This is a genomic window from Pseudoalteromonas sp. SG44-1 (assembly GCF_014164315.1).
Classification (GTDB): Bacteria; Pseudomonadota; Gammaproteobacteria; order Enterobacterales; family Alteromonadaceae; genus Pseudoalteromonas; species Pseudoalteromonas rhizosphaerae.
Window position 1 is genome coordinate 57,672 of the sequence record NZ_JACJEW010000006.1, and the last position, 100,357, is coordinate 158,028.

The window sequence follows — 100,357 nt, forward strand, 5'->3', positions numbered from 1 at the left end:
GAATACAAATGATGGCTGATAGATAAGGCTTTGCTTTACCTAAAATAACGGCTTCGCCAATAAATGAAGAAAACTTAAGTTTGTTTTCTATATATTGAGGAGAATATTGTGCGCCGTCGCTGGTGCAAGCGAGATCTTTGATCCGATCAATCACCACTAAATGGCCAGACGGTTTAAAGTAACCGGCATCACCTGTTTGCATCCAGCCGTCAATCACGTCTTCATCATAGGCTTGTTGATTATTAAGGTAGCCACTAAACATTCCGACTGTTTTAGCAATAACTTCGCCAATACCGGCTTTATCGGGATTAATGACTTTAATTTGTGCATTATCAAACGCGACGCCAACACTGTCGTAGTCAACATCGGCTTCATGATGGATGGTGTAAGCTCCGCACATTTCTGTTTGGCCGTAGAGTTGGCGTAAAGGCACACCAATGGTTTGGAAAAACTTAAAGGTGTCAGGCCCCATCGCAGCTCCGCCGGTGGCAGCCGATTTTAAGAATGAAAAACCGAGTCGATCACGAAGTGCTTTTAGCAGTAGAATTTCAGCTAGCCATGATTTTTTGCCTGTTACTTGGCTTTGCTCAGCCAGCTTCATGGCAAAATTAAATAGCTTTCTTTTAAAAGGTGTTGAATCCATCATACGGGTTTGTACGTCAGCTAAAATGCCTTCCCATACCCGTGGTGCTAATAGTACAAAGCTGGGGCCAATTTCTCGTAGGTCAGCCATGAGTGTTTGTTGTTCTTCAACAAAATTTACAATTTGACGGGCGATCAGTGCTTGGCCAATTGCATAGACTTGCTCCATGATCCAAGGTAAGGGCAATACAGATACATAGTTGTCGCCAGCTTGACGCGGGTCAGCACGTAAATATGAACTACAGTGCTTAATAAAATTGCCACCATTGAGTAGGGCAATTTTGGGTTTTGATGTGGTACCTGAAGTGGTGCAGTAAATAGCAATGTCGTCAGGGGCTGAGGCATCTATCATGGCTTGATAACGATCAGGGGATGCTTGTTCGAGTTCTTGGCCCAGTATGTATAGGGTATTGATATCTATAAGTCGCGAGTCGTTGTATTTGCGCATACCTCTTGGGTCGCAATAAACAATGAATTTTACTTGCTCTATGCCATCACCTAAATCAAGTAATTTATCGCATTGCTCTTCGTTTTCAGCAATCACAACGGTTGCGCCACTGCTAGCGAGTAAATAGATTACTTCGTCATGCATTGAATCTTGATAAATACCTAATGAATGGCAACGTAAAGCGTGAGCAGCAATTTCGCCCCATATCCATTCTGGGCGGTTATCACCAAGTAAGGCAATGGTATCATCTGTATTCACGCCTTTGTTACTCAACGCGAGCGACAACCACTTTACTTTATTGTTATATTCGGCCCAGCTGAACTCGTTCCAAATACCAAACTCTTTTTCTCGCATCGCCACCATATCAGGCCAATGCGTGGCATTGTGTTGTAGAATTTTGGGGAAGGTATTCAGTTCACCCATCTCAAAATCTTGATTGATTTGGCTAGTCATTAACTTACCTCCTCTAAGGTGGCTGGCTCTGCGTCGTCTTCAAGACCAAGGTAGGCACGTTTAACATAGGGGTCAGCCATGACTTCGTGTGGTAAACCAGAAATTAATTTTTTACCAAAATCCAGCACCATAACTTCATGAGAAATATCCATTACAACTCCCATATCATGTTCAATCATAACGACCGTAATACCGAATTCTTCATTTAAATCGAGGATGTATCTGGCCATGTCTTCTTTTTCTTCCAGATTCATTCCAGCCATTGGTTCGTCAAGTAAAATCAGTTTTGGGTTTAGAGCCATTGCACGAGCTAATTCAACGCGTTTACGAAGCCCGTAAGACAAGGTGCCAGCGATGGATTTTCTGATATGAGAGATCTCAAGGAAGTCGATCACTTCTTCTACTTTTCTTCGGTGAGCGAGTTCTTCTTTTTGCGCCCCAGAAGCCCAATATAACGGCCCTGTTAACCAATTGTTTTTTAATAAGTGATGGCGACCAACCATAATATTATCGAGCACTGACATATGGCCAAATAAGGCTAAGTTTTGAAAAGTACGGCCCATACCTAAGTCTGCGCGGTCATTGGGTTTTAAGTGGGTAACATCTTGATCTGCAAAGGTGATTTTTCCACTGTTAGGTTGATAGCGGCCAGAAATGCAATTGAGCATTGATGTTTTACCAGCCCCATTTGGGCCAATAATTGAAAATACAGAGCCTTTAGTCACCGAAAAACTAACATCTGTTAAGGCTTTAACACCACCAAAAGCTAGCGATATTTGCTCTATATTGAGTATCGATGTTGTCATACTCATACTCCTAAATTTAACTGAGAATAAAAATGAATAACGAATGCGTTGAAAAATAAGAGGGGGTGAACCCTCTTTAAAATGTATTAACGGTTGGGGTCGTTATTACACACAACAAACATTAGAAAGTGTTCTGTCAGCTAGAGGATGTATCTCATTGTGGCTTGTAGGTAATTTGAATCTTTATCTAACTCATCAATTGAAAAGTTACCGACTTCAATACCCACTTCGAGTTCTTTAGTTAAGTTTTGAAAGAGGTTTATACCCCATTGCGTACGCTCACGATTGGATACATCTCCATCAACTTTGCCGTACAGCACGCTTGAACGCAGTGAATCATTCCAAAAATGACGATAGGCCACTAATACAGAGGTGATATCTTCAACTTCTTCACCATAGAGATCTTTAACAGCCGCAGCCCCTACATAGCGGCCTAAATCACCTTTATGAATTTGTAGGCGTAAGTCATCTTTTCCTGTTGTTTTAATTCGTGCCGCAACAGATGCGCCAAAGGCGCTTTCAGTGTTACCTGATAAGGTATGTAATTGCCGTGCTAAGCCAGAAATAGAGACATTGCCCCAATCACCTTTGATGTTATAGCGTGCGATTAAATCAGGAATATTATCGTTTGCGGTATCGCCCCCCCAGCTCTCAGGATTTTCAATGGATACTTGGAAGTTGCCCATGTTATAACGTACTTGTCCTTGACGAATAAATACTAGACCTGTTGTTGCGCCAGCAAAATCGGCAGTTTCAGGAATTGCGCTAGTATTCATAAAGGTTGACCAAGTTTGGCCAACAGTGAGATCTTTGTAGTTTATAAAAGCATGTCGGATGCGCGGGTTAGCTGAGTTAGAGACAATTTCATTACCGCCGCCGCCCCAAAAATCCATTTCGATGAAGCCTGTTATCTCGCCGTGTTGGTATTTAGTATTGAAACGGGTTTCGTTAGCAAAGATACGAAACTGGGATGCGTCTTCTTCTAAAGCAATGCCATCACCAATCCAGTAATCACGATAGGCAATGTCACCGTCAACGTATCGTGCATCAATTTTAATGTAGCCACCGAAGGTTAATTTATCGTTTTCAGTTATGTTGATCTCGTAGCCTGCCAGTGCGGATGTACTGGCAGTAAGAAAAGCAGATGTAAGCAGTAATTTTTTATATTGTGTGTTGAACATCGACCAAATTCCTTTGTTATTATGTGTGATTCATACTAGGTGAGTCGAAAAAATCAACAATTGTAAATAAGGGCTAGTACCTTGCGCTTAGTCCTTTAGTCCAATGTTATATGCTGTGTTTTACGGGCAAAGTAAGCATTGAAAATAATAATAAATACAATTTGATACAAAGAAGAGCGCGATGTTTTCTAATTGGTTGTTGGTTAGTGTAAGTATTGGTTACATTAGTTTGTTATTTCTAATTGCCCACCTTGGGGGCAAGTATCGACATAAGCTAGTTGCCAAACAGCATGCTATTATTTATGCCTTATCATTAGGGGTTTACTGTACGTCTTGGGGGTTTCTAGGTACTTCAGCGCAGGCGGCAAATAGCTCTTTTTCTTATATTTCGGTTTATTTAGCCCCTATTTTATTATTTATATTTGCTTGGCCTTTTATTCAGCGGATCATAAAAACCTGCCTCAAACTCAAAAGTACTTCCATTGCTGATTTACTTTCGGCTCGGTTTGGTAAATCACAAAGCTTAGCCTTGTTGGTAACGTTAGTGGCCATGATTGGCACCTTGCCTTATATTGCTTTGCAGCTTAAAGCGATTGTTTACTCTTATAAAATTTTACAGCAAAGCCAAGATTTTCCGATTTGGCAATTAGGTTTAATCGTTAGCCTGATTTTAGCTGGATTCACCATTATCTTTGGCATTCGAACTATCGATGTAACAGAGCGTCATCCTGGTGTGATGATAGCGATTGCCTTTGAATCGTTAGTTAAACTGATCGCTTTTTTACTTGTTGGCTTATTTGTATCGTTTGTAATTTACGATTCACCTGTAGACATTTGGCAAAAGTCACAAGGTTTTGTGTCTTTATCGCAGCAGTTTGAAAGCTATAACCTAGTAGGTATGGTGGGTTTATTGATCATCGTTATGTCAGCTTTTTTATGTTTACCAAGGCAATTTCAAGTTATGTTTGTTGAAATTAAAGAGCAAAAAACCAGTAATTTAGCACGTTGGTTATTGCCTATTTATATCTTGGTATTCGCATTTTTTGCAGGCCCTATAGGCCTTGCTGGCACATTAAATTATGGTCACTCTTTAGACCCTGACGCGTATGTTTTATTTTTGCCCGCTTATAACGGCCAAGAGTGGTTGTCGCTATTTGCATTTTTAGGAGCGGTTTCTGCGGCAAGTTCAATGGTAATTGTATCGACCATTGCTTTGAGTACTATGCTCAGTAATGAAATTGTTTTTCCATTAATTTTTAAATTAGCACCTCGTAAGCACCACGACTTTTTACACTTTCAATCCCGATTATTATTGATCCGAAAAATATTAGTGGTGGTGGTTATTGCACTTAGTTATTGCATGTTACTGGTATCTCCCCCTGATACGCTGGCATCACTTGGGGAGGTTGCGTTTGGCGCGATTGCGCAAATAGGGCCTGCATTGGTTGCTGCTTTTTTTTGGCGAAGAGCAACTCAAAAGGGCGTTTTTTGGGGCATGTTTTGTGGTTTCTCTATTTGGGCACTGTTTAATTTATTACCACAGCTTGGGTTTTATGCACACCCGTTAAGCAATACAAATTGGCCTGCTACAACGGTGGCTACCTTGTTTGGCTTGGCTATTAACCTTATTGTGCTGTTTATTGTTTCACAGCTTACTCGGCAAAATATTCGCGAAGAAATGCAGAGTAAATATTTCTATGAAACCGATAATAAACAAGATTCACATCTGCCTAAACAACCAAAAATAGATCGTCAGGAACTCGAGCTGTTAATTGCTCGCTTTATTGGTCAAGACAAAGCAGCCGAGTGCTTTGCTGAATTTAATCAATCACATAAAATTAAAAAGCATAAAACCTATAATGAGGCTTTATTACTGCATGCAGAGCAGACATTAGCGAGTGTAATGGGCTCGGCATCAGCCAAATTGGTGATTTCTTTTGCTTTGGCTGGTCGTGATATCGCATTTGATCAAGTTGCTAAAATTGTTGAGGATAACTCTACTCAACAACTTGAATTTAGTCGTTCAGTATTGCAAGGAGCGATTGAAAATACCAGTGAAGGGATCTCTGTGATAGATGCTAATTTGAATTTAGTAGCATGGAATAAGCAGTATCTAGATATTTTTAATTACCCTAAAAATTTAATTTATATTGGTTGCCCAATTAGCCAGTTGATCCGCTTCAACCTTAGCAATCAAAATCGCTATATACATAATATTGAGGGGCAGGTTAATAAACGTCTTGAGTACTTAAAAGCCGGTAGTAAGCATAAATCAGAGCGAAAGTTAGCCAATGGTAAGGTGCTGTTAATTGAAGGGAACCCAATACCTGGTGGAGGATTTGTGATGATTTTCTCAGATATTACGGAGTTTCGCCGAGCAGAAAATTATTTAAAAGAAGAAAATACCGATCTTGAAAGTCGTGTTCTTGCGCGCACGACAGAATTAGAACTAGCAAACTTAGAGCTTGAAAAAGCTAATCGAGAACTCGCTGATGCAAGGTTAAAAGCAGAGCAGGCTCATTTGAAAAAGAGTCAATATTTAAGAGCCTGTAGTCATGATCTTTTGCAACCATTGTCGGCTGCTCGGTTGTTTTCTTCTGCGGTTTGTTTGAGCCCTAGAGTGTCAATACAAGAGCGTGAGCAAATTAAGAAAATTGATAATTCGTTAGAGATAGCAAATAACCTATTACTTGATTTAAATGAAATTGCGCGGATTGAAAGTGGCAATATCACCCCTGTTTTCAATGACATTGCACTGGAGCGGGTATTTAGTATGTTGCATTCGGAGTTTTCTGCCTTGAGTAAAGATTATAAAATTGATTTTCGCTGTCACTCAAGTCAATTATTTATCCGCACAGATCTAACTTTGCTAACGCGGATTGTGCAAAACTTTTTAAGTAATGCATTTCGCTATGCAAATAACGGTAAAGTATTGCTGGGTTGTCGTCGTAAGGGCAATTACTTAAGTATTCAAGTAATTGATAACGGACCTGGCATCCCCGAAGATAAGCAGCAAGAAGTATTTGAACAATTTACACAATTATCGACGCAAATGATTGGCCCTAAAGGCTTGGGGTTGGGTTTAAATATTGCACAAAGCCTGGCTAATATTCTTGAGCATAAGGTTGGCTTGGTATCAGAGCCTGAGCATGGCTGCTTGTTTAGCGTTGAAGTACCGATTGTAAACCGTGTACAGCAAACAAAGCCGACACTTGCCCCTAAGAATATGACTTTGCAAGGAGTTGGGGTGCTATGTATTGATAACGAAAAAGATGTTATTGCAGGTATGACCGAGCTTTTAACAGCCTGGAAATGTCGTGTATTTACCGCGACAACCGCAGCTGAGGCGTCTGCACTTTATAAAACACATGAAGATGAAATTGATATTCTCTTAGTTGATTATCAACTTAGTGCTGAACCAATGTTCCCCGCTAACCCTTTGCATATTGTAACAGTAGACTACTCTGAGCGTCAGGAGCAAAAGCCTCACTCGGAGCATCTTGATGGCTGTAATGGCATTGAATTAATCAAGCGTATTCGAGCAATCAGCCAGTATCCATTACCTGCGATTTTAATCACCGCAACAACTGATGAGTTAGTGCAAGTACAGGCAAAGCAAGCCGATATTGGCTATTTGCGGAAAATCATCAAGCCCGTCGCATTACGGGCGTTGATGAGTGCTTTATTAACTAAACAGCTAGAAAAAAATTATAATAGTTAATGGCGATGAAAAGGTGAAAGTGATGCTTGTGCCAGTTGCTGCTCGTTTAATAAAATCACGGCTTGAGTTCGACTTTTTACCCCAAGTTTTAAGTATATTGTGCTGGCATGGCTTTTGATTGTAGATTCAGACAAGCTAAGTTCGTAGGCGATTTGTTTATTTAACAAACCATCGGCAAACATGTGTAATATTTTATGCTGTTGGGGCGTTAATGTTGCTAACTTTTCTGCTTGCTGTTGCTCTGGCGTATTTTTATTGTGATCATCGGTGGGTGTCCATAGTTTGCCTTGTAGCACATCTTCTATTGCTTTTATCATCTCAGGGACGGGAGTTGATTTAGGTATAAAGCCTGCTGCACCCAGGCTCATCGCTTTGCGTATGGTATCAGGCTCTTCAAAACCTGATACTACAATCACCCCTATTTCAGGATACAGCTCACGTATATTACTCAGCGTATTAAAACCCTGTGCACCCGGAATATCAAGATCGAGTAAGATCAGATCAACATCTGTGGTGTTTGCTAATTTGTGCTCTAATTCGGGAATTGTTTCGGCTTCAAGTAGGCAAGCATTATTAAAGCTTGATTCCAGCATAAGTAATAGTGCTTGTCGAAACAGCGGGTGATCATCTGCAATTAAGATTTTTGTGTGTGTTGTCATTTTATTTCTAACCTAATGTTTAGATTAATGATCTTTTAGTTTCATCAATTGTTTTTTGATTGAATAGTGTTCGTTGTCTTGAATAAAGTAACGCTATTATAAAATAATTCAATAATAATAAACCTAAATAGCATAAATTGACTAAAATTCACTCGTGAAAATGAACCTATAAGCGCTGTTTTATTCTATGTTATGAGTAGATATCAGGAAGAAAGGAGAGGGAGTAAACATTTATTTAATCTTGCCTTTTATATTCAGATTAAAGGTCGATTACCAAAATTGCAGCATCAAAAGCAGGCTTAACACATTTATTTAACTTTCCCTCTTATAATCAAGACAAAGGTCGATTACCAAAATTGCAGCATCAAAAGCGGGCTTAAAACATTTATTTAACTCTCCCTCTTATAATCAAGACAAAGGTCGATTACAATACGCGCATCTAAAAGGCAGGTTGCCTTTATCTGCAAGCAACTAGAGTGGATTTTCTTCTTCATGGCAATCAAACTTGCAATCAATGGTTTTGGTCGAATTGGTCGAAATATTGTTCGCGCTCTTTATGAATCGGGCTTAAGCGACGAGATCAAAATTGTTGCGATTAATGAACTTGCTGATCCTCAAGGGATCGCTCATCTTCTTAAATATGATACGTCTCATGGCCGTTTTGCGTTTCCAGTTACTTTAGGTGAAGACACCTTATCGGTAGCGGGCGATACAATTGCTTTATTTGCAGAACAAAACCCGCGTGAATTACCTTGGCAGTTACTTGATGTTGATGTGGTTTTAGAATGTACTGGTGTGTATCACTCTCGTGAACATGCGCAGTTACATCTTGATGCTGGCGCAAAGAAAGTCTTATTTTCTCAGCCCGCAGATGCGGATGTTGATGCCACTATTGTTTATGGTATCAATGATGATGAACTACTCGCTGAGCATACGATTGTCTCTAATGGATCATGTACCACAAACTGTATAGTACCGGTGATTAAAGTACTTGATGATGCCTTTGGTATAGAATCAGGGGCGATTACGACTATTCATGCGTCGATGAATGATCAGCAAGTAATTGATGCTTATCATCATGATTTACGTCGTACCCGCGCTGCGAGTCAGTCGATTATTCCCGTTGATACTAAATTAGCTCGCGGTATTGAGCGTATTTTACCTAAGTTCCATGGCCGCTTTGAAGCTATTTCGGTGCGAGTACCTACTATCAATGTTACTGCGATGGATTTGAGTGTGACTGTCAACGCCGATGTTGATTTAAAAGCGGTGAATAAGGTATTAAAAGCAGCAGCGAGAGACCGCCTAGAAGGTATTTTAAGTTATACCGAAGAGCCATTGGTCTCGGTTGATTTTAATCATGACCCACATTCTTGTATTATAGATGGCACACAGACACGAGTCAGTCATAAACGACTGATAAAGTTGTTAGTGTGGTGTGATAATGAGTGGGGGTTTGCTAATAGAATGCTCGATACAGCACGAGTGATGATGGCAGCAAGTAATTAATATAAAAGTTCAAACCTAAAAATAAAACCTATATATTTCAAGTCAGTATCGTTAACTAAGGAGAAGTCCATGTCGGTCATAAATATGGCGGATTTAGATTTAAACGGCAAACGCGTGTTAATTCGTGAAGATTTAAATGTACCAGTAAAAGCAGGTAAAGTGACCTCAGATGCACGTATTCGTGCTGCATTACCGAGTATTAAATTAGCCCTTGAAAAAGGCGCTAAAGTAATGGTTATGTCACACCTAGGCCGCCCTACGGAAGGGGAATATGATGAAGCGTTTTCTTTAGCGCCAGTTGTTGATTACCTTAATGAAGCACTTGAACAAAATGTACGTCTTGAAAAAGATTACTTAAATGGCGTTGAAATTGCTGATAATGAAGTGGTCGTTTTTGAAAACGTACGCTTTAATGTTGGCGAAAGCAAAGATGACGAAGCGTTATCTAAAAAGCTTGCTGCATTATGTGATGTGTATGTAATGGATGCATTTGGTACCGCCCATCGTGCTCAAGCGTCTACCCATGGCGTTGGTTTATTTGCAGATGTTGCTTGTGCAGGCCCACTATTGGCGGCTGAATTAGAGGCATTAGGTAAAGCACTTGATAACCCCGCTCGTCCATTAGTGGCGATTGTGGGCGGCTCTAAAGTATCAACTAAACTAACAGTACTTGATTCACTTTCAACGATTGTTGATCAATTAGTCACTGGTGGCGGTATTGCAAATACCTTTATTGCTGCGGCAGGCTACCCGGTTGGTAAGTCATTATACGAAGCTGACCTAATTGATGAAGCAAATAAGCTAAGTGCGGCTGCTAAAAGTAATAATGGTGAAATACCAGTACCTACTGATGTGGTTGTTGGCAATGAGTTTTCAGAATCAGCCGTTGCAACATTAAAAGATGTTAGCGAAGTAACAGACACAGATATGATTTTTGATATTGGCCCAGATACAGCGAGCAAACTTGCAAAAATTATTGCTAATGCAGGTACTGTTGTATGGAATGGTCCAGTAGGTGTATTTGAATTTGACCAGTTTGGTAATGGCACCCGTGCTATTGCTCAAGCAATCGCTAATTCAAATGCGTTCTCAATAGCTGGTGGCGGTGATACGTTAGCAGCGATTGATAAATACGGCATTGCCGATAAAATTTCGTATATTTCAACTGGCGGTGGTGCTTTCCTTGAGTTTTTAGAAGGGAAAAAATTACCAGCAGTTGCTATGCTTGAACAACGCGCTAAGTAATTAGCGTTTACTCAATGTAGTTAGCAATTGTTAGTTTAGGCTGCTAACTACACTGAGTGTGATCAGATATTAAATACCTCTCACCCTTATTTAATAGCTGGTTTTGTATGACGGTAAATTTGGCAAGAGCCAATACTATCGAGGTGCAGTGATTGCACCGAACTCAACTATTCCGTTCGAACTAGGTAGTTTTGCGCGTGCGCAGCTATCGACAATTTGGAGAATACCAAATGGCTTTAATCAGTATGCGACAACTTCTTGATCATGCAGCTGAACATGGTTATGGCGTACCAGCATTTAACGTTAATAACCAAGAGCAGATCCGCGCTATTATGATGGCGGCTGACAAAACTAACAGCCCAGTAATTGTACAAGGTTCAGCTGGCGCTCGTGCCTATGCTGGTGCCCCATTTATACGTCATATGATTTTAGCTGCGATTGAAGAGTGGCCACATATTCCAGTGGTAATGCATCAAGATCACGGTACCTCACCTGGCGTTTGCCAACGTTCAATTCAATTAGGTTTTTCATCAGTGATGATGGATGGCTCGTTAATGAGCGATGGTAAAACACCATCATCATATGAGTATAACGTTGATGTAACGCGTAAAACTGTTGAACTTGCACACTCTTGTGGTGTGTCTGTTGAAGGCGAGTTAGGTGTGCTAGGCTCACTTGAAACTGGCGAAGCTGGCGAAGAAGATGGCGTTGGTGCTGAAGGTAAACTAACCACAGATCAAATGTTAACCGATCCAGAAGAAGCGGCCGATTTTGTAAGTAAAACCCATGTTGATGCCTTAGCGATTGCGTGTGGTACTTCACACGGCGCGTATAAATTTACACGTCCGCCAACGGATGATATTTTGGCGATTGATCGTATTAAAGCGATCCACGCACGTATTCCTAACACTCACTTAGTTATGCACGGTTCGTCATCAGTGCCGCAAGAATGGCTTGAAATCATCAACCAATATGGTGGTGAGATCCCAGAAACCTATGGTGTGCCAGTTGAGCAGATCGTTGAGGGAATTAAGTTTGGTGTGCGTAAAGTAAATATCGATACAGACTTACGATTAGCATCTACAGGGGCTATTCGTCGCCATCTTGCGCTTAATCCAGCAAACTTTGATCCACGTAAGTATTTAGCTGAAGCGACAAAAGCAATGACAGAGATCTGTGTTGCACGTTATGAGTCATTTGGTACAGCGGGTCAAGCAGGTAAGATCAAACCAATCTCACTTGATGAGATGCACCTTAAATATTTAACGGGTGAATTAGATCCGAAAATTAAATAATTTAATTTATTAAGTTATAAAACAGCCAGTAGTGTTAAAGCTACTGGCTTTTTTATGCCTGATCGTAAAAGATCATTATTTTACCAAGCAGGGGCTTTGGGATCATTGCTTTACTAACTGTGCTTTGTTGAGATCAGATTTTTACTAAGGATCAGCTTGATTGGCAGAGGTTTTGTTATAAAAATAGCCATTTCAAAGCTTTGTTGTATAAATGATCAACAACTTATGGCTTTAGCTAGGTAAAACACTGATCCCAGATCTAACTCGGTTGGTAAACGAATGATCCCTGAAATGAAACTTGGTAGGATTTTGATCTCTGTTAATGATCGCCGATGTTAATAGGCGTTTTAATTGAGTTAGAGTATGAAGATGCTTTCGTGGCTTACATCGTGATACTGTATAGTTGATTATTGAAAGGGGAATTTAATACAAAGTAGTAATGTAGCAATTATAAAGTATGATTTTTAAATGTGAAATTTGATAATGCATGCTAATTATGTACCTTAAAAAGGTTTATTTTGCATTTTTTACCCCGCATTTCGATTTACACGTTACACTTTCATAAAAATGTCATACTTAGTCATAATAATGAAAACTAGTTCGATAACGAAAGAGATAAATTGGAATGTCACGTAAAGTACTTGTCGTCGATGACGAAGCACCGATCAGAGAGATGCTGGTTTTTGTATTAGAGCAAAATGGTTTTCAAGCAATTGAAGCGGAAGATTACGATTCAGCCATTGCAGCGATGGTAGAGCCTTATCCAGATATGGTGTTATTAGATTGGATGCTACCAGGTGGTAGTGGAATTCAAATTGCTAAAAAGTTTAAGCAAAGTGAATATACTCGCCAAATTCCTATTATTATGCTGACTGCTCGCGGCGAAGAAGAAGATAAAGTTCGCGGTCTTGAAGTCGGTGCTGATGATTATGTTACTAAACCATTTTCACCAAAAGAATTAATGGCGCGTATTAAAGCCGTTATTCGTCGTGTGTCGCCTACTTCATTGGAAGAAGCGATTGATGTACATGGTTTACGTCTTGATCCTATTTCACACCGTGTTACCTCTGAAGGTAGCGAGTTGGATATGGGACCGACAGAATTTCGCTTATTGCATTTCTTTATGACTCATCCTGAACGTGTTTATAGCCGTGAACAGCTACTAGATAACGTATGGGGGACTAATGTCTATGTTGAAGATAGAACCGTAGACGTGCATATTCGTCGCTTACGCAAAGCGATTGCACCGCTTGGTCATGACCGTTTAGTACAAACTGTACGTGGTGCAGGCTATCGTTTTTCCAGTAAATTATAAGTGTCATGGAGATGACCAAGCCAATAATTAATTTTGGCTTAAATTTACTTACTCTAAGGTAAAGTGAGTGTATGTATCGAGTTGTTAATAAGCAGGCGTTAGCAAAGCGTCTGTTTATCTATTTCCTACCTTTATTATTAATTGGCGTGCTTATTGGTGCGCCATTTTTGCTTTTATTTTTAGGATCTTTTTCACTGCTTGTTTGGCATTATCATCAACTCTATCGGCTCAGTGATTGGCTATTGAATCAACGTAGTTTTAATCCACCTGAAGGCGAGGGGGCATGGGAGCAAGTATTTGAAGGGATCTACCATTTACAACATCGCAACCGTAAAAAACGTAATGAATTAGCTGATTTGATCCGTCGTTTTCGCGATGGCGCAGAAGCAGTGCCTGATGCGGTTATTGTTCTACAACGTGATTTAAGTATTGTTTGGTGTAATCAACTAGCTTTGAAAGTGCTTGGATTACAGTGGCCAGCGGATCATGGTCAACGGCTTGACAACCTTATTCGCGATCCTAAATTTGCAAAATACATGCAAACGGAATTGTTTGATGAAGCATTAGAACTTGAAAGTGGTCACAGTGTTGAGCAAGTTTTAGAGTTTCGGGTAATGCCATATGCCAGCTCACAATTAATGGTTGTTGTGCGTGATGTCACGCGACTGAAGCAACTTGAGCAAATGCGCAAAGACTTTGTTGCCAATGTATCTCATGAGCTACGTACGCCATTAACCGTTGTTACTGGTTACTTAGAAATGTTTGATGGCGATATGGTGCCACCACCGGCAATGTGGAATAAAGCACAAGGTACTATGCTTGAACAGTGTAAACGCATGGATAGCTTGGTAAATCAGCTATTGTCGTTATCACGTATTGAAGGCGCTCGACGTCAAGATAATGATAAAGCGATCAATGTACCGCAGTTACTTAGCTATATTAGGACTGAAGCACAATCATTGAATCAAGACAAAGGGCATGAGTTGATATTTGATATTGATGCTAACGTCGATATAAAAGGCGCTGAAGAGGAGCTGCGCAGTGCCTTCTCTAATTTAGTGTTTAATGCTATTCATTACACCAAGGCGGGCGGTAAAATAACCGTAAGCTGGAAGCTAAAAGATAATCAAGCGTACTTTTCAGTAGTTGATAATGGCGATGGTATTGCACCAGAGCATATTAATCGTTTAACTGAGCGTTTTTATCGGGTTGATAAAGCACGTAGTCGTACCACCGGTGGCTCAGGGCTGGGTTTAGCCATCACCAAACATGTATTAACTCGTCACGATAGCCAATTGATAATTAAAAGTAAATTAGGCGAAGGATCATGTTTTTCGTTTGCTTTTAGTCGTGAAAAAACAGTGCTATTAAATAATTGAGCCAAAAAGCCAAAGTCATAAAAGTGTCATTTTAGAGTAATCTAACTGTCATCTATTCTCTTTAGAGTAGACGACAGTTAAGAAATGGACGAACAAAATCGGAGCAACCTAATGAGATTTAAAAACCTAGTAGCCGCAATGGGTGTGGCAGTAACAACATTTGTATCTGCACAAGCAATGGCAGTAGATACAGTTATTCCTGAGTATCAAAAAACCAGTGGTATTTCAGGTAATTTTTCATCTGTGGGCTCTGATACTTTAGCCAACATGATGACCTTTTGGGCTGAAGAATATAAACGTATTTACCCAAATGTGAACATCCAAATTCAAGCGGCTGGTTCATCTACTGCGCCACCGGCATTGACAGAAGGCACAGCAAACTTTGGCCCGATGAGCCGCAGAATGAAATCAAAAGAAATCGAAGCGTTTGAAAAACGTTACGGTTATAAACCTACTGAAGTACGTGTAGCGATTGATGCATTGGCAGTATTTGTTCATAAAGACAATCCAATTGAAGGTTTACGTATCGACCAAATCGATGCGATTTTCTCTTCAACTCGTAAATGTGGTGCTGATGCAGATGTGACTCGTTGGAGTGATGTAGGTTTAACGGGGAATTGGGCTGCAAAAGACATTCAGCTTTATGGCCGTAATTCTGTATCTGGTACTTACGGATACTTTAAAAACAAAGCGCTATGTAAAGGTGACTTCCGTAACAACGTGAACGAGCAACCAGGTTCAGCATCGGTAGTGCAATCAATTTCTTCATCAGTGAATGCAATTGGTTACTCAGGTATCGGTTATAAAACATCAGGCGTACGTACTGTACCACTGGCGAAAAAAGGCGATAACTTTGTTGATGCAACACTTGAAAATGTAGCAACAGGTAAATACCCACTGTCGCGCTTTTTATATGTTTATGTGAATAAACACCCGAATAAACCGCTTGCACCTATTGAAGCAGAGTTCTTAAAAATGGTGTTATCACAAGATGGCCAAAAAATTGTAGAGAAAGATGGTTATGTACCACTTTCTGGCAAGATGGCAATGGGCGAACTTAAGAAGCTAGGTCTTCTTTAAACTTAACGCCAACTATGAGTTAATAAAAAACCGCGCAATGTAAATTGCGCGGTTTTTTTATATCAACTAGGTTCAGGTTAGTTAAACAGCTTCTTTTTGAGCTGTTGATGGGCATTTAAAACGCGTTTACGTTTACTTAAACCTTGGCGCTTAAAGCTCTGAATTGGCATTACGCTAGGTTGCTCTTGCCCCAATGTAGGGATTGTAAAGTTAGCAACATCATCATTCGGTAATGCTATTTCTTGCTCATGTACACGTAAGGCTGCAAGGGTGTCGTTATTATCAACTTCACTCGGGCAAATAAATATGCCCATTTTACGTAATTTAACCCCTAAGCCTATGCTACTTGAATATCGTACAATTGGGGCTGCTAAGATCAATCCAACTAAGATCGGCGATAACCACCAAAAGAATACAGGCGTAAAGTAATAAGCAATACCGCCCCAAGCTAAGGCGATTAAGGTTGATAGTAATGTGTAACCTATCGCTTCTTGCCACGGAACCATGCGGCCTGATCGAGGCTGGGCGTCCCACGTTACTTTTTTACCTAAAAATACACACACCACAAAGTAGCTATGAAAAACCATCATCAGCGGGGCGATAATAATGGCAAACACGGTTTCAATGATTGAGCCTAAAATTAATTTAAATGAGCCGCCAAATTGTTTATTACGATGGATCAGTGTGACAATAATCCCCATTAATTTCGGTAATAATAACAACACAATTGTGACAAAAAGCAACGAGTTAATTAATTCTGTTTTTGCTATTTGCCAAGTCGGAAATAATTGATACGCCTGATTAAAATAGACATTACTGTTTAGTGCGCGGGTGACCGCATCTATGGTACTTAGCACTAACATTGATAACCAAATTAATGATGAAATATATGCCGTTGCACCTAATAAAAAGTGCAGCTTGCTGATTATTTTTAAACCCGACGCAGGTAACAAACCTAAATGTTGAATGTTGCCTTGCACCCAACGCCTGTCGCGAATAGCGTAATCTAAAATATTACTCGGTACTTCTTCGTAGCTACCTTGTATATCACTGAGTAATAATACATCCCAGCCAGAACGATGCAGCAACGATGCTTCGACAAAGTCATGGCTTAAAATTTCGCCGCCGAAAGGGGCATTACCTTTGAGCACCGGTAAACCGCAGCAATCAATAAACGCTTTAACCCGAATGACGGCATTGTGTCCCCAGTAATTAGCGTGATTAGTCTGCCAAAAAGCTGAACCGGTTGCTAGCATTGGACTATAAAGTACTGACGCAAACTGTAGAAAGCGACCAAAGAAGGTATCTTGCCTAACAGGGATCGGAATCGTTTGAATAAGCCCAGCTTGTGGATTGTTGATCATGCTGCTGGTGAGCTCAAGCATACACTGACCCGTCATGATACTATCTGCATCAAGTACAATCATGTGCTCGTATTTACTGCCCCAACGCTCGCAAAAGTCAGTTAAGTTACCTACTTTACGGTGTTTGTTATCTTCACGGCGGCGGTAAAAAGTTTGTTTGGCAAAATCACCTAGGCGTTCGGTCAAGGCATACCACGCTTTTAGCTCATTGTTAGCTATTTCTTTATCTTGTGTATCACTTAATAAGTAGAAATCAAAATGCGCAAATTGGCCTGTTTTTATCAGTGAACGTAAGCTCACTTCAAAACCTGCGATAACTCGCTGTGTATCTTCATTGTAGATAGGCATAACGACAGCAGTTCTGGTTTTACTCAATGCTTGCTGATCAATTTCGATTGCTTTTTGGCGCGTCAGTGTCAGCGGGTCAATTCTAAATAATTGTAAAATAAATCCCATACAGCCACTGCAAAATGCGGTCACAATCCAAGTAAAGGTAATTGAAAACAGCGCAAGTAATGCATACTCTAGCGGGGTCATGCCATTTGAATTTAAAATATCAAACATGATCCACATACCATAAGCTGAGATGGCTAACACTAACAGTGAAAAAAGCCATACACGAGTCTTTTTAAAAGGCATTGTACTGTTACTCGACGTCATTTGGATACCAGACATAACTCCATACCTCGCTAACTTCTTTGTCACGTAGTGTTAATGATAAGCGCATGTCTACAGGCTTACCGCCCTCTGGCGCGACTTTAAAAGCAACACGCCATCCTTCATTATTTGGTAATTGTTGAACTGTTTTATCGCTTATTTCACCTGAATTTAGGGTCAAATTAGCAAGCAATTTTAGTTTAGCTGACAAGTTGTTAATATTGTCACCAGTGAAGTCAACCGTAAATTGGCGATGACTTTTTGGTGGTGGATTTTCTTCACCGGGTAATGCAGCACTGCCAATGCGAGTGCGTAAAACTCGGGCTTTATCTTGGCTTGCAAGCGCCGCGTTAAATGTTGACAATTTATAACTAAAACTAAGTGTTTCACCTGCTTTAAGTGGTTGCTCTGGTACCCAATAGCTAACGATATTGTCATTGGTCTCGGTGTCAGTCGGTATTTCTACTAACTCAACTCGACCATTTCCCCATTGTCCTTGTGGTTCAATCCACAAGCTTGGGCGGGCATGATAATGTGCCTCAGTATCGAGATAGTTATTAAACTCACGGTCGCGCTGTGCTAGTCCAAAACCTTTTGGATTATCATAACCAAATGACGTTACACTAAGCTGTTTAGGGTTATTTAGCGGACGCCACACCCATTTATTGTCTTGTGATTGCATTAGTAAACCATCAGAGTCATGTACTTCTGGTCGGTAATCATCAAAGAATTTAGTGCTATTTTCGCCGTGGTAAAACATGCTTGTAAGCGGTGCTATACCTAGTTTTTTGATATCTTTGCGGGCGAATATTTGCATTTTAGTTGTTACTTCAGTTGCTGTTGATGGACTGATCTCAAAACGATATGCGCCAGTAACAGAAGGACTATCAAGTAATGCATATAACACAATATGTGTGTCTTCAGGTTTTGGCTTAACTAACCAAAACTCTTTAAATACTGGAAACTCTTCACCAGAGCTGAGTGCTGTATCAATCGCCAGGCCGCGTGCTGAAATACCATACACTTGATCAGGGCCCACTATGCGAAAATATGAAGCGCCTTGAAATACAGCAACTTCATCTTTGTAGTCGTTATTGTTTAGAGGAAAGTGTAATCTAAAACCGGCATGTCCCAACTGAGTGGTGCCTAAAGCTGTGGTAATTTCCTGCTCAAGTGGTGCTGCGGTGCCATCATAGCGGTAGTAATCAGTTTTAAATGGTAGATTTTTTACCTTCGCATCAGCATCAACTGTGTTAATCGCGATAGGGTTTTTATAGAGAAAACCTGGATGGAATAACTGTACCTCATATAAACTTTCATCTTTCCAGATCGCATGATCTTGACGAAAACGAATCGCTCGATAGTCCTGATAATTAATATTATTTAACGCATCAACAGCAATTACGGGAGCTGCTACGTAGTCTTTGGCAGCCAGTTGTTTGGCTCTAGCTGTTACCACCGAAAATAATTTTTCAGAAGGGATTGTAAGCAAAGTTGGCTGTGTAGTTGGTACAGCATCAGCAGTATCCGCATCAGATTTTGTTATTGGTTGTTCTGCCGCACTGACATTACATGCACACAAGGCTAATAATGCACTTAATAATGCCCTCTTTTTAAATGATGGATACAGAGCTGCCCGCGTTATCGTTTCCATGAGGTTTTTTCCTTTAGCCGTTATCTGGTTAATTTTAAAATGCTTTAGTTAGTTGAATTCAAGTTTGCAAAAAACGAACCTAAAATAAACTTATATATTTCAATGACTTTATATTTATTAGTATCGTAGAGGGTGTACTTTCTTTGTGTAAGCTGGAAATAATTACACGCAATGTATGACTACTTCTTACTAATATAAGTAGATATTACTAAACTAAACCTTGCTCTAAGGTGAATGGCAGAAAAATCACGATGGTTGGATGTAGAAAGTTTGCCTAAAGTAGGCGCAGGGGGGAGGAAACTTGCCAATCATGATAATTGGCAAGTTAATATCAGTTATTGCACATTACCTAAAGCTTGAGCATTTTCTTTGCATTGGTTATAGGCTTCAATACATTTGGTATTACATACTTTATATACCATGCCTTCGCCGGTACTTTGCTGTTCGCAGTTCACTTCACATTGATAATTCTGTTGTGCGCATTGCTGCATTTCTGGGTTTTCTATTTGGTTTTGACACCCAGCTAATATGCCTATACACAGCGAAATGCTTGATAATTTTAATAATGAATTCATGCTTATCCCAATTATTGTTATGTAATATCAACGAGCAGATTGTCTATTAGCCTTACTGGCCCTAAGAAGGCTGCCGCCAAAATCACAAGTTGACTATCATTGAGTGTAGCTTTTTTTAAGGTATCGCGCTGAGCTATTTCAAAGTAGTCAATTTTGAGCCCTGCTTGCTCTAGTTGCTGCTTTGCTTGTCGGCATATGTCGTCAAAATCACGCTGCCCCGAGTTTAACTGTTCTGCGCTCCAATTAAGGGTTTTAAATAGCACTGTCGCTGTTTCTTTTTGAGCTTCTGATAAGTAGCCATTGCGAGAGCTCATAGCCAACCCTGACACTTCACGGCTGGTTGCAACGCCAATAATTTCTACTGGAATTGACAGGTCATGAGCCATGGTTTTAATCACTTGCAACTGTTGATAGTCTTTTTCACCAAAGCACGCATAGTCAGGCTGTACTAAGTTAAATAATTTAGTAACCACCGTTGCTACACCGCGAAAATGACCTGGACGTGATCCGCCGCAATAACCCATTGATATATTTGGTACATCGACAAAGCTTTGCGCATCTAAACCGTTAGGGTAAATGGCTTCCACACTTGGGGTAAATACAATATCAGTATCAAGCTCTGCCAGTCCTTGTTTATCCGCAATGAGGGTGCGCGGGTAGTTATCAAGATCTTCGTTGACACCAAATTGCATTGGGTTTACAAAAATACTAACCACGACTTTATCAGCCATGTTTTTGGCTTTCTCAACGAGTGAAAAATGCCCTTGATGTAGATTACCCATAGTTGGCACTAGTGCTACACTAAGCCCGGCTTGGCGCCATGCTTTAATTTGACTACGTAATGATTTTATTTCAGTGATCGACTGCATTATTTAAACTCATGTTCCGTGCTTGGAAAAGCACCACTTTTAACGTCGCTACAATATTTTTTAACCGCATCCGGCATATTGCCTGTTTCGAGTAAAAAGTTTTTAGAAAATTTAGGGATGTAACCTGCTGAAATGCCAACTAAGTCATGCATGACTAGAATTTGGCCATCAGTTTGATTACCTGCACCAATACCAATGGTAGGAATATTAACCGCGTCAGTAATTAATTTGGCAAGTTCAGATGGAATACATTCAAGAACCAGCATTTGTGCGCCTGCCGCGGCAAGCGCCTGAGCATCGCTAATCATTTTTTGTGCTTGTTGTTCACTACGGCCTTGGATTTTAAAACCACCAAACACATGTACTGATTGCGGTGTTAAGCCTAAATGTCCACATACCGGTATACCTTGTTGAGTCAGCGCAACAACTGAGTCATACAGCCATTCGCCCCCCTCAAGTTTGACCATGTTAGCGCCAGCTCGCATTAATTCTGCTGCATTTTTACAGCTCTCGGCTGGGTTTGAGTAGGTCATAAATGGCATATCCGCAATGACGAATAAATCACGGCTCCCGGCGCGTACGCTGCGAGTATGATAGGCAATATCTTGATTGGTGACAGCCAGGGTATCGTCGCCACCTTGTAACACCATGCCTAACGAATCACCGACTAAAATAACGTCTACGCCGTTATCATGAAATAACTTTGCAAAGCTGGCATCGTAGGCCGTTAATGCCGTGATTTTTTGTTGGTCTGCTTTCATTTTATTAAGCGTAGAAACGGTTATTTTAGACATAGTATCCTCGTAGGCAACAGCCTGAAATTAATTACAGAGGTAATTGTTGTAATTCGTTTAGTGCCAAATTAGTGCTAATACTGTGAAGTAATGTACCATTTGGCAGCGTAATATTTGGGGCTATTTCAAGTAGCGGGTAAACCACAAACTCGCGTTCAGTTAGACCATAATGTGGCACAATTAAACGCTCGCTATTAATGACTTGATCACCAAATAATAAAATATCAATATCTAAGGTGCGTGGCCCCCAGCGCTGTGCTTTTCGTACTCGGCCGTGTTCAAGTTCTATCTGTTGTGTTAAATCAAGCAACTGCTCAGGTAATAGCGTGGTTTTTAGCGCCGCAACAGCGTTAACGTAGTCAGGTTGATCTTGCGGGCCCATCGGTTTACTCGCGTAATAATGCGATACACCAATAAACTCGCAATCAGCCAATGCACGCAGTGCTGCAACAGCATGATCTAGTTGAGTACGTGGAGCGTTTAAATTAGCCCCTAAACCAAGGTAGACGGTTTCCATGATCATTCAGCCGCTGGTTTTGGGCTGCGTCGGCGAGTACGACGACGGCCTTTTGTTGCGCCTTGCGTACCTAACGCTTTAACTAGCTCTTTTTGACCATTGATGTCTTGTTTTAAATACTCAGTCCACCAGTTAACTAATTGCTGATGCTGTTTTTCACCGGCCTGTACGCGCAAGAGTAAAAAGTCATACGCAGCTTTAAAACGTGGTTGCTGTGTAAGGCGATATGCACGTTGTCCTGAGCGTTTATCTAAGCGGTGTTGAATATGCCAGATATCACGAGCGCCAAGGGTAAAGCGTTTTGGTACGGCAATATGTTGGGCATTATCACTGAGTACTTTGTTCATACCTTGAGCGAAGGCATCGTATTCAGATAGTTTCTCTTGTTCTTGCAGTGCTTTAGTGATCTGCAATAATGGGAACCATAACAATGCAGCAAAAATAAATGCTGGAGTTACTTTTTTCTCCGCATTAATACGCTCATCTGTATTACGGAACATCTGTTGAATTAAAGCGAATTCTAAGCCATCAGGATTACTATCTAAAATACTATCAAGGGCTGGGAATAATGATTTGAAAAGGCCATATTTACGTAGCATTAAAAAGTTTGCTTCGGCCTTGCCATTTAAAAACAGTTTCAGTGTTTCTTCAAATAACCGCGCTGCAGGGATATTATCTAACAGGCTTGCTAATTCATTTAATGGTTGCTCGGTTGCCGGTGCAATCGACATATCGAGTTTGGTTGCAAAGCGAACTGCGCGCAGCATACGCACAGGATCTTCGCGGTAACGGGTTGCTGGATCACCAATCATCTCGATTTGTCGAGCGTTAATAGCTGCTAAGCCATTAGCATAATCATGGATTGAAAAATCATTAATTGAATAATATAACGCATTGATTGAAAAATCGCGGCGTTCAGCATCTTCTTCAATACTACCAAAAACGTTATCGCGCAGCAGTTGTCCTTGGTCACTCGATTGGCTAATTTGGTTTTTATCTTCAGGCGCTTCGTGATGACCTCGCATGGTGGCCACTTCGATTATTTCACGACCAAAAACAATGTGTGCTAAACGAAAGCGACGGCCAATTAAGCGGCAATTACGAAATAGCTTTTTAACCTGATCAGGAGTGGCATTGGTGACCACATCAAAATCTTTTGGTTGTTGACCTAACAAAATATCACGAATGCAACCACCAACAAGGTAGGCATCAAAGCCTCCGTCTTTCAGGCGATATAATACCTTGATTGCATTTGGGCTAAATTGTTTGCGAGAAATACCATGCTCATTGCGTCCAACTATTAAAGGCTGCGCAGAGACTTGGGTATGTTCGGCTGTTACAGAGGCGGTTGGGCCAATAATTTGCCGACAAAATTGAAAAAGCTTGGAAATAATAATCTGTCTCCTACAGAATTCGGTTATTTGATGGACGCCATCAAAAATCAAACCAAGTATAGCCTCACTTTACTATTAACTGCACATGTGTTGCGTTTACTTGGTAATACCTATGGTATTAGAGTCTTGTTTATTCTAGTCAGTTAAACAGTCATTGCTAGGGTTAAAATTTTCTAGCATCACGATGCTGGAAATTATTATCCTGTTATTGGGCTACTTGACTGCTGAATCGTGTACAACCTTAACGCAATTGGTATTAATTAAATGAATTGCACATTTAAGGTGGGCTATCATATACCAGCACAGCTTAAAAATTAAGTTGAAGGCCTTAAAATTAGCCTTTTTTAGTGAATTTTTATTTGTTTAAATGCGTAAAGGCGATTGTATGGCTGTGCGGGTTTTGCGAAATTTGAATTTGTGTCATTTTAGGGACGTTTTGCAAGTTGTAATTGTCTACTGCCCAAGCTAGCATTTGCTCGATATTTAGTTCAAGTAATTCATCTTTGGGCGCCAATCCTAAAAATTCGAATGCACTCAGCAAAGCCGGTTTGGGGTTACTTTTGCTAATAGCTGGGGCATAGTTTTGTTTTGATAATTTAAACCCAGGTTTAGCGACTGCTAATGGTAAATGTGCGTAATGGGGGGCCGTGGCAGCTAATTGTTTAAATAAACTCAATTGGCGTGCGGTTGGTTCAAGCAAGTCTGCGCCGCGTACGACATGAGTGATACCTTGGGCAATATCGTCTGCGACCACCACTAGTTGATAAGCAAATAGCCCATCACTGCGCTTTATTAAGTAATCTTCGTGGGCGAGATCATGAGCTACATTTATCTCACCTTGAATGAGATCATGGTATTGGCATGTAGCATGTTGCTGAATTAACCGTAGTGCGCTGCTGTTCTGACTATGCTTTAAATGACGACAATGGCCTTGATAAATACCGCCAAGCGCTTTAATTTCTTTGCGCGAGCAGTGGCAAGCATAAATTAGGTGCTGGTTATTTAGATTATTAATGGTATGCGCATACAAGTCATGGCGTTGAGTTTGATAGACTACGTCTTCATCCCAGTACAAACCATAGGCTTCTAAGGTATTGAGAATATCCTTAGTGGCGCCGTCTACAACACGTGTGGTGTCGATATCTTCAATACGGACTAACCAAGTGCCTTGGTTGCTTTTCGCGTCAAGGTAGCTGCCCACAGCCGCCACAAGAGAACCAAAATGAAGTGGTCCAGAAGGTGACGGCGCAAAGCGACCGCGATAGTTGCGCATAGGCGCAGTAACGGCTGTGGTAGACATTGATTAATTACTAGTAACTAACCACGTCCAGATTGTTTTTCTTTGATTTCCGCAAGCGTTTTACAGTCTACGCATAAGTCAGCTGTAGGACGTGCTTCTAAACGGCGGATACCAATTTCAATCCCGCACGAATCACAAAAACCAAAATCATCTTCTTTGATTAATTGGATCGTTTTTTCAATTTTTTTGATCAGTTTACGTTCACGGTCACGAGTACGAAGTTCTAAAGAGAACTCTTCTTCTTGTGCTGCGCGGTCAACTGGATCAGGGAAGTTAGCTGCTTCGTCTTGCATATGCGATTTAGTACGGTCAACTTCATTGCGTAAATCGTTGCGCCATGCTTCCAAAATAGTTTTGAAATGAGTGCGTTGTGCATCATTCATATACTCTTCGCCCGGCTTTTCCTGGTATGGTTCTAATCCGGCCTGAGCCAATAACCCTAATTTTTTTTGGTCTGGCATAACTTTCTCCTAAATCCTTAATATAATGCCCAGCATGAGCCGGCGGCTATAAATAACAGAATCCTATGGCCTAGGCAAATTTATTTTTCATTAATTAGTCTCACTTAAACCGCATCAATAAAATTAAAAAAGGTACGATAAGTGGTTTTTACACCGATTACTTTTAAATAAGTGCTTAAAAACTTGCCTTGTTATATGGGCGAAAACCTTAAAAACAAGTCGCTTTTAATTAAAAGTAAGCTTTTCTGTTAGTGTAATTTCAGCGCTCGAAATATCGGCTTTATAAGCAACTACTTCGACACCTTTAGTTATTGCTAAATCAACTAGTTGGGCGTACTTTTCGTCAATGTGGCGCGCCGCACTAACTTGCTTAATCCCTTGATGTAATACAGCAAACAGCAGCACTGCACGGTGGCCTTGTGCAACCATTTCAATTAATTCACGAATATGTTTTTGACCGCGAAGAGTTTCGGCATCAGGGAAGTAACCTTGGCCACTTTGTGGATCATTTTGACTGAGTAAAGTGACAGATTTTACTTCTACATAGCAGTCTGGGCGTTGGGGAGCTGTCAGTAAAAAATCGATACGGCTATTTTCATCACCATATTTAACCTCTGGCTGTATTTTAGTGTAGCCGCTAAGCTCGCTGATTAGCGCTGCGTGCAGTGCTTCTGCAACGATTTTATTCGCGATTGCCGTATTGACACAGATCAGATGGCCAAACTGGTTTTGCGTCAATTCTAATGAATGAGGATATTTTCTTTTTTGATTGTTACTGGTGGAATAAAAGGCTGCAAAATCAGGCTCCGCGCAACCAGTCATTTTACCTGTGTTGGCACAATGGGCGGTAAACTCTGAGCCATCGCTAAGGCGTAAATCGGCTAAAAAACGTTTGTAGCGTTTGATCAAAGTAGCGTGTTGGAGTGGTGTTGTATATTTCATTATTTTAGTTATTTGGTCTCAAGCAGTTGGGAAGTTGTTGTGGCTATAGTAAACTCATCGTCACAATTTTAGCGCAAAGAGTATTCTAACATGTCTGAAAAATTTGTTGTTCAATTAAGCGAGCAGGGTGCTGCATCGCATTGGGGCGAAACCGCCACGTTATCTTTTAATGAGCACGGTGCAACGGTTCATTTATCTGAACAAGAAACATTAGTAAATGTACAAAAAGCCGCGCGCAGTATTGCCAATCAAGGCGTTAAAAATGTCGTGCTAGCTGGTGATTGCTGGTGTACAGAAACACAGTGGGCTTTTTATCAAGGGTTTGTATCGCCTAAGTCATTACACGGTGTTGAATTTGCTGAAAATGCTAAAACAGATAGCCAAGAGCTTGCTTCATTACTTCGTTCTGCTACTTGGGCGCGTGAAATGATCAATGGCACGGCGGATGACATTTTCCCTGAAAGTTTAGCTGGTAAAGCTGCTGAATTTATTCAATCACTAGCTCCTGAACACGTGAGCTATCAAATCATCAAAGGTGATGCGCTACTTGAGCAGCAGTGGATTGGTATCCATGCTGTTGGTCGCGGTAGTGAGCGCCCGCCTGTATTACTTGCACTTGATTACAATCCAACTGGCGATGAAAATGCGCCTGTGGATGCAGCGCTTGTTGGTAAGGGGATTACTTTTGACTCTGGCGGTTATTCAATTAAAGCCAGCGAAGGTATGTTAGGTATGAAGTGCGACATGGGCGGTGCTGCAACGGTTACCGCAGGTTTGGCATTGGCTATTAGTCGCGGTATTAATAAACGTATTAAACTGTTTTTATGCTGTGCTGAGAACCTTATTTCAGGCCATGCATATAAGCTGGGTGATATCCTTACCTATAAAAACGGCACGACAGTTGAGATTGTTAACACTGACGCTGAAGGACGCTTAGTACTTGCTGATGGCTTAATGGCTGCAGCTGAAACAGGTGCTCCTTTAATTATTGATGCGGCGACACTAACAGGCGCTGCGCTAGTTGCTGTTGGTCAAGAGTACAATGCCTTATTTGGACTTGATAAAGAGTTTGTACGTGAAGTTGAAGGCTTTGCTGGACAAGAAATGGAAGGCGCGTGGCCACTACCACTTGAAAAGTGGCATCAACAAAACTGTCCTTCACCATACGCTGATACAGCTAACAGCCGTGCCCAAAAAGGCGGTGGTTATGGTGGCGCATCAAATGCTGCTGGTTTCTTGTCACGCTTTGTACCAAACGACGGCAAAGGCTGGGTGCATATGGATTTAGCGGCAGCGTTTAATATGGGTAGCACGAGTCAATGGGCTGCCGGTGCGACAACAGTCGGGATGCGCACAGTTGCACGTACTTTACTAGAAAAAGCGTAATCTTGAATATGTTTAAAAAAGCGCCGTTTTAGGCGCTTTTTTGTTGGCTATAAAAATGTAATTACAAACAGAAACAAGCTTTTTTAGTTTATTTGCGCTAAAATCTCGCCCCACTTTTGCATTTCAAGTGATTAAGGTTTGAAGTTATATTTCTTACATTAAAAGCGCTGCTTTTATTTAAGTCTTATTCATAAACTATACTTGAATGATCAACTCACACTGGGAATTCTAATTATGTCAGATAAGTGCTACATCACAGCGCAACAATTGCTTGAAGATTCATTTCGCGTTGCGGCGCAAGTATACCAAGATGGTTTTCGTCCTGATTTTATTATTGGTATTTGGCGTGGTGGTGCCCCAATTGGGATTGCAGTGCAAGAGTATTATGATTATAAGGGCATAGAGACAGATCATATCGCGGTGCGAACTTCATCATATTACGGTATTAATAAGCAGTCGAAAGAAATTAAAGTACATGGCTTACACTACATTATTGAAAATGCTAACGCAGGTGACTCGTTATTGATTGTTGATGATGTATTTGATTCAGGGCGTAGTATTTTTGCACTGAAAGAAAAGCTTTCGGAATTGATGCGTTTAAACTTACCTAAAGATATCCGCATTGCATGCCCGTATTACAAACCAAAAAATTCTAAAGTAGATATGAAGCCTGACTACTACATTCATGAATCAGAAGAGTGGTTAGTATTCCCGCATGAATTATCGGGTTTAACACCTGATGAGATCATCGCTGGTAAGACAGATTTAGTAAAAATACACGATATTTTATTAGCAAAATAAATCTATCGAGTAAAAATAAAAAAGGCCTTAACTAGGCCTTTTTTTATTTATCAATTAGCTGTCTAAACTAATATTATTTATAGATTTCAAACGCTTCTTTTAATCGTGCTAAATGAGCATATACGTAACTGCTTGACATACGATCTTGGTTTAAGAAAGTATTATCGAGGTCGATTGACGATTTGAGTATTGTCGCACTACTGGTGTTTATCAAATTTACTTTTTGATTAATTATAGTATTTACGCTATGTGTCCAGCTTTTAGTCCCTGTAACTTGCCAATTACCTGCATCCATATCTTTGCGTGGTGATAATGGAATACTAAAACCAATCCCCACTTTCTCTACGTCAGTGTCACTATACATTACGGTTATATTTGCATCACCAAACCAGAACTTAGTTTCAAGTTTATAGCCGGTATCTTCATTCCAGAATTGTCCACCAGAGATATGGAAAGAGACATCCTTTTCAGCCCATAAATAACGGTATGAATAAACCGAGTAGTCGCGTTTATCAGTGTCATAATCTTTATACTCAAAGTAGCCTAACTTTGCTTGTATCTTGTGGCGGCCTGCGGGGCTTTGCCATGCAGTTTCGTTGGTAATACCTGTATAATCAAAGTAATCTTGGAATAAACCGACTTGAGTCTGGTTATATATGTTAAACGGTAAAGCGAATGTTTGATATACAACGGCACGTTTAATCCCCGTTTCTTGGCGTGAATTACTAAATACACTACCTTTTTCAAAGTGATCTGTATTAGCTACATTAACTTGCCCAGTAATATTTACACCTGCACCTTGCCATAATGGTACATGTAAATCGGCTTGTAGAGCTAACGAGTAATCATAAACACCTAATTCAGTTGCATATCGTGATGATAACGATGGTGAAAATGAAACTCTAGGTACAAAATAAGGGCTCGTGCTTTGGGTATTTCCGGCCCATTTTACACCCACAGCATCTTTATCACTAAATTGAGTGCTGACCATTAAATCAGGAGTGATATTTTCATCAATAAAGCGACGGTAATTATCTAAATACCCATTGACTTGTAACAGTGGGATATCTTGTTTTGCCAAGCGAACAATAAATTCATTATTGCCAGTAGCAAAGCTTTCAGTTATGCGGCCTAAAACAAGCCCCAACGCATCAATTTCATTACGATTAAATACTGAGTTTTCAAATTCAACAATGATTTGTTTGCTCTCGCTAATACCAACACGGATATTTTCAAAACCATCGTTAACTAAGCTGCTTTTTAAGCTGTGAATTTGTTGATTGTTATTTTGTGCAGTGGAAACTTGTTGATTTTGTTTGGTCGCTGTTAATACTTTTACTGGTTCCGCAGATACTACTCGACTAACAGACTCTTCCGTTTGATTTGGGGATGTAGCAAGAGTTGCTCTCGTACGCTGATTTGAACTCTTAGATAACTTTGCCGCTGCAACTGGTTGAGGTGCTGGTTTTAGATTGTGGTAGTTATCTTGTGCTTCATCACTGAGCGGCATGCTAATATTGACACCCCAATAAGTATCATCACTAGCAAGTTCTGTATTTGAGTAAAAGCGGCTATTAAATGAAACCGTGGCAATATCATAAAGCCACTCTTTTGGCACCGTAATACGGGCGCCTAAATTAAATGCTTCTGCATCATGCTCAGCGAGTACTGAAAGCCAAGTGTAAGGTTGATATTCAATACCAGCAAACGCGCCGTCTAGTTGCCCTGTAAGCGTGTCAGATGCGCCAATACCGGCACTAAAGCGAAAATCCCACCACTGTTTAGAAGCAACAGCATAAAACGCTTCATACTGATTGGCTGCGCCACCGAAATCTTTAGCGCCAACAGCGACACTAAACCAGTCTTTTGGAATGAATGGAATTTGGTATTTGGCATTAAATGATAAGTCGCGGATTTGGCCTTTATTTTCATAGCTAAATGTTATGTCGTGCATCGACGATGAGGTAATCCTACCACTGACTTCTAAACCTTCAAAAAGTCCAGCTGAAAATGTAAAGTTATGACCGTCGGTGTACTTTCCTCTAGCTTCTAGCTGGTTACTGTAACCTATATCAATATTACCTTTGTCGATTACAACAGCGGTAGGAGTGTTGAAAATACCGGTAAATCCATTATATGCAATACCATGATTAATGTTTTGATCAGCAAAAACGGAGGTACTGGCACTGAGTGCGCAAAGTGTCGCGAGGGTTGTTTTATTATAAGTCACGTGATTAACCAATTTAGATTAGAGTTAGGTTTTAAACTTTTAAAACCCGATAATTATTTTAGCTATAAATACTATAAACCAAAAATAACTTAATAACGAGATAAACAAAAGCCGCGCAAATGCGCGGCTTTAGGAAGTACAGTTCTACCTCAGATTAAGAACCAGAACCAGAACCAGAACCAGATACTGGTACAGTATCAACTTCACACACTACTGGGATATCAAATGTAGCTGCAGTTGTGTTTGCCGCTACTGGAGTAGATGTCCACACATTAGTGTTGTAGTTAAGGTAACTAGCAGAGTAAGTGCCACCTTGCTCTAAGTTCAGGTTGAAAGTACCTTTCGAGTAAATAGTTTGCTTGAAGTTGCCATCTTTAAACAATCTGACTAGCGCAGGTGTTGCAACCGGTGGAGTACCTATTTCAAAATCTCCGGTATTGCTACACACTAGCTGTGTTGTTATTTTTTTAGTTACAATTGTTGGCGGAGCAATTGTAAGTGTTAGATCTTTATCATTTAAGTCACAGATATTGCTTACAGATAATGCCGATGCAGTGCTATCAGTGTCAGTTGACAAGCCATCTAAAACGTTAACACCATTGCGCAATACTTTAACTTTAACCGGGAAACCTGGAGGGTTGTTAAACGTTGCTGATCCATAATTACCGTTACGGCTAGTGAAAGATCTTCTATAGCCATTAATTTCAAGTAAAATAGTTGTTTCAGCTATATTAGCGTCACCATTTCTATCTAAAATATCAAATTTTACACTTGAACATTTATTGTTGTTGAAGTAATCAAGGTTCCAGTAAGATAGGTGATTTACATCTACTGATACATCAAATGTTGATGCATTACCGCTATCAGTTACTTCACCGTAGCTTTCGAATCCCCATTTACCAGCTTCTTCATCGTAACTCCAAACTGGGAAGATATCACCAACCGCAATTTTACGAGCTACAGGAGCTGCAACAGTACATACACCATTTTTGAAGCCATTTGCTTCGGCGTATGCTTTGATATCAGTAGTACCGGCAGGTAAAGTTACAGGACAAGGGTTTGAAGTCTTTTTGTCGACCTGCATTGCAACAGTGATTGAATTGCCTGCACCAAAAGATTTCACTTTATTACCAGCATCATCAACTAGCTCGATAGCAACAAAGCCACCTGAAGTAAATGAACCTTGCACTTGATCAGTACTGTTAGGATCAGAAGCTACAGATAGAGCTAAACCTCCAGGGAACGCATCTAATGACGACGAGGTTGCAGCTGCAGTTTCGGCTTCTTCATCATTACGTGTTGCTTCATTCGCAAAGTAGGCAACAGTCATTTTTGGAACTGTCGTTAACGGTTGATTATCTTTATCTAAAAATTGCGTGCCGCTTTTGATTTTAACGGTTGAACCGCCAACAGCAACACCTGCTTTGTTAATTGCTTGTGGTAATGTAATCTCTGTTTTATCGCCAGAAATTGATAACCCTGAAGCTGGGTCATACGACACAGTGGTATTTTCACCTTCAGGTACTAATGCAGTTAATTCTTTGGTGTCAGCAACAATCGCTACATCAGAATCTGCAAGTGTACGTGGTGTTAAACGAACTTCTTGTGCTACAACGTTATCAGTTGGTGATAACGTTAAAGTACCAGAGTTGTTTAAATATCCAGCAGCAGAAATAACATAGTCATAGCTAACACCATTAGCTGGGATAGAGTCTACTGTGTATGCAAACGAACTAGCTGTTGATGATTTGTCGGTATCAGCTAAAGCGTTGCCTGCAGCTGTTAAAAGGCCGTCTTCAGAAGAAGTAAAGCTAATCGTTGCTGTAACCGTATCAGCTAAAGCAGCACCCTTTACATCTACGATATTAACAGTAACTGAACCTGCTTGAGCTTCAATTGCTACTGGTGGTACAGCAACATCAACGGTTGGTTCAGGTGGAACTGGTGGCTTTACATAATCATTGTTGTCGTTATCGCTAAAACAGCCACTTAAAGTTGCTGTCAGACCAAGTGCAAGAGCTAGCTTGGTGAGCTTGAATTTATTATTTCCCATAATCGTTACCTTTCTTTCCTTTCTCTTTAAAGTAAACAGACTTAATTGCAGTTCTATAAATGTACCGAAGCGCGCACCAGGTCAGGCTTGCACCTATAATACAATAATTTGTTCATCAAGGATAAGCGCACATTATATATACGTCAAGTGAACATTATATATACTTTTATTAATTAAATAAGAAAATTGTTACCCTGTTATGTAATAAATCTCTTATTTAATTTTTACGGATTTAGCGCAGCTTCGTTATTAGCTTACTATGCTAAAGTAGTAGGCTGCGGTTGTAAATGTAAATAGTTGCATTTTAGGCAGTTAAACGTTGTTTTTTTCGGCTGAATTTTAATGTGAGTCAACTTCATAGCTGCGAAAAACTATCCACGTAATCGCTAAGTTTATCTAAATCAACCGCTTTGAGTCCATCATTTGAGCGTGCGACTAAACCTCTTTCCACCAGTTCCGATACTACGCGGCGATAGGCTCGCTCTGTGGTGGCAAAACGCTCAGCTTCAGCATTTACCGTTGGGTATGCGCGCAGCAGGGTGGGGTTATTATTTTCGGCACGTAATAAACAGTCTTTGGCGATATTGTAACCCAATGGCAACAATAGTTTATCTAAATTAATTTTTTGGTTTTCTTGAAACTTAGCGGCAATAGTTTGTGCTGTGTATAAACTCAGTTCTGGCTTTTCAAGTAACAGGGCACGCCAGTGCTTTAGCTCTATTAGGTTGTAGCTAACGTCACTGAAGCAGGTAACTGTATAAATGCAGGGATTATTGTTTAGCGCTTCAATTTCACCAATTAAGGTGTTGTTGCAATCAAGTTGGCCCAGCAGTAAGCGGCGGCCATTACCGACATCATAACTAAACGATACGGTGCCGCTTCTGACTAACACTAATTTTGTAAGAGGTTGATCTTGGTGGATCAGTACTTCTTTTTTAGATTGTTGATAACGGCTGCCAGCAAAGGTTAGTAGCTGGTCGACGAGATAACTAGAAAAATGATATTGAAACATCAACAATGCCCTTCGGACAATTGTCCTATTTATTACATCTTAATGACGTTAGCATTAAGATTCTAAGAATTTACGCTAACTTACTAGCTTAGTTAACTCGGTTAATTAAGCTTAATACCTGATATCCCGTGTAATGATTATTAAAGTGTGCTTTTAGCAGCTTTGGGTTTTTAGTAAGTTAGCCTTTTTATACTATTGCTATATTGTGGAATAACTTTGCCTAAACTACAACATTTGCAATGCTAACCTAAAGTACCGGAGAGAACAAATGAGTTGGGAATATTTGGGGTATTTTGCCTCAGCTTTACTTATTGCCTCTTTAACTATGAGTGATGTGAGCAAACTTCGTTGGTTTAACCTTGCCGGTTGTATTGCTTTCACAGCCTACGGTATTGCGATTGCTGCATGGCCTGTGGCTATCACTAATGGTTTGCTAACCTTCGTAAATATTTATCATTTAATTAAGCTCAAACGTCAACAACAAAAACCGCAATAATAGCGTGGTTTATTGCGCCTTACTCTGTGTATCAATTTGCGCTTTTTGGTAGCGTAATTCACCGCCAATCCATGTTTGATTTACGACAATGGTAAAAATTTCTTGTACTGGCACTTTAAAATAGTCTTTGTCGATTAAAATAAAGTCAGCCCACTTTCCTTGCTCTAAACTACCTAATTTAAATTCTTGATGTGCGGCATACGCGGCACCTAACGTGAATGCTCTGAGTGTATCTTCTCTGCTCAGTGCTTCAGTGACTCGCCAGCCATTAGCGGGTAATTGATTGTGATCTTGGCGAGTAATTGCTGAATACAAACCGTCAAAGGGGTTGGCCAGTTCAACTGGATAATCTGAGCCTGCAGCTACTACTGAGCCTTGCTTTAAAAACGTTTGCCAAGCATATGCACCTTGTAATTGTGTATCGCTAAGGCGCTGCTCTGCCATATGCATATCAGAAGTTGCATGCACCGGTTGCATTGATGGAATGATTTTAAGTGCTTTGAAGCGAGGAATATCTGCTGGATCAACTATCTGTGCGTGCTCTATACGGTTACGTAGTAAAATCCCGCCGGTTTTTTTAAATACATTTTGATAGGCATCTAACACAATATGATTTGCTTTATCACCGATGGCATGGGTATTGGCGCTAAAACCATGGTTAAAGCTCAATGTGTACAGCTGCTCTAGTTTTTGTTGAGTTTCGAGCATTAAACCTTGGTGATTCTTTCTATCTGCGTAATCGGCCTGTAGTGCGGCGCCACGGCTACCTAGCGCACCATCAGCATATATTTTTACACTACGAATAGACATGAAATCGTTAAGATCTTTATAGCGACCGGCTCTGAGCATATCTTCAAGGGACGGATCTGTTGCACTTAGCATTGCAACTATGCGCAGCGGTAAGGTGCCTTGTTCAGCTCTTTGCTTGTAAACTTGCCATGTTTGTTTATCAATCCCAGCATCGTGGGTTGAGGTTATACCTAAGCTGAGCAGATGTTGGCCAGCTTGATTTAAGGCATTATTTACGTTTTGATCAGATGGCGTTGGAATATGTGCAGTAATTAAACTTTCGGCTTTATCGACAAAAATACCGCTAGGCTGACCTGCTTGGTTGCGAATAATTTCACCACCTGCTGGTGACTGTACTGTGGGTGTTAATTTGGCTAACTCCATCGCTTTGCTATTAACCCAAATCGCGTGGCTATCGACACGAGAAAGCACCACCGGAACATCTTTGACAACTTTATCTAAGTCAGCAGCAGTAGGAAATTGCTTATTAGGCCACAGTTCTTGATTCCAACCGCGGCCAATAATCCAGCCCTGGTTATTTTTAGCAAATACAGCAAGTTTTTTTTGTATTTCTGCAATCGACATACTGCCACGTAAATCGAGTTGCGCTAAATTATTACCAAGTCCTATCACATGACCGTGGGCGTCAATTAAACCAGGTAATAAGGTTTGTTGCCCGGCATCAAATACTGCTGCATTAGGGAAACTCGCTTTTAGTTTATCGTCTCCTACTTTTACTACTTTGCCATCTTTAATAACCAGTGTAGAAAATTGCTGTAATTGGCCACTGTAAGTTGGAGTGTAACCGTTAGCATTGTAGATCACCGTGGTATCAGCTAGCACAGGTAAAGATAAAGTGATTAAACAGGCGAGTAAGCATTTCATTGTTAGAATTCTTTTTCTGCTTTTGTTAGTTAAACAGTAACAGAGAATACTGAGTCTGCAAATTAAATATAATAAATTATTTATCGTTGTGCATTTCAACTATGCTGATGAATTAGCTATTCATTTATTTGCATATAGAGTAAATTCAGACAGTGATAATCTACCATCTTTATCGCTGTCATAGTTTTTAAAACGAGACCACAGGGCAGGATCTTTTGCTGACTCTGAACGCGTGATAAGACCGTCTTTATCGCGGTCTAAGTTTTTGAATTGTTCTGCTATATTATCAGTTGTTGCAAAACTGCAACAGCTACTGACAAATAACAAACTTAGTCCCAGTTGTGTACAAAATTTCATTGGGGAAACTCGTTAATCTAGATTATTAGTTAAAAAACGCTTAAATTCAGATAGGGAAATTTTATTGTCTTGGTTTTTGTCCCAACGTTTAAAGTTACTCAACAATTGTGGTTGTGGTTCAAGCTCATTATGCGTTAAATAGCCATCTTTATTGCTATCTAAATGATCAAAACGTTGTTTTACATCCAGTGCCATTGCGCTAAAACTGGTGGCTAGCGACACACTTAATATTATTAATATGCTTTTCATTATTTACATCCTACCAACAAAAAGAATAAAGCATTTGCCATAATTTAAATCCCAACATTAAATCCGTTTACACATTCCCTCCGGGATTATGGCAAATACTTTAAAGCCTTTTAAAATTTAAACTTTGCGAACTCTTGCTCAGATAACTGCTCGTCGTTATTATCATCAAGATCAGTAAACTGCTTTAATAGCGTGTTGTTTTGCTTGGCTTCAAGCAATGAAATTTGTCCGTCAGAGTCGGTATCTAATTGCGCAAACTTAACGTTTAATTGTGATGCTAAAACAGTGGCGCTAATGACTAAAAACATCAGTGAAAAAGCGGCGATAAGTTGTTTCATAGCAGTGTTTCCTTTGGGAAAATTATTGCAAAAATTGTTTAAACTCAGCAAATGAAATTTGACCATTTTGATCTTTGTCAATTTGCTCAAAACTTTCGTGTAATACCGCATCTTCAGATGCTTCTGCTTCACTCAATGTGCCATTACTGTCTTTATCAAGTTCTGCGAAGGTGGCCTCGACATCAATGGCAAAGCTGTTAAAGCTAAGCAGTAGGCTGATGCATAAGCACAGCGGTGTTAATATTTTCATATTATTTCCTTATAAACAGTCGTTGATACGGATGTTACAAGAACGATGCCAATTTTTTTATTGTAAAAATATCAGTGACTTAATGTTTTGGCATGATAATAAGTGGGAAAAAATGACTGGGCAGTGTGTCTTTTTTGCAACAACTTTTAACGGGTATTGATTAAGTTTTTAAAAAACAGTTGGTTAAGTTGTTTCAATTTAGCATCAGTCGCTTTATATAGCGCTACACAGTTCGCCTTATTCATTATTCTTATTGATTCAGCTAGTGTATAAGTAACACCTTCCATAATCAGACATTTAACTAAAGGAGTAGCGATAATGGCCTCATTCGCTAAAAAGTACAGTGCATTACTTAGTTGGCGACCCAATTTAATAGGCCAGTTTTTGTTTAGTACTTTGTTATCGCTGCTGCCATTATCACTGGTAGTGATTGTATTTTTAAATGCGCTGAATAAACAGCTAGCAGTAACTCAACAAATCGTCAGTGAAAATTATCAAATTACCAAGTCATTTAATAATCTTAAGCAAGACCTCAATAGCTTAGAGCGTGCAACGCGACAAAACTGGGTGCTGAAAAGCGAATCACTCGATGAATTGATTGTTGATAAGTGGCAATCATCACTACAAAGCATTGATGAACTAACTTTTATAAGTTCTACGGGGGAGTATATTAAGCAATGGCAGCAACTCGCACAGGTATTGCAATTAGCGCATACTCAACTCGTTACTGAAGGACAACAAGATGCGCAATTGTTTATTCCTGTGAGTGAATTTATTGCGCGTCAAACGGTGTGGCTAAGAGATCAAAATGAGCTGCAAATAACTAAAAATCAGCAACAGTTAAAAGCTTTGCAAAGCTCATTTATCAATTGGTTAATAGCACTTATCCCATTAACTTTACTAGTAGGTGGTGGTTTTTTATGGCGTATAAGTGGTCGCTTAAAAGGATTAACGTCGGTTATTGATAAGCTTGGGCAAGGTCATTGGCAACAAAAAATAGCTGTACAAGGCTCTGCTGAGTTGGTTGAACTAGGAAATAAATTACAATGGGTGCAAGAGCAGTTGCATCAATTAGAGCAACAAAAAGATACTTTTTTACGCCATGTTACCCATGAATTGAAAACTCCATTAGCGTCAATGGTTGAGGGCACTGACTTACTTGCCGATGAAATCGTTGGGCCAATTAACAAAGAGCAGCAAGCGGTGTTGGCGTTAATTACCCAGAGCATGGTGCGTTTGCGCGCTATGATCGATAGTTTACTTAGTTACAATGCGATTCGCAGCAGCAAAGAAGACTTAAGTGAGCTGGAATTCTCGCAATTAATAACCAAGATAAACAGCCATTTTGAACATCGTTTAGTGGCGCGTAAGCAAAGCTTATGTTGGCATTGTGAGTTACCCGAGCAACCACTGGAAATTGCTGCAGAGCTTGTTGAAATGATCTTAATTCAGTTGATCTCTAATGGCTTAAAGTTTTCACCAGCAGGACAGGCGGTCAATATTGCTCTGTCATTAGCTGGTCGTACTTTGACTATGAGCGTTAGCGATCAAGGCACCGGTATTAAAGAGCAAGAGAAATCACATATATTCAGTGCCTTTTATCAAGGTAAGAATGCTAAAGATATAACCGCTCAAGGTAGTGGTTTAGGGCTCACCATTGTAAAAGAGTCTGTTGAGCAATTGATGGGTACTTTACACGTTGAGCATAATGAGCCACAAGGCTGTCGTTTTATAATTCAAATCCCAATCATCCCTCCAACCAATAAAAACCAAGGAGTTAATTAGCATGGGCGTGCGTTTAAATGCCATTTTAGTGGTTTGCATTACAACCTTAGGGCTCGCAGGGTGTGAGTTAACTGAGCAGCCAGTAAATAAAAGCAGCCCTGAAGCTGAACAAGCGGGTAAGGTGACTACACCACAAGGGGATAGTTTACCAAATCCGAAACCTAGGCCGAAAACCGATCCTATGTATGCACCTGCCGAAACGGTTATTGGTTGGCATGCAAAGTCGTGCGGTGGTTTTCAAGTGGCAGCGAGTAAAACGGTTTATATTGGTGCTAAAGAGCTTCAGCATTATTTTGATTTTAGTTGCAAAAATAATGTATTAGCACCGGAAAAAGTATTAACGCAGCTGCTAAAACTGGATCAAGCTTATTATTGGCCAGATGATATAAAACAGTATTTATGGCTGCAAAAACAACAAATAAAACAGCAGATCAACGCTAAAAAACAGCAGCAAGCGTTGAATAATAAAATGCAAGAAACCCTGTCATCACTGGCAGCCATCGAGCAGCAACTATTACTACGCGAAGAAACTAAGGAGCAGTAATTATGTCAACAGAGCAAAACCAAGGCGCGCGAATTTTACTGGTCGATGATGATGCAAGTTTATTAAAACTATTGGCTATTCGCATAGAATCTAAAGGCTATCAAGTGACTACCTGCGAAAGTGGTATCGCTGCGCTACAGTTATTAAAAAATAATGTGTTTGATGCTGTGGTTACAGACTTACGCATGGATGAAATGGATGGTATGGCATTACACCGTCAGTTACAAAATCGCTACCCAGCGCTGCCAGTGTTGATGATGACAGCTCATGGGTCTATTCCTGATGCTGTTGAAGCGACGAAGCAAGGTATTTTTGCCTTTATTACTAAACCGGTAGATAAAGATGAGTTATTTGATAGTTTAGCAAAAGCGATTGAAATTCATGGTCTCAGTGCCGATGAAAGTGCATCAAACAGCAATATCGTGACCCGCAGTGGTGCTATGCTGCATTTACTTGAGCAAGTTAAATTACTAGGTCCGACTCAGGTCAATGTGTTGATCTCGGGGGCCAGTGGTACAGGTAAAGAGTTACTAGCTAATGCTATTCATCAACATAGCCATGTTAGTGAAGGTCCGTTTGTCGCAATAAACTGTGGTGCGGTACCGGGTGAATTACTCGAATCAGAACTATTCGGTCACAAAAAAGGGGCTTTTACGGGCGCGATTAAAGACCACCAAGGGTTATTTCAGCAAGCGCAAGGCGGTACTTTATTTTTAGATGAAATTGGTGATATGCCACTTAATTTACAAGTTAAGTTACTGCGCGTATTACAAGAAAAAACTATTCGCCCTGTGGGCTTTGAAGAAGAAATTCCAATTGATGTGCGGATTGTATCAGCAACTCATAAAAACTTGCCTGATGCGATTGCTAATCAGCAATTTCGCGAAGATTTATATTACCGCTTAAATGTTGTGAATCTTAAATTGCCACCACTGTGTGAGCGCAGAGAAGACGTTAGTTTATTAGCACAGTATTTTAGCGCTACCATCGCTAAACGTATGAATCAAAAAGAAAAGCGTTTCGCCAATGATGCAATGCATGCATTAGTACGTCACGATTGGCCGGGTAATATTCGCCAGTTACAAAATGTAGTAGAGCAGGTTGTCGCACTTACCCCAGGTGAAGTAATATCAGCACAGCTGGTTGAAAGTGCGCTTAATAGTAATACCAACAATGTTGAGCCGCTTTCACTTAACGATGCTAAAAAAGAATTTGAGCGTGATTATGTGATTAATGCTTTAAAGATGGCTGGCGGTAACGTGGCTGAAGGGGCAAAACTAGCTAAGCGAAATCGCTCAGATTTTTATAAATTGATTAAAAAACACAACATTGACGTTGATACTATTTGTTAGGAGAGAAAATGCAGTTATTTATGGTGTATTTAGGTGGGCGTATTCAGGGCTGCCATATTGAAATGCATGATGTTCGTTTTGTTGTTGGGGAATCGATAGAACAAACTTACTCAAAATTAAAAGCGCAGTGGGTCGGTGATAAAAGTAGCGTGCACATGGACAGCTATATGGCGGTAAATCACATTGATGGCTTTGCAGTAACCGTGGTTGATGAACCCTTGGCCCAATCGCAGCAGTTATACTTTGTAAATTTAGGAGCGTATCGTGCTGATAGGTTAGCTGAGCAGCATGACTTTGCGTTATATGTAGCTAGTAGTAGCGACGAAGCTAAACAAAGAGCAAAAGAGGATTTACTAGCAGGTTTAAGTCATATTCATAAAGATGACTTACATGATGTAGATGATTGCTTTGCAATTGACTTGCTCGACAGTCAATTACATATCAAGCTAACCCCGAGTGAGCAATCTCAAGCGATTAAGCCCGATTGGTTTGGTTACCATATATTATAAATAATCAAGAGAGTGTGTGGTGCAAGCGTTAGCCGTTATCACTTTGTTCTGCACGCTCTTTGTCTTCACTGTTACTGGCAATTTTAAAAGCGATAATCACTAAGCCAAACATAGCAAAAGGTAACGCAGCAAGCATATACTCGGTAACATTGCTATCTTGGAAGCTGGCTTGTAGTAAAAAATGCCCAGCAATACACAGTAAAATAACAATCAGTAAGATCGGTAATAAAATAAGTTCTTTTTTAGCAGAATGAGTTTTCATTATTAGGCAGTACTTTTACAAGGTGCGCCATTGTAATGAGCAAACCGCTTTTAGGTCAAACAACTAGGCTGATAAATTACTTTTGATTGCGTTATGTCATGTTTTTCAGTATCAGAGTTAGGTTCGCTACTGTTTAACTCATCACTATCTTCATAGCTGTATAAATCAAAAATAAAATCAATTTCTTCACGTTTCAGTATCGCTTGCATATTGCCTCCTATCTTATCCACTTAGTTAAGTAGTAAGCATATGTCTGCGCGACTGAATTGTAAGTGAACATTAACCGTACAAAATGTGTATAAATGTAATCCTTAATTATTATTAATAGGCAGTCGAACAGTAAAAGTCACACCATCAGCTTGTTGATTATTAGCCGCGCTAACTGTGCCTTTATGGTATTCACACACTAAACGTACTATATAAAGCCCTAAACCCAAGTGTGGTTGCTGCTGCAGTTGTTGACTACGTACCGACACCATTGAATCAAAAATATGCTCTGTTAATCCCTCGGGTAAAAGTGGACCTAGATTACTGACACATAGCAGGGCTTCATTATCATGTTGATCAAGGCTGACACTTATAGCGCTATCTTCAACACTAAACTCTAAGGCATTATTGATTAGTTTATCTAGCAACTGAGCAATAAACTCAGGCGCGCCGTTAAGTAGTAATGGTTGCGGACAAATATTAAGGCTAAATTGTTGCTGTGCATAGGTTAGCTGGTAGCCTTGCATACAACCATTGATCACATTTCGCAAATCAAACGGTTCAGCTTCAGCGCTTTGAATACTTTGCTCAAGGCGAGTTGCTTCGCTCATGGTGGTGATTATTTTACCTAAACGCTCGACTCCTTCACTGGCACGATCAAGGTATTTTTGGCTCAGCTCACTTTGTGGCTGCATTTGTAAGTTTTCAAGGGAACTACGTACGACCGCAACGGGTGTTCTGAGTTCGTGAGATAATCGCGACGACATGGTTTCTAAATAGTTAGTGTAACCACCTAAGCGACTTACAATATTTGCAAAACTGCGAGATAAATCGCCAATTTCATCGTTTGAATCGCTGTAATTAATAGTGCCAGTTACTCGCCCTTGAGCATCAATGGCTTGCTCTGCGGTATCTCTTAAGCGACGAATACGACTGGAGATCCTTGATGCAAAAAAGAATAACGTTACTGTGCCTATTAGCATCACTGCTAAAATCACATTAAATAGTTTCTCTAACGATTTGTTGCGTAATGTGCGAACACCATTGGTAGTCTCTTCGGCCACTACAGCACCAATGACCTTATCTTGGATCCAAATAGGATATGCGGCTGATAAAATAACCGCTTTGTTATCTGGAGTGAGTCGCCAAGACGATGCTGGTGTGCCACTGAGTGCTTTACCTATATGTGTGCCTTGCATCGCTGCGACATCGTGCAAGGTATCTAAAAATTCATTTTCAGGGCGAGTAAGTACTTTATAGTAAAGTGGATGTAAGTAGTTTTTCTCAAATCGTTGCCACCAGGTTTTTGCTGGCTGGTCGTTAAGCCCATCAGCCCAAACGCCGTCGGCATGATGAATTGATCCTGACTGCGCTAACACGCGGTGATGATTATCAACCACCCAAATTCGGCTGCCGCTGTGACCCATACCTTTTAATATACGATTTATTTCAGGTGAGGGCACCAGCACTGAGCCAATATCATTGGGGTTTTGTAAGTTTGAAGTCGACATAGTCTGTGGCTCAGGCTTGCCTTGATCCCAATCTTCAATTGCAAAGCCGAGCTTATTGCCAAGCATCGTTAGCGGAAACCGCAACTCTATGTTATAGCCAGTCTCTGTACTGACAAAATAGCCTTGAATTTTTGTTATTGGGGTTTTGCTTTGTGCGTCAAATGCGTTGATCCAGCCATCTTGGCGAGCGGCAACAATATAGTGCTTAAATTCTCCTTGTGGGGTTTTTAACATGATCTGTAAGTGATCATTACGGGTTAAACTTAGGGTGTTTTTAGCGCGATAAACCACCGAGTCATCGGTAACTTTAAATACTGCATATAAAAAGTTTTCATATTTACCAACCATATGCTCAAACGATAAGTCCTCAAGCTGATGGTCTGGTTTATTAGTTTGTAAATAGCGCTCGTCGTAATGCCAAAAAAGACTTTGATAAGGCTGCCAGTCCGACAGTTTGCCATCAAGTTGAATGGGGTTACTAAGGTTATAGGCGTAGAGATCACGGCCTTTTATAACCTGATCTAAAAAATTGGTTTGCGAGTCAAATAATGCTGGGCGCTCATGCAGGGCCGTGGCGAGTGCTCGGGTAGTGCCGACTAAGGTTTTTTCTTGACCTTGGCGCAGAAATTTTTCCATTTCCCACACGTATTCATAGCCAAGCCAAGGCAGTAAAAATAAAAAACACGACAGCAATATAAATTTACTGCGCAAACCAAAGCGCAGCATTACACTTGCTCCCAGCGATAACCCATACCGTACACGGTATCTATACAATCAAAGTCAGTATCTAAAGCGATAAATTTTTTGCGAATACGTTTAACATGAGAAGTGATAGTGCTGTCATCAACGTAAATCTTTGCATCACTCATTAGTTCGTTACGGCTTTTTACATGCCCAGGGCGCTGTGCCAGTGAATGCAGCATCCAAAATTCAGTTACGGTTAAATCGACTATTTGCTGCTGCCAAAATACTTGCATGCGTTTAGTATCAAGCGTGAGCGGGCCGCGATTGAGTAAAGCATTTTGATCAGCGGGTTGCTCGAGTGCTTCCATACGTCGAAACAGTGCACCAATACGAGCCGCCAAATGCGCCATGCTGATATCTTTAGTGAGATAGTCATCAGCGCCCATGCGTAGGCCACACACTGTATCTATTTCGCTGTCGCGGGCGGTTAAAAAAATAATCGGCAAGGTTTTAGAAAGCGAACGCAGAGTTTGGCATAGTAAGAAACCGCCATCAATTTCATGACCTAAACCAATATCGACAATCGCTAAGTCTGGTAGTGCGTCATTAAAAGCATGCTCTGCACTTTGACGGTTGCTATAGCCGCTGACCAGATAACCCTGCGCGCTGAGCATTTCCATGTAATTTTCGCGGATCGCGGGTTCGTCTTCAATAATTGCAATCTTCTTCATTTACAGCACCTTCTTATATTCTAGTTGCACTATACCTAATTTTTTTGCTTTCGCACTGGCGAAAAAGCAATTGCCTTTTTTTTGCCACAATTGCTCAGCAGTTTGCCTTTTTTGCTCCCCTTTGTTGCCACTTGAGCTTGCTTTAATGGCGTTATACCAAATCGGGCAGCTACCAACCCATGAGTTGCCAACTATTAAGTAATTAAGCAAAAAAGGATTACACCATGAAAAAAATGATTATCGCTTGCACTGTCGCTACTATTTTTGCAGCACCTAACTTAGCCCACGCTGACACAGTTGCAGTTAAAGCAAAAGAAACTCATAAAGAAACGGTGATAGGTTTAAGTACGGGGGCAATTGTTGGCGGTATTGTTGGCGGCCCAATTGGTGCCTTTGTTGGTGCATTTGCCGGAGGCTTGATTGGCGAGCAAGAAGTGGCAGAAGATAAAATTGCCGAGCAACAACGAGCTTTAGTTGTGCTGCAAGATAAAACCGATGATTACCAGCATGTACTTGCTCAAAATGCGCAAATGAGTGAGCAGCTCGATAAGCTTGAGAGTAATAACGAACGCCTTGCATTAGCCAAAATGCACAACCTAATGGCAATGACCATTCAATTTAAAACCGGTTCAAGTGAGATTGCCCCGCACTTTGCCAGCCAACTTGATCAACTAGTGAATTTACTACAAAGCCAGCCAGACTTGCAGCTGGATTTAAATGGCTTTGCCGATCAACGTGGTGATGAGCTCGCTAACTTAGCGCTTTCAAAACAGCGAGTCGCAAATGTACAAAGCTACTTAATAAAGCAAGGTATTAGCCATACCCGCTTAACGACTACCGCATTTGGTGAGCAACAAACTGTGGCAGATAGCGATAATTATGAAGAAAACATGTTTGACCGCCGTGTAACGTTAACAACTCGTCCAAGCACGCAGCCGTATAACCAAACCGCGAGTAACTAATCGCCATTTTGCCAAGTAGCCGCCAAGGGAGTGATTTTTATGTTGAGTAAACCAAGCAAAGTGCTGACCCGTAGCCATTTATGGTTACGGGGAAGCCTTTTTACCTTCATCGCGTTTGTTAGCTGTGCGAGTAACGCCAGCACATCGCCAGAACTAACTATGTTCGACAGCAATGGTGCAAAGGCAGCGCCTGGCGTAATCTTAAAAAGTGATGCCACCATGACAGTCACCGGATTGATAAACCATGTCGTGGTAACTCAACATTATCGCAATGAAAACCCGTTTGCTGTTAATGCACGCTATGTCTTTCCGCTGCCCGATGAAAGTGCGGTTCATGCCATGACTATGCACATTGGTGAGCGAGTGATCAAAGGTGAAATTGATAAAAAAGCACAAGCCGAGCTGCGTTTTCAACAGGCGCAACAAGCGGGTAAACAAGCCGCTTTAGTGCGCCAGCAGCGTGCAAACATGTTTGTCACTAATGTGGCAAACATCGGCCCCGGCGAAGAAGTACAAATAGAGCTGCAATATCAAGAAGTGATTGATTATCGCAGTGGTACATTTGCACTACGATTTCCAACCACGATAACGCCGCGTTACCATCCGATTAATGGGGTATTAAATGAAACAGCAGAGGATATGATTGACTCGCAGAGTAATGAGTTATCATCAGCGAGTATTGCTGCCACGGGGTGGATAGCACCGATTTACATGGCCACTAAAAATGCAGGCGCGGTTCAAGGCGAGTTTAAGCTAACGGTTAATATTGATGTTGGCCTAGAGCTGGTGGATATTCAGTCTAAATATCATCGTATTAATACCGAAAATCTGGCATTTGGTCAGTATCAAGTTACTTTAAATGAACAACGTGCCGTGAATCGTGATTTTTTACTGGAGTTTAAACCGCTGCAAAAAGAGCAAGCGCAAGCCGCATTTTTTACTGAGCAGCTCAGTAATGGTGAGCGTTATGGATTATTAATGTTGCTGCCGCCGGATGATCATTTTACGCAGACTCAGCGTCTAGCAAGAGAAATGATTTTTGTAGTCGACACTTCCGGCTCTATGCACGGACAGTCAATGGAGCAAGCCAAAAGTGCACTTCATTATGCGTTATCGTTACTTGATAGTAACGACAGCTTTAATATTGTCGGCTTTGACGATCAAATTATGCCTATGAGCGATAAACCTGTGCCGGCTAATGATTTTAATTTACGCCGTGCTGAGCGCTTTGTATATAATTTACAAGCTGATGGCGGCACTGATATTAAAGGGGCATTAGATGGTGTACTAGATGCTCGTGAGCATCTAGGGTATGTGCGTCAAGTGGTATTTTTAACCGATGGCAGTGTCAGTAATGAAGATGCATTGTTTAAACATATTAGTGCGCAACTAGGTGATAGTCGTTTGTTTACGATTGGTATCGGTAGTGCGCCTAATAGTTACTTTATGCGTCGAGCTGCAGATGTTGGGCGCGGAACGTTTACTTATATTGGCAGCAGTAGTGACGTGCAACCAAAAATGCAGCAACTATTTGATAAGTTAGCTCATCCTGCAATTACTCAACTTGCGCTTAGCAGTGATTTGGCAAATCAAGCTCTTGAATATTGGCCATCGCCGTTACCCGACCTGTATTTTTCAGAGCCGGTGATGGTTGCTATAAAGCTTGATAATAATGCCGGCGTTACTTTAGCGGGGCAAACGGCGCAAGGACCGTTGTCGATAAAGTTAAATACACAACAAGGGCGACCGGCTCATGGAATTGCAAGGTTGTGGGCACGGCAAAAAATTAAATCATTATTACTTTATAACGAGCAAGAGCAGGTTAAAGCACAGGTTGAGAGTCTAGCGCTTGAACATCAATTACTTAGTCCGTTTACCGCCTTTGTAGCGATTGAACAGACACCATCGAGCACTGTTGCTGAGCAGAATGTGCAAGTGGTTAATCAACGACCTCAGGGTCTAGCAATGAGTTTGCCACAAACTGATGGGCAAAGCAGACTACATATTTTACTCGGTTGCATGCTGTTGGCTGGATTTGCAGTGTTGAGACTGAAAAAATGAAAGCAGTGATTGGCGCTATATTGTTGATTGTTGGCTTGGCGTTGCTTGGTCATGGTAGTTATATGCAAGCTAAAGCGTGGCTGGCACAACACCTTATAGAGCAGGCTTGGCAAGTGGCACTGACAACGCCAGAGCAACAAGTTAAACCCTGGTTCTATGCTGATAGTTATGTAACTGCACAACTGAATTGGCCAAGCCAAAAGCAAACCTTAACAATATTAGCAGGAGCCAGTGGCCGTAACTTAGCGTTTGCTCCGAGTCACTTTTTAGCTAGTGCAGAGCTAGGCTCTGAGCAAGCAGGCGTGTTAATTGCTGGACATAATGACACTCACTTTGCTTTCTTACAAAAAGTGAATGTAGGTGAGCAATTTAGCTTACAAACGCAAAATGGCCAAATTGATCGCTATCGAGTGCGTGGGATTGCGGTTATTCATCAGTCCCAGTACGATTTTTTAGCGCATAAAGGCTTGTATTTATTAACCTGTTATCCGTTTGACTCTTTAGCCTCCGGGACTGAATTACGATTATTAGTCTCTGCCGATAAATTGCCATCACCTGCATCGGTGTTATCTATGTCTACTACCAATTCTTGATGACGCTGACTTATCATTACACCTACAAATACCACGCCAATGCTGAGCCATTGGCTAAGAGAAAGCACTTCTCCCAAGATAATTGCTGATAATATTAGGGTGAAAATCGGTATTAAATTTGAATAGGCTGCGGCAGTGAGCACTGACACCTTACTAATTGCGTAATTATACAAACCATAGCCGCCTAAGGTGACGCAAGAGCCTAAATATAAAATACTTAATAATGCGCCAAGGTCGTGTTGATTTTCACTGGGTAAATCAATAAACAGTAAAAATGGCGCAAAGAACAGACTACCGCTAAAACCTTGCAGTGCAATTAAGGTTAATGGTGAGTAGCGAGCAACTAAATGTTTAACTGAAATAGTATAAAATGCAGCGCAGACCATTGCCATTAACTCCAAAAAGTTACCCAGCAATGGATTGGGAGCCTGCTCTGAGCTTGGCGACATTAAAGTTAATAAGATACTGCCGCCAATACAAAAAGTGAAACCAATAACAATGGCCTTACTAATGTACTCTTTGAGCATAAAAAACGCTAAAAGTGCTACGATAATCGGTAAGCACGATACAATAACCCCCGCTTGAGAAGCTGAAGTATATTCCATCGCATGGCCTTCAAATAAAAAATACAAACAGGGCTCAGCCAGCGACATCCCCACCAGATATTTCCAGTCACCTTGATGATATTTAAAGCGAATAACGTAACGCCATAAGCACAATGCCATGACTAAGGTGGTTAACATGCGTAAAAAAATCACCAGTGCAGGGTCATAAATGGCGATCGCGTATTTCAGCGCGATAAAAGAACTACCCCATAAAAAGGTGGCGATTATTAAACATAAACTGGCTGGCATGAAGGTCGCTTTAAAGTGAATTAAAACACGATCCTAGCACGTCAGCACCGTGATTGAATATTTTTAACTTGTTCAAAAATCGATAACTGGTATAAATAAATCCTTCAATATTTTTGTGTAGTAAAAAGCATGCAAAGGGCACAGGTAATAGTGGTTAAGCTGGGAACGAGTGTACTCACTGGTGGAACCGATAAACTCGACAAAGCACACATGGTTGAATTAGTTCGCCAATGTTGTGAATTAAAAAAGCAAGGTCATCAAGTTGTGCTGGTATCAAGTGGCGCGGTGGCTGCTGGCCGAGAGCAACTATTAAAACCCTGCGGTCGTTCATTGATTGATAAACAGATGCTTGCCGCGATTGGTCAAGGTCAGCTTATCCACATTTGGCAAAGCTTATTTGCTTTATATGGCGTGAATGTAGGGCAAATGCTACTGACTCGCGCTGACGTTGATGACCGAGAACGCTACCTCAATGCCCGCGATACTTTAACTGCATTATTAAGTTATGACGTGGTGCCAATCATTAATGAAAATGATGCGGTCGCAACTGCTGAAATTAAAGTAGGTGATAACGACAACCTCTCAGCACTGGTCGCTATATTAGCTAATGCCGACAAATTATTATTACTAACCGACCAAGAAGGTTTATTTACCAGTGATCCACGTACTGATGTTAATGCGCAATTAATTGACGAAGTGGCACATATTGATGATGAGTTACGCCAGCTTGCTGGTGGCAGTGGAACTAGTCTAGGCACGGGTGGTATGGCAACGAAATTGCAAGCCGCTGATATCGCTCGTCGAGCCGGGGTGGAAGTGATTATAGCCAAAGGTGCTGGTAAAAATGTGATCCTTAATTGCATGAGCGAACAGTTACCAGGAACACGCTTTGTAAAGCTAACAGCGCCAAGAGATGGCCGTAAAAAATGGCTGTTAGCTGGACCTAAAAGTAGTGGCCAAATAGTGATTGATGATGGCGCAGTAAATGCTTTACAGCAACAAGGCGCTAGTTTATTAGCCAAAGGCGTACGCGGTGTGCGCGGGCAGTTTGAACGTGGCGATTTGATTGATTTAGTCACCAGTGATCAACAATTAGTGGCCCGTGGGTTAGTACGTTTTAGTAAAGCTGAAACCGACACTATTAAAGGTTGTCATTCAAGTGAAATAGCTAAGTTACTAGCTTTTGATTGCGGTAGTGAAGTGATCCATCGAGATGATTTGGTGTTGTTTTAGATTATCAAGCTACTACATTGTAAAACATTAAAGTCATCCCTTGAGGATATAAATGAATAGTTTAATAATACAGCAAGACTCAAGCTTTTATTCTTTGATGCCGGCCTTTTCACTGCGGTATTGAGTTTTGCTTTATATTTTTAAAATAACGTGGATTGCTTTACCTTTTAGGAGATGGATTCGCGTTCTTTGATGCTATTTTAGCTTTATATTCTGTGCTAAAATCTGTGCCCTTAAATTGTTGTAAACAGGGCCCAGTTGATGAAATTAGTTCGTTGGTTATTAGGTAGTTTGATCTTATTTTTTGATTTTGTTTTTACACCACGTAGTAAAAAACGTCCTGCGGGAGAGCAAGCTCAGCTTGATCAACTCACTGCACAATTTAAACTATATCAATTCAAAGCTTGCCCATTCTGCGTAAAAGTGCGCCGTGCAATTAAACGCGAAGGGTTAAAAGTTGAAACGCGCGACGCGAAAAGTAATGAACAGTATCGTCAAGAATTGCTCGAACAAGGCGGAAAAATAAAAGTACCGTGTCTACGTATCGAAAAAGATAACCAAGTCACTTGGTTATATGAATCAAACGATATCATTGCTTACTTAAATAAAGCTGCAGCTTAATATTCATTTTTCAAGCGCATTTGCTGTGTTAGCATTTAGCGCATATTTTATTGCCCATTGAAAGAGAACATAACCATGACAATTCGTACACGTGTTGCGCCGTCACCAACCGGTGACCCGCATCTTGGTACCGCTTATATCGCCTTATTTAATTACTGTTTTGCTAAGCAGCAAGGTGGCGAATTTGTACTTCGTATTGAAGACACAGACCAAGTACGTAGCACTTCAGAATCAGAACAAGCGATTATGGATAGTCTTCGTTGGTTAGGGCTTGAATGGGATCATGGTCCTGATGTCGGTGGTGAGTTTGGTCCTTATCGTCAATCAGAGCGTAGCGATTTATATAAAAAATATGCGCATCAGTTAGTTGATGATGGCAAAGCATTTTATTGTTTTGCAACTAGCGAAGAGCTGGACCAAATGCGTGAAGAGCAAATGGCTGAAGGCCTGCGTCCTAAATACGATGGCCGTGGTTTAAACCTTACGGATGACGAAATTAAAGCCAACTTAGCTGCCGGTAAGCCTTACGTTATACGTATGAATATTCCAAGCGAAGGTACCTTTAAATTTAACGATTACTTACGTGGTGAAATTGAGATCCCGTGGGAAAACGTTGATATGCAAGTGTTACTTAAAGCCGATGGTTTCCCAACTTACTTTTTAGCTAACGTGGTCGATGACCACCATATGGAAATTAGCCATATTTTCCGTGGTGAGGAGTGGATCAACTCTGCGCCAAAGCTGCTAAAATTATATGAAGATTTTGGTTGGCAAGCGCCGGTGCTTGGTCACTTACCACTATTACGTAACCCAGATAAGTCAAAGCTATCTAAGCGTAAAAATCCAACTTCTATTAATTACTATAAAGAAATGGGGTACTTACCTGAAGCGGTACTTAACTACCTTGGACGCATGGGCTGGTCAATGCCGGATGAGCGTGAAAAGTTCACGCTTGCTGAAATGATTGAACATTTTGATATGAAGCGTGTATCACTCGGTGGCCCAGTATTTGACGTTGATAAACTAAGCTGGTTAAACGGCATGTGGATCCGCGAAAACTTCAGCAACGAAGAGCTAATTCAGCGCTTTGTAGATTGGAAGTTTAATGGGGCAATGCTTGCTAAAGTATTACCAGAGGCGAAAGCCCGCATTAATACCCTATCAGATATGGTTGATTTAGCCGGTCATTTTGTCGGTGGCATTCCAACTTACGACCCTGCGTTACTGACCGCTGGTAAAGCCGATGAAGATGTAATTCGCCAAGCTTTACAGTTCTTTATCTGGGAGCTTGAGGGCTTACGAAGCTGGGAAAAATCAGCAATATTTGCTATAGCTAAAGCGGTGTCTACTTTCCATGAGCTGAAGATTAAAGACTTTTTAGAGCCGATATTTGTCGCTATTACTGGCAAAACGTCTTCAACATCAGTACTTGATGCAATGGAAATATTAGGCTCAGATCTATCGCGCGCACGTTTACGTGTAGCACTTGCGCATTTAGGTATCTCTAAAAAGCAAGCGAAGAATATTGAGCGTGCGTATCGCGAGTATCCTGCTGCATAGGTAAAGTAATCTAGCTAAGCTTGATGATCATTAAAAGCCGAACTTTATTAACGTGGAGTTCGGCTTTTTTGTGGAAAAATAATGGAGTATTGCCAACAAGCAAAGCTAGTGTGTGGACGATGAAATTATAACAGTTGGCTGTTCTCACGCAATTTGTTAGCTCAGCAGTGAAAAGTGGGGTATCGGTGGTTTATTTTTTCGAAAAAAAAGCCGTGTTTTAAATCAACACGGCTTTGTTGTTTTAATTTGCTTTGCCCTAGACTTTGAACTCATCTACAGACAAGCGTAACTCTTCGGCAAGTTTAGCGACCTCAGAGCTTGATATATTAGTCTGATTAGCTCCTTCAGCGGTTTGTTCAGCAATGGCTACGATAGACTCAAGGCGCTCGCTGATCTCTTGTGAGACTTGTTGTTGCTCTTGTGCTGCGGTCGATATTTCTTCACTCACATCATGTGCTAAAGCAACCGCTGAGGTGATTGAATCCAGTGCTGCGTTGGCTAGGTCTGATTGTTCAACACAAGAATCAGCTTGTTGCTTGCCTTTAGACATTGCAGTTACGGCTGCTTCAGCGCCTGTTTGCAATGATTCGATCATGGCTTGAATTTCTTGAGTCGAGGCTTGTGTTTTACTAGCCAATGAACGAACCTCATCAGCAACAACGGCAAAACCACGACCTTGTTCACCGGCACGTGCTGCTTCAATAGCTGCATTAAGTGCTAGTAAGTTAGTTTGATCCGCGATACCACGAATAACATCAAGAATACTACCAATCGAGGCGCTATCTTGATGAAGCTTATTAATGACTAGTGAGGCTGATTCAACTTCACGAGCTAGCTGCTCAATGGTCGATTTATTCTGGCTAGAAATACCCTTAACTCGTTCAGCTTCTTTATCGGCATTTTTGATTTCTTTAAGTGCCTGTTGTGCGCTATTACTCACCGTTTGTGAGGTACTGCTCATTTCTGTTGTCGCTGTTGCCGCTTGTTCTACCTGTGCTTGTTGATTACGAATTGCTTGGCTTGATTCACCGGTAATAGCAGACGTTTCTTCTGAGGCCGCAGCAAGTTGTGTGGAACGAGATATAATGCCTTTGATCAAGCTGCGTAAGCTGGCGATAAGTGTATTACAACTACGCGATAGCTCACCAAATTCATCTTTAGCCGTATCATCAAGACGTTGTGTCATATCGCCACTAGCAACAATATCAAGAATGCGGTTAACTTCTGCAAGTGGTTTAGTAATGCGATTAACTGTTATATAAGCCACTATTATAGCTAGTAAGGTAGCACTTATCATACCAACCCAAGTCCATAAGTTGGCTGAGTCGACGTCGATCCTAACTTCTTTTTGTAATTCAAAAGCAACATTACTCGCTTGAGCGACTAACTCGTTGAGTTGTTTTAATGCAGTTGCCGTAGCTTGCTCTGCCTCAGTAAGTTCCGTTTCAGTCATTGCGATCACATCAATTAAACGCTTTTTATTAGCTGAAATACTATTGTTGCCGAGAATGTTATCGCGAATAGAGACAAAGTAGTTGTTTAGATCGTTGTATAAACCCGGCTCAGCGGCTTCAACAACCGGTTTGAGTAGCTTTAAACTACGCTCAATTTCTTCTAAATAATAAAGCTGCTCATTTTTGACGATATCTAAGGTATTTTGGGTTTTAACTGTCAGCATGTCAGTGCTGTTAGTCACCAAAGATAAAAAGTTATTTTCTAATTTATTAGCTGCTTGATAGGCTCTGCTATCACTGCTTTCTAAACCATCAATATCGATAATATCCAAAACCACAGAGTTAGCATCTTCTGCAGCAAGCTCAATAGTTTCTAACTGTGCTCGTAATGATTTATTGAGTTCTAATTGAGTTTTTTTATCTTTTAATAAATCTTCTACTAATTTAATAAAACTTTTGTAAGTTCGTTCCACGCTTTGACTACTTTGATTTAGTTGAGCATTGTCACTGACAACTTGTCGTAATTGCGAGTAAGATTTATCAAAGCGTTGTTTTTGTTCGAACACTGATTTTTCAATTGGCGCAAGCTCTGCAGCTGAAGTGGTATAAAAGCTTGCTTGGGCAGCTTTACTCATTAAGATAAACTCAACCTGAAGTTCAGAACTTTGTTCCAGTGCAGGCAATGATAATTGATTTACTTGCTGCGCTGAATTATTAATATTTGCGATTCTGAACAGTGAATTACCCCCAATTAAAAGAAGTAATAAGGTGATACAAATAAAACCACCCCAAATACGCTGGCTGACAGTTAAGTTCATATAAAAATTCCATAAAGAGAGTAGCAATTAGACTTTATCGGCTTTATTGCGGATAAGTTAAGTAATTAAATTTAATTACTTTTAACATTTATAACTTTAAATCTAACAGAAGATGAGTTTTTTTTCAGGTTATTTAGATAGAATTAGCTGAATTAATGCTGAATAATTGTTTGTTTTTTAATTCTAGCAAGGTCATAGCTCCACCCCACACACAACCAGTGTCTAAAGCGTAGATATTTTCATGATCGGTTACACCTTCAAGAGCAGCCCAATGACCAAAAACAATATGTTGTTTAAAAGTTGTAAATCTTGGGTGCTTGAACCAAGGGATCATTGCAGTAGCGTTAGCAATACCACCTTTATAGCTTAACTCTAATTGTTCATCAAGGGTTAAAAATCGCATTCGAGTAAAGTAATTTATAATATAACGAAACCGCTCAAAGTCATTGAGTTGTTCACTCCAAAGGCTAGGGTGCTGCTCATACATATGTTTGAAAAAATCGCGCGCATTCTCACCTTGATAGCAGGATTCAGCAAATTGAGCATGTTGCAGAGCCTGCTCAATGGACCATGCGGGGTTGAGACCGGCGTGGCTAATAAATACCTGTTCTTTTTCAAGCCATAAAGCAAGTGGTTGCTGTTGTAACATGGCTATATAAGCAGGTAGCTTTGTGGAATCAAGCAGGGCGGTGAGCTTGTCTTTAGGATTAGCGGGTTTATCTAACATGTAATTGGCAATCAGGTGTAAGTCGTGATTACCCAAGGTAACGGTGATGCTATCTTGATGTGTATATATATAATCTAGGCAGGCAAGTGAGTCGGGGCCGCGGGCGACAATATCGCCCACTAAATAAAGGTGATCTTTGCTTGGGTTGAAGTCAACTTGCAGCAACAAAGCTTGAAATTCTTTATAACAACCTTGTAGATCACCTATCGCATAATTTGCCATTATTTAACCTAAATTCGGGAGAATAAATCTATCTCCTGTGGCTATTTTCAACGCTAACTGCGTTGAATCTACTTGCAATAGGCCAGCTATTGACGCGTAAATTCGCCTTGTTATCTCTGAAAATCTCCGACAGGACAGCTTAAAGGCTAGTTATATCATTAAATCAATGCGTTAATAAATATCTTAACCCGATTTCAGGTTATTTAATGTAAAATATTAGGCAGTGATAAACGAAAAACATTAATAGGTGCATCAAACTCTGTACCGAACTCATTCTTCAAGGTGTAATAACCTTGCATCGTTCCTACGGGAGTATCTAGCACTGCACCACTGGTATATTTATAGCTTTCACCAGGACCAATAGTTGGTTTTTCACCGACTACGCCTTCACCTTGTACCTCGATTTCTTTACCATTTGCATCAGTGATCAACCAATAGCGGCTAATTAACTTTGCGCTGCATAGACTGTGATTTTTAATGGTAACGGAATAAGCAAATACATATTTATCAAGTTCAGGTTGTGATTGACCCTCAACATAAAATGTTTCTACCGATACTTTGATGGGTGAGCCCAAATTACTGCTTGTTGTCATAAATCCAATTAGCTATATCAATAAATTGTTGTAACGAAAGGCTTTCAGCACGCAACGTGATATCTATACCAATGCTAGTTAATTCATCTGCGGTGAGTAAATTAGCTAAGCTGTTGCGCAGTGTTTTGCGGCGCTGATTAAAGGCCTCTAAACACACAGTGTTAAGAATTTTAGTACTTTTTGCTGTACGTTGCTCTGGCTTTTTCGGTATTAAACGAATAACGGCAGAATCAACTTTCGGTGCTGGTTTAAAACACTCTGGTGGTACTTCGATGACAGGCATTGCATTACAGTAATACTGTGTCATTACACTCAAGCGACCAAATGTTTTACTACCAGGTCCTGCTACCATGCGTTTTACCACTTCTTTTTGTAGCATAAAATGCATATGCTCAATGTTGTCGGCAAACTCGAATAAATGGAACAGTAACGGTGTTGAAATATTGTACGGTAAATTACCAAACACTTTTAGTTTGTTGCGGTCAGCTTTGATCAAACTTGAAAAATCAAATTTCATTGCATCACCTTGATGCACAGTAAGCTTAGGCCCTAAAAAAGGATGCTCAGTTAAGCGCTGGGCTAAATCTTTATCTAGCTCAACAACCGTTAAGTGGCCACTTAGCTCACTTACCGGTTCAGTGATAGCACCTAGACCAGGACCGATTTCAACTAAATTATCTTCAGGTTTAGGATCAATCGCGGTGACGATTTTATCGATGATCATCTCATCACATAAAAAGTTTTGCCCAAAACGTTTGCGGGCGCGGTGTCCTAAATGTACTTTATCTGTCATTGATTTTGTGCTTTTTCATGGGCGAGCTTAATTGCTTCGCGGATCGCTAATTCAAAACTACCAACATCAGCATCACCAGTACCGGCTAAATCGAGCGCCGTACCGTGATCAACTGAGGTGCGTATAAACGGCAAACCAAGGGTGATATTAACCGATTTGCCAAAACCTTTGTATTTTAGCACAGGTAAACCTTGATCGTGATACATTGCCAGCACAGCATCAGCTTGTGATAGATATTTGTCTTGGAACAAGGTATCAGCAGGCAATGGCCCGATTAAATTCATACCTTCACTATTTAGCTGTTCAATGGTTGGGGTGATGGTGTCAATTTCTTCACGCCCTAAATGGCCATCTTCACCCGCATGAGGGTTAAGCCCACAGACTAAAATACGTGGTTTTTCGATACCAAATTTAGTTTGTAAATCATGGTTTAAAATACCCGCAACTTTACTTAAACGCTCACTTGTAATAGCACGTGATACATAAGCTAGTGGGATGTGCGTGGTCACTAGTGCAACTCTTAAGCCTTCAGTAGCTAACAACATCACCACATCAGGGGTGTTTGATTGCTGGGCAAAGTATTCGGTATGGCCGCTAAATGAAATACCAGCTTTATTGATAATACCTTTATTAACAGGGCCAGTTACAACCGCAGCAAACGTACCATTCATATTTTTTTCGCACGCGATACGTAAAGTATCGAGTACGTATTGGCCGTTGGCATCATTTAATACACCCATTTCAACTTCGGCACCTAAATCAACTTGGTGCAGATAGACACTCCCTGCTGGAGCGATTGCTGCTGCTGCGTTTTCATCAAATGGAATTAAATTGATTGTTAAACCAAGCTGTTTGGCTCGCTGTTGTAATAACTGCTTATCAGCAATCACAACCAGCTGCGCAGGCCAATCATGCTGTGCAAGTTGCAACAGTAAATCTGGGCCGATCCCGGCAGGTTCGCCGGGAGTAATTGCAATACGTAGAATCATTGGTTATTCATCAATTGGGAAAATTTCAACATGGGCTTGCTCACGCATTTCTTGCTGCCAGTTAAAGCTTTCTTCTTTAAATTTACGATTAAAGAGCATGCCATGAGCACGGTTACGTTTAGCTAGTTCGGTTTTATCAGCAATGCGTTTGTCTAATAGCTGCACTATATGCCAACCAAATGTGGTTCTAAACGGGTCACTGATCTCATTTTTATCAAGTGATAGTAGGGCGTCTCTAAACTGTGGCACATAGGTTGTAGGATCTGTCCAATCGTACTCTCCACCTTTAAGTGCAGAGCCTGGATCTTCTGAATACTCTTTAGCAAGCTCACCAAAATCAGCTGTACCTGCGCGTAACTCTTTGGCAAAACCATTTAGCATATTGCGGGCTTTTTCTTCACTTAAGATAATTGACGGCTTGATTAAGATATGGCGAGAACGAACTTCAGTTGTTTCAACAACCTGGCGACCACGAATATCTTGCACTTTAATGATATGAAAACCAGCGCCAGAGCGTAGCGGGCCGATAATGGCATCTTTTTTAGTGCCTTTAACTGCTTCAGCAAATAATGACGGCATTTCATTGATACTCATATAACCTAGCTGACCACCTTCAAGAGCTTTTGAACCACTTGATGATGAAATAGCGATGCGTTTGAATTCTTTACCTTCTCGTAAAAATTCGATGACTTTATCGGCACGAGTTTTTGCATCAGAAATTTCATCTGCAGTGGCATTATTTGGAATATCAATGAGGATATGACCAATGTCATACTCTTCCGTATTTTGACCTTGGCTTTCCATTATTTTTAAAAGGTTATCAACTTCTTGCGGGCTAATATAAATACGACGATCTACGTTTGCGCGCATCACTTGTTGAGTAGTAATTTCTTTACGAATTTCTTCACGATAAGACTGGAAACTCTCGCCTGACGCTTCAATCGTACGGCGCAAGTCTGCAATTGTTCCGCCTTGTTCTTTAGCCATACTAACCAAAGTTTGATCCAGTTGACTATCAGAGATTTCTAACCCCATACGCTCGGCTAATTGCATCATCAGCGCTTGATTTACTAAGCGCTCCATTGCTTGAATGCGTAGCGTATCATCCGAAGGTAATTCTTGTCCTTGCTCTTTGGCTTGGGTTTTTACACGGTTAACTATGGTGTCAACTTCACTTTGTAAAATAACCCCTTGGTTTACAATACCAACCACCTTGTCTATTTCAACAGGGGCTGCGAAAGCGCTTTGGTATAAACCAAGCGTCAAAAATGCTGATGCTAATAATTTTTTTAAATTCATACTTTTTCTAATACTCTTGCTAATAGTACGGTAATACTAGTTATTAAGAAAATACGGTCTACGATAGCCAAAAATACCTTGTTGTAATAATTTTTGTGCATCATAACGGCTTTTACTACCTAACCCTTTTAAGACAATATTAAACCCAATGCTTGAATCAAAAGTGGCTTGTTCTTGGCCTATCGCTTGATTTAAATCAGTTGCGATTTGGCGACGACCGGTAATTTGAAAGGCCCAACAGCAGGATTCATATTGCAATCCGCTGAACACCTCGACACTACGACCGCTTTCTAAATCGCGGTGATAGCTACTTACAAACTGCCATTGATCACTGAGCGGAATGCTAGTAAAAAAGCCAACTTGTTCGATTGTATTGCCTGAGACATCATTTGCATAGCGATGGTTCAATTGTACCAGCTGATTATCGTCACCTTTATAATCTAAAGTCACATTTGACTGGATAATCTGCTTTCCATCGGTGTCATACTGAATTCCGCCTGATAAATACCAGCGGCGGTGCCAATGTAACATGGTTTGTGCGGCAAACAAGGCATTATAGTTGGTATCTGAGTTTAACCCTTGTGATGTTGGCTTGGCAGAGTCACTTAAATAAAATATTTGACCGGCACTAAAATTAAACAATTCTTCGTTTTTATTATTAAATAAACGCGTGGTTGCACCTAATGTAAATTGATTCGCTGCGGCTATACGATCAACGCTTGAGAAGCGACTATCACGGAATAAACCAAAAAAATCATCTTGTAGTTTTGTCGTATCGTATAAACCTATATCGGATTGATCTTTATTTGGTGTATACAAATATTGCACTTGTGGCTCTAAGGTTTGAATCCCATCATCAGCGAAGATAGTGGTATCACGCTCAAAGTTTAATTGGCTGTATAAACGCACTTTAGGCAAGGTACGTGAAACTGATTTAGCATAATCGGTATTAGCTAAATCACCTTCTTGCTTATAGTTAGTGTGCAGTACGCTAAATTCAGATAAAAACGACCAAGCATGCTCTTGATAACCATAACTTACTTTGGGTTCGATGTGCACCCGAGTGGCTTTTTCTATGATTGCCGTATCATTAGTAAAGTGGCTCAGTTCACCGTCTAGGGTCAGTTCAATATCCTGAAAACTAAATGGTGCTGTTTGTGAAAAGCTAATTTGTGGCCATGCCGCATACGATTCAAGATGATCACCGAGCACTTCAAAGTTTTGTACTTTAATATCTGTACGCCAAGTATCACCTAAGTGTGATAACGAGCCAGTACGATACAGTTGGGTGTCAGTACGTGTTGCGTAATTAGAACCCAAATCAGTGAGATAGTTATCATCGCTGACGTTGGTTATATCAACATTTGCACGCCAGTTTTCGGCAAAATAACTTTGTTGTTGCCAGTGAAATAGAAAGCGCTCTTTGAGTTCTGGTTCGGAGTCGTCTTTGTCAAGGTATTCAAGTGCTACGAGACCTTCATTGATATCACTTAAATAACGAAACTCGGTTTGCAGCTGTAAGCCTTTTTTAGACATATAGCGAGGTGTAATCGTGGCATCAAAGTTTGGTGCAATATTCCAATAATATGGAGTAACAGTTTCTACGCCGTAGCGATCTGAACTGGAAATATTGGGTGTTAATAAGCCTGATTTTCTTCGATTATCAATTGGGAAAGTGAAATAGGGTAAATAAAGTACTGGCGTATCCATAATACGTAATACCATATCATGGGTTTCGCCCCAGCCTTCTTCACGGGATAATAAAATTTGTTCAGCTTGAATTGCCCACACGGGCGTATCGCTTGGACAGGTAGTAAAGCTTGCGTTCAGCAGATCTAAGCCAGACTTATTAATGGTGAGCTTTTCTGCACCGCCGTGTGCTTGTTGATCCGTCAGCTTATAATCGGCACCAAGTAGGCTGATTTCAGAACTATTTAAATCAGCATTAAGACCTGAGCTATTTACTTCACTGATAGTGTCACGGTAAGTAATAGGGCCAGTTGCATTAAGTAACCCACGCTGTTTGTCAATTAGCGCACTTTGTGCGGACAAACTCATAGTAAGGGTGTTAATATCAACATTACCGGTAAATTCTGCGCTTTGGGTGCCAAGCAGTTCAATATCATCTGAACGGATATCGATCATGCCTAAGTCAAGGCCAGCAAGCGGTTGCCAAGCTCTGGTTTGCATTGAATTGCCACAAAAGTTGTGTGTCAGTTCAGTTTCGGCGAACGATGGTGCGCTGATCACACTTAGCATCATCATGCCCCAGGTTTTGCTCATTTATTAACCTTAATATGCTGTCGTTGGATGTAAGAATGACATAATAAAGGAAAACAATGGCAAATACAGTAATTGACTTAGTGAAAAATAGATATCTTGTAAAATGAATCGTTATAAAAGTTTACAGCAGTTTTTAAATCCGCACTTCGAAGATGAAGTATACCAGCTAGCTGCGATCACCGGAGACGCCAGCTTTCGTCGTTATTTCCGCCTAAATCGCGGTCAAGATAGCTATATAGTTATGGACTCAGATCCAGCTAAGCTCGATAACACTCCTTATATAGAACTCAACAAAGTTTTTTCTGAGCATGGTTTCAAACTACCAAAAATATTACATGCTGATGAAAAGCAAGGGTTCTTCTTATTAAGCGATTTAGGCAACACACATCTTGCTGATATGCTGGATGATAAAGAACGTATCAATCACTATAAACACCTTATAAAACTTAGTGCACAATGGGCAAAAATGCCGCCTGTTGAGCACATGAAAGATTTTGATCGGGCATTTTTAGAATTAGAACTAAGTATTTTTTTAGAATGGTTGGTAGAGAGATTTTTAGAGCTAGAAGTTACTGCTGCAGAACGTAATTTATGGCAAACGAGCTGTGAGTTATTAATTGAAAATATACTCGCGCAACCTAGCGTCACCGTACACCGTGATTTTCATAGCCGTAATATTATGCACAGTGAACAGCAATGGGCAATTATTGACTATCAAGATGCCGTGCAAGGCCCGGTATGTTATGACCTGGTATCGTTACTGCGTGATTGTTATTTTAAACTTCCTCACGATGAACTTGAATACTTACTTGAGCATGCATTTGCTGAGTTTGAGCAACAGGGCTTGCTCAGTAACATCAGCTTTGCAACCTTTAAACAATGGTTTGATTTAACCGGTATTCAACGCCATTTAAAAGCGGCGGGTATTTTTTGCCGGTTAAATTTACGCGATGGTAAACTCGGTTATATGGATAATGTATTACCGACACTGCGCTACATTAGTGATGTGGCGCAAGATCATTCATCGTTGGTGGAGCTGGGTAAATGGATCAACAGTAAGATTATTCCTGCTACCTTAGTCGCACTTAATAAAGTGCCAACTAAATAATGAAAGCGATGATTTTAGCCGCGGGTCGCGGTCAGCGAATGATGCCACTTACCGCAGAATTACCTAAACCTATGTTAAAGGTGCAAGGAAAACCATTAATCGAGCATCATATTGAGCGACTAAAAACAGCAGGGATCACTGATTTTATTATAAACCTTGCTTGGCAAGGAGATAAGATCCGTGCTTACTTTGGCGATGGTAGCCAGCTTGGAGTACATATTGAGTATAGCCAAGAGCCTGAGCAGGGATTAGAAACTGCAGGTGGTATTATTCAAGCATTACCTTTGCTTGGTGAGCAATTTATTGTTATTAATGGCGACATATTTACCGACTATGATGTTAGTTCATTACTGCATATTCACTTAGATGCGGGCGAGGCACATATTGTGTTGGTTGAAAATCCAGCCCACAACCCAAATGGTGACTTTACGTTGCGTCATCTAAGCGCAGATAGCCCCAAGTATACATTTTCTGGTATTAGTCGCTTTCATCAGCAATTTTTTGCAGGAATTACAGCGGGTACTCATCGCTTAGGGCCATTATTAAAAAGTAAATTGGCTGAGCATGTTGTCTCTACGGAGCTGTACATAGGTAACTGGGACGATATCGGAACTCCAGAACGATTAGCTCAATTGAATGAGTTGTTGATAGAGCAACAAAAAACTCATTAAGTAATTCACATATAATAGGAGCGCCTCATGTGGGGTAAAATTTTAGGTGCCTGCTTTGGCTTTATGTTTGGGCGTATTATAGGCTTATTTATAGGCTTATACCTGGGCCATATGTTTGACAAGAGTTTAAAGCAGAACTTTGATAAAGCCGGCGGCTTTTCAAGCTTATTTAAAGGCGATGATGATATTAATCAGCGCCAAGCGTTATTTTTTACCAGCTGTTTTGGAGTAATGGGGCACATTGCTAAGTCAAATGGCCGCGTAAGCGAAACCCACATCCGTGCTGCCAGTTTATTTATGGATGAAATGGGACTCACTGGTGATGATCGCAAAGAGGCACAAGATGCGTTTAAAACGGGAAAAGACGCTGATTTTTCATTAAAAGAAACTGTTTTCGATTTTAAAGAGCGTTTTGCTCGTCGCCATGATTTATTACAACTGTTTTTAGAAATTCAAATCCAAATGGCGTTTTCTGATGGGGTGTTAGCTGCGCAAGAAAAGGAGCTACTCCAAGAGGTAAGTAAGTTATTAGGGATCTCTAAAACTCACTTTGCATTTGTACTTAAACGTTACCAAGCTGAATTTTCATTTCGTCAGCAACAACAACGCTATCAACAGCAGCAACAACGTCAACAAGGGCAAAGCAGCAGTTATCGTGAAGGCTCAGGGCATCATGTACCGCCAAATAGTGGCATGAGCCGTACTCAAGCGCTGGCTTTGCTGGGGCTAAATAATGAGGCGAGTGAACGAGAAGTAAAAGTAGCGTACCGTAAATTAATGGCGCAGCACCATCCTGATAAATTAGTTTCTCAAGGTTTACCTAAACATATGATGGAACTGGCAGTCAAGAAAAGCCAAGATATTCAAGCCGCTTACGAATATTTAAAAAAGGCGGCGTAAAAACCCGTCTACTTCTTTGGTCAAGCGCTCATGTTGCTCAGGCTCAGAGCGCAAACCAAACAGCTCACGTTGGCGGTAATCATATTTACTGTGACGTTTAACCCAGCGTTTTCTATCCGCCACACTCAGCAGTAAGTCCGGGTTATCTATGTTGTAGTAAATATCCAATAACGGCGGGCTAATAGTCGATATAATCGCGTTAAGTTGTTGGTTACGTTTACTGTTTGGTAAATAACTGCTAAGGCTGACAAATGCATCTATGTTGGTATTTGGATATTCGCCATAGTGTTCGAGCAATACTCCCGCAGAGGCACCTTGTGCAATAACAACAATTTTCCCATCTTCATCCAATGCACTTTGATACAACGCATTAAAGCGTGCAATTAAGTTGAGTTTATAATTATCTATTATCGCATTGCTTATATGAGCGATAGCATCAACATGTACAACAGGAGTGGCTGTGTCAGCTGATGGTTCGCCATTGTCTGAACTTGTAGTTTGCTTAGCCGCTGCAGGTTCAGTTGTTTCACTTTCATCCGCAGGTGGCGCTGCCTGCCAATCAATATCGGGTACCGTCATGGCAATTGTGGCATAGCCTAAATCGTTAAGTTGCGTGCGTAAAAAGTTGAGCCCGTTGTTATTGGTAGGTAAGTGTTGCCAATCAGGGATAATCAATACCACACCGCGCTGCTGGGCACTCATGTGTTGGCGATATAAACTTAAAAACTCAGTATCACCAGCGAGTAGCGGTTTTAGTTCATCTTGCGGCATTAGGCGTGATAAATCATTACTGCTGATTGTTGACCATGGTGTGGGTGCAATAAAGTCGGCTGCTTGGGCTGGCATGGCCAAGAAAGTCCCAGAAACCAAACTAATTAATTGCCATACTTTAAACTGTTTGCCGATAGCCATATAAACCACCACGATGAATCAATAAGTTGTTATCGGCGTGTACAGCAAAAAGTTTAGTGTGATTTTAAGCTCGTAATTAAAACTCTGGCTCAGCTTCAAAAGTCATAATTTGTGCTGTTCCCGGGTGAGTGAGCCGTAGCATTTGTGCGTGCAATTGCAAGCGCGGGGCAGCAGCCAGTGCATCAGGGTGAGCATAGAGCCTATCGCCTAAAATAGGGTGTCCCAATGACAACATATGCACACGTAATTGATGTGAGCGTCCGGTAATAGGGGTAAGTTCCACACGAGTGGCGTGCAGCTCATGCTCCAGTACAGTGTAATGAGTTAAAGAGGGCTTCCCCTTGTCATGATCAACCATTTGCTTAGGGCGGTTTGGCCAATCACAGATCAGCGGCAAATTGACTGATCCCGTTAATGGCTCTAGTTTACCGTACACTCGTGCAACATAGCGCTTTGCAGTTTGGCGTTCTTGAAACTGCATACTTAAATGACGATGAGCCGCTTTATGCATTGCTAAACAAATAATTCCAGAGGTTGCCATATCTAAGCGGTGAACTATTTTTGCCGTAGGAAAAACACGGTTAACGCGAGCTATCAAACAATCGGCGTGTTTAGGATCTTTTCCCGGCACAGTCAAAAGTTCACTGGGCTTGTTGACGATCAGTAAATCATCATCTTGAAATAAAATGGTTAAATACGGATCTAATGGAGGATTGTAGTTAATTAACACGGCCGACCTCAATGATTTATGAGCGCGCTATTTTAGAGAAGTCATCGCTTATACACAATCAATAACGTATTAGATTAGACGCGAGAGTATTAATGAGCGAGTTAATTGGCAAGTAGTAGTTAAGCAGAGGGTATTTTTGGGCAAAAGAAAAGCGCGAACTATCGCTAGTCGCGCTTGCGGAATCTTCTAATTTTTTGCATCCTGCAATTGAACTTAATCAACTCCTAAACTTTACTAATCCATGTGATCACACTGTTACTTATTCGTTCTGCGTGATATAGGCTATCCGTGCCTCTGTCCTATGTGCTTCCTTTTTATCCTTTTTGGTAATCTCTATTACCGGTCCTTTACGCATCGTCCTGATGCTATCCCTTAGTTAACAGTTCCATTGTGATACCCTTCAGGGCCTGTCCATCTGTCCGCTTTTATAACATCCTGTCTAACAACTCTCTTGCGAGCCCTGTTGTTATTCCTTTTCGCATCATCTTGACGCTGTCCGTATATTTACTATCCTTAGTGCTACTCATCCTGAGCCTGTCCGTGAATCCATTTTTTCCTAACGTAACCTTTAATTCGAGGTTTATGAGTAATCATTCCTTGTCCGTTTACTCATTTAAGCGTCACTGCTTAACCGATGAAGTAAGTATAGAGAGTATCTGCAAACAAAATAGGCTAAAAATAGTAACGAAAATACAGTCATTATTTTGAAATTTAATAATAGTTATTATATTTCATGTGGTTAGTTTATTTTTAGACTTTTTTTATGATGCTTTATACTCAATAGCTGTCATAACCGTGAGATATATCGCACAAGTGATTTCCATTATGGGCGTGGTTGCCTTTAATAGTGGATGTAATTGTAGTGTTGCTTAGACGATTTCTAATCGTATATGGTTTAAGTTTATTGCATATATCCCTTAAATGATTAAAAACCAATATCTATTAAGGCGCTTTGTAATTCTTTAAAATAAATGCGACTTGCCGATAAATAAGCGGCTATGAATTGTGGGGAAATTGCTCAACAAGACACGTTTGAGCCGCTATTTAGCGCTTCAAGCTCAAAGGTAGTTGCAGAATTTCTTGGTCAGGGCATATACTTAGGTGCAGATGTATTAACAGCAACTGAATATAGTAATGCTTACGGGGGCTGAGTCATTAGTTACTTATCGTCGAGTAAAGCAAGTTGGGTAACTTTATGTTCGCCCATACCATCTTGAGTTAATACCTTTTCAATCACAAGGCTGTAGTGCAAATACGGTGACTATTTTAAATCATCGTTTTGTTGTTCTGCATTTTGTGTATAAGGTTATGCTCGATGGACAATAAATTGAAGTTGCTGCTTAGTTGGGCCAATCATTTTAGCAAATGAGTAGGTGACAATAAAAATAACACCACACACGGTTAACTTTTTCGCAGATTAAGTGTTTTAGTATTTTTAATTTCATTAAAAACGCCGTGTATGAGACTTTGAGTTAAGGAAATACCATGGCGCAAGCGCAATCTGGAATTTGTGCTGAAGCAAACTTGCACGGTTTACATTTGTTTTTTAATGTATTTGATGGCCACGATGAGTCATTACGCAAAAAATTAAAATACGTTAGCGCTATCCAAGATGAGTTTTCAGATCAGTTTTCTGAATCGATGCTCTCCAGCCTAGTTGCTGTGGGGGCACAGTACTGGCCGCACATTCTGCCTGAATTTCTGCCTAGTGAATTACAGAGCTTTCCTAATATTACTCATAATGATCATATTATGGGGGCTCAGCCTTTTGATTTATTTGTCCAAATTCGTTCCGATAGGGAAGATGTAAACCATTTATTTGCTTTGCAAATTCTCAAGTTATTTGCCCCCGATGTTGAATTGGTTGAGCAAGTGCGAAACTTTCGATTTTTAGATGGTCGCGATTTTAACGGTTTTATACTCGGTGGTGACACTCCTCATGGTCGCCAAAAGCGCATCACAGCGTTAATCAATAACCCCAACCATTTTGAAGATCAAGGCAGTTACGTACATATACAGCGCTATAAGCATGATTTAAGTGTGTGGCAAAACCTACCACTGAGTGAGCAAGAACAAATAATGGGACGCACTCGCTTAGATAATACCTTGATTATGCCAGCGACTGAAAATAGTCATGCTGTACGCACTGAGTTAAAAGATGAGCAAGGGCAACCACTGCAATTAAATCAAAACATGCCTTATGGTGACGTTTACGAACAGGGTATATTAGCGATTAGTTATGCAGCACAGGGAAATGCATTTGAGCAAGTATTACGAAGTCGATTAGGTGATGGCGATTGCTACGATCATTGGCTTGATTTTACTCAAGCCGATATGGGGTCTGCGTTTTTTGCCCCATCAATTAACTTTTTAAAGCAGCTGTAAAAAGTTTGAATCGGTAGACTTATACCGTATCAAATAAAATACGCACGCGTTCAAGAGTTACATCAATTTCAGATACTTTAGCTGGAGCGATAAAAATAGTATCGTCACCAGCAATGGTGCCTAGTACGCCATCTGCTTTACCTAATGAATCTAATAGTCGAGCAATTAATTGTGCAGCTCCTGGGCTGGTTCGAATAATGATCATCATTTCGTTATGCATTATATCAATCACTAACTGACGTAATGGGCTTTTCGCTGTAGGTACGCCCATTTCAGCAGGCAAACAATAGACCATTTCTTGTTTGGCATTACGAGTGCGTACCGCGCCAAACTTGCTTAACATCCGCGACACCTTACTTTGACTAATATTATCAAAGCCTTGCTCTTTTAGGGCGTCAACAATCTCACCTTGTGAACCAAAGTTTTCTTCTTTTAAAAGTGCCTTAAAGGCCTTTACTAATGCTTCTTGTTTATCTTGTGGTTGCATATTATAGGTTCTTATTCATAAGTGATGCGCTAATTGTACACAATATTGCATACTTATGCAGTAGTTGTTTGCTTTTGCGATGGATTTTAGTGCTGTAAACCAGCAAGTTTACAACTATGGTCTAAATTATATGTGAAATAAGCAGGATAAATTTGTCTTTAGTCGTTAATTTCATTATCTTTAGAGCCACAAATATTTCCTACCTCAAATTACGGAGAATTCCAATGAAAGTTGCTGTATTAGGTGCTGCTGGCGGTATCGGCCAAGCGTTGTCTTTATTATTAAAAACAGGCTTACCAGCTGGTTCTGAATTATCACTTTATGATGTTGCTCCAGTTGTTCCTGGTGTTGCTGTTGATCTTTCTCATATCCCAACAGACGTTAAAGTTGCAGGCTTTGGTGTTGATGCACTAGATCAAGCGTTAACTGGTTGTGATATCGTTCTTATCCCTGCTGGTATGCCACGTAAGCCTGGTATGGACCGCGCTGATTTATTTAATGTTAATGCTGGTATTATTAAAACATTAGCAGAAGGTATTGTTGCTAACTGTCCAAAAGCATTAGTGGGTATTATCACTAACCCAGTAAATGGCACAGTGCCAATTGTTGCGGAAGTATTCAAAAAAGCAGGTACTTACGACGCGAAACGTGTTTTCGGTATTACCACTCTTGATGTGATCCGTTCAGAAGCATTTGTAGCTGAGCTTAAAGGTGTTGACGTTGCAACTGTGAAAGTACCAGTAATTGGTGGTCACTCAGGCACAACAATCCTTCCGTTACTATCTCAAGTTGAAGGCGTTACTTTCACTGATGAAGAAGTTGCTGCGCTTACTCCACGTATCCAAAATGCAGGTACTGAAGTAGTAAATGCAAAAGCGGGCGGTGGTTCTGCAACATTATCAATGGGTGCTGCTGCTGCACGTTTTTGTATGTCTTTAGTTAAAGGCTTACAAGGTGAAGACGTTGTAGATTACGCTTACGTTGCTGTTGAAAATGGCGATGCTGCATACTTTGCACACCCAGTACGTTTAGGTAAAAACGGCGTAGAAGAAATTCTTTCTTACGGTGAACTAAGCGCATTTGAAGAGCAAGCTAAAAACGACATGCTTGATACGCTGAAAAAAGACATCCAAGAAGGTGTTGATTTCATCAACGCTTAATTGCTAAGTCGATTGATAAAAAAAGCCTGCATTTGCAGGCTTTTTTATGCTCGAAGGATTTTTATACATTAGGTGTTTATTAGTGATTACGATCAACGGCAATACGAGCCAAGCTAACGAGTGCTTCTTTATACGGTGATTCATCTAATACAGATAAACACGCAATCGCTTTATCAGCTTCTTCATTGGCTTTATTCATCGTAAACTCAAGTGCTTTGGTTTCATTGAGGGCACTTAGAATCGCTTCTAAGTGGTCCATACCATTACTGTGCTCAATGGCATCACGGATCAACTGTACTTGCTCAGCATTACCGTGGCGCATAGCATAAAGTAGTGGCAGGGTAGGTTTGCCTTCGGCCAGATCATCACCGATGTTTTTACCTAACTGCTCAGCATCAGCATTGTAATCAAGCACGTCATCCACTAATTGAAAAGCGGTTCCTAAATGCATACCGTAAAGATTAAGCGCTTGCAGTGTCGAGTCGTCTTTTTCGGTAATAATCGCAGCAAGGCCTGTTGCAGCTTCAAATAATTTAGCTGTTTTAGAATAAATTACCTGCATGTAGCTATCTTCGGTGGTATCAGGGTCGTTACAGTTCATTAATTGCAGCACTTCACCTTCGGCAATCACGTTGGTTGCATCAGCGAGTATTTGCATAACTTGCATTTTACCAATACCAACCATTAGCTGAAATGAGCGGGTGTAGATAAAGTCACCAACAAGTACGCTGGCTGCATTACCAAACTCAGCATTTGCCGTCGGTGTTCCTCTGCGTAAATTTGATTCATCAACGACATCATCATGCAGTAATGTAGCTGTGTGAATAAATTCAACAATAGTTGCTAAAGTAACATGATCTTTGCCTTCATAACCAAGTGCTTTAGCCGCTAAAATAGCCAACATAGGGCGAACACGCTTGCCGCCGCTGTTTACTATATATAAGCCTAGTTGATTGACTAATGCTACATCAGAGCGCATTTGCGCGTAAATTAGTTGATTGACGTCATTCATATCGTTTTCGATTAACGCCTGGATAGCTTTTATATCCATTGATCTCCGAGCCAATTTTAATGGGTATACGGGGCTGATTGTACAACAAAAAACAGCTTTGCTCGACAGTTTGTGACGATTCGCTGAAAAAACACGGTTAAGTAGCTTAATTTAGCCTTAATTAGTAAAGATAACTTTTATATTTGAGAAAATTTACGGTAATTCAACATGGTTGTTTTTTATTCTTAGCGCGTGTTTGTTCGTGGTGTAATTTATTTGTCATGAAACGCTAAAAAGGCTTGGCATAATGCCAATTTAATATAAAATAGGTGAAAATATTGAATCGCCTTCAATGCAGCTATTTTTTATTCATTTAATTAATAAAACAGGCTTGCTAGTTTTTGCACATTAGCGTAAACTTCGCGCCCTATTGAATAATATTTTAGTTGCGTCGATTTGAGGGCGCACAGACGGAGTTAATTATGTACGCGGTTTTCCAAAGTGGTGGTAAACAGCACCGTGTGACTGAAGGTCAAACAATTCGTCTTGAGAAATTAGACGTTGAGACTGGTGCAGCAGTTGAATTTGATTCAGTACTTTTAGTTGCTGATGGTGAGAAAATCGAGATCGGTGTACCGTTCGTAAACGGTGGTAAAATAACAGCTGAGGTTGTTTCACATGGTCGCGGTGAGAAGATTAAGGTTGTTAAATTTAGACGCCGTAAGCATTCTCGTAAGCAAATGGGCCATCGTCAATGGTTCACAGAAGTTAAAATCACTGGCATTAGCGCTTAATTAGAGGTACTTAGAAATGGCACATAAAAAAGCAGCTGGTAGTACTCGTAACGGTCGCGATTCAGAAAGCAAACGCCTTGGTGTTAAGCGTTTTGGTGGCGAATCAGTTCTAGCGGGTAGCATCATTGTTCGTCAACGTGGAACTAAATTCCATGCTGGCACAAACGTAGGTATCGGTAAAGACCACACTATCTTCGCAAAAGCAGATGGTAAAGTTCAGTTTGAACAAAAAGGTCCTTTAAACCGTAAATACGTAAGCATCGTATCTGAGTAATCAGAATCGGTTCTTAAAAAACCCCGCCTTTGCGGGGTTTTTTGTTTTGAAAATAAATATATACCTAAGCCAAGCCTGCAATCAGCTTGGCTTAGGTATATAATAGTGAAATTAACAAGCCAATCCCTAAAGTGAGTAATCATGAAGTTTGTAGATGAAGTAGAAATTCGCGCAGAAGCTGGAGACGGTGGCAGCGGCATCGTATCTTTCCGTCGTGAAAAATATGTCCCAGATGGTGGACCAGACGGCGGTGACGGTGGAGATGGTGGTAGTGTTTATCTACAAGCTGATGAAAACTTAAATACCCTTATCGATTATCAGTTTGAGCGTTTTCATAGAGCTGAACGTGGTACTAATGGCCGCAGTCGTAACTGTACCGGTAAAAAGGCTGATGACTTATATGTGATGGTGCCTGTAGGTACTCGGATCATGGATGTTGATACCCAAGAAGGTCTTGGTGATTTAACTCAACATGGTCAAAGAATTTTGGTTGCAAAAGGCGGTTTCCACGGCTTGGGGAATGCGCGTTTTAAATCAAGTACTAACCGAGCGCCTCGTCAAAAAACATTAGGCACACCGGGTGAAGTACGTAACCTTAAACTAGAGCTATTATTATTAGCTGATGTTGGTTTATTAGGTTTGCCAAATGCAGGTAAGTCTACTTTTATTCGTAGTGTATCGGCAGCGAAACCAAAAGTAGCTGATTACCCATTTACTACGCTGATTCCAAATTTAGGTGTGGTACGTCCAGAAGCAAATAAATCATTTGTTATTGCAGATATTCCAGGGTTAATTGAAGGTGCCTCTGATGGCGCTGGCTTGGGTATTCGCTTCTTGAAACATTTAGAGCGTTGCCGTGTATTACTGCATATTATCGATGTTATGCCTGCCGATGGTTCAAACCCAGTAGATAATGCATTTGCGATCATCAATGAGTTGCACCAGTACAGTCCTAAGCTGGCTGAAAAACCACGTTGGTTAGTATTTAATAAAATAGACTTATTACCTGAAGATGAAGCACAGGCGCTATGTGAGCAAATTGCTGAAGAGTTAGGCGAGACTGAAAATATTTATCATATTTCTGCAATTAATAAGCTAAATACTCAACCATTAATTCATAACATCATGACGCTACTCGATAGCATGCCAAAAGAAAAATTTGTGCCAATTGAAGATGAAGAAGTTGAATTCAAATGGGATACTTATCATAAAGATGCCACTAAGAAGAATGATGACGACGACTGGGATAGTTGGGATGATGACGATTATGACGTTGAAGTTGTCTATGAGCGTTAGACTAAAGTAAATTATTTTAAAAGGAGCTGGTGCTCCTTTTTTCTTGTTTAATAAAAAAGTATTAGGTTTTAATGTGAAGATTTCAATGATTGCAGCTATGGCTAAAAATAGAGTGATTGGCCAAGATAATAATATGCCATGGCATTTACCTGCTGATTTACAGCATTTTAAAGCGGTTACTATGAATAAACCAGTAATTATGGGGCGCAAAACATTTGAGTCAATTGGTCGCCCTTTACCTGGTCGACGCAACATTGTTATTAGCCGAAACACTGACTACACTGCAGCTGGAATTGATGTTGTAGCATCCCCAGAGGCCGCTATTTCATTGGTGTGTGAGTCTGATGAAGTAATGGTGATTGGTGGCGGGAATATATATCAACAATTTTTAAAAAGTGCCGATACACTTTATTTAACGTTTATTGATCTTGATGTTGCAGGAGATACACAGTTTCCTGATTACGAACAATCAGCAAACTGGCAAGTTGTAGAAGAGCTGTATAATCAACCGGATGATAACAATATTTATGGTTATAAATTTGTCACATTGGATAAAGTTAAGTAACATTATTGCGGTTAGGCTTATAGGTTGATACAATATTAAACAACTAGGGTAGTTATAAAGTATTACACAAGGGTCTACAATGATAAAATTATCAACACTCGTTATTGCTGCAGCTGTTATTTCTGGTTCTGTTGCTTTTAGCGCGCCAGTAAAAGCGGATGATCAGTTAGCTGTTTCAATCTGTGAATACATAGCTGCGGACGATAAAAACCGTTTACGTGATAAGTTAAAAAGCTCACGTGTAAAAATTCGTAATATTTATGATGCAGTACAATGTAATGGTCTTAACTTGCTACGTCATGCAGTTGCCAGTAATGCCGTAGATACCGGTGAATATATTGTGAAAAACTTATCTAAAAGCTCTTTAGAAGATGGAGCAGATATAGCATGGGCCGAAGCAAATGGTCATGGCGGTTCTGCATTAATACCAGCAATTAAAGAACGTGCTGGTTTATAAGTTATAATAAATCATTAAAAAAGTCGCGATATCGCGGCTTTTTTGTATCTGAAACAAAAGTTTAACAGATTCGACCTCTATTGTAATTTTATCTGGTAGAATAGGCAGGTTATAAGCAGTTTAAGCAGTGAACAACTATGTTAAGTCCTTTTTATCAGCAACATGCTGATTATGTCTCTATTTCTCGTGAACAAGGGTGTCGTTTCGCAAAGTGCGTTGCTGATGATTACAATCCACTTCATGATAAAGATGCAAAACGTTTTTGTGTGCCTGGAGATTTATTATTTTCATTGGTATTAAGTCGTTATGGCATCAGTGAAAAAATGGAATTTACCTTTGCCGGCATGGTTGATGAGAATACCAAACTCAACTTCCCTGAGGGCGCAGATGAGTTTGATATTACCAGTGGCGATAAAGTCATGCTGAAGGTTAAGCGCGAAGGTATAACTAGCCAGTGCCAAACACTCACCGATAGTCTAATAAAAAATTATGTTGAGTTTTCAGGTACAACTTTTCCGCATGTTATTATTCCACTTATGGGCAATCAAGATGTCATGATCAACCCAGCTCGCCCTATGATTATCTATGAGTCAATGTTGATTAATCTCGATACATTAGAGATCCATGCACCGACGTTAGAATACGCAGAGCCGAGTTTTGAATATACAGGCAAGCGTGGGAAAATCACTTTGCGCTTTAACTTGTTAGAAAATGGTGTAAAAGTCGGCTGTGGTGAAAAGCACATGTTGGTATCAGGTATTCAACAATATTGCCAAGATACGGTGGATGATCTAATTACCTTCTATAACCAACGAAAAGAAACCCTCAAACCAGCTTGAACATTTAGCAAGCTTAGAAAGGCGCTGCAAAGCGCCTTTTTTGTTATTCGCTTTGGGCGTACAATAGCGCCATTATTTGTTACACAAAGCTAAACTTATGTCTGCGACTACTTTCTCTGAGTTAAAACTCGATCCTGTACTGCTTAATGCACTTGAACAAAATCAATATCATACCCCTACGGCGATACAGCTAAAAACTATTCCGCTGATTTTAGCTGGTCATGATGTTATGGGGAGTGCACAAACAGGAACAGGTAAAACAGCTGCTTTTGTATTACCTCTGTTACATAAATTACTTAATACACCAAGTAAAGATGAGCCAGGTACTGCTCGAGTACTTATTTTGACACCAACTCGAGAGCTTGCTCAGCAAGTCTTTGCTAGCTTTGAAAAATACGCGCAAGGTACTGATATTAAAGGCGCGCTTGCTTATGGTGGTGCCAGTATTGGCCCGCAAATTAAAGCCATGAAAGATGCACAAGTTGTAGTGGCAACGCCAGGGCGATTGCTGGATCACATAATCAAAGGCAGCATTAAACTATCTAGTGTTGATTCACTGGTGTTTGATGAAGCAGACCGTATGCTTGATATGGGCTTTATTGACGAAATTAAACGTATATTGCGCCATGTTCCCAGTGATCGTCAGACCTTACTATTTTCAGCGACCTTTGACGATAGTGTATTTGAGCTCAGTAAAAAGTTATTAAAAGATCCAAAACTTGTTGAAGTCAATAAACGTAATTCTGCGGCTGTAGAAGTTGAGCAAATCATTTACGCGGTTGATGAAGACCGTAAACGTGAGCTTGTCTCGCACATGATTGGCATGAAAAACTGGCGCCAAGTACTGATCTTTACTCGCACAAAGCAAATGGCCGATCAACTCGCCAAAGAAATGTGTAAAGATGGCTTAAAAACACAGTCAATTCATGGTGATAAATCTCAAGGTGCACGTGATAGAGCACTGCAAGATTTTAAAGAAGGTACCACTCGTGTACTCGTGGCAACCGATGTTGCAGCTCGGGGTCTAGACATAGCGTCGTTAAAGTATGTGATTAACTTTGAACTACCTTATATAGCTGAGGATTATGTCCACCGTATTGGCCGCACTGGGCGCGCTGGCGAGCAAGGCTTAGCGATGTCATTAGTCAGCCTTGACGAGCAGTGGTTACTTGAAGAAATTGAAGTGTTGCTTGATACTCGTCTAACGCCGCAGTGGTTAGCGGGCTATGAACCGGATCTAAATAAAAAGCCCAAAGATAATCGCAAAAACTCTAATAAGTCGCGAAAAGACCGAGATAAAAAACGTATTACAGGGCAAAGAGCACCTAGTAGACGCCGTAAATAAAAGCTTTCAGTTTTTAGTTATCAGCTGTCAGTAAAGCTCTAGCACGGCGCTAAAACGAGCGCCGTAGCTTTATTGTTTTATATGCTAAATTCAGTAGTCAATAGTATTAATAATAAAGCGCGATATAACTTTACTAAGCTAGAGTGCCCTCTAAAAAGATAAATTTTTAAATTAAAATCGCAGCTAAAGGTTCTTACTTCAATTTAGTGTAGTTATTTCATATGGTTTATCTGCGGATTTTTTCGTAACCATAATAAGCTTAAACCCTTTACCAAATGCATCAATTACCTGCCAGTCAATACGAACTAATGCGTCTTGAACTTTATCAGCATTGAAATCGCCTGTGGCAACAACGTAGTAAAACATCTGATCTGTTTCTGTCTCAACCTTTATTGCTCCACTAATGTCCAATGATGTATTAAACTTTTTATGGTATTCACTTAGTGTTTTACCTCGCCTTTGGCTTTTATCATGTTTATTAACATAAGGGGAAGCTGTAGCAGGAAGATTGCTAATATCCTTTTTATCAAGAATTTCCTGTAAATAACTGACGTTTGAACTTTTAGCTTGGGAGTACTGTTTTAATGCGGCACAGTTCGCTTTCAACATCTGTAACAAATGAAATTCGCTCACTGCTATATCATCAGAAGCGGTTTCTTCTACTTGTTTACAGGTAGAAAAGTGTACATTCTTCTCTGAACGTAAAGTTAAATCATAATTTAATTTAATGCTCTGGTAATCCATCACAATTTCAGATTCTAAACCTGTAAAATAATTAGTAAATAATTTAGGTTTTATTTCATTAGCAGATAATTTTGAGCAGCTAACACAGATAAATATCGATAATACTAATGATAAGTTTTTCACGGTGTCGTTACCTTTATGCTGTTAGCCGCAGATAGCTTTGCTCTTACGTAGTTATTTCTTTCTGCGCTGAGTTGAGGACGATAGCTTTCTTTAGCTGCTTTAATCCAATCTCCAGTTTTGATTGCTTTATCAAACTCAGTAAACTTCGTGACAATTTTTACTGCACCTAAGTTAAAAATCATATCAAATAATGCGACTTGTATATTTTTGTCTAATTTATCAAAATCATCATAATAACCATTAGACTTTTTATATAGAGTAGAAAGCTCTCTGTAAAAAGAATCCATATGTTTGTCTAGTTGGCGTGTAATTTCTACATCTTTAATTATGAGTGTAGTAAATTGCTTATACCATTCAGCTTTATAATTTCTTTTTTGTTTAGCTATTGTTTCAAATTCTTTTTGCTTTTCTAGAGGAGTTGCAGGAGGACCCGGTTGATTGTTAACTACTTTATTCATTGGGAGCAGGGTTGCAGCTTGTTTGTTTTTTATCATATGACCTACGCCTGTGGTTACATAGCCCTGAGAGTCTAGATAAAAGTGATTAATTTTTTCTCATATTTTATAATGTTTTTAATTACTTCTTATTTCACCTGTGGATTTAATGGCATTTAAAATTCCTTTTAATAGTATTACCTAATTAGCATACAAGAATACTTAAAATTACCTAAAAAAACAACAATCATGAACACTAGTTCACTTAAAAATAATGGGCAGGCTCAAGTTTAACTCTATTAAGCAATCTGTTTTTCAGCAAGATTTAATTCCATTGTCGCTTTTAATAAGCGGTAAAGATTAATTGATGCATCAATTTCTTCTTTACGGTTGGTTAAACTTTCAATATTTAACCCCAGTGGCACGTCTAAATGCGCGCAACTTCTTAGTATTAAATCTAAGTTTTCACGGCAAATACGTACAGATTCACTCAGTGGGTTTTGCGAATCAAGCATCCGCCATTTAGTTGCATCAGGTACGGAAATTCCTAACCATTGCATAAACTCTAAGGTTTTTTCACTGCCGCAGGGCGTAAAGGTTAGAATAATACGTTTAGGTTCGATACCTTGAGCTTTACAGCTGCGCGCATAACTGGTGATCAAATCCACGGTTGCTTGCGCGTTATACACAGCTTGTGAGATAAAAAATTTACAGCCTTGCGTGGTTTTTTCAAGTAAGCGTTCATGTTCATTACGTTTACTTGCGTGGCGCTCGGCAATGGTAACGCCTCCTAAAAAGAAGTCTTGAGGCTGTTCGCTTAAGACTTTATAAGCATCAGGCAGGCTTAATTTAATATCCCCGTCAGATGATGGACTACCGACTAATACTAGGTTTTTTAAATTAAACTGGTTTTTAGTTTCGCTTAACCACTGTTTAAATTCGGCCACACCGCGCTGTGCAACACTTTTATAAGTGATCACTTCTTGATGCGATAAATTACGTAGTAAGTTACTGTATTCTCGAGGATCTACCGTTTGCTTGAACGGAAAAGGGCGAGGCATCTCAGTGCGACTACTTTCATCTTGAATGTCATAAATAATCACGCCATCGTATTCAATTTCATGCAAACGAGCTAAGAGCTTTTGGGCGATAATTTCAAGCTGCGCTTTATCAGTACCAATACGTGGTGGGGTGGTACCAATTAAGTACACACCCTGATTGGTGTCTTCAATTTTCTCTTGTAGTGATAAAGCCATAATCCTCATTCCAGCTAAGTTAGTGTCTATGGCAAATAATATAGCAGCCATTTAGACGTCTAGATAGATTTTTTTAGTGAAACTTTTTCAACGAAGGTGAGTTTTATTCATGTTGCTCTGAATGAAGAGTTCTGTGTTACACAACTGTTTACATAATTAATTGCCTCAGGGGTCTTATATTGACTTGCTTTGTTGCATAATCGGATGACTAAAAACAAGAAATTTATTCAACTAACAAGGGATAGCAATGAAATTTAAATTATTAGCAACCAGCCTTGCGGTAACGCTTGCACTGGGCGGTTGTGCAAGTAACAGCGGCTCAAACATGGTCAAAGAGGTTGAGATTGAGCAGTCAACGGTTGCCAGTAGTAATGATCGGGTGTTCTCACAAGATTATTTATTAGAAGAGCTTGATAACGGTTTACGCGTTATGGTGGTGAAAACTGATTACCCTGATGTGGTATCACTACAAATTCCAGTCTCTGTCGGTTCTCGTAATGAAGTCGAAGCAGGTAAAACCGGTTTTGCACACTTTTTTGAACATATGATGTTTAAAGGCTCTGAAAAATATCCGCAAGATGTGTATTCTGATATTCTAAAAAATTCTGGGGTTGATAATCGCGCTTATACAACCAATGATTACACTAACTATCACTTAAACTTTTCAAAGCAACATCTTGATAAAGTACTTGAAATTGAAGCGGATATTTTTCAAAACCTGACTTATTCAGAAGAGCAATTTCGTACCGAAGCATTAACAGTTAAAGGCGAATACCTTAAAAATAATGCCAGCCCGGTTCGTAAGTTACTTTCTGCAGTACGTAATGAAGCATTCGAAAAACATACTTATAAACATACCACCATGGGCTTTTTTGCAGATATTGAAGCCATGCCGGATCAAATGGCATACGGTAAAGAGTTTTTTGCTAAGTTTTATAAACCTGAATATGTGTCATTAGTGATTGTAGGCGATGTTGATCCAGCTGAAACTATGGCTATGGTTAAAAAACACTGGGGCCAATGGCAAAAAGGCGATTTCGTTGCTGATATTCCAACCGAACCAAAACAGCAAGCGGCGAAATATATACATGAGCAAAACGAAGGCTTACCAGGGCATTGGTTATTAGTATCTTATAAAGGCACAGCCTGGCAGCCAAAGCAAAAAGACAGAGCCGCGCTTGATTTACTGTCACAGCTTTATTTTTCAACCAACTCAGAGCTTTATCAAGAGTTAGTAGTTGATAAACAAATTGCTAGCCAAATGTTTAGCTATAACCCTGATACCAAAGATCCCGGCTTATTACATGTTTTTGTGAAAGTTGAAAATGAGGCTGATTTAGCGGTTGCTCGTGATGCAATTAATAGCACCTACGCAAAAGCTCGCACTGAGTTGGTTGATAGCCAAAAGTTAGCTGATTTAAAATCCAATCTTAAATACAGCTTTATTAACGGCCTAGACTCATCACAAGCTATAGGTTCAACCCTTGCCAGTTATATGCATTTTGAACGCGACCCAGAAGTCGTCAATCAATTATATGCAACGGCTGACAGCATCAGCGCACAAGATATTCAAGATATTGCTAATAAATACTTTGTCGATAGTAGCCGTACTACCGTGACTATGTCAGCGCTTGACAAAGTGGCAGGCTTTGAGCAAAAAGTGGATTTAAATAGCCTTGTTGCTAGCAAGCACACAGTGCAAGAGCGTCACTTTAAAGTACTTGATAAAACCAATAGCTCGCCGTTGATTGATGTGAACTGGTTATTCAACACGGGAGCGGCGGCTGACCCACAAGGTCAAAAAGGCGTTGCTGCACTCACTGCGGCCATGCTTGCTCAAGGTGGTTCACAGGCGAAGAGCTACAACGACATTAAACAGGCACTTTATCCATTGGCAGGTAGCTTTGGTTATCAGATAGATAAAGAAATGATTTCGCTGCAAGGGCGTGTCCATAAAGATAACGCTGCACAATGGTATGCACTGGTTAGTGAGCAGTTACTAAATCCTGGCTTTAGAGAAGATGACTTTAAACGCCTTAAGAAAGAGCTCATCGACGGCATAAAATCTGGCCTAAAAGCCTCAAATGACGAAGAGCTAGGTAAAGAAGTGCTTTATCATAAGCTGTATCAAGGTCACCCATATGAGAGCTATAACTACGGTGATCTATCTGATTTAGAAGCATTAACACTTGATGACGTGAAAGCGTTTTATGCGAAAGAATTTACTCAAGCTAAACTAACTGTCGGTTTAATTGGCGCAGTACCTGAATCACTTAAAGCAACCATGTTTAGCGATTTAAGTGCTTTGCCTAAAGGTCAGCAAAGTCGTTTATCGATTCCTGATGCACCAGCGCTAAAAGGTCATCATGCTACAATTGTAGAAAAATCAGCGCAATCGACTGCGGTATCGTTTGGCTTCCCAATTGATACCATTCGCAGTAGTGAAGACTGGACGGCACTGTGGTTAGTTCGCTCATACTTTGGCGAGCACCGCAGTTCAAACTCATATCTTTATGAGCGCATTCGTCAAACTCGCGGTATGAACTACGGCGATTACGCGTATATTGAGTATTTTCCACGAGGTATGTTCCAGACTAAGCCTGACGCAAACTTAGGCCGCTCTGAGCAAATATTTCAAGTATGGCTTCGCCCGCTGCGCTCGAACAATGACGCTCACTTTGCAACGCGTACCGCTTTATTTGAACTTGATAAGTTAATCAAAAATGGCATGACAGAAAAAGACTTTGACGCAACGCGTAACTTCTTAATTAACTTTGTGCCGCAAATGGTAGCAAGCCAAAACCGTCAATTAGGATATGCACTAGATAGTGAGTTTTACAACACCGATACTTTCGTAAAGTATGTAACGAACAAGCTTGAAAAACTGACAGTAGCTGATGTAAATCGTGTCATAAAAGAGAACTTACAAACGGATGATATTCAGTATGTGTTTATCACCGGCGACGGAAAAGATATGCAAAAGCGCCTAGCGTCAGAGCAAACATCCCCTATGGTATATAATGCAGAGAAACCAGCTGAATTAGTTGCTGAGGATAAAGTAATCGCTGATTACAAACTGGCAATACCAGCGAAAAATATTGAAGTACTTGCTGTAGATAAGGTGTTTGAATAACGAGCATTTAAATAACTAAGAAGCTTAATTTAGATGCCCCAAATTTGGGGCATTTTTATAACATTGCGCCAATTTTTACACCTAATCCAAAAAGTATAATTGCACTGACGATAAGCACTAAGGTGATGTGTCCTCGCGATTCCTTTGACATAGTTTAAATCTCCTTATTTCATAATTAAAAACACGGTGATCATGCCAAGCGCAAAGCTGGCAATGGACGACAGCGCTAAAATTGTTGTGATACTTTGCGTATTTAAAGTATGTGTCTGAGCAACTGAAACTGTATTTTCCTCAAGTTTTATTAACTCACCTTGACGTACTTCTAACACTGCACACAAGGCCATGGTGGTTTCTTTAGACGCTGCGCCTTCTTTTTTTACCCGTTGAATAGTTCGTAAACTTACGTCACAGGCATCTGCAAGCTGTTGTTGAGTCCAATCAAGCTTTTGCCTTAATGCTTTTATAGTTTTGGGGTTTAATTGCATGATTATTTCCCCAAAGCTAATGTTGAAATAATATACCCAACAGTAAAACCAACAACAAAACACCCAGCAATAAAAAGAGCTGATTTTTTAGGGTTACTAAATAAAGTTGTTTGCTCTAAGCTTTTAACTAACTTTTTATTTTTAAACAGTGAGCACTCAAGCCTACCAGTTAAAATATTGTGCATTTCAAACTTAACATTAAAAGTATTACCTGATAGTTCAAATTGGTGTTTACTTGTGACATTAATACTTCGCTTTTCACTAACTAGCTCATCATTAATATAGACTTCTTCCTTACCGGTGAAGTAACTGCCAAAGCAGGCTATTTGATCGTCGCCATCTTGAAAGTAAAATTTATAGCCTAGTTTCTTTGTATTGAGTATGTCATTGTTCATCATCGTATTCCTTATTAAGTTGATGATGCTAATTTAGCGTTTATTATTATTTTTTACGCCGTCAGCTTTACGCCAGTTGTTATTTTGTCATATGACAGTATAACTGTCATTGATGTTTAGTTATTGAATTTTAAAGTTTTATATTTTTTATGGCTACACGTTAATTTTATCTACTGTCGTAACTCATTATGTAAAACTATAATGAGATTATTAAAGAATGATTTTGAAATTTAGTTATATCTAATAACTAGAACAAATAACCGCAGCGTTAACACATCTGACTTGAAATCCGTTAAACTGCATAAAAGCTTATCTTCGTATTAATCTAAGGCCGTCCTATGCGTCATGAAATTTGGCAACAGCTCCGCACCGAAGCAAATGAAGTCGTTACCCGTGAACCTCTGTTAGCAAGTCATGTGTATTCATGCATTTTAAATCATGAGTGCTTAGGGTCTGCGTTGAGCTTTATTGTTGCTAATAAGCTGGCAGACGCAGTGGTATCTGCATTTACTATCCGGGAGTTATTTGATCAGGCTTTTGTTGAATGTGATCGAATGCTTACTCATGTCGCCCATGATATAAAAGCCGTTAAAGATCGTGATCCCGCTGCCGATACATATTTAACTGTGATATTAAATTTAAAAGGTTTCCATGCAATTCAAGCACATCGACTCGCCCATTGCTTATGGTTACAAAACCGTAAAGAGCTCGCTCGCTTTATTCAAAGCCGTACCTCAGAAGTATTTGGCGTTGATATCCATCCTGCTTGTAAAGTCGGCCATGGTATTATGTTTGACCATGCAACTGGTATAGTGATTGGTGAAACAGCTGTTATTGAAGATAACGTCTCTATTTTACAATCAGTTACTCTAGGTGGTACTGGTAATGAAAAAGGCGATCGTCATCCGAAAATTCGCGCCGGTGTTTTAATTGGTGCTGGGGCTAAAGTGCTCGGCAATATTGAGGTCGGCGAGGGCGCCCGAATTGGCGCAGGCTCAGTGGTATTGAGCGCCGTACCACCTCACACCACGGTAGTTGGCGTGCCAGCTAAAATTGTTGGTAAACCAAATTGTCCCTGTCCAGCGCAAAGCATGAATCAAAACTTTTTAGAAGTTGAAGCTGAAAACGAATCGCACACCAGCGCAATGCTATAAATCAAAATTAACCATAAATGGAATTATAAATGAGTAATAATGGTTTGTTTTCTCGTGTGCTGGCGTTTGCTGCTGGCGTGGTTTTAACTTGGGGTTACTTTCAGTTGACCTCAAGCAAGACAACACCTGTTCATACACTGCTAACACACGAGGTTGAGCAGCAACGCAATATAATGGCGACGGACGAAACAGCTGTTGCTAATCAAGCTGCAAATTTTGCACAAGCGATTGATAGCAAAAAAATGGCCATTGCACCACAACAGCAAATGGCAGAAGAGCAACCGCTTGAGCAACAAGTGCAACAGCTCAAGCGTGAGTTACTGCAACAGCAAAAATTAGTAAAAGCTTACGAACAACAATTGCAAGCACCGTCCGATTTTGAACAAGCTTTGCTAGACAAGTTTACTGAGCAAAGTCGCAATGAAGAGTGGGCTTATCGTACCGAGACTGCCATGAAAGACTTTTTACAGATTGCTGATCTTGGCATCACCCCTGAATTGGTTAGTGCGCAGTGTAAAAGTTCGGTATGTAAATTTGAACTTGCAGCGCCAAAGGATGTAGATGATTTTGATCATACCCAATGGCGCGAACTCAACGATAAGTTGGTACAACAAGACTTTTGGCAGCAATTTAAAGTCAGTACTTCAAAATCAAGCGATCGCGATTTTTCATTATTATTAAGTACTGAGTCAGAATAACGAGCCTCAGCTGACACGAGCTTGAATTACGCCATCAGCAAGCTCGGTTACAATTAAATCACCTTGAGTTACTTGCTTAATAGACTTAATCACTTGCCCTTGCTCATTTTTAGTGATGCTATAACCACGAGCGAGTACATTGAGCGGACTTACAGATTCTAATCGGCTAGCCTGCATTGCGAGGGTATTTTGGGCACTGTGTAATTGTTGCTGCATGGTTTGTGTTAAACGCCCTTGCAGTTGCTGTAATTGATGACTTGCCTGAGTAATTTTGCGATCTGGTGAGCGCTGCATTAGTCGCGGCGTTAGATTATTTAAGCGGCGCTCATATTGATAGAGCCGATGTTGTATCGCCTGCTGTAATGCTACTGTCAATTCATCTAAACGTTGCGCTTGTTGATTTAACTGATTACGCGGGTGACATAATGTTAAACGGTGCTCAAGTGCTGTTGCAACGCTTTGCTTTGCAGATAACTGATGTTTAAACGCATTGGCTAAGCGATTTAATTGTTGTTGGATTTGATTATAAAGTTCGCTGCTATTGGGGCTAACAAGCTCTGCAGCCGCGCTTGGCGTTGCGGCGCGCACATCGGCAACATAATCGCTAATGGTGGTATCAATTTCATGACCGACAGCACTGATAATTGGTAGGTTACTGGCAAAAATAGCGCGTGCCAGTAGCTCATGGTTAAAGCACCATAAATCTTCTAGTGATCCACCACCGCGGCCTAAAATAATTACATCAACTTCATTGCGGGCATTAGCAATATTGATTTTATCAATTAATTGTAGGTGCGCGTCTTTACCTTGCACCATAGCAGGGTAGATCACGACTTCAAGTTGTGGCGCTCGACGCTTAAGTACCGTTAAAATATCTTTGATAGCCGCCCCTGTGGCTGATGTAATAACACCAACACGATGCACAACCCCAGGCAATGGTTGTTTATGGGCGGAGCTAAATAAACCTTCGGCGGCTAAGCGCATTTTTAATTCATCAAACTGTTGCTTTAGTTGCCCTTCGCCAGCAGCTTCCATGTGTTCAACAATCAGCTGATAGTCACCACGCGGTTCATACAGCGATACTCGGGCTCGAACTGTCACTTGTGCGCCATTTTCAGGGCGATAGCGTTGGCCTCGATTGTTGCCTCGCCACATCGCCGCTTTTACTTGAGCGCGATCATCTTTGAGCGTGAAATACCAATGACCAGAGGCTGGTGTAATGAAATTTGATATTTCGCCGGTTAAATTTAACGATGCGAATCCTTGTTCGAGTACGGTTCTTATTTCTCTATTTAACCTAGAAACGGTATAAATCGTTTGCTGCTGGGATGTTACGGCCATAAAGCGACTCTAAAAAGCGATGATGGGGGTATTTTATCATAAATAATTGTGGAATCTTATTTACTCGTGCCCACAACGCTGATAAAATTTGGCCGCAATTCCTTAAACAAGATCCACATGTGAGAAGTTGCCAAAATGCTTAGAATTGCTAAAGAAGCTCTTACCTTTGATGACGTACTTTTAGTACCAGGTCATTCTACTGTTTTGCCACACACGGCAAACATTTCAACTCGCTTAACGCGTGGTATCAAACTTAACTTGCCGCTAGTTTCAGCATCTATGGATACTGTTACCGAAGCACGCTTAGCGATTGCGCTAGCGCAAGAGGGCGGTTTAGGTTTTATCCACAAAAACATGACAATTGAAGAACAAGCCAAAAACGTACGTAAAGTTAAAACGTATGAAGCGGGTATTGTTTCTTTCCCTGTTACTGTGACAGCGGATTTAACCATTGCAGATGCAATTGTACTTGCTGAAGAAAAAGGCTTTTCAGGTTTTCCGGTAACGGACGCTGAAAACGGCCTTGTTGGTATTGTTACCAGCCGCGATATGCGTTTCGAAACCAAGCTTGAGCAACCGGTTTCAACAGTGATGACTAAAAAAGAAAAGTTAGTCACTGTAAAAGAAGGTGCTGCGCGTGATGAAATCTTAGGATTAATGCACGAACACCGTATCGAAAAAATCCTTGTTGTTGATGATGCGTTTAAATTAAAAGGCATGATCACAGTAAAAGATTATCAAAAAGCACAAGACAAACCACATGCATGTAAAGATGAACAAGGTCGTTTACGTGTAGGTGCTGCTGTTGGTGTAGGCCCAGGTACTGATGAGCGTATTGCTGCATTAGTCGAAGCGGGCGTTGATGTATTACTAATTGATACCTCACATGGTCATTCTCAAGGTGTTATCGACCGTGTTGCACAAACTCGTCAAACTTACCCTGAACTACAAATTGTAGCAGGCAATGTGGCAACAGCTGAAGGTGCGATTGCGCTTGCCGACGCCGGTGTTGATGCAGTTAAAGTAGGAATTGGCCCAGGTTCAATCTGTACTACGCGTATTGTTACTGGTTGTGGTGTACCACAAATCACAGCTATCTCTGATGCTGTTGATGGCCTAAAAGGTCGTGACATTCCAGTGATTGCTGATGGTGGTATTCGTTTCTCAGGTGATATTGTAAAAGCACTTGTTGCTGGTGCATCATGTGTGATGGTTGGCTCAATGCTAGCGGGTACTGAAGAAGCGCCTGGTGAAGTCGAGCTTTACCAAGGCCGTTACTACAAGTCATACCGTGGTATGGGCTCGCTTGGTGCGATGAACCAAAAAGAAGGTTCATCAGATCGCTATTTCCAAAAATCAAATCAAGCAGACAAGCTTGTGCCAGAAGGTATTGAAGGTCGTGTGGCTTATAAAGGTCCAATCGCGACAATCATTCACCAACAAGTTGGCGGCCTGCGCAGCGCAATGGGTTTAACCGGTTGTGCAACGATTGAAGAATTAAACACTAAACCTCAGTTTGTACGTGTTACTTCAGCAGGTATGGGTGAGTCACATGTTCATGATGTGCAAATCACCAAAGAAGCACCTAACTACCGCTTAGGTTAATAGCTTCAAATCTATTAAAATTACTGGGCTAGCTTCGCTAGCCCTTATTTATTATAGTCATTCAGGTAACCTGAGTGCTAGTTCTTGACTAACGAGACCCTCAATGAGCAAAGACATTCACGATTCACGAATTCTTATTTTAGACTTTGGTTCGCAATACACGCAATTGATCGCCCGCCGTGTGCGAGAAATTGGTGTTTACTGTGAACTGTGGGCATGGGACGTAACGGAAGAGCAGATCCGTGAGTTCAATCCACAAGGTATCATTCTATCTGGTGGCCCTGAGTCAACAACCTTAGAAAACAGCCCGCGTGCCCCTGAGTATGTATTCAATGCAGGTGTACCTGTACTTGGTATTTGTTACGGCATGCAAACAATGGCTACTCAGCTTGGCGGTAGCGTTCATAGCTCTGATAAGAAAGAGTTTGGTTACGCGCAAGTTGAAAAAGTCGGTAACTGTGCATTATTTGATGCCATTGAAGACAGCATTACCGATGGCGGTGAAGGCATTTTAGACGTGTGGATGAGCCATGGTGATAAAGTAATGGAAATTCCAGATACTTTCAAAACCACAGCTAAAACATCTACTTGCCCACATGCGGCAATGTCTAACGAAGAAAAGCGTTTTTACGGCGTACAATTCCACCCAGAAGTAACCCACACTCATCAAGGCCAACGTTTGCTAGAACGCTTTGCGATTGATATTTGTGGTTGTGAAAAACTGTGGACTGCTGCAAAAATCATTGATGACGCCATAGAGCGCATTAAAGATACTGTGGGTGATGACGAAGTAATCTTAGGTTTATCTGGTGGTGTTGATTCATCAGTGGTGGCTATGCTTATTCACCGCGCGATTGGCGACCGTTTAACCTGTGTATTTGTTGATAACGGTTTACTGCGTTTAAACGAAGGTCAGCAAGTAATGGATATGTTTGGCAATAAGTTTGGCCTAAACATTATCAAAGTGGATGCCGAAGAATTATTCTTAGCGGATCTTGCTGGTAAATCAGACCCAGAAGACAAGCGTAAAGCGATTGGCCATACATTTATTAAGGTATTTGATAGCGAATCTAAAAAGCTTAAAAATGCAAAATGGTTAGGTCAAGGTACTATCTATCCAGATGTTATCGAGTCAGCAGCGTCTGCAACTGGTAAAGCGCATGTGATCAAGTCTCACCATAATGTGGGCGGCTTACCAGATGACATGGAAATGGGCTTAGTTGAGCCACTGCGTGAATTATTTAAAGATGAAGTACGTAAAATTGGTTTAGAGCTAGGTTTACCGTATGACATGCTTTACCGTCACCCGTTCCCTGGGCCTGGTCTAGGTGTGCGTGTACTTGGCGAAATCAAAAAAGAGTACTGTGACTTATTACGCCGTGCTGACGCTATCTTCATTGAAGAGCTTCACAAAGCAGAGCTTTACCATAAAGTAAGCCAAGCGTTCACGGTATTCTTACCGGTCAAGTCTGTAGGCGTTATGGGTGATGCACGTAAGTACGATTGGGTTGTTTCACTTCGTTGTGTAGAAACTATCGACTTTATGACTGCACGTTGGTCACATTTACCGTATGAGTTCTTAGGTCTGGTTTCAAACCGCATCATTAATGAAATCGACGGTATCTCACGCGTTGTTTACGATATTTCAGGAAAACCACCTGCGACTATTGAGTGGGAATAATTTTTAGGCCTGAAACGTCTGGCACTAACAGGCATTAAATCTTAATTAAGTCCGCGTAATTGCGGACTTTTTTGTTCGGAACATCACTGAAAAAATGCTGTGACACTTTGTTCTATAAGTCAAAATATAAGAGCAGAGCCTTTCGATTGCGCAGGAAGATTTTATATAGCGTGATTGTTCATTAAGTGGCGCATTTGCTCAGTAATCCAATCTGTTAATTTATTGCTTGGGCTATCGAGTCGTTTTACTATGCCTATTTCAATTAATTGATCCGTTAAGAAGTCGGCTTGAGCTATTTTTATTTGTTCAAAAAACCAATGCGCCTTGGCGATATGCTCAGGCACGATGGCCCAGCCTTGATTCTGCGTTACCAATTCACAAATCAAATAATAACTGTCTAAATCCCAATGATCTGGGCTTAGGGCATTTTCGCGGTTTTCTCCTGAACGGTTGCAGAGTACGAACTGACGGTATTGCTGTAGTTGCGCAAGGGTCAATACATCTTCTTTAGCAAGAGGGTGCTTGTTACCGACAATCAGGATTTTTTTAAAATATCCTAAAGACTGCATGGTTAATTTTGGTGGCAAGGCACTGTTGCTAATCATAAAACCAATGTCGGCTTTTTGATTAGCAATGGCATTGGCAATGTCGTCTTGTGAGCCATTGGTAATAACCAAATGAGTGTTAGGAAATAAATCGCCTACTTGAGAAAAAATAGAATGGATGGTTTCCAGTGGTAAGGCTTCATCCAAGGCGATTCGTAACGAAATGGGTTCTTTGTTCGCAGCTGTAAGTGCTCTTGAATCTAATCGAAGGCATTGGTTAAGCACGGCTCTCGCTTCGGGAAGCATCTCTTTACCCAGAGGCGTTAATACGGGGTATTTAGAGCTGCGATCAAATAACTCAAACCCTAAATCCAATTCTAAATTGGCTATGGCGCTACTAATTCGTGATTGTGCCTTTTGTAATTGCCTTGCTGCTGCAGAAAAAGAACCCTGCTCAGCGGCGGTAACAAAAGCCAGTAATTGATCCAATGTCCAATTCATTCCTATCTCCTAAACGGCCATTTAGCGGCTAGTTAAGCTTTTTAATCCATCCTTTAAGCGGATGGTAACTGATTTTCTTATATCTCAATTAAATATATTATGCCCGCATTATTACCTTCTGGATATTTAAGATGCAAGCTGCCCCACAAGTTCAACCGTCACAATCCGTCGCAGGCACGTTTTGGCGTTTTGCCATTCCTTCCATCGTCGCTATGTTAGTCAGTGGTCTATATCAGATCATTGATGGTTTCTTCGTTGGTCACTATGTTGGGGCAAACGGACTTGCAGGTATCAACATGGCAATTCCATTGCTTGGTTTAATCATGGGCTTTGGTTTGCTTGTTGGTATGGGAGGCGGCAGCGTGTTGTCTAAATATCGTGGCGAGAATAACCTCGTAGCCACTCAAGCAACACTCATCACAGCGCTTTTCTTGATTATTTTGATCGGCTTATTGGCCACAGTTGTGTTTATCGTTTTTGGTCAGAGCCTGCTCAATATTCAAGGCGCGACCGGCGTCACCTTAGAGATGAGTTGGGGTTATGTGCAGATCATGTCGTTTGGGGCGCTTATTTCGATTGGTGCTAGTGCCATGCCGATGTTGGTTAGAAATGACGATAGCCCAAACCTTGCGACGGTATTCATCATTGTAGGTGCCTTGACCAATATTGTCTTGGACTATGTTTTCTTAGGCCATCTTGATATGGGATTAAAAGGTGCAGCTATTGCTACCTTAATTGCTCAATTAACCACTTGTATATTGTGTTTACGTTACTTTACGTCGTCAAAAGCTAAAACCAAGCTATCGGTTAAACAACTTGATAAGACCATCGCCATTCGTATCGTGCAATTAGGGTCGTCAAACTTAGTGATGTTTATCTACTTCAGCTTCGTCATGGCGTTCCATAACATGCAATTTATGGCCTACGGAGACACCACGCAGTTAGCCGCATTCGCGATTGTTGGCTACTTAGCGAGCTGTTATTACTTCTTCGCTGAAGGCTTAGTCAGCGGCTTGCAGCCACCAGTGAGTTACTACTTAGGCGCCAAGCAATACAAACGCATTAGCGAAACCGTAAAACTGGCTTTTTCTGTTACCGTTGGGTCCGGTATAGCTTTGGTAATACTGTTTAACATTTTTCCGGAAATCTTTATCAGCATCTTTACCACAGGCAATGATGCATTACTTGAAGCAAGCAAAAACGGTATTCGTTTACACTTAATGGCATTGTTTTTAGATGGCTTCTTATTCATGGCGTCCATCTACTTCGTCGCCGTTGGTAAAAGCGGACAAGCCCTGTTTGTTTCCGTCGGCAATATGTTGATACAGTTTCCTTTCCTATTCATCTTGCCGAAATACCTAGGTATCGATGGTGTTTGGTTAGCCGTCCCTTTATCTAACATTGCCTTCGCATTGATCGTACTGCCGATGCTATTAAGCAACCTGAAAGGTTTTATGTACATGCATAAACAACAAAGTTTCGTTTAAAAAAACAATAAGAACAAAATAGTAAGGATATTTTCATATCGACGAGCGTTAAATAACTTTGGGGCAAAAGCGAGTTATGTGTTTTAACAACAAGAGTCTGCACCACTTACTATGACTTGATATGTAGCTGGTCGCTCATGTTTTGATACGCTTTAAAAGTGGACAACAAGTTGAGTATAAAAAGTGAATAGAATTGAACTTAACCGCGCTTATTACTGAAAAGAAGCATGGGCTTCGTTGTGATATGGCCGAATCCTCAGTCTGGGCCAAAGCTGAACTAAAACGTCTGCGAGTAGCAAAAAGTAAAAAATGCTGAACATGGATATATATGAAGGCTTATCCTAGTTTAGGTAAGTAATTATAAAAACGGCGGATTAGTTGACTAATTCGCCGTTTTGTTTATTTAAAAAGCAGTTAAACTAAAAGAGTGATTTTTTTCTTTACCTTTAGCGAAACTTCTCTATAATTCGTCGTCATTGCAGGGGCGTAGTTCCAATTGGTAGAACAGCGGTCTCCAAAACCGATGGTTGGGAGTTCGAGTCTCTCCGCCCCTGCCACTTCTTCTTTACATAGCCTTGATTACTTCTTATATTGTTCCAGTGTTTAAGTCTACTGAGTTTTTATGCATCCACGATACGCAGCTATTTTTGGTATAGAAAACCTCGAACTAAATCAGCATTTCCGATTACAGCCAGTCGCTGAACAACGTTCTGATGCACCAAGTGCAGCGCCGCAGGTAAATATAGAGCTAAGTACAACGCTATTGGCTGATTTAAATCGCGCTATTGCGCCATTAAAAATTAGCCAAGTAGTGCAAAGCGATAAGCTTGCATGGCATGATGGTCAATTGAGCTTACCAACCCAGCAGCTTAATGCTGATAATAAACGCGCGCTATGGGCGCTGATGAGCACACACCTTGATAACCTTTGAATCTGTTACTGAATTATCCATTGATGCGCTGATGCGTGTTGAGAACGCGTGTCACACTCATCCGTGGACAGTAAACACTATGCAATCATGTCTCGCTGGACGTTACTTTAATTTAGCTGCGTTTAATGAGCAGCAAATTATTGGTTTTTATATCGGTGAAAAAGCAGGGCCTGATTTTACTTTAATGGATATCTGCGTGGCACCTGATTTTCAGGGGCAGGGGATTGCCAAACAATTGCTTGCAGCGTTTATTGAATACGGCGAAAAACACCACGCTGAAAACTTATTTTTAGAAGTACGTGAAACCAATACTCGTGCCATCGCCTTATATGAGCAGGCAGGCTTTAGTGAAATGTCGGTACGTAAAAATTACTACCCAAGTAGTGACCCATCAAAAAATGGCCATGAAGATGCTATCTTAATGGGAATGACATTACTTTTTGGTTAATGACTGTTCTTGTTGCAAGGTATATTTTATCGCTTCAATTAAGCTCAGTGCTAAATAATCACGGCGGTTGTGATCACGGCCACGTAAATTATCTTCAAGTGTGGCCGCCGCATGGTGAATATTACTAAAACCAAAACAACCAGCACTGCCTTTTAAACTATGGGCCAGCGCTCTGAGCTGCTCCCACTCACCATTATTGTATAGCTGCGTAACGTCGGTTAAATAACCTGGCAGTTTTAAGCGATAGTTGTCGTTGATCTGTTGAAATTTTTCGCTGTTTAGCAAGCTATCCCATTTATTCTGGCTGTCTTTTTCAATATTTAAATAGCTAACAAGCACACTTTCTAAGGCATCTTTATCGATAGGCTTAGCCAGTGCTTCGTCGCAACCGGCTTGCAAATAGGTGTTTACGTCATCTTTCATAACATTCGCGGTAAGTGCAATGATCGGCCCATCGTAGGCTGCATGGCGGAGCATTTGTGTGGCTTCTAAGCCGCCCATTACCGGCATTTGCATGTCCATAATGATTAATTGATAGTCATTCACCAGCGCCATTTCAACAGCTTCTGCACCATTGTTGGCTATATCAGGCTCAAGCCCCCATGTTTGCAGTAATAACTTGATTAGTACTTGGTTGTCAGGGTTATCCTCGGCGACTAATATATTGGCATCAAAGCTATTTTCTGCGAATGAAAGCTGTAAGTCCTTAGCGGGAGTTAATTGGCTTAACTCAGTCAGCATTGGCACTGTTTGTTGTTTATCAGCAGGTAAGTTACAGGCAATTTGCACGCAGAAACAGCTTCCTTGGCCTGGCGTGCTTGTTACATAAACATCACCACCGAGCAATTGTGCTAAATTTTTAGAAATACATAAGCCTAAGCCAGTGCCGCCAAAGCGTCGTGTTGTTGTTGTATCAGCTTGTTCAAAAGGTTTGAATACCCGCTCAACTTCTCGCTCTGACATGCCAATACCGCTATCTTTAATGGCAAATTCTATGAGTTGTAAATCACTGTTATAGGTAATATCTAATTCAATTAAACCTTGCTCGGTAAACTTCACTGCATTGCTGGCAATATTAATGAGAATTTGCTTTAAACGAGTGCTATCACTATTAATTATGCGCGGTAATGGTAAGTGAAAATTGATATTGCAGTTAAGTTTTTTCTCTTGTGATAAAGGACGAATAATCGAATCAATATCATGAACTAACTGCACAATATCTAGCGGTTCTTTTTCAACAGCTAATTTTTCGGCTTCGATTTTCGACAAGTCTAAAATATTATTGATGAGTTCAAGTAAGTGTTTAGAGTTACGTAATATAGTATTTAGGTGCCAAGCGTCGCCGGTTGTATTTTGGCTGTGTAATAGCTGCTCAGTAAAGCCCATGATGGCGGTTAGTGGTGTACGTATTTCATGACTCATATTGGCTAAAAAGCGGCTTTTTAATTGGTTCGCTTGTTCCGCTTGGGCAATGGCCACCTCGAGTTGACTATTCATGGTTTCAAGTGCCTTGGTACGGCTTTCGACTTTATCTTCTAAGTGATGTTTATATTCTTCAAGTTCGTCTTGATAATGACGAATTTGGTTCACCATGTGATTAAAATCATTAAATAATACCCCCACCTCATCATTATTATGTGCAGGCAAATATACCGACAAATCGCCGTCACCTACTCGATGGCTGGCTGCCCCAAGTAACTCAATTGGGTTAAGTAGTAAATTACGTACCACAATAAAAATCAGCATCGGCAGGGTGATCACTGAAATAATCACAATCAAGGCGGTGATCAAACTGATCGCTTTGCCCGATTGATACAGTAAGGCTTTGGGGATGGTCGAGACATAATAATAACCGCCGCTCATTTGGATGGCGTAAATCATCCGTTCAACTTTATCAATACTCGATAACTCTATGGTTGAGAGCTTACCTAGATCGGCTAAGTCGTGAATTTGTTGCAGCTCATATTCGCTAATATATTGACCGCGCTTATTGTAGTCTGAGCTAAATAATATTTTGCCATTGCTGGTCAGTAATAAATTTAAGGTATTGTTATAGGGCGCTTCTAAAATGCTGGTATTTAAAATCGATGGCTCAACATGCAACACAATAAACCCTAATTGTTGCGGACGTTTAAGGTAGTAATCAGCACTGTAAATACGTTGAATAAAATACAAACTGGTAGTGCCATCTTGTTTTTGCACCATAAACTGTTGTTGGCGTAAGTTACTTTGTAAAACTTGTGAGAAAAATGGATAGCTGGTTGGTGCGGTATTTAAATTACTGGAGTAATAGGCGTCGCTTTGACCATCCGGAGAGACTAAATTTACGCTAACAATATCGGGGTAAGCTTCTGAATAGCTTGCAAATACATCCATTAGTGCGCCTAGACGACGGGTGTAATTGCCGTTATCGCGTAAGTCATCTGCTAAAAAGTCACTTAGTACAGGGGAGGCCGAGAGTAACTTTGTAGTAGAGTGAAATGAATCGATGTAATTGAACATTTTTTGTTGTTGCTGTTCAACAAAACGGCTAACAATGAGCTCGGCTTGTTTTTGTGTGGAGCTGGTAACGTTGGTGAGAGTAAAGCCACCTAAAAACAATAACGGTAAAATCACCAAAGGCGTGATATACCATAATAATCTTATACTTAACTTACTTGTTCTCATACCCAAACAAAATATCCTCCATGTAATCTATCAATAGTATGCGTTAGCGTAAAATTACACAAGTTTAGTGCGTTCGCTGCAGCAAACGGGTTGAGCTGATTTTAAACCAAGTTATCGGCTAATTACTTGCAATCGTTGCTTTTTTGGCTAAGACAAACAAGGTATAATGTGACTAATTCTATTTTATATTTACAGTGCGTAGCGAAGACCTGTGCTTAGGTTTGTTTTTGGTTGCGCCTTGTTATGACTTAAAGCGGCTTACATGTCTAATTTATTAAACGAAATCAATACGCGACGCACGTTCGCGATCATCTCGCATCCGGATGCTGGTAAAACTACCATCACCGAAAAAGTACTGTTGTTCGGACAAGCTATTCAAAAAGCGGGTACCGTTAAAGGCCGTGGCTCTAATCAACATGCCAAGTCTGACTGGATGGAAATGGAAAAAGAGCGTGGTATCTCGGTCACGACCTCTGTTATGCAATTCCCATATAATAAAGCGCTAGTAAACCTACTTGATACCCCAGGACATGAAGATTTCTCTGAAGATACTTATCGTACCTTAACTGCGGTCGATTCATGTTTGATGGTGATCGATGCGGCTAAAGGTGTTGAAGATCGTACTCGTAAATTAATGGAAGTAACGCGCTTACGTACCACGCCAATTGTCACATTTATGAATAAATGTGACCGCGATATTCGTGATCCGATGGAGTTGTTAGACGAAGTTGAAACAGAGCTAAATATAGCTTGTGCACCGATCACATGGCCAATTGGCTGTGGTAAAGAGTTTAAAGGTGTTTATCATATTCACCGCGGCGAGACCTTGTTATACAAAACCGGCCAAGGTCATACTATTCAAGAAGTACGCAGCATTAAAGGGCTTGATAATCCTGAGCTTGATGCAGCGATCGGCGATGAGCTTGCTGGGCAACTGCGTGAAGAGTTAGAACTTGTTATTGGTGCATCGCACGAATTTGATTTAGAGCTATTTTTAGCGGGTGAGTTATCACCAGTGTACTTTGGTACTGCGCTTGGTAACTTTGGTGTTGATCATGTGCTTGATGGCCTAACTGAGTGGGCACCAACGCCATTACCGCGTGAAACAGAAGACCGAACTGTTGTTGCAACAGAAGAGAACTTCACTGGTTTCGTATTTAAAATTCAAGCGAATATGGACCCTAAGCACCGTGACCGTATTGCGTTTATGCGTATTGTGTCGGGTAAATACAGCCAAGGCATGAAAATGAACCATGTGCGTATAGGTAAACAAGTCAGTATTTCTGATGCGGTAACCTTTATGGCGGGTGATCGTGAGCGTGCAGGTGATGCTTTTGCAGGTGATATTATTGGTTTACATAACCACGGTACGATCCAGATAGGTGATACCTTCACACAAGGTGAAAAGCTTAAATTTACTGGTATTCCAAACTTTGCGCCGGAATTATTCCGCCGCATTCGTCTGCGTGATCCACTTAAGCAAAAGCAATTATTAAAAGGTTTGGTGCAGCTATCTGAAGAAGGTGCAGTACAAGTATTTAGACCGCTTATTAATAACGACTTAATTGTAGGCGCGGTTGGTATATTGCAGTTTGATGTGGTTGTAGCGCGTTTGAAAGCAGAATATAACGTAGATGCTTTATACGAAAGCGTAAATGTAAATACCGCACGTTGGGTAAGTTCGACTGACGTTAAAAAGTTTGAAGATTTTAAACGTAAGTGCGAAAGCAACTTAGCGCTTGATGGTGGCGATAACTTAACTTACATAGCGCCGAGTCGTGTAAATCTTAACTTATCAATTGAGCGCTATCCAGAAGTGACATTTAACCACACGCGTGAAAATTAGACTCAAATTTTAATTTAAAGCCCGCTAACGCGGGCTGGTAAAGGTAATAAATTACATGAATATTCGTACCCTACTAATTGAAAGAGCCATCGCAGCCATGACTGGCGCTGGCTTACCAGCAGATACTAACCCTGCGGTAACACAGAGTACCCGCCCACAATTTGGTGACTACCAAATTAATGGTGCAATGGGCGCTGCTAAAAAAATGAAAAGCAACCCGCGAGAGCTTGCACAACAAATTATTGATCACTTAGATGTAAGTGATATCGCAGATAAAACAGAAATTGCCGGCCCTGGTTTTATCAATATTCACCTAAAACCTGAGTTTTTAGCGCAAAGCTTAAAAGCGGCAAACCAAGATGCAAAGCTGGCTGTTGCTGAGCATGCACAACCGCAAAAAGTAGTGGTTGATTACTCATCACCTAATCTTGCTAAAGAAATGCACGTTGGGCATTTACGTTCAACGATCATTGGCGATGCAGTAGTACGCGCACTGGAGTTTCGTGGCGATACGGTTATTCGTCAAAACCATATGGGCGATTGGGGCACGCAATTTGGTATGCTGATTGCGCATCTGGAAGATCAAATCAGCCAAGGTGTTGATTTAGATTCTGTGGCACTTGCTGATCTAGAAACCTTCTACCGCGACGCTAAAAAGCGTTTTGATGATGAAGACGGTTTTGCAGATAAAGCGCGTGATTACGTAGTAAAACTACAAGGTGGCGACGCGCATTGTGAAAAACTATGGAAGTTGTTTATCGCAACCTCGGTAAAGCATTCTGAAGAAGTATACAAACGCTTAAATGTAACGCTTACACCAGACGACATCATGGCTGAAAGTGCTTATAACAGTGAACTGAACAATATCATTAAGTTATTACAAGATAAGAATATTGCCGTTGAGTCACAAGGCGCACAGGTGGTGTTTTTAGATGAGCTGGCAAATAAAGATGGTGAGCCATCAGTGTTTATCGTGCAAAAGTCAGGTGGCGGTTTCTTATACGCAACCACCGATTTAGCCGCCTGTGATTACCGTTCAAACAAGTTAGGCGCAGCCCGCATTTTAATTTTTGTTGATGCGCGTCAAAGCCTACACTTCAATCAAGTAGAGCTTACTGCACGTAAAGCCGGTTTACTACGCGATGAAACTAGCTACGAATTTTGCCCATTTGGCACCATGATGGGTGAAGACGGCAAACCATTTAAAACGCGTACAGGTGGCACGGTAAAACTTGCTGATTTACTTGAAGAGTCAATCACTCGAGCTGCTGCTAAGCTTGCTGAGCGTGAGTCTGACTTAACTGATGAAGAGCGCAGTGAAATTGCCCGTAAAGTAGGTATTGGCGCAGTTAAATATGCAGACCTTTCTAAGCACCGAACCAGTGATTACATTTTCAACTGGGACAGTATGCTTAGCTTTGAAGGGGCAACAGCACCTTACTTACAATATGCTTATACTCGTGTACGCAGTATTTTCCGTAAATCAGGCGTAGACGCAGCAAGCTTAAACGCAGATGTCGCTATTGTTGAGCCGCAAGAAAAAACTCTTGCACTTAAACTACTGCAATTAGAAGAAGTACTTGATCAAATGATCAGTGAGGCAACACCGCACGTATTATGTAGTTACCTATACGAGCTTGCCAGCCTATACATGACCTTCTACGAAGCTTGCCCAGTACTTAAAGAAGGCGTAGAGCCAAGTGTACGCGATAGCCGTTTAGTGCTGTGTAATTTGGTAGCGGATACGCTGAAAACGGGCCTAGATCTTTTAGGCATCGAAGTCATGGAGCAAATGTAATCTGCTGCGTGTAGTTCGCTTTAGCTTCGTTAATGAGTTTATTTAGCCTAAGTCACATACAAAATACGTATGCTCCTTGGCATAAATAAACTCACTGCCTTGCTAGCGCTCCTACACTTGCAGATGTGTAGTTTGGCACTTAGTTACTGACCCTAATCACATACAACTACGTATGCTCATAGGGATAAGTCGAGTGTCCGCCTTATCTTAGACTAAACTTCTTAGGTGAACGTCTGCTGTGTGTAGTTCGCTTTAGCTGCGTTAATGAGTTTATTTAGCCTAAGTCACATACAAAAGTGACAAGGTACTAGGAAGAAATAGGCCCTAGGTTCTAAGAATAGTTTGACACACAGATAGTTGTTTATAAATTTTTGAAGAACCTAGAACCTAGAACCTAGAACCTAGAACCTAGAACCTA

General features: G+C 40.6%; 88 protein-coding genes and 1 tRNA gene (1 of these 89 running past the window's edge). 43 read left to right on the forward strand and 46 right to left on the reverse strand.

What is annotated here, in order from left to right; translation table 11 throughout:
* From H5187_RS04365 to H5187_RS04375, 3 genes are all read right to left on the reverse strand, one after another.
* Window positions 1-1,543: the 5' portion of a long-chain fatty acid--CoA ligase gene (locus H5187_RS04365; protein ID WP_182797580.1), read on the reverse strand. It extends 419 nt beyond the left edge of the window; 1,543 of the gene's 1,962 nt are visible here — the first part of the coding sequence; the start codon lies at window positions 1,541-1,543; its stop codon lies beyond the left edge, outside the window.
* A complete protein-coding gene (locus H5187_RS04370) occupies window positions 1,543-2,349 on the reverse strand; it encodes an ABC transporter ATP-binding protein (protein ID WP_182717177.1) in 807 nt (268 codons plus the stop codon). Before H5187_RS04370 ends, H5187_RS04365 begins: the two co-directional genes overlap by 1 nt.
* Before the next feature lie 140 nt (window positions 2,350-2,489).
* A complete protein-coding gene (locus H5187_RS04375; protein ID WP_145235348.1) occupies window positions 2,490-3,530 on the reverse strand; it encodes a DcaP family trimeric outer membrane transporter in 1,041 nt (346 codons plus the stop codon).
* A 181-nt stretch (window positions 3,531-3,711) separates the two neighbouring features.
* Here H5187_RS04375 and H5187_RS04380 point away from each other — a divergent pair, with 181 nt between their 5' ends.
* Entirely contained in the window at window positions 3,712-7,251 is a 3,540-nt protein-coding gene (locus H5187_RS04380; protein ID WP_182797581.1) for a PAS-domain containing protein, read from the forward strand.
* Here the strand turns inward: H5187_RS04380 and H5187_RS04385 are convergent.
* Entirely contained in the window at window positions 7,248-7,910 is a 663-nt protein-coding gene (locus tag H5187_RS04385; protein WP_145235355.1) for a response regulator transcription factor, read from the reverse strand. The two genes, H5187_RS04380 and H5187_RS04385, sit on opposite strands and share 4 nt — an antisense overlap.
* A 492-nt stretch (window positions 7,911-8,402) precedes the next feature.
* Between H5187_RS04385 and epd the strand changes: the two genes are divergently transcribed.
* The 6 genes from epd to H5187_RS04415 all read left to right on the forward strand — a co-directional run bounded on the left by epd (window position 8,403) and on the right by H5187_RS04415 (window position 15,733).
* The gene (gene epd, locus H5187_RS04390) at window positions 8,403-9,419 is read left to right on the forward strand and encodes an erythrose-4-phosphate dehydrogenase (protein WP_145235357.1); all 1,017 of its coding nucleotides are present in this window, start codon (window positions 8,403-8,405) and stop codon (window positions 9,417-9,419) included.
* Window positions 9,420-9,488: 69 nt separating this feature from the next.
* Window positions 9,489-10,664: a phosphoglycerate kinase gene (locus tag H5187_RS04395; protein ID WP_145235359.1), complete on the forward strand. Its 1,176-nt coding sequence runs from the start codon at window positions 9,489-9,491 to the stop codon at window positions 10,662-10,664.
* Between the two features lie 230 nt (window positions 10,665-10,894).
* A complete protein-coding gene (gene fba / locus H5187_RS04400; RefSeq protein ID WP_145235361.1) occupies window positions 10,895-11,959 on the forward strand; it encodes a class II fructose-bisphosphate aldolase in 1,065 nt (354 codons plus the stop codon).
* A 625-nt stretch (window positions 11,960-12,584) separates the two neighbouring features.
* Complete coding sequence (gene phoB, locus H5187_RS04405; protein WP_145235364.1) at window positions 12,585-13,274, forward strand: phosphate regulon transcriptional regulator PhoB; 690 nt, start codon at window positions 12,585-12,587, stop codon at window positions 13,272-13,274.
* Between the two features lie 71 nt (window positions 13,275-13,345).
* Entirely contained in the window at window positions 13,346-14,653 is a 1,308-nt protein-coding gene (gene phoR, locus H5187_RS04410; RefSeq protein WP_182739720.1) for a phosphate regulon sensor histidine kinase PhoR, read from the forward strand.
* Window positions 14,654-14,764: 111 nt separating this feature from the next.
* A complete protein-coding gene (locus H5187_RS04415; RefSeq protein ID WP_145235368.1) occupies window positions 14,765-15,733 on the forward strand; it encodes a PstS family phosphate ABC transporter substrate-binding protein in 969 nt (322 codons plus the stop codon).
* A gap of 77 nt (window positions 15,734-15,810) precedes the next feature.
* Here the strand turns inward: H5187_RS04415 and mdoH are convergent, their stop codons facing one another.
* The 10 genes from mdoH to sfsA form a co-directional block, all read right to left on the reverse strand.
* On the reverse strand, window positions 15,811-17,772 hold the full coding sequence (mdoH, locus tag H5187_RS04420; protein WP_182797582.1) for a glucans biosynthesis glucosyltransferase MdoH: 1,962 nt from the start codon (window positions 17,770-17,772) through the stop codon (window positions 15,811-15,813).
* Window positions 17,744-19,408, reverse strand: coding sequence for a glucan biosynthesis protein (locus H5187_RS04425; protein ID WP_259398732.1), 1,665 nt, complete (start codon window positions 19,406-19,408; stop codon window positions 17,744-17,746). Before H5187_RS04425 ends, mdoH begins: the two co-directional genes overlap by 29 nt.
* 335 nt (window positions 19,409-19,743) lie before the next feature.
* The gene (locus H5187_RS04430) at window positions 19,744-19,983 is read right to left on the reverse strand and encodes a hypothetical protein (protein WP_149982117.1); all 240 of its coding nucleotides are present in this window, start codon (window positions 19,981-19,983) and stop codon (window positions 19,744-19,746) included.
* A 17-nt stretch (window positions 19,984-20,000) separates the two neighbouring features.
* Window positions 20,001-20,852 (reverse strand): pantoate--beta-alanine ligase, encoded by an 852-nt coding sequence (gene panC, locus H5187_RS04435; RefSeq protein WP_182717173.1) that lies wholly within the window; start codon window positions 20,850-20,852, stop codon window positions 20,001-20,003.
* Window positions 20,852-21,646 carry a 3-methyl-2-oxobutanoate hydroxymethyltransferase gene (gene panB / locus H5187_RS04440; RefSeq protein ID WP_145235375.1) on the reverse strand — a complete coding sequence of 265 codons (795 nt, stop codon included), beginning with the start codon at window positions 21,644-21,646 and terminating at the stop codon, window positions 20,852-20,854. The genes panC and panB overlap by 1 nt, the downstream gene beginning before the upstream one ends.
* 31 nt (window positions 21,647-21,677) lie before the next feature.
* Window positions 21,678-22,163 carry a 2-amino-4-hydroxy-6-hydroxymethyldihydropteridine diphosphokinase gene (gene folK / locus H5187_RS04445; protein WP_149982114.1) on the reverse strand — a complete coding sequence of 162 codons (486 nt, stop codon included), beginning with the start codon at window positions 22,161-22,163 and terminating at the stop codon, window positions 21,678-21,680.
* Between the two features lie 2 nt (window positions 22,164-22,165).
* A complete protein-coding gene (gene pcnB, locus H5187_RS04450; protein WP_220493236.1) occupies window positions 22,166-23,608 on the reverse strand; it encodes a polynucleotide adenylyltransferase PcnB in 1,443 nt (480 codons plus the stop codon).
* Window positions 23,609-23,912: 304 nt separating this feature from the next.
* Window positions 23,913-24,857 (reverse strand): tRNA glutamyl-Q(34) synthetase GluQRS, encoded by a 945-nt coding sequence (gluQRS, locus tag H5187_RS04455; RefSeq protein WP_182783708.1) that lies wholly within the window; start codon window positions 24,855-24,857, stop codon window positions 23,913-23,915.
* A gap of 17 nt (window positions 24,858-24,874) precedes the next feature.
* Entirely contained in the window at window positions 24,875-25,318 is a 444-nt protein-coding gene (gene dksA, locus H5187_RS04460; protein WP_145235383.1) for an RNA polymerase-binding protein DksA, read from the reverse strand.
* A 225-nt stretch (window positions 25,319-25,543) separates the two neighbouring features.
* On the reverse strand, window positions 25,544-26,260 hold the full coding sequence (gene sfsA, locus H5187_RS04465; RefSeq protein WP_182794139.1) for a DNA/RNA nuclease SfsA: 717 nt from the start codon (window positions 26,258-26,260) through the stop codon (window positions 25,544-25,546).
* 90 nt (window positions 26,261-26,350) lie between these two features.
* Here sfsA and pepB point away from each other — a divergent pair, with 90 nt between their 5' ends.
* Window positions 26,351-27,646: an aminopeptidase PepB gene (pepB, locus tag H5187_RS04470; RefSeq protein WP_145235388.1), complete on the forward strand. Its 1,296-nt coding sequence runs from the start codon at window positions 26,351-26,353 to the stop codon at window positions 27,644-27,646.
* 234 nt (window positions 27,647-27,880) lie between these two features.
* Entirely contained in the window at window positions 27,881-28,447 is a 567-nt protein-coding gene (locus H5187_RS04475) for a phosphoribosyltransferase (RefSeq protein ID WP_145235390.1), read from the forward strand.
* Window positions 28,448-28,520: 73 nt separating this feature from the next.
* Here H5187_RS04475 and H5187_RS04480 read toward each other — a convergent pair whose 3' ends face one another.
* The 3 genes from H5187_RS04480 to H5187_RS04490 form a co-directional block, all read right to left on the reverse strand.
* Window positions 28,521-30,677: a YjbH domain-containing protein gene (locus H5187_RS04480; protein ID WP_149982110.1), complete on the reverse strand. Its 2,157-nt coding sequence runs from the start codon at window positions 30,675-30,677 to the stop codon at window positions 28,521-28,523.
* A 154-nt stretch (window positions 30,678-30,831) separates the two neighbouring features.
* Complete coding sequence (locus H5187_RS04485) at window positions 30,832-32,730, reverse strand: hypothetical protein (RefSeq protein ID WP_182717169.1); 1,899 nt, start codon at window positions 32,728-32,730, stop codon at window positions 30,832-30,834.
* Window positions 32,731-33,085: 355 nt separating this feature from the next.
* The gene (locus H5187_RS04490; RefSeq protein ID WP_145235393.1) at window positions 33,086-33,742 is read right to left on the reverse strand and encodes a Crp/Fnr family transcriptional regulator; all 657 of its coding nucleotides are present in this window, start codon (window positions 33,740-33,742) and stop codon (window positions 33,086-33,088) included.
* A gap of 268 nt (window positions 33,743-34,010) precedes the next feature.
* Between H5187_RS04490 and H5187_RS04495 the strand changes: the two genes are divergently transcribed.
* A complete protein-coding gene (locus H5187_RS04495) occupies window positions 34,011-34,238 on the forward strand; it encodes a YgjV family protein (protein ID WP_145235395.1) in 228 nt (75 codons plus the stop codon).
* A gap of 9 nt (window positions 34,239-34,247) precedes the next feature.
* On the opposite strand, the gene H5187_RS04500 is transcribed toward H5187_RS04495, so the two are convergent.
* The 5 genes from H5187_RS04500 to H5187_RS04520 form a co-directional block, all read right to left on the reverse strand.
* On the reverse strand, window positions 34,248-35,912 hold the full coding sequence (locus tag H5187_RS04500; RefSeq protein ID WP_182797583.1) for an amidohydrolase: 1,665 nt from the start codon (window positions 35,910-35,912) through the stop codon (window positions 34,248-34,250).
* Between the two features lie 120 nt (window positions 35,913-36,032).
* Window positions 36,033-36,269, reverse strand: coding sequence for an EF-hand domain-containing protein (locus H5187_RS04505; protein ID WP_149982107.1), 237 nt, complete (start codon window positions 36,267-36,269; stop codon window positions 36,033-36,035).
* A gap of 12 nt (window positions 36,270-36,281) precedes the next feature.
* Window positions 36,282-36,518, reverse strand: a complete 237-nt coding sequence (locus tag H5187_RS04510; protein WP_149982106.1) for an EF-hand domain-containing protein — start codon at window positions 36,516-36,518, stop codon at window positions 36,282-36,284.
* 110 nt (window positions 36,519-36,628) lie between these two features.
* On the reverse strand, window positions 36,629-36,856 hold the full coding sequence (locus H5187_RS04515; protein WP_145235404.1) for a hypothetical protein: 228 nt from the start codon (window positions 36,854-36,856) through the stop codon (window positions 36,629-36,631).
* Between the two features lie 22 nt (window positions 36,857-36,878).
* On the reverse strand, window positions 36,879-37,106 hold the full coding sequence (locus tag H5187_RS04520; protein ID WP_145235406.1) for an EF-hand domain-containing protein: 228 nt from the start codon (window positions 37,104-37,106) through the stop codon (window positions 36,879-36,881).
* A 315-nt stretch (window positions 37,107-37,421) separates the two neighbouring features.
* Between H5187_RS04520 and H5187_RS04525 the strand changes: the two genes are divergently transcribed.
* Genes H5187_RS04525 through H5187_RS04540 form a run of 4 tightly spaced genes read left to right on the forward strand, consistent with a single transcriptional unit; the run spans window position 37,422 to window position 41,296 of the window.
* Window positions 37,422-38,891 (forward strand): HAMP domain-containing sensor histidine kinase, encoded by a 1,470-nt coding sequence (locus H5187_RS04525; protein ID WP_182797592.1) that lies wholly within the window; start codon window positions 37,422-37,424, stop codon window positions 38,889-38,891.
* 1 nt (window position 38,892) lies between these two features.
* Window positions 38,893-39,435 (forward strand): hypothetical protein, encoded by a 543-nt coding sequence (locus tag H5187_RS04530; RefSeq protein WP_182797584.1) that lies wholly within the window; start codon window positions 38,893-38,895, stop codon window positions 39,433-39,435.
* A gap of 2 nt (window positions 39,436-39,437) precedes the next feature.
* A complete protein-coding gene (locus H5187_RS04535) occupies window positions 39,438-40,787 on the forward strand; it encodes a sigma 54-interacting transcriptional regulator (RefSeq protein WP_182783704.1) in 1,350 nt (449 codons plus the stop codon).
* A gap of 8 nt (window positions 40,788-40,795) precedes the next feature.
* Entirely contained in the window at window positions 40,796-41,296 is a 501-nt protein-coding gene (locus H5187_RS04540; RefSeq protein WP_182739824.1) for a DUF1543 domain-containing protein, read from the forward strand.
* Window positions 41,297-41,324: 28 nt separating this feature from the next.
* Here H5187_RS04540 and H5187_RS04545 read toward each other — a convergent pair whose 3' ends face one another.
* From H5187_RS04545 to pdsR, 4 genes are all read right to left on the reverse strand, one after another.
* Window positions 41,325-41,558: a hypothetical protein gene (locus tag H5187_RS04545; RefSeq protein WP_145235415.1), complete on the reverse strand. Its 234-nt coding sequence runs from the start codon at window positions 41,556-41,558 to the stop codon at window positions 41,325-41,327.
* Window positions 41,559-41,608: 50 nt separating this feature from the next.
* The gene (locus H5187_RS04550) at window positions 41,609-41,767 is read right to left on the reverse strand and encodes a hypothetical protein (protein WP_179959192.1); all 159 of its coding nucleotides are present in this window, start codon (window positions 41,765-41,767) and stop codon (window positions 41,609-41,611) included.
* Between the two features lie 102 nt (window positions 41,768-41,869).
* On the reverse strand, window positions 41,870-44,002 hold the full coding sequence (pdsS, locus tag H5187_RS04555; RefSeq protein ID WP_182717163.1) for a proteobacterial dedicated sortase system histidine kinase: 2,133 nt from the start codon (window positions 44,000-44,002) through the stop codon (window positions 41,870-41,872).
* Entirely contained in the window at window positions 44,002-44,691 is a 690-nt protein-coding gene (pdsR, locus tag H5187_RS04560; RefSeq protein ID WP_145235419.1) for a proteobacterial dedicated sortase system response regulator, read from the reverse strand. Before pdsR ends, pdsS begins: the two co-directional genes overlap by 1 nt.
* A 224-nt stretch (window positions 44,692-44,915) precedes the next feature.
* Here pdsR and pdsO point away from each other — a divergent pair, with 224 nt between their 5' ends.
* The 3 genes from pdsO to H5187_RS04575 are packed head-to-tail and all read left to right on the forward strand — an operon-like array spanning window position 44,916 to window position 48,307.
* Window positions 44,916-45,653, forward strand: coding sequence for a sortase-associated OmpA-like protein PdsO (pdsO, locus tag H5187_RS04565; RefSeq protein ID WP_182762064.1), 738 nt, complete (start codon window positions 44,916-44,918; stop codon window positions 45,651-45,653).
* 39 nt (window positions 45,654-45,692) lie between these two features.
* Window positions 45,693-47,714 carry a marine proteobacterial sortase target protein gene (locus H5187_RS04570; RefSeq protein ID WP_182797585.1) on the forward strand — a complete coding sequence of 674 codons (2,022 nt, stop codon included), beginning with the start codon at window positions 45,693-45,695 and terminating at the stop codon, window positions 47,712-47,714.
* Complete coding sequence (locus H5187_RS04575) at window positions 47,711-48,307, forward strand: class GN sortase (RefSeq protein WP_145235426.1); 597 nt, start codon at window positions 47,711-47,713, stop codon at window positions 48,305-48,307. Before H5187_RS04570 ends, H5187_RS04575 begins: the two co-directional genes overlap by 4 nt.
* On the opposite strand, the gene H5187_RS04580 is transcribed toward H5187_RS04575, so the two are convergent.
* Complete coding sequence (locus tag H5187_RS04580; protein ID WP_145235428.1) at window positions 48,199-49,161, reverse strand: DMT family transporter; 963 nt, start codon at window positions 49,159-49,161, stop codon at window positions 48,199-48,201. The two genes, H5187_RS04575 and H5187_RS04580, sit on opposite strands and share 109 nt — an antisense overlap.
* A gap of 129 nt (window positions 49,162-49,290) precedes the next feature.
* On the opposite strand from H5187_RS04580, the gene proB reads away from it, so the two are divergent.
* From proB to gltX, 3 genes are all read left to right on the forward strand, one after another.
* The gene (gene proB, locus H5187_RS04585) at window positions 49,291-50,394 is read left to right on the forward strand and encodes a glutamate 5-kinase (protein WP_182731793.1); all 1,104 of its coding nucleotides are present in this window, start codon (window positions 49,291-49,293) and stop codon (window positions 50,392-50,394) included.
* A 261-nt stretch (window positions 50,395-50,655) separates the two neighbouring features.
* On the forward strand, window positions 50,656-51,015 hold the full coding sequence (locus tag H5187_RS04590; RefSeq protein WP_145235432.1) for a glutathione S-transferase N-terminal domain-containing protein: 360 nt from the start codon (window positions 50,656-50,658) through the stop codon (window positions 51,013-51,015).
* A 75-nt stretch (window positions 51,016-51,090) separates the two neighbouring features.
* The gene (gltX, locus tag H5187_RS04595; protein ID WP_182717159.1) at window positions 51,091-52,575 is read left to right on the forward strand and encodes a glutamate--tRNA ligase; all 1,485 of its coding nucleotides are present in this window, start codon (window positions 51,091-51,093) and stop codon (window positions 52,573-52,575) included.
* Window positions 52,576-52,831: 256 nt separating this feature from the next.
* Here gltX and H5187_RS04600 read toward each other — a convergent pair whose 3' ends face one another.
* The 7 genes from H5187_RS04600 to lptD form a co-directional block, all read right to left on the reverse strand.
* Complete coding sequence (locus tag H5187_RS04600; protein WP_149982095.1) at window positions 52,832-54,847, reverse strand: methyl-accepting chemotaxis protein; 2,016 nt, start codon at window positions 54,845-54,847, stop codon at window positions 52,832-52,834.
* A gap of 133 nt (window positions 54,848-54,980) precedes the next feature.
* Window positions 54,981-55,796: a symmetrical bis(5'-nucleosyl)-tetraphosphatase gene (locus H5187_RS04605; RefSeq protein WP_182783700.1), complete on the reverse strand. Its 816-nt coding sequence runs from the start codon at window positions 55,794-55,796 to the stop codon at window positions 54,981-54,983.
* Window positions 55,797-55,999: 203 nt separating this feature from the next.
* Window positions 56,000-56,389 carry a Co2+/Mg2+ efflux protein ApaG gene (apaG, locus tag H5187_RS04610; RefSeq protein ID WP_145235442.1) on the reverse strand — a complete coding sequence of 130 codons (390 nt, stop codon included), beginning with the start codon at window positions 56,387-56,389 and terminating at the stop codon, window positions 56,000-56,002.
* Entirely contained in the window at window positions 56,373-57,182 is an 810-nt protein-coding gene (rsmA, locus tag H5187_RS04615) for a 16S rRNA (adenine(1518)-N(6)/adenine(1519)-N(6))-dimethyltransferase RsmA (RefSeq protein ID WP_145235444.1), read from the reverse strand. The genes apaG and rsmA overlap by 17 nt, the downstream gene beginning before the upstream one ends.
* Window positions 57,179-58,171: a 4-hydroxythreonine-4-phosphate dehydrogenase PdxA gene (pdxA, locus tag H5187_RS04620; RefSeq protein ID WP_182717156.1), complete on the reverse strand. Its 993-nt coding sequence runs from the start codon at window positions 58,169-58,171 to the stop codon at window positions 57,179-57,181. The genes rsmA and pdxA overlap by 4 nt, the downstream gene beginning before the upstream one ends.
* A 3-nt stretch (window positions 58,172-58,174) precedes the next feature.
* Window positions 58,175-59,470 carry a peptidylprolyl isomerase SurA gene (gene surA, locus H5187_RS04625; protein WP_182762070.1) on the reverse strand — a complete coding sequence of 432 codons (1,296 nt, stop codon included), beginning with the start codon at window positions 59,468-59,470 and terminating at the stop codon, window positions 58,175-58,177.
* A 36-nt stretch (window positions 59,471-59,506) separates the two neighbouring features.
* Window positions 59,507-61,753, reverse strand: a complete 2,247-nt coding sequence (lptD, locus tag H5187_RS04630; RefSeq protein ID WP_182783698.1) for an LPS assembly protein LptD — start codon at window positions 61,751-61,753, stop codon at window positions 59,507-59,509.
* A 103-nt stretch (window positions 61,754-61,856) separates the two neighbouring features.
* Between lptD and H5187_RS04635 the strand changes: the two genes are divergently transcribed.
* Genes H5187_RS04635 through djlA form a run of 3 tightly spaced genes read left to right on the forward strand, consistent with a single transcriptional unit; the run spans window position 61,857 to window position 64,432 of the window.
* The gene (locus tag H5187_RS04635) at window positions 61,857-62,861 is read left to right on the forward strand and encodes an aminoglycoside phosphotransferase family protein (protein ID WP_182717154.1); all 1,005 of its coding nucleotides are present in this window, start codon (window positions 61,857-61,859) and stop codon (window positions 62,859-62,861) included.
* Window positions 62,861-63,532 (forward strand): N-acetylmuramate alpha-1-phosphate uridylyltransferase MurU, encoded by a 672-nt coding sequence (gene murU / locus H5187_RS04640; protein ID WP_182717153.1) that lies wholly within the window; start codon window positions 62,861-62,863, stop codon window positions 63,530-63,532. Before H5187_RS04635 ends, murU begins: the two co-directional genes overlap by 1 nt.
* A 27-nt stretch (window positions 63,533-63,559) precedes the next feature.
* The gene (djlA, locus tag H5187_RS04645; RefSeq protein ID WP_182717152.1) at window positions 63,560-64,432 is read left to right on the forward strand and encodes a co-chaperone DjlA; all 873 of its coding nucleotides are present in this window, start codon (window positions 63,560-63,562) and stop codon (window positions 64,430-64,432) included.
* Here djlA and H5187_RS04650 read toward each other — a convergent pair.
* Together H5187_RS04650 and rluA are read right to left on the reverse strand one after the other, a co-directional pair.
* Window positions 64,415-65,344, reverse strand: coding sequence for a DUF3530 family protein (locus H5187_RS04650; protein WP_182783696.1), 930 nt, complete (start codon window positions 65,342-65,344; stop codon window positions 64,415-64,417). The two genes, djlA and H5187_RS04650, sit on opposite strands and share 18 nt — an antisense overlap.
* Before the next feature lie 76 nt (window positions 65,345-65,420).
* Window positions 65,421-66,074 (reverse strand): bifunctional tRNA pseudouridine(32) synthase/23S rRNA pseudouridine(746) synthase RluA, encoded by a 654-nt coding sequence (gene rluA / locus H5187_RS04655; RefSeq protein ID WP_182739817.1) that lies wholly within the window; start codon window positions 66,072-66,074, stop codon window positions 65,421-65,423.
* Window positions 66,075-67,559: 1,485 nt separating this feature from the next.
* On the opposite strand from rluA, the gene H5187_RS04660 reads away from it, so the two are divergent.
* Window positions 67,560-68,459 (forward strand): Dyp-type peroxidase, encoded by a 900-nt coding sequence (locus tag H5187_RS04660; RefSeq protein WP_182717149.1) that lies wholly within the window; start codon window positions 67,560-67,562, stop codon window positions 68,457-68,459.
* 19 nt (window positions 68,460-68,478) lie between these two features.
* Here H5187_RS04660 and argR read toward each other — a convergent pair whose 3' ends face one another.
* A complete protein-coding gene (argR, locus tag H5187_RS04665; protein WP_145235470.1) occupies window positions 68,479-68,946 on the reverse strand; it encodes a transcriptional regulator ArgR in 468 nt (155 codons plus the stop codon).
* A 224-nt stretch (window positions 68,947-69,170) separates the two neighbouring features.
* Here argR and mdh point away from each other — a divergent pair, with 224 nt between their 5' ends.
* On the forward strand, window positions 69,171-70,106 hold the full coding sequence (gene mdh, locus H5187_RS04670) for a malate dehydrogenase (RefSeq protein ID WP_145235472.1): 936 nt from the start codon (window positions 69,171-69,173) through the stop codon (window positions 70,104-70,106).
* A gap of 79 nt (window positions 70,107-70,185) precedes the next feature.
* Here mdh and ispB read toward each other — a convergent pair whose 3' ends face one another.
* Window positions 70,186-71,157, reverse strand: coding sequence for an octaprenyl diphosphate synthase (gene ispB, locus H5187_RS04675; protein WP_145235474.1), 972 nt, complete (start codon window positions 71,155-71,157; stop codon window positions 70,186-70,188).
* Window positions 71,158-71,579: 422 nt separating this feature from the next.
* Between ispB and rplU the strand changes: the two genes are divergently transcribed.
* From rplU to H5187_RS04710, 7 genes are all read left to right on the forward strand, one after another.
* Window positions 71,580-71,891 carry a 50S ribosomal protein L21 gene (gene rplU / locus H5187_RS04680; RefSeq protein WP_006794538.1) on the forward strand — a complete coding sequence of 104 codons (312 nt, stop codon included), beginning with the start codon at window positions 71,580-71,582 and terminating at the stop codon, window positions 71,889-71,891.
* A 16-nt stretch (window positions 71,892-71,907) separates the two neighbouring features.
* On the forward strand, window positions 71,908-72,165 hold the full coding sequence (rpmA, locus tag H5187_RS04685; protein WP_064665557.1) for a 50S ribosomal protein L27: 258 nt from the start codon (window positions 71,908-71,910) through the stop codon (window positions 72,163-72,165).
* 141 nt (window positions 72,166-72,306) lie between these two features.
* Complete coding sequence (cgtA, locus tag H5187_RS04690; RefSeq protein ID WP_182797586.1) at window positions 72,307-73,461, forward strand: Obg family GTPase CgtA; 1,155 nt, start codon at window positions 72,307-72,309, stop codon at window positions 73,459-73,461.
* Between the two features lie 73 nt (window positions 73,462-73,534).
* On the forward strand, window positions 73,535-74,026 hold the full coding sequence (gene folA, locus H5187_RS04695) for a type 3 dihydrofolate reductase (RefSeq protein WP_182717148.1): 492 nt from the start codon (window positions 73,535-73,537) through the stop codon (window positions 74,024-74,026).
* 79 nt (window positions 74,027-74,105) lie between these two features.
* Window positions 74,106-74,483 carry a DUF3718 domain-containing protein gene (locus H5187_RS04700; RefSeq protein ID WP_145235479.1) on the forward strand — a complete coding sequence of 126 codons (378 nt, stop codon included), beginning with the start codon at window positions 74,106-74,108 and terminating at the stop codon, window positions 74,481-74,483.
* Window positions 74,484-74,620: 137 nt separating this feature from the next.
* A complete protein-coding gene (locus tag H5187_RS04705; RefSeq protein ID WP_182717147.1) occupies window positions 74,621-75,322 on the forward strand; it encodes a DUF3581 family protein in 702 nt (233 codons plus the stop codon).
* A gap of 97 nt (window positions 75,323-75,419) precedes the next feature.
* On the forward strand, window positions 75,420-76,667 hold the full coding sequence (locus tag H5187_RS04710; protein ID WP_182717146.1) for a DEAD/DEAH box helicase: 1,248 nt from the start codon (window positions 75,420-75,422) through the stop codon (window positions 76,665-76,667).
* 198 nt (window positions 76,668-76,865) lie between these two features.
* Here H5187_RS04710 and H5187_RS04715 read toward each other — a convergent pair whose 3' ends face one another.
* The 3 genes from H5187_RS04715 to H5187_RS04725 all read right to left on the reverse strand — a co-directional run bounded on the left by H5187_RS04715 (window position 76,866) and on the right by H5187_RS04725 (window position 79,224).
* Window positions 76,866-77,534, reverse strand: a complete 669-nt coding sequence (locus H5187_RS04715; RefSeq protein WP_182717145.1) for a hypothetical protein — start codon at window positions 77,532-77,534, stop codon at window positions 76,866-76,868.
* Complete coding sequence (locus tag H5187_RS04720) at window positions 77,531-78,028, reverse strand: hypothetical protein (RefSeq protein ID WP_064665912.1); 498 nt, start codon at window positions 78,026-78,028, stop codon at window positions 77,531-77,533. The genes H5187_RS04715 and H5187_RS04720 overlap by 4 nt, the downstream gene beginning before the upstream one ends.
* Before the next feature lie 239 nt (window positions 78,029-78,267).
* Window positions 78,268-79,224: a methylenetetrahydrofolate reductase gene (locus tag H5187_RS04725; protein ID WP_145235486.1), complete on the reverse strand. Its 957-nt coding sequence runs from the start codon at window positions 79,222-79,224 to the stop codon at window positions 78,268-78,270.
* Between the two features lie 247 nt (window positions 79,225-79,471).
* Here H5187_RS04725 and H5187_RS04730 point away from each other — a divergent pair, with 247 nt between their 5' ends.
* On the forward strand, window positions 79,472-82,357 hold the full coding sequence (locus H5187_RS04730; protein WP_182797587.1) for a pitrilysin family protein: 2,886 nt from the start codon (window positions 79,472-79,474) through the stop codon (window positions 82,355-82,357).
* 164 nt (window positions 82,358-82,521) lie between these two features.
* Here H5187_RS04730 and H5187_RS04735 read toward each other — a convergent pair whose 3' ends face one another.
* Together H5187_RS04735 and H5187_RS04740 are read right to left on the reverse strand one after the other, a co-directional pair.
* On the reverse strand, window positions 82,522-82,842 hold the full coding sequence (locus tag H5187_RS04735; protein ID WP_182717143.1) for a helix-turn-helix domain-containing protein: 321 nt from the start codon (window positions 82,840-82,842) through the stop codon (window positions 82,522-82,524).
* 2 nt (window positions 82,843-82,844) lie between these two features.
* The gene (locus H5187_RS04740; RefSeq protein ID WP_182717228.1) at window positions 82,845-83,237 is read right to left on the reverse strand and encodes a hypothetical protein; all 393 of its coding nucleotides are present in this window, start codon (window positions 83,235-83,237) and stop codon (window positions 82,845-82,847) included.
* Window positions 83,238-83,575: 338 nt separating this feature from the next.
* Here H5187_RS04740 and cysE point away from each other — a divergent pair, with 338 nt between their 5' ends.
* Complete coding sequence (cysE, locus tag H5187_RS04745; RefSeq protein ID WP_149982076.1) at window positions 83,576-84,391, forward strand: serine O-acetyltransferase; 816 nt, start codon at window positions 83,576-83,578, stop codon at window positions 84,389-84,391.
* 29 nt (window positions 84,392-84,420) lie between these two features.
* The gene (locus H5187_RS04750) at window positions 84,421-85,089 is read left to right on the forward strand and encodes a hypothetical protein (protein ID WP_182717142.1); all 669 of its coding nucleotides are present in this window, start codon (window positions 84,421-84,423) and stop codon (window positions 85,087-85,089) included.
* Between the two features lie 6 nt (window positions 85,090-85,095).
* On the opposite strand, the gene xseA is transcribed toward H5187_RS04750, so the two are convergent.
* The gene (xseA, locus tag H5187_RS04755; protein ID WP_182717141.1) at window positions 85,096-86,430 is read right to left on the reverse strand and encodes an exodeoxyribonuclease VII large subunit; all 1,335 of its coding nucleotides are present in this window, start codon (window positions 86,428-86,430) and stop codon (window positions 85,096-85,098) included.
* Window positions 86,431-86,565: 135 nt separating this feature from the next.
* Here xseA and guaB point away from each other — a divergent pair, with 135 nt between their 5' ends.
* Window positions 86,566-88,035 carry an IMP dehydrogenase gene (gene guaB, locus H5187_RS04760; RefSeq protein WP_149982073.1) on the forward strand — a complete coding sequence of 490 codons (1,470 nt, stop codon included), beginning with the start codon at window positions 86,566-86,568 and terminating at the stop codon, window positions 88,033-88,035.
* A 103-nt stretch (window positions 88,036-88,138) separates the two neighbouring features.
* Entirely contained in the window at window positions 88,139-89,716 is a 1,578-nt protein-coding gene (gene guaA / locus H5187_RS04765; protein WP_145235498.1) for a glutamine-hydrolyzing GMP synthase, read from the forward strand.
* A 161-nt stretch (window positions 89,717-89,877) separates the two neighbouring features.
* On the opposite strand, the gene H5187_RS04770 is transcribed toward guaA, so the two are convergent.
* Window positions 89,878-90,762: a LysR family transcriptional regulator gene (locus H5187_RS04770; RefSeq protein WP_182797588.1), complete on the reverse strand. Its 885-nt coding sequence runs from the start codon at window positions 90,760-90,762 to the stop codon at window positions 89,878-89,880.
* A gap of 131 nt (window positions 90,763-90,893) precedes the next feature.
* On the opposite strand from H5187_RS04770, the gene H5187_RS04775 reads away from it, so the two are divergent.
* The 4 genes from H5187_RS04775 (at window position 90,894) to rimI (ending at window position 93,628) form a co-directional block, all read left to right on the forward strand.
* Entirely contained in the window at window positions 90,894-92,249 is a 1,356-nt protein-coding gene (locus tag H5187_RS04775; protein ID WP_182762434.1) for an MATE family efflux transporter, read from the forward strand.
* A gap of 480 nt (window positions 92,250-92,729) precedes the next feature.
* A tRNA-Trp gene (locus tag H5187_RS04780) sits at window positions 92,730-92,806 on the forward strand.
* A gap of 65 nt (window positions 92,807-92,871) precedes the next feature.
* Complete coding sequence (locus H5187_RS04785; protein WP_145235500.1) at window positions 92,872-93,180, forward strand: hypothetical protein; 309 nt, start codon at window positions 92,872-92,874, stop codon at window positions 93,178-93,180.
* A complete protein-coding gene (rimI, locus tag H5187_RS04790; protein ID WP_182717138.1) occupies window positions 93,167-93,628 on the forward strand; it encodes a ribosomal protein S18-alanine N-acetyltransferase in 462 nt (153 codons plus the stop codon). Before H5187_RS04785 ends, rimI begins: the two co-directional genes overlap by 14 nt.
* Here rimI and H5187_RS04795 read toward each other — a convergent pair.
* Window positions 93,614-96,295, reverse strand: coding sequence for a hybrid sensor histidine kinase/response regulator (locus tag H5187_RS04795; protein WP_182717137.1), 2,682 nt, complete (start codon window positions 96,293-96,295; stop codon window positions 93,614-93,616). The genes rimI and H5187_RS04795 overlap by 15 nt on opposite strands.
* Before the next feature lie 262 nt (window positions 96,296-96,557).
* On the opposite strand from H5187_RS04795, the gene prfC reads away from it, so the two are divergent.
* Together prfC and argS are read left to right on the forward strand one after the other, a co-directional pair.
* The gene (gene prfC / locus H5187_RS04800) at window positions 96,558-98,141 is read left to right on the forward strand and encodes a peptide chain release factor 3 (RefSeq protein WP_145235504.1); all 1,584 of its coding nucleotides are present in this window, start codon (window positions 96,558-96,560) and stop codon (window positions 98,139-98,141) included.
* Window positions 98,142-98,196: 55 nt separating this feature from the next.
* Window positions 98,197-99,939 carry an arginine--tRNA ligase gene (gene argS, locus H5187_RS04805; protein WP_182797589.1) on the forward strand — a complete coding sequence of 581 codons (1,743 nt, stop codon included), beginning with the start codon at window positions 98,197-98,199 and terminating at the stop codon, window positions 99,937-99,939.
* The last annotated feature ends 418 nt before the right edge of the window (window positions 99,940-100,357 follow it).

Coding starts and splice junctions, on each gene's coding strand:
- H5187_RS04370 (WP_182717177.1), bottom strand. CDS start 2,349: ATGACAACATCGATACTCAATATAGAGCAAATATCGCTAGCTTTTGGT.
- H5187_RS04375 (WP_145235348.1), bottom strand. CDS start 3,530: ATGTTCAACACACAATATAAAAAATTACTGCTTACATCTGCTTTTCTT.
- H5187_RS04380 (WP_182797581.1), top strand. CDS start 3,712: ATGTTTTCTAATTGGTTGTTGGTTAGTGTAAGTATTGGTTACATTAGT.
- H5187_RS04385 (WP_145235355.1), bottom strand. CDS start 7,910: ATGACAACACACACAAAAATCTTAATTGCAGATGATCACCCGCTGTTT.
- epd (WP_145235357.1), top strand. CDS start 8,403: ATGGCAATCAAACTTGCAATCAATGGTTTTGGTCGAATTGGTCGAAAT.
- H5187_RS04395 (WP_145235359.1), top strand. CDS start 9,489: ATGTCGGTCATAAATATGGCGGATTTAGATTTAAACGGCAAACGCGTG.
- fba (WP_145235361.1), top strand. CDS start 10,895: ATGGCTTTAATCAGTATGCGACAACTTCTTGATCATGCAGCTGAACAT.
- phoB (WP_145235364.1), top strand. CDS start 12,585: ATGTCACGTAAAGTACTTGTCGTCGATGACGAAGCACCGATCAGAGAG.
- phoR (WP_182739720.1), top strand. CDS start 13,346: ATGTATCGAGTTGTTAATAAGCAGGCGTTAGCAAAGCGTCTGTTTATC.
- H5187_RS04415 (WP_145235368.1), top strand. CDS start 14,765: ATGAGATTTAAAAACCTAGTAGCCGCAATGGGTGTGGCAGTAACAACA.
- mdoH (WP_182797582.1), bottom strand. CDS start 17,772: ATGTCTGGTATCCAAATGACGTCGAGTAACAGTACAATGCCTTTTAAA.
- H5187_RS04425 (WP_259398732.1), bottom strand. CDS start 19,408: ATGGAAACGATAACGCGGGCAGCTCTGTATCCATCATTTAAAAAGAGG.
- H5187_RS04430 (WP_149982117.1), bottom strand. CDS start 19,983: ATGAATTCATTATTAAAATTATCAAGCATTTCGCTGTGTATAGGCATA.
- panC (WP_182717173.1), bottom strand. CDS start 20,852: ATGCAGTCGATCACTGAAATAAAATCATTACGTAGTCAAATTAAAGCA.
- panB (WP_145235375.1), bottom strand. CDS start 21,646: ATGTCTAAAATAACCGTTTCTACGCTTAATAAAATGAAAGCAGACCAA.
- folK (WP_149982114.1), bottom strand. CDS start 22,163: ATGGAAACCGTCTACCTTGGTTTAGGGGCTAATTTAAACGCTCCACGT.
- gluQRS (WP_182783708.1), bottom strand. CDS start 24,857: ATGTCTACCACAGCCGTTACTGCGCCTATGCGCAACTATCGCGGTCGC.
- dksA (WP_145235383.1), bottom strand. CDS start 25,318: ATGCCAGACCAAAAAAAATTAGGGTTATTGGCTCAGGCCGGATTAGAA.
- sfsA (WP_182794139.1), bottom strand. CDS start 26,260: ATGAAATATACAACACCACTCCAACACGCTACTTTGATCAAACGCTAC.
- pepB (WP_145235388.1), top strand. CDS start 26,351: ATGTCTGAAAAATTTGTTGTTCAATTAAGCGAGCAGGGTGCTGCATCG.
- H5187_RS04475 (WP_145235390.1), top strand. CDS start 27,881: ATGTCAGATAAGTGCTACATCACAGCGCAACAATTGCTTGAAGATTCA.
- H5187_RS04485 (WP_182717169.1), bottom strand. CDS start 32,730: ATGGGAAATAATAAATTCAAGCTCACCAAGCTAGCTCTTGCACTTGGT.
- H5187_RS04490 (WP_145235393.1), bottom strand. CDS start 33,742: ATGTTTCAATATCATTTTTCTAGTTATCTCGTCGACCAGCTACTAACC.
- H5187_RS04495 (WP_145235395.1), top strand. CDS start 34,011: ATGAGTTGGGAATATTTGGGGTATTTTGCCTCAGCTTTACTTATTGCC.
- H5187_RS04500 (WP_182797583.1), bottom strand. CDS start 35,912: ATGAAATGCTTACTCGCCTGTTTAATCACTTTATCTTTACCTGTGCTA.
- H5187_RS04505 (WP_149982107.1), bottom strand. CDS start 36,269: ATGAAATTTTGTACACAACTGGGACTAAGTTTGTTATTTGTCAGTAGC.
- H5187_RS04510 (WP_149982106.1), bottom strand. CDS start 36,518: ATGAAAAGCATATTAATAATATTAAGTGTGTCGCTAGCCACCAGTTTT.
- H5187_RS04515 (WP_145235404.1), bottom strand. CDS start 36,856: ATGAAACAACTTATCGCCGCTTTTTCACTGATGTTTTTAGTCATTAGC.
- H5187_RS04520 (WP_145235406.1), bottom strand. CDS start 37,106: ATGAAAATATTAACACCGCTGTGCTTATGCATCAGCCTACTGCTTAGC.
- H5187_RS04530 (WP_182797584.1), top strand. CDS start 38,893: ATGGGCGTGCGTTTAAATGCCATTTTAGTGGTTTGCATTACAACCTTA.
- H5187_RS04535 (WP_182783704.1), top strand. CDS start 39,438: ATGTCAACAGAGCAAAACCAAGGCGCGCGAATTTTACTGGTCGATGAT.
- H5187_RS04540 (WP_182739824.1), top strand. CDS start 40,796: ATGCAGTTATTTATGGTGTATTTAGGTGGGCGTATTCAGGGCTGCCAT.
- H5187_RS04545 (WP_145235415.1), bottom strand. CDS start 41,558: ATGAAAACTCATTCTGCTAAAAAAGAACTTATTTTATTACCGATCTTA.
- H5187_RS04550 (WP_179959192.1), bottom strand. CDS start 41,767: ATGCAAGCGATACTGAAACGTGAAGAAATTGATTTTATTTTTGATTTA.
- pdsS (WP_182717163.1), bottom strand. CDS start 44,002: ATGCTGCGCTTTGGTTTGCGCAGTAAATTTATATTGCTGTCGTGTTTT.
- pdsR (WP_145235419.1), bottom strand. CDS start 44,691: ATGAAGAAGATTGCAATTATTGAAGACGAACCCGCGATCCGCGAAAAT.
- pdsO (WP_182762064.1), top strand. CDS start 44,916: ATGAAAAAAATGATTATCGCTTGCACTGTCGCTACTATTTTTGCAGCA.
- H5187_RS04570 (WP_182797585.1), top strand. CDS start 45,693: ATGTTGAGTAAACCAAGCAAAGTGCTGACCCGTAGCCATTTATGGTTA.
- H5187_RS04575 (WP_145235426.1), top strand. CDS start 47,711: ATGAAAGCAGTGATTGGCGCTATATTGTTGATTGTTGGCTTGGCGTTG.
- H5187_RS04580 (WP_145235428.1), bottom strand. CDS start 49,161: ATGCCAGCCAGTTTATGTTTAATAATCGCCACCTTTTTATGGGGTAGT.
- proB (WP_182731793.1), top strand. CDS start 49,291: ATGCAAAGGGCACAGGTAATAGTGGTTAAGCTGGGAACGAGTGTACTC.
- H5187_RS04590 (WP_145235432.1), top strand. CDS start 50,656: ATGAAATTAGTTCGTTGGTTATTAGGTAGTTTGATCTTATTTTTTGAT.
- gltX (WP_182717159.1), top strand. CDS start 51,091: ATGACAATTCGTACACGTGTTGCGCCGTCACCAACCGGTGACCCGCAT.
- H5187_RS04600 (WP_149982095.1), bottom strand. CDS start 54,847: ATGAACTTAACTGTCAGCCAGCGTATTTGGGGTGGTTTTATTTGTATC.
- H5187_RS04605 (WP_182783700.1), bottom strand. CDS start 55,796: ATGGCAAATTATGCGATAGGTGATCTACAAGGTTGTTATAAAGAATTT.
- apaG (WP_145235442.1), bottom strand. CDS start 56,389: ATGACAACAAGCAGTAATTTGGGCTCACCCATCAAAGTATCGGTAGAA.
- rsmA (WP_145235444.1), bottom strand. CDS start 57,182: ATGACAGATAAAGTACATTTAGGACACCGCGCCCGCAAACGTTTTGGG.
- pdxA (WP_182717156.1), bottom strand. CDS start 58,171: ATGATTCTACGTATTGCAATTACTCCCGGCGAACCTGCCGGGATCGGC.
- surA (WP_182762070.1), bottom strand. CDS start 59,470: ATGAATTTAAAAAAATTATTAGCATCAGCATTTTTGACGCTTGGTTTA.
- lptD (WP_182783698.1), bottom strand. CDS start 61,753: ATGAGCAAAACCTGGGGCATGATGATGCTAAGTGTGATCAGCGCACCA.
- H5187_RS04635 (WP_182717154.1), top strand. CDS start 61,857: ATGAATCGTTATAAAAGTTTACAGCAGTTTTTAAATCCGCACTTCGAA.
- murU (WP_182717153.1), top strand. CDS start 62,861: ATGAAAGCGATGATTTTAGCCGCGGGTCGCGGTCAGCGAATGATGCCA.
- djlA (WP_182717152.1), top strand. CDS start 63,560: ATGTGGGGTAAAATTTTAGGTGCCTGCTTTGGCTTTATGTTTGGGCGT.
- H5187_RS04650 (WP_182783696.1), bottom strand. CDS start 65,344: ATGGCTATCGGCAAACAGTTTAAAGTATGGCAATTAATTAGTTTGGTT.
- H5187_RS04660 (WP_182717149.1), top strand. CDS start 67,560: ATGGCGCAAGCGCAATCTGGAATTTGTGCTGAAGCAAACTTGCACGGT.
- argR (WP_145235470.1), bottom strand. CDS start 68,946: ATGCAACCACAAGATAAACAAGAAGCATTAGTAAAGGCCTTTAAGGCA.
- mdh (WP_145235472.1), top strand. CDS start 69,171: ATGAAAGTTGCTGTATTAGGTGCTGCTGGCGGTATCGGCCAAGCGTTG.
- ispB (WP_145235474.1), bottom strand. CDS start 71,157: ATGGATATAAAAGCTATCCAGGCGTTAATCGAAAACGATATGAATGAC.
- rplU (WP_006794538.1), top strand. CDS start 71,580: ATGTACGCGGTTTTCCAAAGTGGTGGTAAACAGCACCGTGTGACTGAA.
- rpmA (WP_064665557.1), top strand. CDS start 71,908: ATGGCACATAAAAAAGCAGCTGGTAGTACTCGTAACGGTCGCGATTCA.
- cgtA (WP_182797586.1), top strand. CDS start 72,307: ATGAAGTTTGTAGATGAAGTAGAAATTCGCGCAGAAGCTGGAGACGGT.
- H5187_RS04700 (WP_145235479.1), top strand. CDS start 74,106: ATGATAAAATTATCAACACTCGTTATTGCTGCAGCTGTTATTTCTGGT.
- H5187_RS04705 (WP_182717147.1), top strand. CDS start 74,621: ATGTTAAGTCCTTTTTATCAGCAACATGCTGATTATGTCTCTATTTCT.
- H5187_RS04710 (WP_182717146.1), top strand. CDS start 75,420: ATGTCTGCGACTACTTTCTCTGAGTTAAAACTCGATCCTGTACTGCTT.
- H5187_RS04720 (WP_064665912.1), bottom strand. CDS start 78,028: ATGATAAAAAACAAACAAGCTGCAACCCTGCTCCCAATGAATAAAGTA.
- H5187_RS04725 (WP_145235486.1), bottom strand. CDS start 79,224: ATGGCTTTATCACTACAAGAGAAAATTGAAGACACCAATCAGGGTGTG.
- H5187_RS04730 (WP_182797587.1), top strand. CDS start 79,472: ATGAAATTTAAATTATTAGCAACCAGCCTTGCGGTAACGCTTGCACTG.
- H5187_RS04735 (WP_182717143.1), bottom strand. CDS start 82,842: ATGCAATTAAACCCCAAAACTATAAAAGCATTAAGGCAAAAGCTTGAT.
- H5187_RS04740 (WP_182717228.1), bottom strand. CDS start 83,237: ATGAACAATGACATACTCAATACAAAGAAACTAGGCTATAAATTTTAC.
- cysE (WP_149982076.1), top strand. CDS start 83,576: ATGCGTCATGAAATTTGGCAACAGCTCCGCACCGAAGCAAATGAAGTC.
- H5187_RS04750 (WP_182717142.1), top strand. CDS start 84,421: ATGAGTAATAATGGTTTGTTTTCTCGTGTGCTGGCGTTTGCTGCTGGC.
- xseA (WP_182717141.1), bottom strand. CDS start 86,430: ATGGCCGTAACATCCCAGCAGCAAACGATTTATACCGTTTCTAGGTTA.
- guaB (WP_149982073.1), top strand. CDS start 86,566: ATGCTTAGAATTGCTAAAGAAGCTCTTACCTTTGATGACGTACTTTTA.
- guaA (WP_145235498.1), top strand. CDS start 88,139: ATGAGCAAAGACATTCACGATTCACGAATTCTTATTTTAGACTTTGGT.
- H5187_RS04770 (WP_182797588.1), bottom strand. CDS start 90,762: ATGAATTGGACATTGGATCAATTACTGGCTTTTGTTACCGCCGCTGAG.
- H5187_RS04775 (WP_182762434.1), top strand. CDS start 90,894: ATGCAAGCTGCCCCACAAGTTCAACCGTCACAATCCGTCGCAGGCACG.
- H5187_RS04785 (WP_145235500.1), top strand. CDS start 92,872: ATGCATCCACGATACGCAGCTATTTTTGGTATAGAAAACCTCGAACTA.
- H5187_RS04795 (WP_182717137.1), bottom strand. CDS start 96,295: ATGAGAACAAGTAAGTTAAGTATAAGATTATTATGGTATATCACGCCT.
- prfC (WP_145235504.1), top strand. CDS start 96,558: ATGTCTAATTTATTAAACGAAATCAATACGCGACGCACGTTCGCGATC.
- argS (WP_182797589.1), top strand. CDS start 98,197: ATGAATATTCGTACCCTACTAATTGAAAGAGCCATCGCAGCCATGACT.